Source organism: Haloarcula sp. S1AR25-4, from assembly GCF_031624555.1.
Classification (GTDB): Archaea; Halobacteriota; Halobacteria; order Halobacteriales; family Haloarculaceae; genus Haloarcula; species Haloarcula pellucida.
Genome location: NZ_JAMQOR010000002.1, coordinates 777,991 through 891,883, shown reverse-complemented (window position 1 = coordinate 891,883; position 113,893 = coordinate 777,991). Strand labels below are relative to the sequence as shown.

Genomic DNA, 113,893 nt, shown 5'->3' with positions numbered 1-113,893 from the left:
AGTTGCAAAGCGCCCGACTCGGACGGCGAGGTGGCCGAGGACATCGCCATCGTCGCCTTCGAGCGGAAGATGGACACCGCCCAGCAAATCGTCGACGGCATCGGCGACCGCTACGACTCCATCGAGATTCTGGCGTACCACGGTGACGTCTTCGAGGAGCACTGGGGCGAGTACGACTGCTTCGTCGGCCTGATGGCAAGCGGTATCGCGATGCGCAAGACCGCCCACCTGCTGGACGACAAGTGGGACGACCCCGCCATCTGCGTCGTCGACGAGGAACTGACGTGGGCGATTCCCATCACCGGCGGCCACCACGGCGCGAATCAGGTCGCCGACGACCTCGCCTCCATGGGCGCGGTGCCGGCGATGACCACCGCCAGCGAGGCGGCGGGCAAGCAGGGCGTCGAGAAGCAGGCGAAGGCCCTCGATTCCCACGTCGTCAACGGCGACTCGACGGTGGCGACCAACCTCGCGGTGCTGGACGACGAACTCGGCCCCGTCGAGCGACTCGACGGGCCGCGAGCAGTATTGGTCGACGACGACGTGACCGTCCTGAAGCGCAACGGCGAGGACGGCGTGGTGCTGGGGACCGGGAGCGTCGCCGGGGCCGACGTCGAGCAGTTCCACGCCGCGTGGGACCGCGCCCTCGACGAGGCGGGCCTCGACCGCACTGACGTCGACTTCGTCGCCACCGGCACCCGGAAAGCCGACGAGGAAGGGATGCTCGAAGCCGCCGAGGCGTGGGACCTCGGCGTCGTCGCCTTCGAGAAGGAGACCCTCTCGGAGTTCGAGGGGCCCACTCCCTCGCGGTCGAAGGAACTCATCGGGTGGCCGGGCATCGCCGAGGCGTCGGCCATCGCCGGCGGCCGCGACCACGACCTGCTGGCCGAGAAGACGCGCTACGACGAGGCGGTAACGGTGGCGATAGGCGAATGAGCGAGGCCGACGAGGCGTCGGCCGCGACCACGACCGACGGGCGGCGGTCGGCGTACGGCACGCTCTCCGTCGTCGGCATCGGCCCCGGCCTGCCCCACGACATGACCCAGCGAGCGAAGCAGGTTATCCGGACCGCCGACTGTGTCATCGCCTCGAACCTGTATCAGGAGTTCCTCCGGCGAGACGGGACCCTCCCGCCCGAGAGCGCCGAACTCGACGCGAGCGCCGACACCGGCGTCGACGAGGCGGGCACCGTCCTCGAACGCCCCGACGGCACCCGGCAGACACTCGTCCGGTCCTCGATGGGGCGGCAGGTCGAACTCGCCCGCGAGGCCTTCGAGCGCGTTCGCGACGGCGAGGACGTGGCCCACGTCTCCGGCGGCGACCCGAACGTCTACGGGAAATCGGACCTCCTCTTCACGATGGCGGAGGCCGAGGACGCCGGCGACGTGCCCATCGAAATCGTCCCCGGCGTGACGGCGGCGCTGGGCGGGGCGGCCAACCTCGGCGCCCCCCTCTCGAACGACTTCTGCACCGTCTCGCTGTCGGACAAGTGGCGCGGCTGGGACGAGATCGAGGAGAAACTGCGGGCGGCCGCGATTTCGGGGTTCGTCGTCGTCCTGTACAACTGCTGGCGCGACTACGAGCGGGCCGTCTCGGTCCTGCGCGAGGAACGGGCCGACGACGTGCCCGCCGCGATAATCAACGACGCCGGCCGCGGCGAGGCCGGCCGCAACGTCGACGGCGAGACACAGACCATCACGACGCTGGGTGCGTTGCCCGACCACGACGAGAAGGTCGGCGGGATGGGGTCGTCCATCCTCGTCGGCACCCACGAGACCGACGTCTGGGAGAACGACTACCGCGACTTTCTCGTCACCCCGCGCGGCGGGCGTGACGTGGAGGATTTCTGACTTATGAGTACTGACGACACCACCGACGCGAGTACAGACACCGAATCGAAATGCGGAGCGAGCACGTCGACGGAGACGAGCGCGGAGACCGACGACGGTAGTTCGAAGTGCGGCGCGTCGTCGTCGTCCAGCAGTAGCGGGTGCGGGGCGTCCACCGACGACGCCGACGAGGAGGAGGTCGGCGCCACCGTCGACGACTTCGACGCAGACCCCGGACAACTCGTGGCGGTCGGCCTCGGACCCGGCCAACCGGAGGGGATGACCGCCCGCGCGAAGGCGGCCCTGTCCGACGCCGAGCACATCGTCGGCTACACGACCTACGTCGACCTGCTCCCCGACGACATCACGGAGCGCGCCGACGACATCTACGACACGCCGATGTGCGGCGAAGTCTCCCGAACCGAGGAGGCCATCGACCGGGCGCTCGCCGGCAACGACGTCGCCATCATCGGCAGCGGTGACCCGAACGTCTACGCGCTCGCCGGCCTCGCGCTCGAAATCGTCGAATCGAAGGGCGCGACGGCGTCGATGCTAGACTTCGACGTGGTTCCCGGCGTCCCGGCGGCCCAGTCGTGTGCCGCCCGCGTGGGCGCGCCGCTGGTCAACGACACCGTCTCCATCTCGCTGTCGGACCACCTCACCGACATGCCGACCATCGAGTCACGCCTCCACGCCGCCGCCAAGGAGGGATTCACCATCACCATCTACAACCCGTGGAGCCGCAAGCGCCGCGAGAACTACGAGAAATGTTGCGAGATCCTGCTGGAACACCGCGACCCCGAGACGCCGGTCGGCGTCGTCCACGCCGCGGGCCGCGAGGACGAACGGGCCGAAATCGTCGAGTTACAGGACCTGCCCGAGTTGGGCGAGACGGACCTCGTCGACATGACGACGACCCTGCTCGTGGGCAACGAGGACACCTACGTCTGGGACGGACGGATGGTCACGCCGCGTGGCTACGAGACGAAGTACGACTACTGAGCATGTACCGAATCACCATCGACCGCGAGGCCTGCGACGGCGTCTTCGCCTGTCTCGTGCGCGACGACCGGTTCGTGGAGGAGAGCGCGGAGCGGAGCTCCGCGGACCATTCGAGCGGGCAGCGCCCGCGAGAAGACAGCGAGGGCCTCGCCGTGCTGGAGGTCGACGGCGCGGAAGCCGTCGCCGCCACGTTCGACGACGACCGGCGCGAGTCGGCCGAACAGGCGGCCGCCGCCTGTCCGCTGGACGCCATCAGCGTCGAGTCCGTCGACCGCGAGACGGCCGCCGCGACCGGGGAGGCCGAGCAATGAGCATCGAGACCGGCGCACCCGGCGACCTGCTTTCGGCCCATCCCGAGACGGCGTACTTCTGGGGCCGGGTCGCCGCAGACGGGGAGTGCGAGGACGGCTGTGTCACCGTCAGGACGAGCGACGAGACGGCGGCCCGACGGCTGGCGTCCGTCGCTGGGGCCGAACGGGCCGACCACCGCATCGTCGAGCGAGAGTACGCCCACGACACGTCGATAACTCGGACCGAGGACGAGTACACGGTGCAGGTCCTCGGCGGCCTCGCCGATCGGGCCAGCGCCGCGCTGGGCCTGCCCTTCGACGGGCAGGCCGGGGGCTACCGCTTCGATACGCTCGCCGCCCACGACCGGCAACTCCTCCGGGGCCTGCTGGAGGGGTGTGGCACGGTGTGTTTCAAGTCCGACGACGAGGCGGTGGGCGTCTCGTTCGTCCACGAAGACGAGCGCCTCCTCCGGACGGTCCAGTCACTGCTCGACAGCGCCCCCGTCGACGCGCCGTACGACGACCTTGCCGACGCCTCGTCGGGCTACTGGTTCGGCGTCGCGGACGACGCGGTGCCGGACCTCGCGGACTGGGTCTACGACGGGAGCGAAGAGACGGGGCTGTTCGCGCCGAGTCGGCGGCGAAAGCTCCGAAAGAGCGTCGAGCGAGTCCGATGAGCGAAGCGACCGCCGCCCCCGACGGCCTCGACGACGAAGCGGTCCTGCTGGCCGGCCACGGCTCCCGTCGCGAGAAGTCCAACGAACAGGTGCGCGAACTCGCAGCCGACCTCGAAGGACGGCTGGGCATCCCTGTCGACGCCGCCTTCCTCGAACTCGCGGAACCGGCCATCGACGAGGCAATCGCGGGATTGGCTTCGACGGTGTCGCAGGTGACGGTCGTCCACCTCTCGCTGTTCGCCGCCAGCCACGTGAAGAACGACGTGCCGCTGGCGGTCCAACAGGCCCGCGAGGCTCACCCGGGGCTGACTATCAACAACGGCGCGCATCTGGGCGTCCATCCGGCGATTCTGGACTTGCTGGACGACCGGGCGGCCGCCGTCGAGGCCGAGTTGGGCGTCGACCGCGAGGCCGACGACGTGGCCGTGGTGGTGTGTGCCCGCGGGTCCTCTGACCCCGACGCCAACGCTGACGTCCACAAACTCGCCCGCCTGCTGTACGAGGGCCGGGAGTTCTCGCGCGTCGACGCGTCGTTCGTCGGCGTCACCGAACCGCTCTTAGACGAGACGCTCCACGACCTCGCGAAGACCCGGCCTGACGCCGTCGTCGTCCTGCCGTACATGCTCGGCGACGGCGTGCTGACCGGGCGCATCAAGGACGGGGCCGAGGAGTTCGACGCCGAGTACCCCTACGTCGACGCCGCCTACGGCGAACCGCTGGGGACCGACCTGCGCCTGCTCGACGTGCTCGGCGACCGCTGGCAGGAAGCGCGAACGGGCAGCGTCGAGATGTCCTGTGACACCTGCAAGTACAAGGTGGAACTCGACGGCTACGAGGCGGATCAGGGCGGCGCCCGCGCCATGCTCCGGGCGCTGACTCATCAGGCCGAACACGCTGACCGCGAGGACGTCGACGACGACCCGCACGTCCACGACGCCCCGGAGAAACACGTCGCGGTCTGTACCAACCAGACCTGCGCGCAGGACGGCGCGCCCGCCGTCCTCGAACGCCTCCGGCAGGCCGCCCGCGACAGCGACCAGTGTGACGCCCGCATCACGCGCTCGTCCTGTCTCGGGCGCTGTGGCGAGGGACCGATGGTCGCCGTCTACCCCGACGGCGTCTGGTACGGCGGCGTCGCCGAGGGCGACGCCGACAGTATCGTCTCGTCGCATCTGGACCGCGACCGCATCGTCTCCGAACTCGTCGACCAGACGCTGTAACACGATACACCCATGAGCTGCTACGAAATCGAGGCCCTCCGACTGGGCCTCATGAACGTTCTCGGTACCGAAGACGACCACGCGCGCCAGCACGCGAAACAGGAGCTGGAGGGCCACATGACCGGCCCAATCGAGGCACTCGCGAACGCCGGGACGCTCGCAGCTATCGAGCGCCACCTCGACGCGGCGCTCGTCGACTTAGAAGAGGAGATAGCGCGGACCGACAGCGACGACCCCGAGTACGACTACCTGCGGGGCCGACTCGTCGCGGTGCGTGACGCCGAACGGGCGGTACAACGACTGACGACACAGGGCGAGGACGTCCTCGCGGGTCTCGGCGAGGCCCACGACGTCCTCCACGAGGCGTTCCCAGTCGATGAGTGAACACGCGTCGACCGTCACGCTCGGCGACGTGGCGCCGGCTCGCTCACGCCAACAGGGCCGCCGCTCTGCGGTCGCACTGGCCGACGGCGTCGCCGTCGTCGGCACGGCGGACGGCGACCTGCGGGCGGTCGACGTCTCGGGGCCTCGGCCGACGGTCCGCTGGCACCACGAGGGCGACGACGGGCAGAGCGTCGTCGCGGTCGAACCGTTCGGCGGTGGACCTGCCGTCGGCGAGCGCAGCGCCCGCGGTGAGATACGCTGTCACGACGTCGACGGGAGCGTACGGTGGCGCTACGAGACGCGCGAGGACGTCGGGACGCCACAGGACGACACTCGCTTTCTCCTGCCGTTCGTCGCCAGCCTCACGACCGACGGTGACCGCCTGTATGCGGCCGCCCGCCGCTACGAGCGCGTCGACGGGGACCGAACGTTCCAGAGCGTCGTCTACGCGTTCGCGCCGGACGGCGGGGTCGACTGGACCTACCGGACAGACGCCTCGCCTATCTCCCTCTCGGTCCGGGACGACCGTCTCGCCGTCGCGTACAACCGCTGTCCCGGCGACCACCAGCACGGCCTCGTCGTCCTCGACGCCGACGACGGCTCTCCCCGATGGATGTGGGACCCCGGCACCGCGGGCCAGCGACGGGTCGGCGACGTGACACTCCTCGATTCGGGTGCCGTCGTCGCCAGCCACGGTGACTACTGCGGTTACCACCTCGATGCGGACGGCGCGGAGCGCTGGCGCGTCTCGCTGGCACCGTCCCGCACCGTCGACGGCGAGGCAGTGTACGCCTATCCGAACCACGTCCACGCGACCGACGACGGCGCGGTGTTCGTGACCGGCAACACCTACCCCGAGGACGGCCGCCAGACTGACGCCCGTCATCCCCGGGAACACACCGCCGTGGGCGTCTCGCTCGACGGGACCGAACGTTGGACGGGTCCGGTCGGCGGGTTCGCCAGCGGACTCGGTACCGACGGCTCGCTCGTCGCGGTCCCGGGCGCACAGCACTTCCGCGACCGCGACGCCGACGCCCACGCGGTCCGGGTCTACGATACGCTCGGCGGCCGGGTGGCGACCCACGACACGGCGGGCGTCGTCACCGCAGCGGCCGTCGAGGGCGATACGGTCGCCGCCGTCGAGGAACCGGTCGTCTACCACGACGAGGGCCGGGAACGCGGCGCGTACCGCCTCCATCGGTTTTCCGCCGAGTGACGGACCGACCGTCACGACACTGTCGCTCGCCCGGACCAGTCGTCTTCGGTGAGCGTCTGCCCGCCGACCGACCCGACTCTTTTGCCGCTACCGCCCGTGGGACAGATATGGACAGTCCGACGGCCGACGGCGACGCGACCGGAGGTGCCTAGCGTGGGCTTCTTCGAGAAAGCGGGTCGGAAGGTCGAGAAGTTCAAGCAGACGGCCAGCGAGGCGGCCGAAGAGCACCGGACGGCGGAGTGTCCGGCCTGCGGAGAGTCGGTTCCGGACGACGCCGAGGAGTGTCCCCAGTGTGGAGCCGACGCGACCGACGGGAACTGACTCAGTCGGCCGTCGCCGGGTAGTCGGTGTCGACCTGCGTGGTCGCTGGGTCGCCGAGCCACGCGTGGACCGCCGCGAGGGTCGCCCAGAGCAGGGCCTGCCCGAACACGACGGTCCAGCGGTAGGCCGCGACGAGCGCCGCCGGCACGTCGCCGTGGACCGGGTTCGCCGGTGCGAGGACGACTGGGACGGCCAGCAACGCGAGCGGTGCCAGCGTCGCCGCGGCGGTAACGACACGGGGCCGGCCCGCCGTCCGCCGGTACGCCAGCCCGCAAGCCACCGCGACGAGCGCGCCGACGACCATCAGGCCGCCGTACCACGCCAGCCGCGTTTCCGTCGGAAGGGCCTGCTCGACGCCCGGCGGTTGCGGCGGGAGGACGAGCCACGGCGCGCCGGAGACGGTCAGAAAGCCCGCGCCGGCCAGCGCCAGCCGCTTCGTCGCGCCGGTGCCGGGCAGCGCCGGTTCGAGGAGGTAATAGCCCACGCCGAAGACGGCGACGCCGAACAGGAGTCCCCAGAGGACGCCGCCGCCGACGCTCGCGAGCGTCGTCGTCAGTTCCGAGACGACGGGACCGCCCCCGCCGTGGCCGTGTTCGAACGTCTCCAGTCCGGCGGTGAAGCTGTTGCCGACCGTCGCGACGAACAGGCCGTAGGCGAGGCCGCCGCCGACGCCGGCGAGTGCGCCGCGTTCGAGGTGGTCACTCGTCATCAGTGACAGGTGATACCGGCGCTGTGACGGAAGTTGTGCAGCGAGTCGTGGAGCATCGGCTCTTGCACGAACAGGAGCGCGAACCCGAGTGCGGCCACGAGTGCGACCCCCACGGCGACCTGTGTCCCCGAGAGACTGGCTCTGGCGCGTTCGAAACGGTCGTAGACGCTGTCGTCGGTTGGCTGCATTGAAACTCTACTTGCCAAGAGAGCAAGTCAGATTGTAAAACTTCCGGCTGCTCTCACCCGTCGACTGCGGCGTCCACTCGGTCGGCGCTCAGCGCCGAGAGCGGGACCACGTCGGCGGCCGTCTCGCTGGCGACGAGGTCCGTCAGTCCCGCGTGTCCGCCGTCACCGACGTCGACGACGAGAGTACGGTCGGCGACTGTCCCGAGCGCTCTCGCCGCCTCGCGGGTCTCACCGACCGGGCTCCCGTCGGCGGCGTTCGCCCGGCCGTCGGTGACGAGGACGACGACTGCCGCGTCCGGGTCCGCCCGGGCTATCACTTCGCCCGCAGTTCGCAGACCGGCCGGCAGCGGCGTCCGGTCGCCGGTCGGCAGGTCCTTGAGGTGCCGGGCCGCCCGAGTGACGCTGTCGGTCGGCGGCAACACCACGTCGGCGTCCTCGCCGGCGAAGGTGACGAACGCCACTTCGTCGCGGGCCTGATACGCGCCTTTCAGCAACTCCAGCACGGTTCCCTTCGCGGCCCGCATCGCCGACCGCATCGACGCGCTCGCGTCGACGGCGAACACGACCAGCGTCTCGGCGTCGCCCGCCCTGACAGACTGCCGTAGGTCACGGGACCCGACGCCGTCGGCGCCGCGTCTGGCGGCCGCCCGAACCGAGGCCGCCGCGTCCACCTCGTCACCGGCACCGGCCCGCTCGGTCCGCACCGTCGCCCCGCGGTCAGTCCCGGTCGCACTCGCGCGGCCGCTGGCCGCGCCGCCGTCTGTGTCGACGGACGGGGCTGTCATCGTCGGGGCGTCGCTCTCTCCGATGTCCGCACGGGACTGCCCGGGGAGCAGCGGTGGGGCCGCCTCCTCGGTGTCCTCGTCGTCGCTCTCTGGGCCGTCGTCGCCTTCCCGTTCGTCGTCGTCGCGCTCACCGTCGCCCTCGGCGGGCGCTGGCGACCCGTTCCGGTCGCTCTCGTCCGGGTCGCCGCCGGCGTCGTCCCCGCGACTGTCGTCGGTAGACGAGTCACCGGTCGACTCGTCCGTCCCGTCGGCCTCGTCGGCCTCGGACTCTTCGTCGTCGCTTGCGCCGTCGCTCCTCCCCTCGTCCGTCTCGCTCTCTCCCGCCTCGTCCTCGAAGTGGTCGTCGAGCACGTCGTCGACGTCCGGCGGCTCCTCGAACGGCTCGGAGGTCAGCCGGTGCGGGAGCGCGAACTCGGCGGCCTGTTCCACGTCGGACTCCAGCACGGTCGTCCGACCGTCGAGTGCGGCGAAGGCTCGTGCGGCCCGCGCCGTCGCGATGTCGCCGCGGTGGCCGTCGAGTCGGGCGTCCCGGCAGAGTTCGGCTATCTGCTCGCGGAACTCCCGGGCGATGTCGACGTCACCGAGCAACTCGCGGGCCGTCAGCAGGCGTTCCCGAGCGGACTCGTCCTCGTCTGGGTCGTCCGGGTCGACCGTCTCGTCGCCCCCCAGCGCACGGTCGATGATGGCTACCCGGTCGTCGACACCCTCGCAGGCCGTGACCTCGGTCTGGAGGGCGAAGCGGTCCCGGAGTTGGGGCCGCAACTCCCCTTCCTCGGGGTTCATCGTCCCGACGAGCGTGAACTCGGCGGGGTGGGTCACCGTCACGCCGTCGCGTTCGACGCGGTTGACGCCGCTCGCGGCCGCATCCAGCAGGACGTCCACGAGGTGGTCGTCGAGCAGGTTCACCTCGTCGACGTAGAGGACGCCGCGGTTGGCCCGCGCCAGCAGGCCGGCGTCGAACTCGTACTCGCCGCCCAGCGCGTCGGCCACCGAAAGCGTCCCGACCACGCGGTCCCGCGTCGCACCCAGCGGCAGCGTCACGAGCGGCACCGACCGCTCCTCGACCGGCGGGTCGGCGCGCTCTCGACAGTCCGCACACTGCCGGTCGGCGTCGTCGGGCGGACAGCCGTACGGACAGTCGGCGACGGCCCGCTGGCTCGGCAGCAGGTCCGCCAGCGCCCGCACGGCCGTCGACTTTGCGGTGCCTTTCTCGCCGCGGACCAGCAACCCGTCGAGGCTGTCGTCGGCGGCGACCGCCAGCAGTCCGTCCTTGAGGTCGCGCTGGCCGACCACGCCGGAGAACGACGGCCCCTGCGAAGCTTTTTTGCCCGCACCGAATACAACCATACTTGTATTAGTACAAACGGGAGTTTAACAACCTTATGCCACACATCGGACTCTACACCGCGACGGAGAACGAACTCGGGGCCGTCCAGCGCGCCGCCTCGGCGGTCGACGCCGACCTCACGGTGCGCTCGGAGAGCGACTTAGACGACGAACCGGCCGTCGAGTCGTTCCTCACAGAACTGGAGACGGCCGACGCCGTCGTCCTCTGGCTTCACGGCGCCGAGGACAGCATGCCGGGGTACGAACGCGCCGTCGAGCGACTGCGGGCGGCGGGCGTCCCGCTGGTCGTGAAGGCGACCGGCGACGCCTTCGCGTTCGAGGACACGTCCGTCCCCGACGATCACCGCGAGACGGTCTACGAGTACTTAGAGCGGGGCGGGGCGAGCAACGTCGCCAACTGCGCGCGCTACCTCGTCGCGCAGTACGGCGACGCCGACCCCGCCTACGACGACCCGGTCCATCTCCCGACGGAGGGGGTCTACCACCCGGACCACCCCGCCGCGGGGTTCGAGGACCTGTACGCCACCTTCGACCCCGAGAAACCGACCGTCGCCGTCTGGTTCTACGAGTCCCACTGGACCCACGAGAACACCCGCTACGTCGACGCGCAGGTGCGGGCCATCGAACGCGAGGGGGCGAACGCGCTCCCCGTCTTCTGTGAACCGGCGACCGACGCCGAGGGGCAGTGGAACGCCGAACAGGTGACCGAGGAGTGGTTGTTGGACGCCGACGGGAACCCGCGCGTGGACGCCGTCTGTTCGTCGTTCATGTTCTCGCTGTCGATGGACGAACGCGGGCGGAGCGCCAGCGACGAGGGCGACGGTGCCGAGGACGTGTTCCTCGACCGCCTGGGCGTGCCGGTCCTCCAGACGGTGACGACGATGCGCTCGCGCTCCCGGTACGATTCGAGCGACACCGGCGTGATGGGCTTCGAACTCGCGCTCTCGGTGGCCCTGCCGGAGTTCGACGGCAACGTGATTACGCATCCCATCTCCGGGAAGGAACGCACCGACGACGACGCCGACATCGGAAGCGCCCCCAAACAGCACTTCCCCATCGACGACCGGGTCGACCACGTCGCCCGCCTCGCGGTCAACTGGGCCGACCTTCGTCACACGCCAAACGACGAGAAGAACGTGGCCGTCGTCCTCCACAACTACCCGCCCAGCGACGACGGTATCGGGACGGCCTTCGGCCTCGATTCGCCGGAGAGCACGGTGAACCTCTTAGACGAACTCGACGCGCGGGGGTACGATACCGGAGGGGAACTGCCCGACTCCGGCCAGTCGCTCGTCGAGCGCTTGACTGCTCAACTGACGCTGGACGACCGCTGGGTCGCGCCCGAGGACGTCCGCGAGCTGAGCGTCGACACCGTCTCGCCCGACCAGTACGCCGAGTGGTTCGACGCCCTCGATTCGGGCTTCTGCGAGAACGTCACCGAGGAGTGGGGCGACCCGCCCGACCGGCCGTTCGCCGTCCCCGGCGTAGAGTTCGGTAACGTCCTCGTCACCGTCCAGCCTCCGCGCGGGTTCGGGATGGACCCCTCGAAGGTGTACCACGACTCGGACCTCCAGCCACCCCACGACTACGTCGCCTTCTACCGCTGGCTCCGCAACGCCTACGAAGCCGACGCCGTCGTCCATCTGGGCACCCACGGCAGTCTGGAGTGGCTCCCCGGCAAGACGGTGGGGCTGGACGGCGAGAGCGCGCCCGACCAGCTCATCGACGACCTGCCGAACGTCTACCCCTACATCGTCAACAACCCCGGCGAGGGCACGCAGGCCAAGCGTCGGTCCTACGCCGCTATCGTCGACTACCTCACGCCGGTGATGGCCAACGCCGGCACCTACGACGACCTCGCCGACCTCGAAGAACTGGCCGACCGCTACCGCGAGGCCGGCATGGAGGACGCCCGAACGGACGACGGCGACCATCTCGCGGACCTGCTCCGCGAGACGGTCGACGAACTGGACCTCGCCGTCGAACTCGGTATCGAGCGCGAGGCGCGCAGCGCCTCGGAACGGTCGAGCGGGGAGCGCAGCGACCCGCGAGACGAAGCGGGCACGACCCTCGTCGAGGGCGACGACCTCTCCATCGACGAACTGGTCGAGCGCGTCCACGAGTACCTCACCGACGTCAAGACGACCCAGATTCGGAAGGGCCTGCACACGATGGGCGAACCGCCCGCCGACGACCGTCTCGTCGATTACCTCGTCGCGCTCACGCGACTGGAGAACCCCGGCGCGCCCTCTCTGCGCGAGAGTGTTGCGGGTGTGTTGGGCGTCGACTACGACAACCTCCGGAACGCCCCCGGCGAGTACGACGAGGCGCTGGGGATGACCTACGCCGAGGCCGCCGACCACGTCCACGAGACGAGCAAAGAACTGGTTCGGACGCTCGCCGACCACGGCTTCGACGTGCCCGAGAGCGAACTCGACGACGGGGACAGCGAGGTCAACATGAACCTGCTCGTGGTCGACATCGACCCACTCGGGGACGCACGCGCCCGGTCGGGCGCTCACGACGACCTGCGCGAGGTGCTTTCCTACGTCTGCGAGGAGGCTGCCCCGCGGGTCGCCGGCGCGGCCGACGAGATACCCCGAACCGCAGATGCCCTCGAAGGAGAATACGTCCCGCCGGGTGGCTCGGGCGCACCGACCCGCGGCGGCGTCGACCTGCTCCCGACGGCGCGGAACTTCTACACGCTTGACCCGCGGAAGGTCCCGGCCAAATCCGCGTGGGACGTCGGGAGCGAGGTCGCCGAGGGCGTCCTCGAGAGACATGTCAGCGCGGCGCGAAGCGCCGCGGACCAGTCGAGCGGAGAGTCCGACGAACCGCGAGACGAGACCGACGAAGGCGACTACCCCGAAGAGGTAGGCGTCGTCGTCTGGGGGACGCCGACCGTGCGAACGCGCGGGGAGACCATCGCACAGGTCCTCGCGCTGATGGGGGTCGAACCGGTCTGGTCCGACGCCGGCCGCGTCGAGGACGTCGACCCGATTCCGCTGGACGAACTCGGCCGGCCGCGAATCGACGTGACGACGCGTGTCTCCGGTCTGTTCCGTGACGCGTTCCCCGCCGCCGCGAGCGTCGTTCACGACGCCGTCGAGGCCGTCGTGGACCTCGACGAACCGCCGGAGATGAACTACGTGAAAAAGCACGTCGAGGAGGAGACAGCGGACCTCATCGAAGGCGGGATGGCCGAAGGCGACGCCCGCGACGCCGCGACGCACCGCGTGTTCACGACCCGACCCGGCGGCTACGGTGCCGGGACGAACAAGGCCGTCGACGAGGGGAACTGGGAGGACCGCTCGGACCTCGCCGACGTGTACGTCCAGTGGGGCGGCTACGCGATGGGGTCGCGGGGCCGCGTCAGCGACGCCCACGACGCCTTCGAGCGCCGCCTCGCCTCCGTCGAGGCGACGGTCAAGATAGAGGATACCGCCGAACAGGACGAGTTCGACTCCTCTGATTGGTACGCCTTCCACGGCGGGTTCATCTCCGCCGTGACCGAGATAGCCGGCGAGGAACCAGATTCCTACGTAGGCGACTCGTCGGACCCCGACAACGTCGACGTCTATACCAACGAGGAGAAGGTCCGGAAGGCGATGCGCGCCCGCGTCCTCAACCCATCGTGGCTCGACTCGATGGAGGAACACGACTACAAGGGCGCCGGCGACCTCTCGACGACGGTCGACGTGGTGTTGGGGTGGGACGCGACCACCGGCGTCGTCAGCGACACGCTCTGGGCGGACGTTGCCGAACGCTACGCCTTCGACGAGGACAGACAGGAGTGGCTCCGGGACGTGAACCCGTGGGCGCTGGACTCGATTACGGACACGCTCTTGGAGGCCATCGACCGCGGCCTCTGGGACGCCGATGCCGAGACCGAGGAGCGGTTGCGGGACCTGCATCTCGACGTCGACGGTGACCTGGAGGCGCGTGCCGGGAGTGGTCCCGGCGGCGACCCCACGGAGGTGACGAGCGATGACGACTGATCGCGCGAAGCAGGAGGATTCGCGAGACGGAGGCGGCGAAGCCGCCGCCGACGACTTCGAGGACTACGCCGACCTCGGCGCGACTACGGAGAACGCGATGGACATCGCGGAGACGTCGATGGACCGCGTGCGCGAACTGGTCCCAGACGAGACGCTGGCCGACCGGATTCGCCAGAAGTCCGTCCACGCGACCGGCGACCCCGAGTTCCAGCACCTGGTCCGGTTCACCGGCGTCGACGACGACGAACCGGTCAGGGCGGGCGCGCGTGCGGTCCTCGATACGGCCCCCGTCGTCACCGACATCACGATGGTGAAAGCCGGTATCACCGGCCGAGGCCACGACTGTCCGGTCCGGAAGGCAATCGGTAACGGCGCCGACCTCGCGGCCGAGACGGGGATGACCCGGACCGCCGCCTCGGTCCTCGAACTCGACAGGGAGGGCGTCTACGACGGATCTATTGCCGTCGTAGGTAACGCTCCGACGGCGGCGCTCGCACTCGCAGACTGCATCGAGGACGGCACCCGTCCCGCCGTCGTCGTTGCCACGCCGGTCGGATTCGTGAAGGCCGCTGAGAGCCGCAAACGCCTCCGCGAGGTCGCCGCCGATCACGGCGTCCCGGCCATCACGAACGTCGGGCGTCGCGGCGGGTCCGGACTCGCGGCGGGACTCACGAACGAGTTGATTCACGTGGCTTCGGACGCTCGCGAGGGGGCGGTCGATCTGTGACCGCTCCCTCGGAAAGAACGAGCGGGGAGGATGGACCCGCGAGCCGCGAGGGGGCGGTCGACCTCGATGGCTGACGACTACGACCTCGATTCGGGACCGGACCCGGCGACCCTCGCGGCCGCGGCCCCGGAGGACCCCGACGCCGCCCGCCCGGTCTACGCTGTCGGCATCGGCCCGGGGAACCTCGACTACCTCACGCCGCGGGGCGAACGAGCCATCCGCGAGGCCGACGTGGTCGTCGGCTTCGAGACGGTCGTCGAGTTCGTCGCCGACCGCACCGACGCCGACCTGCTGACCTGCGGGTATCGAGACGAGAGCGAGACGCTGGCGACGTTCGCCGAGCGGGTGGCGTCGGGCGAGCGCGGGGCGGCGGTCCTGATGGGCGACCCGAACCACTCTGGCTATCAGTTCGTCGGGAAGGTCCAGCGCACCGTCGACGCGCCGGTCAGGGTCGTCCCCGGCATCTCCTCGCTTCAGATGGCGGCGAGTCGCGCCCGGACGCCGATGGAAGACACGACGTTCGTCACGCTCCACAAGAGCGGCGACCTCTCGCCCGACCGCGAGCGGCTACGCCGTGACGTCGGCGAGCGGCACCTACTGGTGTTGCCCCGACCGTACGACCTGATGCCCGGTGACGTCGCCGCCGACCTCGTCGAGTCCGGAGCGGACCCGGACCTGCCGGCGCTAGTGTACGAGCGACTCACCCACGAGAACGAACAGCGAACCGCGACCACCCTCGGTACCCTCACCGACCACGCCGGCGGTGACGGCGCCGACGGGACGCCCTTCTCCGACCTCTCGGTGCTCGTGGTCCGGCGGGACTGACTACCGGCCCTCGCCGTCGGTCGCCATCGCGCGTGCCGTCGCGGTCAACGTCTCCTCGAAGGTCTGTGGCGTCGGACCCGTATCGAGGGCGCGTTCGGTCTCGACGGTCGAGACGATGGCTTCGGTGACGTGTTCGTGGTCGCCGAGCGGGGCAGCGTATGTCAGCCCACCACGGCCGAGCTGGAGCTTCTCCGGGATGTAGTCGGCTGTGGCGGGACACTCGCTGAGAAAGAGCGGCACCGCGACGGCGTGGTCGCCGGTGAGGTTGTAGCGGACACACTCTACCGCGGGGTTCTGCCGCAGGTAGCAGGGGACGACTTCGCCGAACGCGGACCGTCGACGGAGTCGCTCGGCGTGGTACTCCGTGACCTGTCGCTGGTACGGTCGCCTGCTCGACCCCGCTGCGACCAGTGCCACCGACGTTCCGGGGTCGGTCGGGGCGGCTGCTGCCGCCCGGGCTTCGATGGCGGCGGTCACGAGCGCGTTCCGACCGACGGGCTCACAGTATCGCACCGTCGCGTCGAGGTCGTCCAGCAGCGTCGGCACCGTCCGGAGCGTCGTGTGATCGTGTGCGACCGTCAGCGGCACCGCGACGACCCGGTCCGTGTCGAGGTCGGCGACGGCATCGGTCAGCGTCCGACGTGGCTCCTCGCCGTAGGTCAGCAACCGAACGTCGTCCACGAGGTCCCGGTCCCGGAGCCGCCGGGCGTGCGTCTCGAACGCGGTCGTCGCGCGGGCAGTCTCTCGACCGATGAGCAGGAGTGTTTCGTGAGGCATGGGTTCTCTGCGGACTAAATCAAGTCAGATTGATTTAGCCAAACTATTGTTGCCTTGACGATGGAACGCGGGCACTAATAGCTTGTGGTCACCTGCCTCGCGGCCCGACGCTTATTTCCCTCGCGGTGGTTACCCCGGTATGACCGTCTACGAGACAGACGTTCCCGGCGTGGGCAAGAAGTTCGAGGTGGAACTCGACGGGGACGAGCGACTCGTCATCGTCATCCACCACGACGGGAAACGCGAAGTGTTCCACAAGGACGGGCCGGACGTCGACGCCGACCGCCTGTTCACGCTCTCCGGTCGGCAGGCCCGCGAGATAGGTGCTATCCTGCAGGGCGCGTATTTTCAGCCGGTCGAGACGGACTCGGTGGACGTCCCGCTGGGCGACGCCATCATCGAGTGGGTCGACGTCGAGGCCGACTCGCCGCTCGCGGGCCAGACGCTGGCCGACGCGAAGGTCCGCCAGCAGACCGGGGCGTCCATCATCGCTATCCAGCGCGACGAGGAGACGCTCCCGAATCCCGACCCCAACGACACCATCACCGCTGGCGACATCCTCGTGACGCTGGGGACCCGCGACGAACAGTCGGCGCTCGAAGACCTGATCACCCCCGACGACGATGGCTGAACTCCTTCTCGAAGTCGGTATCGCCGTCCTCGGGGTCGCCCTCGCGGGCATGCTGGCGGGGCGTATCGGCCTCTCGGTCATCCCGGCGTACATCCTCGTCGGCGTCCTACTGGGTCCCAACGAGCCGACGGCGCTGTTGGGCGTCCCCGTCGCCCTCGTGAACGAGGGGGAGGTCATCGACGTGCTGGCGGAACTGGGCGTCGTCTTCCTGCTGTTCTTCCTCGGGTTGGAGTTCAGCGTCGACCAGTTGCTCCGGGACCGCCGGAAGATATCCGCCGTCGGCGCGCTGGACTTCGTCGTCAACTTCGGCATCGGCGCGGTCATCGGCCTCGCCTTCGGGTGGACGCTCGTCGAGACGCTGTTTCTGGCGGGTATCGTCTACATCTCCTCGTCGGCCGTCGTCACGAAATCGCTCATCGAGACGGGGTGGATAGCCAACGCGGAGTCCAGTCCCATCCTCGGAACCCTCGTGTTCGAGGACATCCTCATCGCCGTCTACCTCGCCCTGCTGGCGGCCATCACCGGCGGCGGGGGCTTGCAGTCGGCGGCCACCTCCGTCGGCGTGGCCTTCCTCTTTCTCGGCGGCCTCTCGGTCGCCGCGTGGTACGGCGCCGGGTGGTTCGAGCGGTTCTTTGCGACTGGCTCCGACGAACAGTTCGTCCTGCGGGTCGTCGGACTGACCACCGTCGTCGCGGGGGCGGCGCTGGCACTGGGCGTCAGCGAGGCCGTCGCCGCCTTCTTCCTCGGCACCGGCCTCAGCCAGACGACCCACGTAGAGCGCATCGAACACATCGTCGCGCCGGCCCGGGACCTCTTTGCGGCCGTCTTCTTCTTCGCCATCGGTCTCTCGACGGACGTGACGCTGCTCGCGGGCGTCGCCGGCCTCCTCGCGGTGGCGGTGGTGGCGACGACGGCCGGGAAACTCTTCAGCGGGACCCTCTCGGGCCGGGTGTACGGTCTGAACCAGCGGCGCTCGCTCCGGGTCGGACTGGGACTGGTTCCCCGCGGCGAGTTCTCGCTGGTCCTCGTCGCACTCGCGGCCAGCATCGGCACCGGCCGACTCGGCTCCGTCATCCCCGCGTTCGCCGTCGGCTACGTCCTCGTGATGAGCGTCGTCGGGAGCGTCCTCGTCGACCGGGCCGACGGCATCACCGACGCCGTCCTGTCGGTGACGGGCGGCGACCGAGCTAGCTAACCGCGTTTCTCTCCGGCGGGGTCCGCCGGCTAGCGCTCTAGCTAGCGTCTGTCGAGCGACGATGTCGGCTCTCACCCGCCGCAGCGTGTGCCGTTTGCGGCGACGACGTCTGGTCTCATTGCTCGCCAACGAGATTCCAGCCGCCACTGACCCACGCAACGTTGCCGATTCGTCGAAACCCGCCAACGCCGACAGGTGCCATCCTCACTCGGGGATGTAAAAATCAGACTTCGACTTTTTGTACGGCGAGGCGTTTTTGAGTTTGGCGATCTTGGCCGGACTTCGATGTCGGACGATGACGACGTCGTAGGACTCGTCTGCTGCAACGGTTCCCCCTACGCTGCTCACTCCTGTAACGAGATGCCCGGCGTTTTCACTGCCGATGAAGACCATCGATGCGTCTTCTTCCCGCGCCACTCTCCGCAGGTGTTTCGCTATAGTGCCGGATGGAGCGTACCGATCTACGACTTTGTGTCGGAAATCGGCACTTGGGCATAACTCTGTCACTTGCTCGTGTAACGTGGCAACGACAGACGCCATATCAAACGCTTCGTCCTGCTCGATCCAGCCGTGTTCTCTGGCATAGTCCGCCTTTCCCGCCGGGATTACGCTTACAGCTAACACGTCTTCGTCGAACACGTTCCCGAACTCCGTGGCGCGGACGAGTGCTGCTTCAGCTAGCTCTGATCCATCGAACGGAACAACCAGCGTCATGCTTCGATATTTTCGGCCACGACGAAAACACATCTGATTGTTTTCACGCGATGAAAAACCGACGATACGATCGACTCCGATCGATCGGGAGTCCGATTCCAAACGAGTGTTCCAGACGCTCTCGAACCTCGGCACGAATTCTCTGCACCCAACACGAATCGGCCCCAACGAGCGGGGGCTCTGGAAAAGGTGGCCGCGGACGGCGAAGAGACGGCCGTTGAATCAGCAGTCCATCTCGAAATAGCGGGATACCGCTATCCCGTCGACGACCGGAGAAGGAAGGTGGCGTTCGCAACGAACTTTGATATCGCGTAATACGGTTTATCGACTCGACAGTCCGGCGCACAGAATCGGCGACGAGATCGCCCGAACAGTCCCGAACGAGTCGAATTCGGTTCAGACGACGAAACGCTTCAGTGGATGGCCGACGAGCGTCCGCCATGGTCGACGAGGGAGCGGTCACGGTCGACGGCGCGCGCATCCACTACAGAGCGGCCGGTGACGGCCACCCTGTCGTCCTCTTACACGGGGGTATCATCGACGCGGCCCGCGTCTCGTGGCCGCCGGTGTTCGACCGTCTCACTCCCGAGTACTACGTCCTCGCGCCGGACTTGCTCGGCTACGGCGAGAGTGACCTGATCGACGACACCTACTCGATTCCGCGACACGCCGAGATAGTCGCGGGCGTCCTCGACTCGCTCGACTGCGGGCCGGTGACGCTGGTGGGCCTCTCGCTCGGGGGCGGTGTCGCCATCCAACTCGCCCTCGACAGACCGGACCTCGTCGAGACGCTGGTGCCCATCGATCCGTTCGGTCTCGGACGCGACCTGCCGAACGGCCGCCTCTCGCTGTTCCTCGCGCGGGTGCAGGTGTTCAACCGCATCGCTATCGCGGCCTTCCGCCGGAGTCGCCGTCTCACGCGTGCGAGTCTGGGTGGTCTCGTCCACGACCTCGATGCGCTCCCCGCGGCCGCCGTCGACGCCGTCTACGAGGAGGTCAAGCGACCGGCCGCCGGTGCGGCGTTCCGACGGTTCCGCGACGCGGAGGTGAGCCGACACGGCTACCGGACGACGTTCACCGACCGCTACGACGACCTCGTGGTTCCGACCCGGTTGCTCCATGGCGCCCACGACGAGTTGTTCCCGGTCGCGTGGGCCGAACGTGCCGCCGAGGGGATTCCCGACGCCGAACTCCACGTCCTCGACGACTGCGCCCACTGGGCGCCCCGGGAGAATCCCGACGCCGTCGCTCGACACGTCGATGCGGCCGTCGCTGGCCGCTGAGAGTGTGCGACTGTCGCTCTCCGCTAGGCTACGCCGACTCTCTATAAATCCCATACCGCTATACAGAATCCCGCCACGGCGGTCGTGAGGGCACTTGGCAGCAATCGAGAGTCGGCAGGACTGCCAGCGGCGGTCGCTACGGCAGGACGTCCCGTCTGACGTCGGACTGTATCCAGGCACCCTCGTTCTCGGTGTCCTGGATGATCGTCACGAGGCCGTTCTCGCCGCGGTATTCGATGGCACGGTATCGCTCTAGGGTCGTCTCTTCTTGGTCGTCTTCGTTCGCAATCATGGTCGAATCTCGGTCGTGGTGTTCTCGCATCGGTTGCCGTTCAGTCCTGTACGGTCTCTACGGGCGACGGTTCGGCACCGAGCGTCCTGACCGAGACGGTCCCGTCGTGGTCTACCTGTATCTCGTTGTACTCGACCTGAAAACGGACGCGCCCGGACGTCGTCAGGTGGGCGCTTCCGGGCGAGTTGAACAGGGACGCGAGCGCGTCGACGTTGACGTAGTCGTTCAGCGGCGGCAGTTCTCGGGGTGACACCCCACGTTCGGCAGCGAGTTTCTCGCTGATGGTGACGACCAGGGAATCCGGGTCGTCGGCGACGACGTTCTCGTTCGGTTCGGGGGTGGTTCCGATCATACTACAGTGTACTGTCCCTACTTACATAGCCGCTCTCGATAAGGATATACCGCCGAGCCGAATCCGGGTGCTAGATACCTAGCCTCGGTTAATCGTCGCCGTCGAAAACCAACTCGAACAGCTCTCGCTCCCCGGTTCGGATGTGTCGGCTGACTGTCGGTTGCGAGATGTCGAGCATCTCCGCCAACTCCTGTCCGGTCGTCTCCCGCGGCCACTCGAAGAACCCGCTGAAGTACGCCGTCTCCAGCACTTCTCGCTGTCGCTCTGTCAGTCGGTCCCGGAAGTTCGCCTCGAACTCCGCGAGCGTCTGGACGGGGGTGTCTCGTTCGGTTCGCGCGGCCAGTTCGCTCCCCTCGTAGCGCTCTAGGAACATCCGGACGAACGACTGCACGTCGCCACTCTGTGGTAGCTCGACGCACACCTCTCCGCCGTCGGCGCTGGCGGTCACCGCCGTCGGGTGCGCGCCGTACGCGACGAGTTCCGCGAGGAACCCCGAATCGCCGACCATGGCCTCGTACCGACACGTGTCGTCGTGTTTCGTGAGCAAGTTGACCTCGTGGACCGACGGTATCTCGTCGCTGTACCGGTAGACGGCCTCGGGATCGGACCCGGTGACGGTGAAGAACACCCGGATGCTGCCGTCACTGTGTTGGACCAGTTCGTCGAACTCGAACTCGCTGTCGGTCGCTTTGCAAAGTTGGAGTGGAGGGATCGTCTCGTCGTCGACAGTGAACCTGAGTTCGACGGCGCCGTCGCTGACGAGGGCCTTCTTGCGCTCTATCGCGTTGATGGCGTACCCTATCATCGTGCCCAGTTCGGCGAGTACCGCCGTCTCCATCCCGTCGAAGGTGCCGGTTTCGTCCGCATAGAGGTTCAGAACACCGTAGACCGTCTCACGGAACATCAGCGGCACGGCGATGCTGGCGTGATAGCCGCTCTTGAGCGCCTGTGTCTGCCACGGCTCTAGGGGCGGGTCTGCGTGCAGGTTGTTCTCGACGACGGGTTCGTGGGTTCTGATGGCGGTTTCGGTCGGCGTCTCGTCGCTCGCCAGCGCGTCCGCGTCGACGAACCACTCGAGGTACCCCTCGTCGTCGCCCGAACTCGCACGCGGGACCACGTCGGTGCCGCTCGCTCGCTGCTCGGCTATCCACCCGAAGACGTACGGATCGGCGTCGGTGAGGTTCTCACAGACGGCCCGCTCGATGTCGTCACGCGTCGCGGCCTGTGTGAGTTCCTGGGTCAACCCGCGGATGATGTCGTTGAGTCGGTTGATGCGATGGAGCGACTCGTTGTGTTCCGCCAGTCGGGCGGTCTTCTCCCGCAGTTCCCGTTCGCGGTCGACCCGGTCGAGGGCGGCGACGGCGTTCGCCACGAGGATCTTCGCGACCATCACGTCGGCGTCGGTGAACGCGTCAGTCTCCGTCGCTCCAGCGATGAAGACGCCGTGGGTCCCGACCGGGAGGATGATGGCGCTCTCTAGGGGCGTCTCGTCCTCGTCGAGGCTGTCGTCCTGTTCGAGGTCGGCGACGACCCGCCCCTCACTCTCCGCGTACACCTGCGACGGGACGCCCCAGTCCGAACTGAACACCGGCCCGTCGCCGACGAGCGTTTCGAGTGCCGCCGTCTGGGCGGCCGAACGAAGCCGTCCGGCCGCCTCGTCGTAGTACTGGACGGTCGTCAGCGGGAGGTCGAGTATCTCTCTGGCCCCGCCGACGACGATGTCGGCCACTTCGCCCGCCGTCTCGGCGGCGGTCAGGGCCTGTCCGATCTCGTTGAGGCTGGCGAGGCGCTCCTCGCGGCGCTTTCGGTCCGTGATGTCCCGGACGACGGCGACCCATCCGTCGCCCTCGTCGTCGAACTCGAACGGCGAGATGTGGGTCTCGATAGGGACCTGCCCGCCGTCTGCCGTGGTCAACACCGCTTCGAACGTGGCGCTCTCGTGTCCGTTGGCATCGGTGTCTGCCTGCAGGGAACGCGCCTCGTCGGTGACTCGCGCATCGACGAACTCGCTGGCGTGGCTTCCGACGAGTTCCTCGCGGTCGTACCCGGTGAGTTCGGTGTAGGCGTCGTTGACGGCGACGAACGTCCCCTCGGTATCGACTGCGTACAGGCCGTCACGGACCGTCTGCATCACCGCCTGCTGTCGCTGGAGGCGGCGCTCTCGCTCTTTCCGGTCGGTTACGTCCTGCAGGGAGTACACCGCGGAAGTCACCGCGGCCTCCTCGCCGCGTAACGGTGCCCCGCGGACCGACAGCCACCGCGTCTCGCCGTCGATTCTGAGCAGCGCTTCGCCGCCGATCGTCTCGCCGTCCTGTATGATCCGGTCGTGCGGCCGCCGGTGTTCGTCTACGGGGACGCCCTCGAAGCCCAACAGTTCGGCGTCCAGCGCCGCCTCCGTGACCGGCCCCTCGTAGGCGTCGATGCCCATGATGTCGGCCGCCCGGTCGTTGATGTACCGGAAGGTGTCGTCCTCGTCGACGATGACGATACCGACCGGACTCGTCTCTAGGATGCGGTCTTTCAGCTCTCGCTCCTCCCGAAGGGCCGTCTCCGTCTTGAGGCGCCGCAGCAATCGACCGAGGTCCGCGGCGACGGTCGTCGTCGCTTCGATCATCGCCTCGTCGGGTTCCCGAGTCTCGTCCAGGAAGAACGCCATCACCGCGACGACAGTGTGGTCGCTCAGTATCGGGACGCCGAGGGCCGCCCGCAGACCGGCGTCGTCGGCGGCCGACGCCCGTACGAACGGCGCGTCGTCGGTGGTGATGTCGGTCACCCACTCGGGCGACCCGGACTCCCAGACGTGGCCGACGAGGCCGGACCCCGGTTCGAAGGAGATGGGTGACGTGGCGTTTGCGAACGCCTCGGCCGACTCGCTCGCGACGTACCATCCGGGAACGCGTTCGAGGTGGTCCTCCGCAGACCGGACCCACGCTTCCCCGTACTGCCAGTCCATCGCCGACCCGACCGCCTCGAGGCCGACGTGCAGGCCGTCCTCGAAGGAATCGGCCTGGAGGATTCGCTGAGTGGTATCGTGGTACAGTTCCCGCTCTGCCCGTAGCCGTTTGCGGTCGGTGATGTCGCGCATGACGCCCGTAAAGTACCGGTCGGACCCGACGCGGAACTCCGAAAACGAGATGCTGAGCGGGATACTGTGGCCGTCCTTGTGCTGGCCGACCAGTTCGACGTCGTCCCAGTCGATGGTTCGCTCGTCCGTCGCGAGGTAGCGTTGCATCCCCGCGACGTGTCGCGCCGCGAGTTCGTCGGACATCAGTACCGTCAGCGGTTCGCCGAGCAGCGCCTCCGGTTCGTAGCCGAACACGTCCTCGACGGCGGGGTTGGCATAGCGGACGACGCTCTCTTCGTCGACCGAGAGTATCGCGTCGGACATCGTCGTGGCGAGCGACGTCATGTGCTCGCTCAACCGCGGTTGCCACGTGGCGGACTCGTCGGTCCCGAGGTAGTTCTGGAGGTGGTGGCTGAGGAGGCGCCGCTTCTCGGGCCCGGTGTAGTGGACGACTTCGTCGATGCCGGCCTCGTAGGCCCGCTCGAGCAGCGACCGGGAGCACTCCTCGGCGACCAGTATCGTGAGGACGCCGGAGTGTGCATCGAGACAGCGAGAGAGCATCGAGAGTCCGTCTCCGTCGGGCAGGTCGTACTGTGCGACGACGGCCGCCACCGACTCGCCCTCGACGGCCTCGAGGGCGTCCGCGGCCGTCCTGACGGTACGTTCGGCGCGCGCCTCGCCGGCGTCGCCCACCGCGGACCGCAACCCGTCGGCCCACAGTGACTCGGCGCCGACGTAGAGGACACGGCGCGCAGATTGTCCCTGATTGATACTCATGTATTATCCATTTGGGTTCATCGTGGAAGTGGAACGCGCCTATTTTGTGAGGGTCGACCACGGACCTCCGACCTGCCCGCCGCCGACGGCCTACGCCGTGGTCGGTATCGCGGTGGTGAGACACCGGTCGAGGACCTTGCGCTCGGCCTTGCGGAGGTGCTGGTGGAACGTCGACGCGGCGATGCCGAGCGAGTCCGCCACGTCCTGTCCGGAGGCGTCCCGCGGCCACTCGAAGAACCCGGCGTGGTAGGCCGCTTCGAGGGCCGTTCGCTGCCTGTCGGTGAGCGCCTCGGTCAGTTCTCGCTGGAGGCGGTCGTCGCTGTCCCGCGTTCGCTGTCGACGCTTGAGGAGTTGCGCCGCGGGATACGCGTCCGTGACGACGTCGATGATCTGGCGTGCGTCGACCGTCGGCGAGACGCGAATCGTCATCCGGTAGTCGCCGTCCTCGATGACCGCCGACTCGACGAACCCCCCGACTGAGGCGACCACCGACAGCACCGGCGGTTCCGAGAGACGGGCCTCGAACTCGTCCCCGTTCTCCCGGAACGTCACCGACTCCCAGTGTGGCACGGCGTCGGTGATTGTACGGACGCTTTCGGTGGCGTCAGGTGTCGCCGACCCGTAGACGACGTACTCGTCGTCGGCGACGGGAATCGCGTGGTCGAGACTGATGGTCCCACACGTCCCGGTGCCGATGTCGAGCGTCTCGAAGATATCCGGGACGTGAAACTCCAGTTCGACGACTTCGTCGCTCATCAGCGCCTGCTTTCGCTGGGTGGCGGCGATGGCGTGGCCGACGATGTCGCCCAGTTGTCCGATGACCACTCGCTCCTCGCCCTCGAACGCGTTCGAGCGGGCCGTGTAGACGTTCAGGACGCCGAACATCGTGTCCTCGTGGGTAATCGGGACGGCGGCCGAGGCACGGAAACCGTGGGCGTCGGCGTGGTCCGCCCAGCGCTTGGCGGTCGTGATGTCCTGTCGGGTCCGGACCTCGCCCGTGCGTAACGCCTCGCCAGTCGGGCCTTCGATCCGGTCGTCGTCCGGGTCGACGGAGAGTTCGATGCCGTCGAGGTACCCGTCGACGCCGGCCTCGGTCCGCGAGACCACGCGCTGTGAGGTGCTCTCGCCCTCTCCTATCCACGCGAACTGGTAGGAGTCGGCGTCGGCGAGGTGTTCACAGACCGTCTGCTCTATCTCCTCGCGGGTCGACTGGGTGGCGACCGCCTCGGTGATCTCGCGAACGACCTCGTTGAGGTTGTTCAGCGCGTCGAGGCGCTCGCGCTGGCGAACCAGTTCCTGTTCGTCGTCGTGTCTGGCGATTGCCGAGGCGAGGATGGCTGCGATCGACTGGACGAAGTTGACGTCGTGGTCGGTGAACTCCCTGCGGGCGGTGTCGTGGGTCCCGAGAATCCCCCACGGGTCGTCCTGCGGCCCGACGATGACGCTGATACCGCTCCGGACGTCGTGGTCGGTCAGCAGGTCGGGACCGCTGAAGCGCCGTTCCGTCGTCAGGTCCTCGACGACGACCGGAGCGGACGACGCCAGCGTGTAGGACGCCTGCGAGTCGTCGGCCACGGCGGACACCGTCGCCGACCCGACGAGTCCGTCGTCCCAGCCGACGCCCTCTCTGAGCGACAGTTCCTCGGCCTCGGCGTCGAGATCGAGGACCTTGCAGTACTCGTTGTCGAGCGTCTCGGCGACGAGTTCGGTGGCTTCCGCCATCAGTGCGTCTACGTCCCGGTCTGCGAGCGCTCGCTGGCCGAGGTCCGTCACGACCTCTTGCTGGTGGACCCGACGCTTGAGTTCGTCCTCCCGGTCGAGGCGGTCGGAGATGTCCCGGACGACACCACAGCGGCCGAACCCATCGTCGAGCGGAAACGGCGAGAAGCGACTCTCACAGGGGACGGTGTCCCCGTCACTCGTCTGGACGTCGAGTTCGAACCCCGCGACGCCCCGGCCGCCCGAGACGACTTCGTCGGCTATCGACTCGGCCGTCGCCGACACCACTTCGCCGTGGACTGTCGTCGCGTCTGCCCCGAGGAGTTCCGCCTCCTCGTAGCCCGTCAGTTCACAGAACTGCTCGTTGACGAGGACGAACTCGCCGTCGGTATCGACCGCGTAGATACCGTCGTCGACGGTCTCGACGATGCTCTCGTACAGTTCTAGCTCCCGCTCGCGTTCCGTGCGGTCGGTGACGTCGCGGACGACGCCGACGCGTTCGTACCCGTCCTCCGTCTCGAACAGCGCGAACGTCGCTTCGCCGGCGAACGTATCGCCGTCCGCCGTCTCCAACTCCGCTTCGAGGACGGCCTGCGTCCGTTCGCCCGTCGCAAGTTCCTGTTCGAGGCGCTTGGCCTCCGCGAGGACGCCGTCGTCGTCGACGACCGCCGAGACGTGTTTCCCGACGAGTTCCGACGGGTCGTACCCGACCATCGAGGCGTAGCTCTCGTTGACGTGGGTGAAGTGGCCGTCGTCGTCAGCGACGTAGATGCCGTCCTCGACGGTCTCGACGATGGTCTCGTACCGTTCGAGTTCCCGCTCGCGCTCGACGCGGTCGGTCACGTCCCGGAAGTACACCGAGAGCCCGGTTTCGGAGGGGTAGGCGGTGACCTCGAACCACGTCGCGAGCGGCGGGTAGTACGCCTCGAACGACCGGGACTCCTGCGTCTCGAAGGCCCGCTCGTACTCCGTCTGGAACTGGGAATTGACGGCCTCCGGGAACGCGTCCCAGACGCTCTCGCCGACCAGTTCGTCGGCCGAACGGTCGAGTAGCGTCGCGGCCCGGTCGTTGACGTGGGTGAACCGCCACTCCTCGTCGAGCGCGAAGAAGGCGTCGTCGATTCGGTCGAACACCTCTCGCAGTTCGTCTTCGACCCGTTCGCGGTGGCGTTCGAGTTCGGCCTGGGTCCGCCGCAGCGACGTGACGTCCGTACAGGCGAGGACCGCACCGTCGCTGTCCCCGGCCGCGACCGGCGACGCGGTGAGCCGTACCCACCGACGGTCCCCGTTCGGCGTCTCGTGTCCGAGTAGCCGATCGGTGACGGTCGCGTCGTCTTCGAGGACAGTCCGGATGGGATGATCAGCTGGCGGGAGCGAGTCGCCGCCCTCGTCGTAGAACTCCAACGCCGTCGTCACCGACCCCGCCGACCCGTCGAGGCCCAGCGCGCGCCTCGCTCGCGCGTTGGCGCGGTCGACGGTCCCGTCGGCGGCGACGGCCACCAGTTCGACGGGGGCCGTCTCGAACACTCTGTCGGCGTCCGCCTCTCCGGCGGGGTCGTCCGACGGCGGTCGCCACCAGACGCGGGCGCTCGCGCCGACTTTCTTCGTATCGAGACGACCGCGGTCGACGAGTCTGTCGAGGCGGTCGTAGGTACTCCGCCGACCGAGGCCGAGTCGCTCGGCGGCCTCCGTGGTCGTCACGGGCGTCCCCGCTCCGTCGAACAGTGCGAGCGTCTCTCGGAGGGCCTCGGTCAACGAGTGTCGAGTCATGTTCTCGGGTAGCGACGCCAGCCCGTTATAGACTCCGCCGGCGGAGTCATACCGCGGTGCGTCGGCGGTCGACCGATTCGTGTCGGCGTGCGCGACAGTCCGTGGGCGGAGCGGTGTGGTCCGCCGCCAAAACCGCGCGGTGTCCACAGTACCGCCCTAAAATCTTCTAGACCATCCTTACCCCCGCGTAGTGCGTTGGACAGCGTACGCCCACAATCCGACTGGATTGGCGAGAGACTCATGACTCAGATACACAGCGACACCGACGGTACACTCGTGGGTGCGGTCGAACTGACCGACAGCGACCGCCACCGACTCCTGACCGACGAGCGTCGCCGCATCGCTCTCGACGTGCTTTCTGACCGGCCCGGCCCGGTCCACCTCGACGAACTAGCGACGGAAGTCGCGACACGGGAATCCGATACGGCGATGGCTGACCCGTCCGCCGTCGAACGCGCGGCTATCGCACTCCATCACAACCACCTCCCTCGATTGGCCGCCTCCGATATCGTCGAGTACGACCCTGAGACGCGGCAGGTTCACTAGAGCCACTGTTTTCCACCCGTCGATCCAACGCGTGGACACATGGCTCCGGTTCCACAGCACGACCGCCTCGATACGACGCTTCCGGCCGCCGTCGCCGACTACTTCGCCCGCGAACGCCGGACGCTCGACGCGTACCTCGATCTGGTCCCCGACCGCTTCGGCCCCGGTGCCGGCGACCCGACCGTCGGCCCCGTTCACGCCGTTCCCTGGTTCTACGTCCCTGACCTCACCGGCTGGCGCGGCATCACGCTCGCCAGACTGCTCGCCGCCGACCGCGACTGTCCGTGTTTCCGACTGTCCGCACTCGCCCGCGACGGCGTGGCGACGCTGTGGCGCGTCCTCGACGGGAGCGCCGACGGCCCGGTCGTCGTCCACGTCGAACTCCGGGGCGACACCGGCCCGATTCCGGGGACGCTCCGCGAGGCACTCCGGCGGGGGTACGACCAGCCACCCCAGTCGGCAGGCGACGGCGACCCGGTGTCGGGCGACCCGGCCAACGCCCTCGTCGTGTTCACGGACACGCGTCCCTCGAAGCGCCTGACGTCGCCGCTTCCCGACGCCACGGAACCGGTCAGCGGCGCCGTCCTCTCGTACGCCCCCCGCGACAGCATGACCCCGGAACAGCCAGACGGGACCACCGTCCTCGACGCGCCGCCCGCACTGCAGGACCGAACCGAGCGCCTCGAACGCCTGCTGGCCGCATCACTCGACGGCGTCGGAGCGCCCGACGCTCGCGACCGATTCGTCGAGAGCGCCGTCGAGACGCTCGCTATCACGCACTCGACGATCGGGAAGCAGGACCTCCTGTTCGACGTCTCGCCGCGGGTCGCGCTGAAACACGGCCATCGCCTGGACCGTCTCGGCGTCGACGAGGCGCTGTCGGGCCTCCGGACAGACATCCTCGCACAGGTCCCCCAGAGTCCGGGGAGCGCGGACCTCCGACGGACGCTGTCGGACCTCCTCGCGGAGTGATCAGGACCGCCGCGGCCCGGGTGGCTGCCGTTGTCGGGCGCGTTCGCGCAGTCGCTTCACCCGGTCGTCCATCGGCGGGTGCGTCGACAGGAGGTTCGACAGCGGGCCGTCGTCGTCGCCGTGGACGTACAGCGGCGTCAACGGGCCCATATCCGGCGTGGAGACGCGCTCTATCGTCCGGAGCGCCCGCGCAAGCGCCAGTGGCTTCCCGGTCACCTCGACGGCACGGTCGTCGGCCGCCCACTCCCGCCGTCTGGCGTACGCCAGCACGCTCAGCGTCACGGCCAGTCCCAGCAGTGCGACCAGTCGGAAGGCGGTGCGCTGGGTGCGAGCGAGCCACGAGCGGGACCAGTCTTCGGGGCGTCCGCGTATCAGTGCCCACGCCCGAGCGATGCCGCCGATCAGGACGACGACGGGGAACAGCACCCCGCTGACGACGCCGACGAGCCCCTGTGTGAGGGTGTAGGCCAGCGTCTGGACCAGCGCGTCCCGCCGCTCCAGGTGGGCGAGTTCGTGGGCCAACAGCGTCTCCATCTCGTCGGTCGAGAGGTACCCGAACAGCCGCCGGTCGACGACGATGGCCGCCCCGAACCCGCCGACGGCGAAGGCGTTGGGCACCGGCAGCCGAGCGACCAGTAACGTGGGCGTTCCGGCGCTCATCCGCGCCGTGAGCGCGTCGAACCGTCGGTACGTCTCGGGGGCACGCGAACGCGGCAGCACCACCGCGTCCAGCGACCGTTTCAGCCGCGCCGTCCCGACCCAGTAGCTCACCACCCCGAGGACGAGCATCGTCCCGACGAGCGCCCCTGCCAGTACCACCGGCGACGGCCGGGACGCCCACACCGCTCTGAGAAATCGATAGCCGACCACCGCAGCCGCGACGTACAGGACGAGCGACGCGACGCCGAGTATCGCCAGCACGACTCGCCGACCTGCGTCCATCGACCGGTCGTACGGGCGGGACGGCCAAACGCCTTCTGCTCGCGCCGGTTCGCAGGACGGGGTGGCCGAACGATGTCTGATTCTATATCGCGGATAGCAGTTTATAACTCGGTGATGGTGTGTCCCTCCCGAACCGCTATCGACAGCGCGATGCGGCAACGAGACGCGCTGAGGGCTGTTCTCCCGGGCCTTGTCCCCTCGGCGACGACGGGGCGGAACGAACCCCACGCTCTTTGTGCTGGCGACGGAGCGCGACTCGGTGGACCGCGAGGGGTGTTGGCCGCCGCACCCCTCGCAGCGGTGCTGTGGGGCGGGCTTCTGAGAGCCCTCCTCGTGGGCGTGTGCTCGGTGGACAGTACGCCAGCACACGCGGGCGGAGCGGTCTCCGTGTCGCGAAACCGCTGTTCGCCGGTACTGTCGATTCCGCTGTTGGGCGCGTGGTTTCACTGCCCTCCCGGTGCGCTCGGTCTCGGCGACGCCGCCCGACGGTGTCCGCCGTCTCGGACTCTGCGGACGTGTGGGCGCCGCCTCGTTTTCGCCCAGTCAGCCTCGGTACGTGGGTGCCGTCTGCCTCGACGCGTGGGCCTCGGTCGCGTTGCTCGACGGCGTGTGCTGGTGACCCGCGAGTCACGTCGGCGGGAAAACCGCTGAGTCGATAGATTTCGACGAGTGACGCGTCTCAGCGCCGACTCACGCAGTCCGCCCGCAGAACGCGATAAATCACTATCTGCGATACAGAATCAGCCTAACCGACTGCGAATCGTCTCCGCCGTCGCTGTGCCGACGCCGTCGACGCTGGTCAGTTCCTCGGGCGAGGCCTCGCGGACGTTCTCGACGCTGCCAAAGCGACGGAGCAGTCGTTTGCGCGTCTCGGGGCCAACGCCGGGGAGGTCGTCCAGCGCCGTCGACACCTCGTCTCGGAGGGTTTGGTGGTACTGTACGGCAAAGCGGTGGGCCTCGTCGCGGACGCGCTGGAGGAGGTGTAGGTGCGGGGCGTCGTCGGGCCAGTCGTACACACCGTAGCTTCGCTCCGCTTGCGACGAGGTCCCACTCGCTGCGCTCGCGGGACCCCTGTCCGGCGTGATTACGAGTTCCTCGTCTTTCGCCAGCGCGACGGCCGGAACGTCCCACCCCGCCTCGGCGAGGGCGTCGCGGGCCGCGCCCAGTTGTCCGTCGCCGCCGTCGATGAGTAACAGATCGGGGTCGGGCCGGTCGTCCCGACCTGAGACGGCGCGCTCGGCCCGCCAGCGGACCAGTTCGCGCATATTGGCGTAGTCGTCGTTGCGCTCGGTGAGTTTCTTCCGGCGGTAGTCGGACGTCTCGGCGCTCCCGCCGACGACGGTGACGTTCGACCCGACGACGCTCGTGCCCTGCGCGTGGCTCACGTCGAACCCTTCGATGCGTTCGGGCCGGTCGATACCCAGCGCGTCGGCCAGCGCACCGACTTCGTCGTCGGCCCCGCCGCGCTGTCTGGCGTTCTTCAGCGCGAGGTCGACCAGCGTCGCCTCGCGGCCGGCGCCGGGCACTCGCAACTCGACGCCCTCGCGTTCGAGCCACCGCGCTATCTCGGCGTCGGCGGGGTCCTCTGCACACAGAATCGCGCCGGGGAACTCTCGTTCGGCGTAGTACTGGGTGATGAAGGCCCGATAGACGCCCTCGGGCCCCTCGCCGTCGGGGGCGTCGAGCGTGTGGCGTTCCCGCTCGACGAGTTTTCCGCCTTCGGCGTGGAGGCGGGCGACGACGGCCCGGTCGCCCTCGACGACGGCGCCCAGGACGTCCGTCGCGGCGGCGCCGCCGGCGTCGCTGACCGCCGCGTCGCCCTCGCCGTGGAGGGCTTCGACGGCACCGAGTTTGTCCCGCAGGTTCGCCGCGCGCTCGAACTCCTGTTCCTGCGCGGCGGTCTCCATCTCCCGGCGGAGCGGGTCCGCGAGCACCCCCACCTCGCCCTCGAAGAACCGCTCGACGCTCTCGACGTCGGCGGCGTAGTCGGCCTCGCCGATCTCGCCGGTGCAGGGGGCGGTGCAGATACCCATCTCGTAGTCCAGACAGGGCCGGTCGCGGGTGCTGTACTTGTGATCCGAACACCCGCGCAAGCCGTAGGTCTCCCGCAGGGCCTTCACGACCGTCTCGACGCGCCCTTTGTCGGTGAACGGGCCGTAAACGGTGGCGCCGTCGGCCGGGTCGCGGGTCACCTCGATGCTCGGGACGGCGTGGTCGGTGAGTTGGACCAGCGGGTAGGACTTGTCGTCTTTCAGGCGGACGTTGTACGGCGGCCGGTGGCGCTTGATGAGGTTCGCCTCCAGCAACAGCGCCTGCGTCTCCGTGTCGGTCACCGCGAAGTCGACGACGGCGGCCCGTTCGACCATCTTCGCGATACGGTTGCTGCGCGGGTCCGCGTACGAGCGCACGCGGTCACGCAGGTCCACGGCCTTCCCGACGTACAGCACCCGGCCCTCCTCGTCTTCGAACTGGTAGACGCCGGGCTCTCGGGGGAGGTCACCTGCTCGCGCGCACACGCCGTCTGGGTCCATCGCCTCCGGGTTAGCGCTCGGCGGAGTTGAACGTCACGCCAGCGGGTCGTCCGGGGCCGAGGGTTGGGCGGTGTCGGACGGCGGCGTATCCGGTCGGATCGCCGCCCGGACTCGTTCCAGCACGGCGTCGTCGTCGGGTGCCGGGAGTTCGACGTCGTCGCCGCCGGCCACCGAGACGACGAGCAACCGCTCGCGGCTCCAGAGGTAGACGCCGAGGGCGACGGCGGCGACGGCCAGCGCCAGCCCACCGAACAGCGTCATCAGGTCGTCAAGCTGGGCCATCAGCCGGAGCATCCCCTCTAAGAGTCCGAGCATCCCACCGAGGCCCATCGCGCCGGCGCTGCCGACGCCGGAGAGCGAGACGCCCGCCACGAGGCTATCGAGGCTGACCATCTGCCCGGCCGCGACGAGGACGGCGCCGACGACGAGCGCTTTCACGCCCTGTTCGAGGAAGTCGGTGTTTCCGGCACGTTGCCGGTCGACACCGTCCACGTTCGGCCGGTCGACCTGCCGGAAGTTCGGCCCGTCACGGTCCGGGGTAAACGCCAGCAGACGGTGGCTCGTCACGACGACGCCGCCGTTGCCCACCCGGACCTGCTCCCGTATCGTCTCGCCGTCGTAGAGGAGGTCCCCGGCCCGTTCGACCCAGTCCATACACCGTGTATGCGGATCATCCGATTTCAATGCTCCCCCGTGCAAAACGGCTATCTCGTCAGCGCCCCGACAGACAGGTATGGTGAGTGACCCCCGCTGTCCGTACTGCGACGGCAAGGTCAGTGCGACGGCGACGTGGTGTATGCACTGCGGGCAGGACTTCGAGACGCCGGTCGACGCCGACGGGGGACGCGTCGTCGGCTACGGCAGCGACGACGCGGCCGACTTCGAGGCGGCGCTCGATGCCGGTGACCTCGACGGCGCGATCCGAGCCCTCCGAATGCGAGAGAACGGCCCGAAAGTGGTCGGCATCGTCCTCGGTTTGGTCGCGCTGGTGACGGTCCCGCTCGTCTCTCCGGCCGGCGTGACGCTGCTGTATCTGGCGGCCGCCGTCGGCGTCGGCCTGTACGCGTCCCGTCAGCCCTCCGTCGACGACGCTCTCCGGGACGGTGGCACTGCCCTCGCAGTCGTGCCGCTCGCGCTGTGGTTGGCCGCGGCCCTGCTGTCGGGGTTCGTCGGGTTCGGTGTCCTCGACCTGTTCGGGCCGGTGGTGTACGCGGGACTGGTGCTGTTCGCGACCCGTCGGATGACGCAGTGACACACACCGGTATCAAAACTACCATGGCCTCCGACGACGAGACTCCACCTATCAGGTGGCTTCCGTGACAAAGAAACAGGAATACACAGGCGACTACCCAGAGAAGACGCTGTACATCCCCGGCCCGACCGAAGTCCGTGAGGACGTCATTCAGGAGATGGCCCAGCCGATGTTCGGCCACCGCATGGACCGGATGACCGACCTCTATACGACCATCGTCGAGGACACCAAGGAGTTCCTCGGCACCGACAACGAGGTCATCGTGCTGACGGCCTCCGGAACCGAGTTCTGGGAGGCCTCGACGCTCAACCTCGTCGACGAGAACATCCTCGTGCCGACCTGCGGGAGCTTCAGCGAGCGCCACGCCAACGTCGCCGAACGACTCGGGAAGGACGTCGACCGCCTCGAGTACGAGTGGGGACAGGCCATCAAACCCGAGGACATTCGCGAGACCCTAGAGCAGAGCGACAAGCACTACGACGTCGTGGCGACGGTGATGAACGAGTCTTCGACCGGCGTCCGCAATCCCATCGAGGAGATCGGCGACGTCGTCGCGGAGTACCCGGACACCTACTTCGTGGTCGACGCCGTCTCCGCACTCGGTGGCGACTACGTCGATATCGACGAACACGACATCGACGTCATCTTCGCCTCGACCCAGAAGGCCTTCGCCATGCCGCCCGGCCTCGCGGTCTGTGTCGTCAGCGACGACGCCTACGACCGCGAAGTAGACACGGAGTCGGCGTCGTGGTACGGCGGCTTCCAGCGCTGTCTCGACTACTACGACCGCAAGGGCCAGACCCACTCCACGCCCGCCATCCCCGTCATGCTGGCCTACCGCAAGCAGATGAAGTACATGCTCGAAGAGGGTCACGAGGGCCGCGACCAGCGCCACGCGGAGATGACCGAGTACGTCCACGAGTGGGCCCGCGAGCACTTCGACCTCTTCGCCGAGGAGGGGTATCGCTCCCAGACGGTCTCTTGTATCGAGAACACGCAGGGCATCGATGTCGCCGCGACCATCGAGGCCGTCTCCGAGGAGTACGACATGGTCTTCTCGAACGGCTACGGGTCGGCGCTCGGCGAGAAGACGTTCCGCATCGGCCACATGGGCGAACACACCGTCGAGAGCATCAAGGAACTCACAGACGCTATCGAGGACGTCGCCGGACTGTAACGATCCGGCTGTCGCGTGAAGCGGCCACCATCGTCGGTTCTGCTGGTCGCTTTCGTCTCCCAACGGGAGCGCCGGCTGTCTCGATTGGAGACCTGATCACAGGAACCGCGCGAGTCCCACCGTTATCAGAACGTATACTGTGAGGCGTAGATATAAATCCGTCTTCCGGACTCTCTTCGCTATGGAGACGACACGCGGATTGGAACCGATAGCTGGCCACTACAGCAGGCGCATCGGCGCGGCGCTTGCCGCCACGCTGATCGTGACGCTCGCGTTCGGTACGCTCTTTGCGATTCACGCAGCGAACACGGGGGCGGGGCTGTCGGCGATCGCCGGAACGCTGTTCGTCGTCGCGCTCAACCTCGGGTTGCTCGGCATCGTCCTCGGAGGCAACGCGGCCGTCGCGCTCCGGCGACTGACCGGTGCCGCGGAGGCCATCGAGGACGGCGACCTCGAGGCCAGTCCCGACGTGGACCGGGCCGACGAGTTCGGCCACCTCGCCACGGCGTTCGACAACATGCGTGGCTCGCTCAGCGAGGCTCTCGACGAGTCAGAGGCGGCACGCGAATCGGCCGAGGACGCCCGAGAGGACGCAGAAGCCGCCAGACGAGACGCCGAAGCGTTCAACGAGACGCTCATCGAGCACGCGACGGTCATCGGGGACGCGATGACTTCGGCCGCAGACGGAGACTTCACACAGCAGCTAGAGACGGACGTCGAGGTCGACGCCATCGAGCGAATCGCCGTCGCGTACGAGGAGATGGCCTACGGGCTCTCTGACACCGTCGACGAGATCCGCGAGTTCGCCACCGACGTCGAGAGCGCCAGCGACTCCGTCGCCAACGACGCGGCCGACGTCGAGCGACTCAACCAGTCGCTGGCAGGCGATATCCGCGAGTTGGCGCGGGACATCGAGGGGCAGGCGAACCAACTCCAGACCGCCGTCTCGGAGACGAACGACCTCTCGGCGACGATTCAGGAGGTCGCCTCGACGACGGACGAGGTGGCGCGGCAGGCCGGGCGCGCGTCCGACGTCGGTGCGACCGGCGCGGAACGCATCACCGATGCCATCGAATCCATCGAAGACGTCGAGACCGCTATCGCCGAACTGGACGCCCTCGTCGAGGAACTGGACGACCGGATGCACGACGTGGAGTCGACGACCGGCATCATCGACGACATCGCCGAACAGACCAACATCCTCGCGCTCAACGCGAACATCGAAGCCTCACACGCCACCGAGGGCGGTGCGGGCTTTGCCGTCGTCGCCGACGAGGTCAAGACTCTCGCCGAGGAGACCCAACACGCCATCGACGAAATCGATGGCATCATCGCCGGCGCTCGGTCGGACGTCGACGAGGTGAGCCACGAGATGGACGCCACCAGAGCCCGCATCGACGCCACCGTCGAGACGGTCACCGACGCGGGGGAGACGCTGGCACAACTCAGCGATACCGTCGACGACGTCGACGAGGCGATGGGCGAGATCGCCCGAGCGACCGACGACGGCGCGGCCGCCACCGAGGAGGTGGCCGCAACCATCGACACCGTTGGCGAGGCCGCCGCCGACGTCGCCGACCGCTCTCACGCGCTTGCGGACACCGCAGAGGAGACCGCGGGGACGATGAGCGACGTGCGCCGCCGCGCCGACGACCTCTCGGAGCGCACCGAGGAACTCATCGACCGCCTGTCGGCCTTCGAGACGCGCGAGGCCGATCACGGCGAGACGGCCGAACCGGGACCACCCACCGAGCAACAGAGTGTGGGGGACGACGATGATTAGCCAATCTGCCGTCTACGGCGTCTCGGTGGCCGTCACCGCCGTTGCGTTTCTCGTGTTTCTCGGCTGGCTCAGTCGCATCCCGTCGTCTCACCGTCGGTACTGCTATCCGGTGGTGGCAGTCGTCGGATTCTCGACGGTGATGTCCGCGCTGATGGCGGCCGGTCTCTTCTCCCTCGGCGGGACCCAACTCACCGTCCCGGGCATCCTCGACGACTTCGTCGCGTACACGGTGCTGTGGGTGGTTGCAGTAGCGCTGGCCGGGGAGTCCCGGCGGATGCTCGCCGTCGCCGCCGCCATCCCGGCGATACAGGTTATCGGATTCAACGGCGGGGCGATCGTCGGCGGCGTCGTCGGCCTCGCCGGCTTTGCCGCCGTCGTCCTCGGACACGTCCTGATGGCGTACCTGTTACTCGGGCCGATATGGCGACGCGCGGCCGACGTTCCCGACAGACAACGACTCCTCCACTGGAAGGCTCGGAACCTCCTGTTGTTCCTCATCGGGATGCTCGTCGTCTCCTCGCTCCTCTCTGTCGCGGGGGTGTTCGACTCGTTCGTCATCGCCGTGATCGGCGAGTACATGGGACTGCTCATCAGGATCGGCTTCGCCGGGTTCTTCTTTGCCAACGTCGAGGCCATCGCGGTCGACCGGGACGACCCGGCGCGTCTCGGCTCACCGTCGTTTACCGACGAGACCGGCGCGAGCGGCAGCGATTGAGGCCGACCGGACTTTCTTTCGTCCATCGCTCGACTAGATCCACGGCGGGACAGCCAACGGCACCCGTCCCGCCGTGTCCGGGGTGGCGTTCTCAGCTGTTGAAATGGCACGTCAATACTTATCTCCGAACGGGCTAAACCGCCGGTAGTATCCGATATGAGCTACTCTTTCACTGCCGATACCCGAGAGCGAGCACGTGGTGAGCCCGTTAGCAAGCAGTTCGATTGGTCGGTGACCGCACCGAGTACGGCGGTCGTGCAGGTGATCGCTGCCGCGACCGGGACGGAGCCGACCGAGGGAACGCCGCTGTACGACTCTGTCGATTCGGGGGCGCTCGACACGCTCTTTGGGGACGCGGACGGCGACCCGGATCGCCGGTTTTCGTTCACGCACGAGGGACTCACTGTGACACTCACGGGCGACGGCACTGTGTCGGCGCGCCCCATCGCCGAATCGGCGTCCCGCTGAGCGGTCGCTGCGACGGTCGGCCCTGACTCGTCACCGATAGCTGCCGATCCGGACGGCGACACGCCGGGGTGGCGACTCCGTTCGAGATGGTCCAGCCGGCGTATGAGGAGACGACGTCGCCGATGCCATACGCACAGCGGGCAGTATTAGTGGGTGGCTCTCTCAGTACCGGCGATGGCAGCCCTCGAAGACGAGACCGACAACCCCTACGTCTCTGACCCACCGACGGAGTTCGCTCCCGTCGAGGAACTGAGCGAGGCCGAGGCCAGCGAGCAGGCCGCCCAGTTGCGCGAGGCCGTCCGGTATCACGACCACCGTTACTACGTCGAGAACGACCCGGTCATCGGAGATCGGACCTACGACGACTTGTTCTCGCGCCTGCAGACACTCGAATCGGTGTTCGACCTCGACACCGAGGGAAGCCCCACGCAACGCGTCGGCGGCGAACCGCTCGACGAACTCGGCGAGGTTGAACACGTCGCGCCCATGCAGTCTATCGACCAAGGTGGCGAGGCCGAGGACGCCCGGGCGTTCGACGAACGGGTGCGGAGACGGCTGGCCGACGCGGACTACGACGGCGACGTAGCGTACTTCTGTGAGCCGAAGTTCGACGGCCTCTCGATCGAAGTCGTCTACGAGGACGGCGAGTACCAGCGGGCGGCTACCCGCGGCGACGGCGAGGTGGGCGAGGACGTCACCGAGAACGTCCGCACCGTCGCCAGCGTCCCCCAGCGCCTGCGCGGGGACTACCCCGACTTCCTCGCCGTCCGCGGCGAGGTGTACATGCCACGCGAGGCCTTCACGCAGTACAACCGCGAACGCGTCGAGGCGGGACGAGACCCCTTCGCAAATCCCCGGAACGCCGCCGCCGGGACGCTCCGCCAACTGGACCCCAGTGTCACTGCAAAGCGCCCGCTTTCGGTGTTTTTCTTCGGCGTCCTCGATGCCTCGGTCGAGTTCGAGAGCCACAGCGCACTCCACGAGCGGTTCCCGGAGTGGGGCCTGCGGGTCTGTGACCGCACCGCCGTCGTCGACGATATCGAGGCTGCAATCGACTACCGCGACGAGCAACTCGACGCCCGCGACGACCTCGATTACGAGATAGACGGTGTCGTCCTGAAGGTCGACGACATCGAGGCCTGTGACCTGCTGGGGACGACCAGTCGCGCGCCGCGCTGGGCGTTCGCCTACAAGTTTCCCGCCCGGAAGGAGGAGACGACGGTACGGGATGTCGTCGTGCAGGTCGGTCGGACGGGACGGTTGACCCCCGTCGCACTGATGGACCCCGTCGAGGTCGGCGGCGTCACCGTCACCCGCGCGTCGCTGCACAACCCCTCGCTCATCGAGGAACTCGGCGTCGACGTCGGTGACCGCGTGCGCATCAAGCGCGCGGGCGACGTGATCCCGGACGTGGTCGAGGTGGTCGAGAAGTCGGGCGAGGGCCACTTCGAGTTCCCGGAGACGTGCCCGGTGTGTGACAGCGCCGTCGAGCGCGACGGCCCGATGGCGTTCTGCACCGGCGGCCTCTCCTGTCCCGCCCAGCGCGAACGCGCCATCGAGCACTACGCCAGCAGGGACGCCCTCGATATCGAAGGGCTCGGAGAGAAGGCCGTCGAACACCTCCTCGACGCCGGTCTCGTCGACGACGCCGCCGACCTCTATGACCTCTCGGTCGACGAACTGGCCGAACTGGAGGGCTGGGGCGAGACCAGCGCGCAGAACCTCGTCGACGAACTCGACGACGCCCGGGACCCGCCGCTCGCGAACTTCGTCGTCGCACTCGGCATCCCACACGTCGGAGACGTGACCGCACGGAACCTCGCAGCGGAGTTCGGGACGTTCGAGGCGATTCTCGAAGCGGGTGAGGACGGCGACCGCGAGGCGTTCGAGGCCGTCCCCGACGTCGGCCCGGAAGTCGCCGAGAGCATCGTCGAGTTCTTCGAGAGCGAGGGGAACCGCGCGGTGCTGGACCGACTACTCGACCACGTCGACCCGCAGGCCGCCGAGGCCACCGGCGGCGACGCACTGGAGGGCCTGACCTTCGTGTTCACGGGATCGCTTTCCGGCCTCACGCGCGGGGACGCACAGGACGTCGTCGAGCGCAACGGTGGCTCGGCGACCAGCAGCGTCTCGGGGAACACCGACTTCCTCGTCGTCGGCGAGAACGCCGGCCAGCGAAAGCGCGAGGACGCCGAGGCAAACGACGTCGAACTGCTGGACGGCCGCGAGGGGTTCGAGGCCAAACTCGGGGAGTACGGCGTCGACGTGGAGTGACCGACTTCGGAACTGCCGAGGTGACCGGTGTTACACAGTTGGGTGGGACTGAAAGGGGCCGGGAGCTTTCTGGCGGTCCACCGACCCAGTCGCCATCGCGACAGTAGAAAACGAACTGGCTGACCGTTCTAGAGGTCCGCGAGGTTGAACGTGTAGTAACTGACGCTCGCGGCGATACCGATCCACGCGAGCATGAACACGACGACGGCGGGGTCGGAGTAGTAGAACGGCAGCGACCCCGACCCGGGCGCGCAGGTGATGATCGTGCCGAAGACGCCTTCTTGGGCCTGCGGGGCGCCGTTGAGGACGTCGGCACAGATGGTCCGACTCGCTTCTTCCCCCTGCCTGAACATCCCGTAGCGGGCCGACAGCGCGGGCGCTTCGCCGGACCCGAGCATCGAGTTGACGAGGGTCTTGTAGGCCTGGTTCGGGTTGACGAGCTTCAACAGGAGGACGACGTGCCAGCGGATGGCGCCGGTGACGCCCAGTTCGTTCGAGAGGATGTTCCCGACGCCGTTCGCGCCGGCGTTCCAGAGGAACGTGAAGTAGAAGTAGACGATGAAGTTCGCGGCGCCCGACCAGAGGCTCTTCTTGAAGGCCCCGGAGATGGAGACGACGATGGCGACGAACACCAGCGCGAACACCACCGTAAAGAACGAGAACAGGCCGAACAGTTCGGGTTTGAACGTCAGTCGCGAGGCGGTCAGGAAGACGGCGGTGATGGCCAGCGAGGCGACCAGCGGTACGCCCAGCACCGCACACCGGCCCAGCACCTTCCCGATGATGACGTCCTTCCGGGAGTGCGGGAGAGACAGCAGGAGCTTCAGCGACCCCGACGTGCGCTCTTTCGAGATGGCGGCGAAGCCGAGGAAGATGGCGACGATGGGCAACAGCAACGTCACCATGTTCAGGTACACCTGCGAGAGCAGGAGTTGCATCCCCAGCCCCTGTCCCTGCTGGCCCACGCCGATGTCGAAGTACAGCGCCAGCGCGACGGGGGCGATGAACGCCGTCGTGAAGATGAGTCCCAGCAGCCACAGGCCCTTCGAGCGGATGGCGTCCTTGAACTCCTTTTTCGAGACGGTGTACCACTCGAAGGTGTTCCTGAGCAGACGGTCCAGCCCGGCGAGGCCGCCCTCGTCGGCGGTGCTCATGCCTCTACCTCCTGCCGTTCGGTGTAGGCGGTAAAGAGGTCCTCCAGCGAGGCTTCCTGGGTCTCGAAGTCCTCGACGGCGACGCCGGACTCCTCGAAGGTGTTGAGGACGGTCATCTTCGCGTCGCCGTCGCAGTTGACGGTGATCCGGTCGGTGTCCATCGTCACGCCGGACACCTCGGGGAGAGAGCGCACGTCCTCGACGGCGGCGTCTAGGCCGTCCGTGTCGCCGACGGTGACGACGAGTTTCATGTCGCCTTGGGCCGCCGAGCGGAGGCCTTCGACGCTGTCTTTCGCGATGAGTTCGCCGTCCTGGAGGATGCCGACGGTGTCACAGACGGACTCGACCTGTCCGAGGATGTGCGAGGAGAAGAAGACGGTCGCGCCGCGTTCGCTCTCCTCGCGGACCAGGTCCCGCATCTTGCGGGCGCCGTTGGGGTCCAGTCCCGTCGTCGGTTCGTCGAGGATGAGGAGGTCGGGTTCGTCGACGAGTGCCATCGCCAGCACCAGCCGTTGTTTCATCCCCTTCGAGTAGCCGCCGGCCCGGCGGTCGGCGGCGTCGGCGACGCCGACGCGTTCGAGCAGTGCCATCGGATCGTCGTCGGCGTTTTTCGACTCGATGACGAACTCCACGTGTTCGCGCCCGGTCAGCCGTTCGTAGACGTCGTAGCCTTCGGGGAGGACGCCGATGCGCTCGCGGATGGCTTTCGACTCCTCGTTGACGTCGTGACCGAGGACCGTCGCTGACCCCGCTGTCGGTCGAACGAAGTCGAGCAGGATGTTGATCGTGGTCGATTTCCCGGCCCCGTTGGGTCCGAGAAAGCCGAAGACCTCACCCTCCTCGACCGTGAGGTCCACTCCGTTCAGGGCGACGACGTCCCCGAACTCCTTGCGGACGCCGTCCAGTTCGATAGCGGTCATACGCGCCGGTTGTGCCGCCCTCCGGTATAGTCTTTCGTGTTACAGACCGACAGGTAGCGCAACGAAGTCGTTCAGACCTCCTCGTCCGGGTCGCTCGTCGCTGCCATCCGCTGTGCTTCGGTGGCGTACCGTTCGCGCGTGTCCTCGTCACCGACCGGTTCGAGACGGTCGGGTTCGACGTCGATGGCGGCGGTCACGCGCTTTTTCATCAGGAGGTTCGTCGAGAACTGCTTGGTCACGTGGCGGTCGCCCTCGGGCGTGGCGTAGACGAGCGTCACCATGCGCTCGTCGCCGTAACTGGAGCGTTCGACCAGCCAGCAGCGGACTGTCTCGTCGGCGTCGGTCATCGGGTCGCTCTTTCAGTGCCAGCGGTTTGTATCCTCCGAGGCCGGCAGCCCTGCCCGGCTGCGTTGCCGAACCACCGGCCACTCAGACAAGATATCACACCACACGGGGAGAGTTTTGCCGTAACTCGTGGTTATAGATACGTAGAGATATATGCATACTGCACATGACCGACCGCTACGGATTCGGGACGAGATGCGTCCACGCCGGACAGGAGGAACCGGACCCGGCGACGGGCGCGCGCGCCCCGCCCATCTATCAGACGTCCTCGTACGTCTTCGAGGACGCGGAGACGGCCGCCGACCGCTACGCCTTAGAAGACGACGGCAACGTCTACTCGCGGTTCGACAACCCGACCGTCCGGATGCTCGAACACCGACTGGCGTCGCTCGAAAACGCCGTCGACGCCGTCGCCACCGGGTCCGGGATGGCGGCGTTAGACGCCGGGACGACGGTGCTGGCGTCGGCCGGCGACAACGTCGTCTCGGCCTCGTCCATCTACGGCGGCACGCACTCCTATCTCGCGAACACCGCCAGCCGACGGGGCGTCGAGGCCCGGTTCGTCGACACCTTAGACCCCGACGCGTACGCCGAGGCTATCGACGACGACACCGCCTACGTCCACTGTGAGACCATCGGGAACCCGTCGCTCGTGGTGCCACCGCTGGAGGAAATCGCCGAAGTGGCTCACGACCACGGCGTCCCCCTGTTCGTGGACAACACGTTCGGGACGCCGGCGCTCTGTCGACCGCTGGACCACGGTGCCGACATCGTCTGGGAGTCGACGACGAAGTGGATTCACGGGTCGGGTACCACCATCGGCGGCGTGCTGGCCGACGGCGGGTCGTTCCCGTGGGGCGAGTACCCCGAGAAGTACCCCGAGATGGGCGGCCAGAACCCGGCGTTCGACGCGAACTTCGCCGAGCGCTTCGGCGACCGCGCCTTCGCGATGGCGGCCCGCCAGCGTGGGTTGCGCGCGCTCGGTGACGGACAGAAGCCCTTCGACGCGTGGGCGACCATGCAGGGCAGCGAGACCCTCTCGCTTCGGATGGAGCGACACTGCTCGAACGCGCTCGCCGTCGCCGAACACCTACAGGACCACCCCGAGGTGTCGTGGGTCACCTACCCCGGACTGGCGAGCCACGAAACCCACGACCTCGCCAAAGAGTACCTCGACGGCGGATTCGGCGGCGTCGTCACGTTCGGCCTTTCGGGCGGGTACGCCGCCAGCCGACAGTTCTGCGAGGAGACGGACCTCGCGCAGTTCCTCGCGAACATCGGCGACGCGAAGACGCTGGTCATCCACCCCGCGTCGACCACCCACGCCCAACTCTCCGAGGAAGAACAGCGCGAAAGCGGCGTCAGCCCGGACCTCGTCCGGATGAGCGTCGGCATCGAGGACCCCGAAGACATCCTCGCGGACGTCGACGCGGCCATCGAGCGAGCCACATGACTGTCGAGTCACAGACCGTCTCGATCGGCGAGTTCGAGTTCCAGTGTGGCGAGACCATCCCCGACCTCGAACTGGCCTACGAGACGTACGGCGACTTTACGGGCGACAACGCCGTGCTGGTCTGTCACGCCCTGACCGGGAGCGCCCACGTCGCCTCGCGTGGCCGCTTCGAGGAGGGCGATCAGGCGTACGCGTGGTGGGACGACATCGTCGGCCCGGGCAAGGCCATCGACACGACGGAGTACTTCGTCGTCTGTGTGAACGTCCCGGGGTCGTGTTATGGCTCGTCGGGCCCGTCGAGTACGAACCCCGAGACGGGCGAACCGTGGGGGCCGGCGTTTCCCCCCGTCACGGTCGCCGACTGGACCGACGCCCAGCGCGCACTGCTGGACGAACTGGGCATCCCCGCGCTGTACGCCGTCGTCGGCGGCAGCGTCGGCGGCATGAACGTCCTGGAGTGGGCCAAACGCCACCCGGACCACGTCGAGAAGATCGTGCCCATCGCCGCCGCCGGTCGACTCGACCCGCAGTGTCTCGCGCTGGACGGCATCGCACGCCGGGCCATCACTACCGACCCGAACTGGAACGGCGGGAACTACTACGCCGAGTCCGACGGCGGCGAGCACCCAGACCATGGACTGGCGCTGGCCCGCGAGATCGGCCACGTGATGTACTTCTCGAAGTCGAGCATGGAGCGCCGGTTCGGTCGCCGCGCCGCGACGCGGGAGGCCGAACGCGCGTTCCCCACCGACCCCGCCGGGCGCTTTTTCCCGTACCGCGACGTGGAGTCCTACCTCGACTACAACGCCTCGAAGTTCGTCGAACGCTTCGACGCCAACAGCTATCTCTACCTGACGCGGGCGATGGACAACTACGACCTCTCCTCGGGGTTCGAGTCGGACGCCGACGCGCTAGCGGCCTTCGACGGCGAGGCGCTGGTGATGTCCTTTACCGGGGACTGGCACTTCACGACCCAGCAGTCTGAGTCGCTCGCAGACGCCCTGCGGGAGACGGACACCGGCGTCGCCCACCACGTCGTCGATTCGGACTACGGTCACGACGCCTTCCTCGTCGAACCCGACAGCGTCGGCCCGCCGCTCTCGGACTTCTTAGAGGAGGGCCTGCACGGTAACGCCGTCTCGGACACACAGGAGAGCGAGGACGAACCCTCGGACTTCGCGCCGGTCCACAACAGCCTCTTCTCACGCTAGTCTTTAACACACTTCGGCGTGACTGTCAGTCTGTATGAGCGATATGTCCACACACACGGAGAGTGACGAGGTCTCGTTCGGACAGCCGGTGTACGACGACGAAGGTAACGAACTCGGGACGATACGGGGCTTCGACGAGCACGGCTTCTACGTGACCATCGACGACGGTATCGAGGCGCTCTCCAGCGAACACGTCTCGACGGGCAAGGCCGGCGAGGCCGAACTGATGTGGCGCTGCTGGTCGTGCGGTGAGATGGGCCAGATAGAGCACCTCCCCGAGGAGTGTCCGGCCTGTGGCGCCCCGAAAGAGGAGATATACTACTGGCAGGAAGACTGAGCGTCCGGTCCCGATCTCCGTCCGTCGAGTCAGCACCGCTCGACGCGGTCGGCCGTCGCCGCGTCGAGCCCCGTTCTCACCGCCGACAGCGCGTCCTCGGGCACGGTGAACCGAACCGTCTCCTCGCGCCACTCGACCAGCGCGACGCCGTCGGCGTCCCGGACGAGGAGGTAGGTCACCTCGTCTACGAGCGTCGTGACGGCGTCGAACGTCTCGCCGGTGAGCGGCACGGTGCCGGCGGTGTGGTCGCCGTCGACGGTGACGTCGGCGTGGCCCGAGAGCGTCTCTAGCTCGAAGCGCGGGCGGCCGGTGAGGCCCGCCCGCCGACCGACGTCGAGGTACACGAACAGTTCGTCGGGCCGGCGCGGCGACGCGTCCAGCACCGCCGCGAGCGCATCGACCCGCGCGTCCGTGTCGCCTGCGGGCGGGCGAACCCGAAACCGCGGCCCGTCGTCGGGCCACGTCGGCGTTCCGGTGTCCAGTCCCGCCCGTTCCCACACGTCGACGATGGCGTCGGTGAGGCGGTCGACCCCGACGGCGTCGATGGCCTCGGCCATCCGGTCGGCGTCTGTGTCCATCTCGTCCATACGCCCGCTTCGTGACCGGCGCTGTTGTGGCTGGTGGTCTGTCCGCGTTGGAACCCTTTTGTACGGCCCCGCCCTCTCGTCGCGCATGCACATCGCCGTCGTCGGTGCGGGGAGTCTCGGGACTCTCCTCGGGGGGTTGCTCGCCCGCGAACACGACGTGACGCTGGTCGGCCGGGAGCCACACGTCGGCACCGTCGAGCGCGAGGGATTGGACGTGGTCGGCGCCGAATCCGTCCACGTCGACCCGGCGGCCGACACCGACCCACCGGACAGCGCCGACCTCGCGCTGGTGGCGGTCAAGAGCTACGACACCGCCGACGCCGCCGCGGCACTGACCGACTGCTCGCTCGACGCCTGCCTCTCGGTCCAGAACGGGATGGGCAACGAGTCGACGCTCGCGGCCGAACTGGACTGTCCGGTGCTGGCCGGCACCTGCACCTACGGCGCCAGACTGGCCGATCCGGGTCGGGTCGAGTTCACCGGTCGCGGCGAGGTGGTGCTGGGTGCCCGCGAGGGCGGCCCTTCGACGCTTGCCGACGACGTGGGTGCGGCGTTCGACGCCGCCGGCGTCGAGACGACGGTGGCGACAGACATGCCGACGCGTCTCTGGGAGAAACTGGCGGTCAACGCGGCCATCAACGCGACGACGGCGCTCGCTCGCGTCGAGAACGGCGCGCTCACAGCGGGGCCGGGACGCGAACTCGCCGCCGACGCCGCCCGCGAGACGGCCCGCGTCGCCCGAGAGCAGGGCGTCAACCTCTCGAACGAGCGGGCCATCTCGCTGGCCCGACGGGTGAGTCGAGACACCGCCGCCAACCGCTCGTCGATGTTGCAGGACGTCGAGGCGGGCCGGCGAACGGAGATAGACGCCATCAACGGCTACGTCGTCGAACACGGCGAGGGGACGGTACCGGTCAACGAGACGCTGACGCGGTTGCTTCGACTGTGGGAAGCGGGGGACGAAGGCGACGAGCAATCGTAGCGAGCGGCCGAGTGAACCGACCGCTCGCACGGCGACGCGGTGACCGACGTGTCCCGCAGCGACGCGACCAGTCCAGTGCGGTGACGGCCAGTGGTTGGGCCGACGTAGTGTCTCACGCGCTCGAATCGCGTCTTCGGTCGTTCACCGTCGATATCCCGCTCTGAACTGGCCGTAGGTGTCACCTACCGCCGCGCTGTGTCGTCGCCGGGGCCGAACCACTCGCTGACTGCTGGACTGTCCACGTCTCGAACGGACGAGCCACCGACGCGTGCTCAGTCCCAGTCGGCGGGCCGTTCGACCTGCTGTCGAGAGATGCCGAGCATCTCGCGGGCCTCGTCTGGCGTCGCCACCTCCCGGTCGAGTCGGTCGATGATCTCGACGGTACGCTCGACGAGTTGCTGGTTACTCTGTGCCTTCTCGCCGCGGCGGTAGTAGAGGTTGTCCTCCATCCCGACGCGGACGTGCCCGCCCAGCAGGACCGCCATCGTCGTCAGCGGCAGTTGGTGTGGGCCGATGGCGAGGACGTTGAACTCCGCGCCGTCGGGGATGTTGTCGACCATGGTGAGAAGCGTCTGCGGGTTCGCGGGCGTGAACGACCCGCCGAAGATGAGGTTGATGTACGGCGGTTCCTCGACCAGCCCCTCGTCGACGAGCCGTTTGACCTCGGCGAGCTGGCCGGAGTTGAACACCTCCAGTTCCGGCTTGATGCCTTTCGATTGCATCTCGACGGCGAGGCGCTCGATGTTGTTTCGGGTGTGGTTCGTGATTATGTGTTTGTCGCGTTTGAACGGCCCCAGATCGAGGGAGGCCATCTCCGGTGGGGGGTTCGTCCGGATGCCCGCGACGCGGCGCTCGTAGGGGCTCTGCCCGCCCGTGGTGTTCTGGATGATGATGTCGTCGCAGCGCTCTCGAATCGCGTCGTTGACCGCCTGCAGTCGCGATGCGTCGTTCTCACCGTGTTCGTTCCGACCGTGGAGGTGGGCGATAGACGCCCCGAGGTCCTCACAGGCTGCTACCTGTCGGGCGATTTCGTCTGGCTGCTCGGGCAGGTTCGGATTGGCGTCCTTGCCGTGGACTGCGCCCGTGGTGGCAACAGTGACGATGACCTTCTTTTGCCGGTGGTAGTCGTCGTATGACACTGGTATCACTCGCACCGTTCGGTACTTCGTTACAACACGGCTATCGGCCTTAGAAGGCCGGTAACGACCTGATACGTGTAGAATGACCTCCATAACCAAACACGCCGGGGCTGTCGTTCACGGCGATGGTCTGCCCACATCTCGACTACCGAGACACCGACGGGGAGCACTCGTTCGACCACGAACGGCCCTACTGTGAGATACAGGGGGCGTTCGTGTCGCCGATGGCGGCCGACCTGTGTAACGACCGTGCGCACTTCGACCACGAGACTCACTGTACTGTCTATCAGCGACACCACCTCGGCAGCGACCAGTTAGTCCCCGGTCTGGACCTCACCGATGCCGACTGAGACGACGACCGTCGAGCGACGCCAGTCCGACGACGACTACACGATTCGGTGGTACCGGCCCGAGGACCGTGAGGGGTTCCTGACGCTGCACGACCGCGTCTTTTCGGGTTTCTCCGCCGAGTGGTTCGATTGGAAGTTCGCCGACAACCCGTATCTCCCGGAGGCACCCATCGTCGTCGCCGAACGCGACGGCCGGATAGTCGGCGCGCGCCCGAACCTCGCCTTCCAGATGCGGGCGGGCGATACGTACCACACCGCCATCCAGTCATGCGACACGATGGTCCACGAGGACCACCGCCGGCGGGGCCTGTTCAGTCGGATGAGCCAGCGCCTGTTCGAGGACTACGCCGACGGCGGTGCCGACTTTACGTTCAACGTACCGAACCAGATGACGACCGCTGGGCTGGCGAAACTGGGCTGTGAGATAGCCGGTGAACACACCACCTACTACCGCGTACAGGACCCGGCGGCCTACGCCGACGTGGCGAACCGCTTGGCCGCGACTGCCGGCCGTCTGGCCGCCCGGACGTATCTCCGGGCCCGCGGCCGCCGAGTCGACGTCCCCGACGAGGTGAGCGTCACCCGCCACACCGAGATACCGGCGTCGACGCTAGCCCGCCTCTACCGACGGCGCCCGCCGACCGAGATACACGCCTACCGCGACGAGCAGTTCTTCGAGTACCGATTCGGCAACCCGCGGTGGGAGTACACGGTCTACACCGCCCGTCTCGGGGGTCGGCCCGTCGCCGGCGTCGTCACGGGGACGCGGGAGACGGAGTCCGGTCCCGTCACCAACGTCGCCGACGCGGTCCCGCTGGTCGGCGACGCCGAACGCGACCGGGCGCTCCCGGCCCTGCTGGACCGGCTGCTCGCCGACCACACCGACTCGACGGTGATCGCGGTTCGCGGCGACGCTATCCCGCCTGCCCTGCTCGCGGCCTTCGGGTTCCACAGCGACCGGCGCCTCCCGCTCCGACCGCTTGCGACCCCGACGACGATGATCGTCTCGCCCGTCCCGCCGGACGGCGACTGGCGCGTCGCTGGACGGGACCTGCGTGACATCTCGAACTGGCGGCCGACGTTCGTCGAACACAACACGATCTAGGAACGAACGAATTCGCGTCCGACTACCTATAGTAGCCATTGAAAATCAATGCACACCCGACCGCACGACAGCGGTGCGGTCGGTGTGTGAATCGTTTCACTTGTTACTATAGTCACGCACGAACAGCCGGCAAGCCCTACCTACGGGTCGTCACGCCGGCCGTGCCAGATGCAAGCAGTATGCCGACACCTAGTTCCGCTTCAGCACGTACAGCGCTGCAGCGCCGCCCAGCAACAGTGCGAACACGTAACTCGCGACCCGATAGAGGATCGCGATGACCGTCGCGTCCGTCTGGCCGATACTCGTCAGCGCCACCACGAGGACGACCAGCGCCGTCTCGACGGCCCCGGACCCGCCGGGCGAGGGGACCAGTCCGGCAAGCGTCGACGCCGGGACGATGAAGAACACGAGCAGGACCGTCAGTTCCGCGCCGATGGCCTCCGCGGCGAAAAAGAGCGGGAGCGCGAAGAACACCCACCCGACGTACGAGAAGAACAGCGCTTCCACGAGGGCGCGGCGGTCGCGGGCGATACGCTGGAATGCCTGTTCGGTCTCGCGCAGTCGCTCTCGAAGGCCCGCGAGCGTGACGCGGGGCGTCCTGCTGGCCAGCGGTGCGACCGCGTCGAGCAGCGCCCGGCCGAGTCGCTTCCGGAACCGCCAGCCGACGGCGGCGACGACGGGGACGCCCACCGAGAGGACGACGAGACCGCCCGCGAGCGGCTCGATGGCCTCGGGGAGCGAACTCCCGTACAGCAGGGCTGCGAAGCCGACGCCGGCGAACGTGACGAACGGGAACAGGTTCAGCAGGTCCGCCGTGACGACGCTCGCGAGGCTGTCCTGATAGCTCGCCTCGGTGTCCCGCGAGAGGACGTAGGCGATGAACGGTTCGCCGCCGGCCTGTCCCAGCGGCGTGACGTAGTTGGCGAAGGTGGCGGCGTAGTAGGTGACGACGAGACGCGAGAACGACTCGTCGATACCGGCGACGCCCAGCACGATTTGCCACGCCTTCCCCCACGCAGTGAGACACAGCGCCGTCGAGACGCAGGCCAGCGCCAGCCACCCGGGGTCGGCCCGAAGGAGGCCCGCGACGACGTCGGCCGTCCCGACGAAGTCCACGAGGAGGTAGACGACCAGCCCCGCGACGGCGAAACCCAGCAGTATCTGGGCGACGGTGCGTCTGTCGGCGAAGTCGAGGGCGGCGCTGTCCGAACTCACGTCAGTCGATGTAGCCGAGGTCCTGCAGGCGGTCTTTGGTGTCGTCGTCCATCTCGTCTAAGACCTCGCCGTCGGCCCCGTCGGCCTCGTCGGGCCAGTCGGCGTCGACGTCCTCGATGAAGGCCCACAGCGCGTCTTCGAGGTGGGCGGGTTCGGCGTCGGTGCCGACGAGGTTCTCCGTCTCGCCGGGGTCGTCGGCCACGTCGTAGGCCTCGTCGGGGATGCGGGTACAGTGGATGTACTTCTCGTCGGCGGTGCGGGCCGCGCCCATCCGGGAGTAAAAGCGGGACTGCTCGTCCAGTTCGATGCCCGCCGACTGGGCTTTCCCCTCTAGCTGGCGCAGTTCGACCACTGGCTGGTGGTACTCGACGAAGCCGACGTCGCCGCGGGGCACGCCGCCCACGTCGCCGGCGAACTCGCGGTAGTCCGCCGAGAGGAGCGAGCGGACCGACTCCAGTCGCTCGCCGCGGCCCTCGGCACCGGCCGCGTCCAGAATCGTGTGATAGAGGTCGACCAGTTCGACCACCGTCTCGTCGTCCCGACCCGGTTCGACGTCGGGGTGTTTGACCATCAGCGGGACGTTCACCAGCGGGTCGTAGATGCCGAACTCGTGGCCGTAGAGGCCGTGTTCGCCGAACAGTTCGCCGTGGTCCGCACAGACCACGACCGTCGTCTCCTCCCACTGGCCCGTCTCTTTCAGGTGCGAGAACAGGCGGTCCAACTGGTCGTCGATGTGGGCCAGTTCCGCGTCGTAGAGGCCCTTGATGTCGGCCCACTCCTCCTCGTCGATGTCGCGGGCGCCGCAGTTGTACTCTTTCGAGTTCTGGCACACCTCCGTCGAGTCGACGCCGGGCGCGAACTCCTCGGCGTACTCCTCGGGCGGGTGGTAGGGGAGGTGGGCGTCCATCAGGTTGATGAACGCGAAGAAGTCGTCGCTCTCGTCGACGAAGTCGATGGTCTTGTCGATGACCTGCGGGGTCTTGGTGTCGCCGCCGCCACCCTCGGCGAGGTGTTCGTGAATCTTGTTGCCGACCTGTACGAGTCGGTCGGCGACCCCCCGAAGGGTGTCGTTGTCGTTCATCGTCTTCCAGAGGGTCGCCAGCGGGCCCGAGAGGAGCTCGCTGGGCATGATCTGGAAGAAGTTGTCGTGGTCGTCGAACCCGGCCGTGAGGTTCGTGTAACTCGTGATCCACGCGTTCGAGGAGTAACAGGCGGTGTCGTAGCCCGCCGCCGACAGCGACTCCGCGAGCGTGGTCGCCCCCTCTAGGTAGGGGTCTTCCTGCGTCGCCCCGTGTTCGCTGGGGTACTTCCCGGTGAACATCGAGGCGTGGACGGGGAGCGTCCACGGGGCCGGCGCGACGGCCTGTTCGAAGACGGCGGCCTCCTCCGCGAACTCGGCCAGCCGTGGCGTCGTCTCCATGTCGGGGTCGTAGACGGACAGTCGGTCCTTCCGGACAGTGTCCAGTACGACGAAAAGCACGTTCGACCCGTCCGTGTCGGTCATACTGGGACCATCTCCGCGACGACGTTAAAACGGTGTGATTTCTGCCGACAGTGTGCCGGCTCGTCGACTTGACCGGCACTATCAGGCACTCTACGCCCGGTTCAGCGCTGATTCCGGAACGTACCGTCGTCGTCCGGCGTCGCCGTCTGCCGGGGGCAAGACGTATCCCACACCGCCACGCCCGAGGGAGTATGACACTCGGAGTCTGTTACTTCCCCGAACACTGGCCCAGCGAGCGCTGGGAGACTGACGTCGAGCAGATGGCCGACGCGGGACTGGCGTACGTCCGCATGGCCGAGTTCTCGTGGGCGCGCGTCGAACCGGAACGCGGCGAGTTCGACTTCGAGTGGCTGGACGAGGCCGTCGAACTCGTCGGCGAGTACGGCATGGAGGCGGTGCTGTGTACGCCGACGGCGACGCCGCCGAAGTGGCTGGTCGACGAACACCCCGATATTCGGCAGGCCGACGCCGACGGAACCCCCCGCGAGTGGGGAAGCCGCCGGTTCACCTGTTTCAACTCGCCGACCTACCGCGAAGAGACCGAACGCATCGTTCGGACGATGACCGAACGGTACGCGGACGACCCCCACGTCGCCGGGTGGCAGGCCGACAACGAGTACGGCTGTCACCGGACCGTGCGGTGTTACTGCGAGAACTGCGCGGCGGCGTTTCGGGAGTGGCTCGAATCGACGTACGGCGACGTCGAGACGCTGAACGAGGCGTGGGGAAACACCTTCTGGAGCCAGCAGTACTCCGATTTCGAGGCCGTCGACCCGCCGGGCCCGACGCCGGCCGAACACCACCCCTCGCGCCTGCTGGACTACTACCGATTCGCCAACGACAGCGTCGTCGAGTACAACCGCCTGCACGCCGATCTGATCCGCGAGGCGAACGACGACTGGTTCGTCACGCACAACTTCATGGGCGACTTCCCGACGCTCGACGCCTACTCGCTCTCCGACGACCTCGACTTCCTCGGGTGGGACTCCTACCCGACGGGGTTCGTACAGGACCGCCAGCCCGGCGAACCCACCACGGACGAACTGCGGGCCGGCGACCCGGACGAAGTGGGGATGAACCACGATATCTACCGCGGTGCCAAACGGGTGCCGTTCTGGGTGCTCGAACAGCAACCCGGCGACGTGAACTGGCCGCCCCACGCCCCGCAACCAGGGGCGGGTGCGATGCGTCTGTGGGCTCACCACGCCGTCGCCCACGGCGCGGACGCGGTGCTGTACTTCCGCTGGCGCCGCTGTCGTCAGGGGCAGGAACAGTACCACGCCGGCCTGCGCAAGCAGGACGGCAGTCCAGACCGGGGATACCGCGACGCCGCCGCCACCGCGCCGGAACTGTTCGACCTCGCGCCCGTCGACGCGCCCGTCGCACTGCTCCACGACTACGAGAGCCTCTGGGCCACGGAATCTCAGCCGCACTCGCCCGACTGGCACTACTGGTCGCACCTCCGGGCGTACTACGACGCGCTTCGGGCGCGCGGCGTGCAGGTGGACGTCGTCCCGCCGTCGACCGACCTCGACGGCTACGCGGCCGCCGTCGCGCCGACGCTGTACCTCGCGGGCGAGGACCTCGCCGCTCACCTCGCCGACTTCGTCGCGGACGGCGGCCACCTCTTGCTCGGTGCGCGAACCGGCGAGAAGGACCCGCACAACCAACTTCACGAGACGCTGGCGCCCGGTCCGCTCGCGGATCTCGTGGGGGCGCGCGTCGCCCGCCACGAGAGCCTCCCCGAGCAGTTCGACACCACCGTCGAGTACCGCGGTGAGACCTACGACTTCCGGACGTGGGCCGGGTGGCTCGACCCCGCGGCGGCCGAGACGCGCGGCCAGTACCGGAGCGGCGAAGCGGCCGGCGAACCCGCCGTCGTCCACGACAGCGTCGGCGACGGCACCGTCACGACCGTCGGGTGCTGGCCCGGCGAGGGCCTCGCGGACGCACTCGTCGAGGACCTGCTAGCGGCCGCCGCCGTCGACCACGCGGACCCGTTCCCCGACGGCGTGCGCGCGGCAGAGCGCGACGGCTACACGTGGGTGACGAACTTCACGAGCGACCCCCGGTCGCTCGCCACGCCGGCCGACGCCGCGTTCGTCGTCGGGGACGACACTGTCGGCGCGTACGACGTGGTCGTAGTCGAGGCGCCCGTCGACGAGGTCGGGCTCGAATAACAGACGGACAGATTATAGTTCGGCATAAATAAACAAATACTGATATATGCTCTCGTCTTTTCGAAAGTGATGCAAATATTCCGATTTAGAGGTATTAAAACGTCTGAATACTCCGAATTGTGGGGTGAAATCTAGGCGTACCACTGGCGCTCTGTGACTGACGATACAATCGGGACTATTGTGGTCCTATACACGAAAAACGACGGGTATTACGATATCGCGAAAGGTGAAATGAGGTATCATTATAATGCTAGAGAACAATAGTCGGAAAATCATTGTTTGGAGGTTATCTGTTCGATGACTCGCGCCGACTCTGTCTTGCCAGCCACAGCACCCCGCCGGTGCGTTCCCGCATCGTGAACGCCGTCGTTTCCGGATGCCGCGGGAATCGGATAACAGGGGTACCTATGTTATCGGGCGTTCACGGACCGGACGTACGCGTCTTCGCGTGCAGTGCGGTCACTTTCTACCGGCTCCGACGCCCCGACGCTGGACGGACGGCTGGCTTTGTAGCACGTTCACGCGCCCCTTCCGTTTCTATATCGTGAACGCACGTCACGCGGTCTGGCCGTCTCGACGGCGGTCGTAATCTCTCGTGTGTCGTGTCCGAGTGAATACGCGATCCGTTCACATACCGTAAACTCCTTCGCCCATCCGGACCACCTATCGACACAACGATTAAATAGGTCATTCACAAACTGACGGACGATGACACCGACACCGTCACTCGCTTCGTGTGGTTCCGGACAGTCAGTACCCCGGCGACGGCGGGACGACTCGGCGACGACTACCACGACGCTCCAGACCACCCACCGATGACTGACAGCACCGTACGGACGGACGGCGGCGACGCGAACCGAATCGTCGACTACGAACTGTTCGAGGTCCCGCCCCGGTGGCTCTTCCTCCGAATCGAGACGGCCGACGGCACCGTCGGCTGGGGGGAACCCGTCGTCGAGGGCCGCTCGCACACCGTCGAGGCGGCGGTCGAGGAACTCATGGACACCTACCTGCTCGGGGAGAACCCCGAGAACATCGAGGACCACTGGCAGACGATGTATCGCGGCGGGTTCTACCGCGGCGGTCCCGTCCTCATGAGCGCCATCGCGGGCATCGATCAGGCGCTCTGGGACATCAAGGGCAAGCAACTCGGAGCGCCGGTCCACCAGTTGCTCGGCGGTGCCGCCCGCGACCGCATCCGCGTCTACCAGTGGATCGGCGGCGACCGGCCCTCTGACGTGGCCGAGCAAGCCCGGGAACAGGTCGACGCCGGCTTTACCGCCCTGAAGATGAACGCGACCCCGGAGATAGAGCGCATCGACGACCCCGCGACCGTCGAGGCGGCGGTCACCCGTCTGGCGGAGGTACGCGAGGCCGTCGGCGACGAGGTGGACATCGGCGTCGACTTCCACGGCCGGGTCACCAAGCCGATGGCGAAGCGACTCGCGAAGGCGCTGGAGCCGCACGAACCGATGTTCATCGAGGAACCGGTCCTGCCCGAACACAACGAGGCCCTGCCGGACATCGCCGCCCACACGACTATCCCCATCGCGACGGGCGAGCGGATGTTCTCCCGGTGGGACTACAAGGAGGTGTTCGAGGACGGCGCCGTCGACCTGATTCAGCCGGACCTCTCGCACGCCGGCGGCATCACCGAGGTCACGAAGATAGCGTCGATGGCCGAAGCCTACGACGTGGCGATGGCGCCACACTGCCCGCTGGGGCCCCTCGCGCTGGCGTCCTGCGTACAGGTCGACGCCTGCTCGCCGAACGCGCTCATCCAAGAACAGAGCCTGAACATCCACTACAACGAGACGACGGACGTGCTGGACTATCTGGCCGACCCGTCGGTGTTCGAGTACGAGGACGGCTACGTCGCCGTCCCGGACGAACCCGGCCTCGGCGTCGAAATCAACGAGTCGTACGTCCGCGAACAGGCCGAGAAAGAGGTCGACTGGCACAACCCGGTGTGGCGACACGACGACGGCAGCGTCGCCGAGTGGTAGCGACCTGAGCGGTCGGGCACCCGTCTCGCGCCGACGGCCGAGCGACGACCCGCGCCCGCCCTCCAGAGGATATTTGTCGGTCGGGCGCGCAGTGGCGATCGATGGTTTCGACAGACCCGACTGCGAACGCCGTCCCGAACCGTCACGAACAGCGCGTCGTCGTCGTCACGGGGTCGACACGGGGCATCGGCGAGGGCGTCGCCCGTCGCTTCGCCGCCGAAGGGGCGTCTGTGGTCGTCACCGGCCGCTCCCGCGATCCCGGCGAGGCCGTCGCCGCGTCTATCCGCGAGGACGGCGGCGAGGCGACGTTCGTACAGGCCGACATGCGCGACCCCGCGGCAATCGAGGCGCTAATCGACCACACCGTCGCCGAGTACGGCCGCGTCGACGTCCTCGTGAACAACGCGGGCGTCCAGACGGAGACGACGGCGAGCGAGGCCACCCTCTCCGACTGGGCGTTCGTCGTCGAGACGGACTTCCGCTCGTTCTGGCTCTGTACGAAACACGCCGTCGAGGCGATGCCAGAGGGCGGCACCGTCCTCAACATGTCCTCGAATCACGCCTTCCTGACGATGCCCGGACTGTTCCCGTACAACGCCGTCAAATCGGGCATCAACGGACTCACGCGGGCGATGGCGCTGGAACTCGGGCCCCACGGTATCACAGTCAACACCATCAACCCCGGGTGGGTAGAGATAGAGCGCACGCGCGAGGAACTCGGCGACGACTACGAGTACACCGAACAGATTCATCCCGTCGGGCGACTCGGCACGCCCGCAGACGTCGCCGGGATGGCCGCGTTCCTCGCGAGCGACGACGCGACGTTCGTCACGGGCGAGAGCATCCTCGTCGACGGCGGCCGGAGTCAGGTGATGCAGGACGGACTGTACCGCGAGTACCGAACCGGGATCGAGTGATACTGGTGGCTGTAAGTTCGTAAAGATATTCGCCACCCCGGGGTGGCGAATTACTTCAGTTTGTTACAGCCACCAGTATGAGTCCCGGACGGGACAGCACGACACCGCGCTTTCGGATACGCGTACGGGCAGCGAACCAGCAGGGGGCGACGGTAACCGACCCGCCGATGCGGAGACGAATCTCGACCGCTCGATGCTGTCGGTCGCGCCGTCGGGCACCGGTTCGTGTGAGTGAGTCGGTTGTCTGCGCACCAACTACGTGCGAACTGGAGCGTCCGACTCGGTGGCCTCCGGCTGTTCACGTATCGGAAACGAATGCGCCCCGTTCGACCGTTCGGTCCCCGTCGCGAGACGCCGCCTGGAGCGTGGCAAGATTTAACACCTCCTACAATATTGGATGTGGCATGGGCGAATTAGCCATACAGAACCTCACCAAGATATTCCACGACGACGGCGGCGATATCGTCGCCGTCGACTCGTTCGACGCGGAGATAGACGACGGCGAGTTCATCGTACTGGTCGGCCCGTCCGGCTGTGGGAAGTCGACGACACTACGGATGATTGCCGGACTGGAGACCCCCACGGAGGGAGACATCGTCCTCGACGGCGAGACGGTCACCGAGAAGAAGCCGAAGTCGCGCAACATGGCGATGGTGTTCCAGTCCTACGCGCTGTATCCGCACATGACGGCCCGCGAGAACATGGCCTTCGGGCTGAAGATGACGACGGACCTCTCGGAGGACGAGATAGACGACCGGGTCCAGAACGCCGCCGACATGATGGGCATCGGTGGCCTGCTGAACAAGAAACCGGACGAGCTCTCGGGCGGCCAGCAACAGCGCGTGGCGCTGGGACGGGCCATCGTCCGTGAGCCGGAAGTGTTCCTGATGGACGAGCCACTCAGCAATCTGGACGCCAAACTCCGCACGCAGATGCGGACCGAACTGCAGGAACTCCAGCAGGAGTTCGGCGTGACGACCATCTACGTCACGCACGACCAGACCGAAGCGATGACGATGTCCGACCGCATCGCCGTCCTCGACGACGGGCAACTCCAGCAACTCGGGACGCCGCTGGAGTGTTACCACGAACCGGCCAACCAGTTCGTCGCCGGGTTCATCGGGTCGCCGTCGATGAACTTCTTCGACGTCGAACTCGACACGTCGGGGCCGACGCCGACGCTGGTCCACGACGCCTTCGAGTACGAACTCGACGACGACGTCTACGCCGACATCGAGGGACACGGGTCGCGGTTCACGCTGGGCATCCGCCCCGAGGACGTGAAGGCGGTGTCCGAGGGTACCCACAACGCTCTCTCGCCGACGGTGCAGGTCACCGAACCGCTCGGTGACGTGAGCTACGTCTACCTCGACATCGCCGGCGAGCAGTACACGGCGACGCTCGAAGGCGACATCGTCATCGAGTCGGGCCGCACGCTCACCGTGCAGTTCCCGCAGGACCGCATCCACGTCTTCGACGGCAAAACTGGCGAAGCGCTTCGAAACCGCGACCCGCCGGACAGCGACGACGTCGAGGCCCTAGTCGGTCTCGACGACGTCAGCGGCGTCGAAATCGGCGTCGAGTGAGCTACTCGCCCCGGCAGTCGTCTCGTCTGCCCTGTTCGAGGACTCGGGAGCGTCGCCACTCGCTTCGAGTGGCGACTGGAGAAATGATAGCACGCTGTCGGTGACGCGTCGGTTATTCGAGTCGCGGGAGGTACGCTTCGTTGGCGGCGAGCAGTTCTTCGGTCATCTCGTGAATCTCCGGGAGGGTCAACTGGGCCGCCGTGAGTGGGTCCTGTTTGACCGCGCGGTGGACCTTCTCACGGTCGTTCTCCAGTGCGCCCTCGACGGCGAGTTGCTGGACGGCGACGTGTTGCTGGGGGAAGGTGCGGACGGAGTTGGGGAGTTCGCCGACCGAACACGGGTGGAGGCCGGTCCCGTCGACGAGGACGGGGACCTCGACGCAGGCGTCGGTCGGGAGCGACGCGATGGCGTTGGTCTCGTTGCTGACGTTGAGGTTGAACCGGCGGGTGGTGTCGGTCTCGATGGAGTGGATGAGCCGGGAGGCGTACTCCTCGGAGCGTTCGACGCCCACTTCGTCTAGATCGACGCCCAGTTCCGGGTCGTCGCGTTCCTCAGAGCGTTCCTGCCACCCTTCGAGGTACGTCGCGGTGGGCATCCGTTCGGCGTAGTCCGTGCCGGTCAGCTCCTCGATGGTGTCCTCGTCGGTCCGGAAGTACGGGACGTACTCGGACATGTGGTGGGAGGATTCGGTCGGGAAGTAGCCGAAGTGTTTCAGCATCTCGAAGCGCACGGTGTCGCGTTCGTACGTCTCGGGGTCGTCGTAGGCCTCGCGGAGGGCGGGATAGACGCTCTCGCCGTCGTGTGTGGCTTCGAGGAACCACGCGACGTGGTTGACGCCGGCGACCCAGTACTCCAGTTCGTCTTCGGGGACGTCGACGTAGTCGGCGATGGCCTCGGCGGTGTGGGGGACGCTGTGACACAGCCCGACGGTCTCGATGTCGGTGGCTTCGAACATCGTCTGACAGAGGATGGACATGGGGTTCGTGTAGTTCAGCAGCAGGGCGTCGGGACACAGTTCCTCCATGTCGTTGGCGAGGTCGAGCATGGTCGGGATGGTGCGCAGGCCGCGGAAGATGCCGCCCGGGCCGATGGTGTCGCCGATGGCTTGCTCGACGCCGTACTCCTCGGGGATGCGGATTTCGTTCTCGAAGGGCTCGGTGCCGCCGACGTTGATCATGTTGAGGACGTAGTCGGCGCCGTCGAGCGCCTCGACGCGGTCGGTGGTCGACTCGACCGTCGCGTCGAGGCCTTCGTTCTCGACCATCGCCTCGGCGACGCGGGTCGTCTGGTCGAGTCGATGCTCGTCGATGTCCATCAACGCGATGGTACTGTCGTTCAGGTCGTCGAACGAGAGGATGTCCCCCACGAGTTTCGTGGCGAACACCATACTACCCGCTCCGACGAAGGCAATCTTCGGCATGCACCATACTCTCCTGCATTCCAAGCAATAAATCTACTGCCGTGTGGGTCGCTGTCGCACTCATTGTCCACGGTCGATCAGGGGAAACTATAAATAGGGATAGGGCAATGTGCCTGCTAGGGTTTGCACCATGTCAGACAGTAGTTCATCTGGACTCAGCAGGCGGTCACTCGTGAAAGCGCTCGGCGTCGGCGCGGCGGCCGGACTCGCCGGTTGTGGCGGCACCGGCGGCGACGGGGCCGCAGACGAGATGGGCGGCGACACCGGAGACGGCAGTACCACCAGCGGTGACGGTGGCAGCGGTGACAGCGGGAACGCCCCGCTGTTCTGGAACTACGCGTTCCCCAACGACGGCACGGATCCCATCTGGAAGGACACGTTCCTGAAAAACGCCGAGGAGCGTATCGGTCAGGAGCCCAGAATGGGACGCTTCGCCTACGAGGACCTCCGGCAGAAGTTCCTCACCGGGGCCCGCACGGGCGACCCGGACGTCATCGAGGGGGTCCTGAGCCACCTCACGGAGTACGTCAAGGCCGACCACCTCGAACCCATCGGGGGCTTCGCCGAGGGGCTCCCGTGGTACGACGGCTACGTACAGAGCGCTCTCGACGCGCTGACCTACCGCGGGAAACTGTACGGGCTGCCCTACAACGGCAACGCCCGGGCGTTCATCGTCCGACAGGACATCCTCGACGAACTCGGACAGGACGTGCCCCAGTCGGCTTCGGCGTTCCACGAGGTCGGCCGGATGATAAACAGCGAGTACGACGACATCTACGCCTACCACAACTGCACCAAGAAAGGCAGCGTGCGGGCGTTCCAGGAGTGGATGTCCCACGTCTATCAGCACACCGACCAACTGTACGTCCCCGACGGCGACTCCTGGAAGCTCAACATCACCGCCGACCAGCTCGGCCAGATATTCGACAACTGGTACTACCAAATCTACGCCGCCGACGACCCGGTCGGCGACCCAGACACGCTCGGGACCGGCTGGCAGGTCAACGACCCCGGCTACCTCAACGGCCGCTGGGCATTCATCGAGTGTGGGACGTGGCTCCGCGGCTGGACCTCCGGGGACAACATCAACAACAGCGAGAAGACCAAGGACATCCTCAACAACAAGACGCTCGTCGGCCACCTCCCGCGAGGTGAGGGGGCCTCGAAAGGGACGTTCCTCGAAGTCAAGCCCGTCATGGTCAACACGCACTCCGACCAGAAGGAGGCCGCGAAGGGCATCGCGGCGTCCTTCGCCTCGCCCGATACGCTCACCGCGATGGGCGAGGACGCGAAGGGGAACGGTATGACCCCCGTCCACAAGGACGTGGAGTCGACAATCACCAACGAGAACTGGGCGCCGTTCACCGATGTCTTCAAGACCGGGCGCGCGCTGGCGAAGATCGGCTGGGGACAGGTCCGCTCGCCGTTCTACACCTACATGCAGCAGGTCGCCTACGGCAAGACCGACCCGTACGAGGCCGGTGACCAGTTCCACGACGAACTGAAGAGTCTGGCGAGCGAGCTCTGAGACACGCATGGCAACGCGCACCGATACCGAACCGACGGGTGGCGCCTACGTCGACGAGTTCCGGGCGTTCCTCGAGGACACCTGGCTGGGGTACGCACTCGTGCTCCCCTCGGTCATCCTCATGGGGATAATCATCATCTACCCCACGCTCCGGGGCATCCAGCTGGCGTTCTACGAGGCGTCGCTGCTGAGTCCCCAGCAGCAGACGTTCGTCGGGCTCCAGAACTTCGCCCAGATGGTGGGTGCGCCGGCGTTCCAGACGGCGCTGTGGCACACGGTGTTGCTCACCGCGCTCGCGGTGTCCATCCAGTACGTGCTGGGACTGGGGCTCGCGCTGGCGCTGAAAGAGAAGGTGCCGGGCGCGGCGCTGTTCCGCAGCCTGTCGATGGTAACGTGGGTCCTGCCCATCATCGTGATGGTCATTATCTTCCGGTTCCTCACGCAGAACGGGTTCGGCCCGGTCAACATCATCCTCGGGAGCCTCGGGATGGAGACGACCGCTTGGTTCGGCGAACCGGGCGTCGCGTTCCCGCTGGTCGTGCTGATGCACGTCTGGCGGAACGTCCCGTTCTACGCCATCGCGCTGATGGCGGCGATGAAGTCCATCCCCGACACCCAGTACGAGGCCGCACGGCTGGACGGTGCCGGTCCGCTCCAGCGGTTCCGCTACATCACGCTCCCGCAGATATCGTACGTGTCGATGATCATGATCGTGCTCCACGTCATCTTCACGTTCAACAACTTCGACATCATCTACCTGTCGACGGGCGGGGGCCCGCTGGGCAACACCGAGGTACTGGCGACGTACATCTACAAGCAGGCGTTCCAACAGTACGCGATGGGTTACGCCGCGAGCATCGGCGTCACCATGCTGCTCATCATGATGGTGTTCACCGTCGTGTACGCGCATCTGGAGGCTCGTGACTGACCATGGCAACCGAAACGAAACAGCAGACGACGCAAGCCACCGACCGCTCGTTCGCCGACCGACTCGACGCGTGGCTCGCAGAGGACATGTCGCCGCGCCGGGCACTGGTCGTCTACGCCGTCATCGGGCTGTACATGACGTTCCTGTTGCTCCCGGTGTTCTACATGGTGCTGGTGACGTTCACGTCGGCGGAGTTCCTGTACTCGTCCCAACTCGTGCCCGCGTTGAGTGACTTCACGCTCGACAACTACGTCACGGTCATGTCGACTGGCCTGTTCCAGCAGTACTTCATCAACTCGGCCATCGTCGCGACGACGACGACGGCCATCACGCTCGTCGTCGGGACGCTGGCGGCGTACTCGCTGTCGCGGTTCGAGTACCCCGGACGGAGCGGACTCCTGTTCACGTTCCTCGGGACCCAGATGCTGCCCCGCGTGCTCATCCTCATCCCGTTCTTCCTGATGATGTTCACCATCGGGCTCATCGACTCGCTCGTGGGCATCATCGTCGCCCACTCGGTGCTGGGCATCCCGCTCGGGACGTGGCTGCTGAAGGGGTACTTCGACGACATCCCCAAATCGTTGGACGAGGCCGCGAAGATGGACGGCTGTTCGCATCTGGACATCCTGGGGCGCATCATCGTCCCGATGTCCCTGCCGGGCATCGCCGTCGCCGGCTTCTACACGTTCATCCTCTCGTGGAACGACTACCTGTTCGTCTCTATCCTCTCGCAGACGGCCGCGACCCGGACGCTCCCGTTCGGACTGCAACTGTTCCAGTCACAGAACGCCGTGGCCTGGGAACTGCTACTGACTGCGGCGACGCTCACGATGGTGCCCGTCATCGTGCTGTTCGCGTTGGTCCAGCGGTGGGTCGTCGAGGGCCTCGCCAGCGGCGGCATGAAGGGTGCCTGAGGCTCTCCAACGCACATCTGATTCTATTTCCGAAGTTATAGCAGTGAATGGCCTCTCCTCGATTATATAAATCGAATTTCATAGAGATATCTGGGGGGTTCAGAAGTACGGCCACTATCGATACGAGGATTTTAGCTATGCAACTCCAAATCGGGTTCATGTGGGTGTGGATGCGCGCCCACCGGTCGTGGACACGGACTACGCGGACGCGTGGCTCGTCGGCCGCGAAAAACGGGAGAAGTCTGGCGTCAGAACGGCGCTTCGGGGCCTTCGTCGTCGCCGCCGACGTCGCCACCGCGGGACTCGCCGGGGAAGGAGGGGCTGGCGCCGCCGGCCATGCCCTCTTGCTGGTCCGCCCCGGTGCGCGCGACGACCTCGTTGATCTCCGGGATCTCCTTGGTCATGCGCGTCTTGATCGCCTGGATGGTCATCGGCGAGATGCCACATCCGGAACAGGCACCGCCCAGACGGATCGTGACGCTGCCCTCTTCGCGGTCGATCTCCTCGATGGCCGCGCTGCCGCCGTGCATCTGAATCTGCGGGAAGTTCCGGCGCAGGAAGTTCGTGATGCGCTCGCGCAGGTCGTCCCCGTCCTCTGTTTCCGTGCTCATAGTGACAGTATGTCCGGGCCGGGGAGGCTTAGACCTTTGGACTGATTCGTTCGGCCCCGCGCCGAGTCCCGGTCGGGCCAAGCTTGAAGCGCGCCCGCGACGCCGGTATGTGTATGGCTGACACGGGAGACGCGATGCGGCGCTTCGAGGTACCCGACTACGACGACTTGCCCGAGGACCTGCAAGCGCGCATCGACGAGGAGACCGACCGCGCGGGCTTTACCCCGAACGTCTTCTCGGCGATGGCCTACCGCCCCTCGCACTTCCGGGCGTTCGTCGCCTACCACGACGCCCTCGTCGAGGAGACGGAACTCGAACGCGAGGAGGTCGAGATGATCGTCGTCGCCGTCAGCGGCGTCAACGACTGTCTGTACTGCATCGTCGCACACGGGGCGCTGTTGCGCATCTACGCCGACGCGCCGAAACTGGCCGAGCAAATCGCCTCGAATCACCGGACGGCGGACGTCAGCGAGGCACACCGTGCGATGCTCGACTTCGCGGTGAAACTCACCGAGCGACCCGCCGAGGTGACCGAGGCCGACGTAGAGCGACTGGAGGACCACGGGTTCAGTCGCCGGGCCGTCTGGGACGTCGGCAGCGTCGCGGCCTTCTTCAACCTCTCGAACAGACTGGCCCACCTCGCGGATATGCGACCCAACGACGAGTTTTACGACCTCGGCCGCGGCGACGATTGAGGCCGCTCACTCTACTGCGATGCCCCCCTTCATGCCGAGCGAGAAGTGGGGTTCGCAGTGGTAGAGGAGGATACCCGCCTCGTCTAGGGTACGCGTGTACTTCACGCCGGACCCGCCCTCGGCTTCGCCGGAACTGAACTCGTAGTCGGACTCGCCGAGTTGCTCCTCGGGGAGCGCTTCGACGTTGTGTGGGTTCCCCTCGCCGGTCCAGTTCCACCGTATCTCGGTGCCGGTGGCGACGACAAGCGCCGGTGGCGCGTACGCGAACGCCCCGCCGTTCCCCTCGGCGCCGACGTCGACGGTCACGCTGTCGCTGTCTCGCTGGTCGACGAACGACCCGTCGTACGTGTCGTCCGCCCCGCCCAGTTCCGTCTCGGTCAGCCACTCGTCTATCGTCGGGTACTCGTCCCCGGTGACGCCGCCGTCGCCACCGTCACCACCGTCGCCACCGCAGCCGGCCAAGCCGACGGCGCCCGCGAGACTCGCTGTTCGGAGGAACTGCCGCCGTGACGCTGCGGGTCGGGTCATGGCTAATCCTCTCCTACGCAGAAGGATAGTTATCCGTACTCTTCCCGACTCGAACGGCCCGCCGACACGCCCACTGTCCGCTATCTCACGGCTGTCGCATCTCGCCGCACCGGTCACCGGCGGTCCGGACGAGATAGTCACCCGCTGCTTTGGCGGGGTGCAACCTCGGCTTTCCGCTCTCCCGCCGACGGTGCCCTCACCGCGCTGACGGGCGGGAACGGCCGCCGCGGTCGGTCTCTCGGACACGGGTGGTCCACACACCGTGTCACGACTCCGCCGGCGGTCGAACAGCCCGATAAGTCGGGCTTATCGAATCCTTGCCTGCGGGTAACTATTCCTGCGATAGACGGAGGGGCCGCCATGGGTCGCCGCCCGCTCTCGCGTCTCCTGCTGGCCTTCTTCCTGAGCCTCTCAGTTGTCCTCGCTACGGCGCTCGTGGGTGCCGGTGCGCTCGCGGATACGTCTGCGACCGTCTCCGCACCAGATACTACGTTGCAGGTGGCCACAGAGACCGAGACGCCGTCGATTCCGCCGACTGCGACGGAGGCGACGCCGGAACCGACAGCGACACCGACCCCAGAACCGACGGCGACGCCGACGCCCGAGCCAACAGCTACGCCGACACCGGAGCCGACGGCGACACCCACGCCGGAACCGACTGCGACACCGACGCCGGAGCCAACAGCCACTCCGACGCCGGAACCGACTGCGACACCGACCCCAGAACCGACGGCGACGGCCACGCTGGAACCGACGGCGACGCCGACGCCCGAGCCAACCGCCACTCCGACGCCGGAACCGACTGCGACACCCACGCCGGAACCGACCGCGACGCCCACGCCGGAACCGACCGCGACGCCCACGCCGGAACCGACCGCGACGCCCACGCCGGAACCGACCGCGACGCCCACGCCGGAACCGACCGCGACGCCGGAGCCAACTGCCACATCGGCGCCGGAGCCAACTGCCACATCGACGCCGGAGCCAACTGCCACACCGACACCAGAACCGACGGCCACGCCCACGCCTGAGCCAACACCAACGGCGACAGAGACGTCGACTCCGCCGCCGACGCCGACACCAACGCCTGAGCCAACGCCGACGCCGACACCAACACCGACAGAGACGTCGACTCCGCCGCCGACGCCGACACCAACGCCTGAGCCAACGCCGACGCCGACACCAACGCCTGAGCCAACGCCGACGCCGACACCAACGCCTGAGCCAACGCCGACAGAGACGTCGACTCCGCCGCCGACACCCACACCCACGCCGGAACCGACACCAACGACGACAGAGACGTCGACTCCGCCGCCGACGCCCACCCCGACACCGGAACCGACTCCGACGCCCACGCCGACGCCGACAGAGACGTCGACTCCGCCCCCGACGCCCACCCCGACAGACTCGCCGACGCCAACCGCGACGCCGACGCCAACTGAAACGCCGACCGACACACCGACGGAGACGCTCACCCCGATACCGGCCGGGACGCCCGATCCGCTGTTCCCGCCGCTGTTCCCGTCGTCACCGACGCCCACACCGACACCCACGGACGCGCCGCCGACTGACGCGCCAACTGCAGCGCCGTCGAACACCGGCGGTGGCGGCGGTGGCGGTGGTGGGCCCGCCGACGGTGACGACTCCAGTTCGAACGACGGCGGTCCATCGGCCGTCTCGGGAGACGACGGGAACGACCTCGGGAGCAGTTCGAACGACGGTGGCGATTCGAACGCGCCGGGACGCGAGCAGTTACGCATCACGCAGTCCCGGACGGCGGAGGGCGTCACTATCACGATTCGCGGGGCCGCTGCCGGAGAGAGCGCGACGCCGTCGTTCGCCCTCACCGATCGGTCCTCGCAGGCACCCGCGGTGACGCTCTCCAGTATGAACGTCACGTTCGCCACCGACCAGTCGACCGTCGAGACGACGGTGTTCGAACCGACGACCGACTCCGGACCGTTGCCGCCGGTCCCGCGCGGCGACGCGCTGGGATACGTGCCCGTCGAGACGGGCATCGACGACGAGGCGGTCAGAAGCGTGGGACTCGCGGTGGACGTCGACGCGCAGGCCGTGCCCGACAACCGCTCGCGCGACAGCGTCGTCGTCTATCGGTACACGAACGAGGGCTGGTCGGCGCTACCGACGCGGTACGACAGCAGCGCCGGCCGGTATCTCGCCACCGCGGACGGCCTCTCGTCGCTCGCCGTGGCCTCGCTGGAACCGGGACAGGTCCGGGTCGTCAACACCACCAGCCCGCCGGATTGGGCCAGACAGGGGTACCAGACCAACGTCACCGCGACGGTCGAGAATCCCGGCGACCGGCCGGCCCAGCGTACCCTCACCGTCACCGTCGACGGCCGCCCGGTCGCCAACGAGACGGTCCGGCTCGACCCCGGCGAACGCGACGAGGTCACCATCGGGTTCCCGGCCGGCGGCGGCACCGTCGCCGTCGAGGGGACCGAAGCGGGGCAGATGAACGTCAGCGAGGGCAACCAGTGGGACAACGACCCGCCTTCGGGCCTGTCCGCTGGTGACGGCCCCGGGTTCGACCTCGGACTGGTGGCGCTCCTGTTCGTCGCCCTCGTACTCGTCGGTTCGGTCGAGCGACTCCGACGACTCCGGCGTTGACGGCCGAACACAAACGACTTGTCGCAGTCGGACGACGGTCCGGTGATGCCCTCCAGTCAGCCCCGCCACGGACGTAGCTTCCCGCTCGCCCAGCCACGGAACCGACCCGCCGCCGGCGGCCCGCACCGGCGACTACGGCGGTGACGATGCCGTCGTTCGTCACGCGACTCGGCGACGGGTGGCGGCGGGCGCTCGACGTCCTCCCCCTCGCGCTGGTCCCCGTGCTGACCGCGCTGCTGAACACGGAGAAGCTCTGGTCCGTGCTGACCTTCGACGGCTTCCACGTCAGTCTTCAACTGGCGGCGCCGGTCTCCGTCGTCGACGTCTGGACCTTCGTCAACCCGCCGAGTCAGGGGGGAACGGTCCAGACCGGCGTCCCGATGGTCGGGTTCCCGCTGGTGCTTTTGGTCGTCCCGGCGGCGCTCGCGCTACAGGCGGCGCTGATCGCGGGCTACTTCGGCAGTCTCCAGGAGGCGCTCGTCGCGGGCCGGTACGACTTCGCGGCGAACGTCCGCCGGTTCTTCCTGCCGTTCCTCGTGCTGACCGGCGTTCCGGTGCTCCTCCTCCTGCCGTTCGGGTTCGCCGGCGCCAGCGGTGGACTGGACGCGCTGTTCCCGCTCGTCGTGCTGTCGATTCCGGTGTTCGTCGTCCTCGCGTACCTGTTCGCCGCGACGCCCTACCTCCTCGTCCTCCGGGAGACCGATCTCCTCGACGCGCTCCGGGCCTCGTACGGCCTCGCGATAGCCAGCGGTGCGTACCTCCGGTACCTCGTCGGGTTCCTGCTGTTCGTCCTCGTGCTTTCGCCGTTCGCGTCGCTGCTCGTCGTCAACGTGCCCGTCGTCGGACTGGTCGTCGGGGTCGCGGGCGGCGCCGTCCTCGGCCTCGCCGCCAACCTCGCGACGATGCGGTTCGTCGCCGACATCGACCCCGAGTCCCCAGCGGTGGGGACGTGGGCGGACACCGGAGCCGAGTGACTACCCGTCGAGTTCGAACTCGATTCGCTCGACGTCGGCGCCCTTCGACGCGCGGTCCGTGACGCGGATAGCGCCGAGTTCGCCCGTGCGGTCGACGTGGGTGCCGCCACAGGGACAGGTGTCGAACTCGGCTATCTCGACCACGCGCAGGGGGTCGACGTGGTCCGGAATCAGGTCGAGTTGGGTCCGACCCTCGGGCGTCTCGGCCTCGACGTCGGCGCGCGGTCGCTCGGCCTTCGAGACGGGCAGGTCGGCGTCGACGACGCGGTTGGCCGCACGCTCGATGGTCGCCACGTCCTCGGCGTCGAAGTCGGCGGGTTCGAAGTCGATTCGCGAGCGGTCGACGTGAATCTGGTTGCCGGCCGTCGCGGCGTCGAACTCGTCCAGCACCACGCGGGAGACGACGTGCTGGGCGGTGTGCATCCGGCGCAACCGCTCGCGGCGGTCGGCGTCTATCTCGCCGGTGACGGTCGTCCCCGCTGCCGGCACCGTCCCCTCGATAGACTCGACGTAGTGGCGCACGTCGCCGTGGTTCTTGCGTACGTCCCGGACCGTCGCTTCGCCGCCGTCCCACGAGAGGCGGCCGCGGTCGGCCGGTTGGCCGCCCCCCTCGGGGTAGAAGTACGTCCCGTCGAGGACGACGTACTCCTCGGTCGCTTCGGTCACCGCCGCCTCGAATTCGGTGACGTCGTCCGCGTCGGGGAGGTACCGGAGGTCGGTCATAGCTACCGGTTGGCGGGCCGACGGCAAAAGCCGTTGGACGGCGGTGAGTGCGACGGCTGGGACCAGCACGACCGTCGCAAGCGTGCCTATCTCGTCGAGGAGGAGCCGCCACGCCGGTCGGGCGACGCCCGCTACTTTCGCGACGACGACGGCGACGAGGACGACGGGGACGACGTATCGGACGAGAGCGACGAACGCGCCGAGTTCCGCACGGACGGCGTCGAGGTCCGCGACGAAGACGAACACGGCCACGATGAGGACCGCCGAGACGGGCAGTGCGAACGTCCCCACGGTAGCGTCGACGATATCGAGGACGGGGACGCCGGCCAGCGCGAGGTTCGCGGGGCTGTAACTCAAGGCGGAGGGCGCGCCCGCGAGGAGCATCACGCCGGTAAGCAGCCACGTCGCGCGCCGCCGCCCGTACCCGGTCGCCGTCAGGGCGGCGACGCCCACCTCCAGCATGGCGACGGCCGAACTGAGCGCCGCCAGCGCCAGCAGGCCGAAGAACGCGACGGCGACGGGGCGACCGAACGGCATCGTCGCGAAGGCCGTCGGGAGCGTCGTGAAGGCCAGTTCCGTCCCGAGCGTCGGCCGGAGGCCGAAACTGAACACGACGGGGAAGATGACCAGCCCCGCCGTAATCGCGGCCCCGACGTCGACGACCGTAATCGCAAACGCCGACCGCGTGAGGTCGGTGTCGTCGTCGACGTAGCTCCCGTAGGTCAGCATGATGCCTTGCCCGACGGACAGCGAGAAAAACACCTGCCCGACGGCGGCACTCCAGAGGCCGGGGTCCGACAGCACCGAGAAGTCCGGCGTAAACAGGAACGCGACGGCACGGCCCCATCCGGGGAGCGTCGTCGCGTACGCCGCGAGCGCGGCGAGCAGGACGAACACCGTCGGTAACAGGTACGTCGCGAGCCGTTCGATGCCGTCGCGGACGCCCAGCGAGACGACGCCACCGGTCAGCGCCGTCGCGACGACGAAGAACGCGACCGGCCGCCAACCGGCGGTGAAGGCTGCGAACGTCGTCCCCGACCCGACGCTCCACGACACGAGAAAGCCCAGCACCCACCCGGTGAGGACCAGATAGTAGCTCAGGATGAGGAGGACGCCGGCCACGACGGCCCATCCGACGACGGCGTAGCGGTCGCCGACCGTCCGGAACGCCGAGACCACGTCCGTCCGGAGGGTGCGGCCGACGGCCAGTTCGAGGACGAGGAGCGGCACGGCACAGACGACGGCCGCGACGAGGTACGGAAGGAGGTAGGCCCCGCCGCCGTTCTGGCCGACGACGGCGGAGAACCGCCAGATGTTGCCTAGCCCGACGGCGGCCCCGACGGCGGCGAGCAGGAACCCGACTCGTGAGGACCATCGCTCGGCGGTCATGCCGGCCTCTGCTCGTGGTACCGTGTTAAACGTACGCTCGCACGGGGCCCGTCGAACGGACGTGGGGCGTCTGACGCTGGGCTGACGGCGGCCGCGTCGACCGCCCGCTGTCGGCCGGTTTTCACTTCCGACGCGGTTGGCTGACGTATATACTCGGGCCGACCGTCCTCCCGGCTATGTTGGAGCAGTTGAAACAGGCCGTCGGTCGGGGGTCACCGTCACAGAGGGCGTCGACAGGGGCGTTCCACGAGTGTCGGCAGTGTGGGACGACCGTCGACGACGACGCCGACGGCTGCCCGGCCTGTGGCTCGACCGAGATCGCTCGATACGACCTCTGAGCCGACCGTTCCGTTCGGTCTACGGCCGCCCGCTACTGTGCTGATCGGTAGCATTTCGCGGCGATAGAACGGTTATTACAGTCGGGCCCGTCTCGAAGGCATGCATCCCGGTTCGTCGTCGGTTGCCATCCTCGGGGGCGGGGTCGGCGGCCTGAGCGCGGCACAGGAACTCGCAGAACGCGGCTTCGCGGTGACGGTGTACGAGGCCGACGACGCGCTGGGCGGGAAAGCGCGGAGCTTCGAGTACGAGGGTGACGCCGAGGGACCGCCCCTGCCCGGCGAACACGGTTTCCGGTTCTTTCCCGGGTTCTACACCAACCTCCGGGACACGATGGCCCGGATTCCGCTCGCCGAGGGCGGGACCGTCGCAGACAATCTGGTGCCGACCAGCGAGACGCTCGTCGCCTCCGTCGACGGCGGCGAGTCGCTCTCTCGGTCGGCGACGCCGCGGACCGTCTCGGAGTGGGCCGACGCGCTCCGGCCGACCATCGGCAACGGCGAACTCACCGCTCGGGAGACGAACTACTTCCTCCGCCGCCTGCTTGTGTTGCTCACCAGCGGCCGTCGCCGGCGCGAACGGGAGTTCGACGCCATCACGTGGTGGGAGTTCGTCGACGCCGAGGAGCGGTCGCCGGCCTACCGGAAACACCTCGCCGAGAGCACGCAGGCGCTCGTCGCGATGCGGCCACAGATAGCGAGCGCCCGGACCATCGGGCGCATCTACGTCCAGTTGATGCTCGACCAGATAGAGCCCCGCCGACCGACCGAGGCGGTGCTGAACGGTCCGACGAGCGTGGTGTGGATACGGCCGTGGGTCGCGTACCTCCGCTCGCTCGGCGTCGAGTTCCGGACCGGGACGCCCGTGACGGCTATCGAGTCTGACGGCCACCGCGTCACCGGCGTCGTCGTCGATGGCGCGGACGGTTCGGAGACGGTGACGGCCGACCACTACGTCGCGGCGGTCCCCGTCGAGGTGATGGCACGGCTGCTCACGCCCGCACTGACTCGCGCCGCCCCCTCGCTCGCGGGCGTGCGCAAACTCGACACCGCGTGGATGAACGGCCTCCAGTTCTACCTCACCGACGACGCGCCGTTGGCACACGGCCATCAGGCGTACACGGACTCGCCGTGGGCGCTGACGTCCATCTCGCAGGGCCAGTTCTGGGCCGACGGCCCGTTCGACCTGACCGGATGCGCCGACGGGTCGGTGCAGGGCGTCCTCTCGGTCATCGTCTCCGACTGGGAGACGCCGGGCGTGCTGTTCGACAAACCCGCCAGCGAGTGCACGCGCGAGGAGATCGTCGACGAGGTGTGGGCGCAGTTGACCGCCCACCTCAACCGCGAGGACGAACGGCTCTCGGCGGCGGCGCTGTACGACGTGGTCGTCGACCCCGCCATCGTCGAGGCGGAGCGTGGGGACCGGATGGACAACCGGTCACCACTGCTCATCAACACCGTCGGGTCACTGCGACACCGACCCGACGCGGTGACCGAGGCGGCGAACCTCGTGCTCGCGGCCGACTACGTGCGCACGGAGACGGACCTCGCCACGATGGAGAGCGCGAACGAGGCCGCCAGACGCGCCGTCGCCGGCGTCCTCGACCGTGCGGGCGTCGGGCCGCCGCCGACGGTCTGGGGACTCGACGAACCGGCGGTGTTCGAACCGCTGAGACGGCAGGACGACGTGGCTTGTGCGCTCGGTCTGCCGCACCCCGGCGAGACCGAACGGGGCCTCGGTCGCCTCCTCCGTGAATTCAGAACCCGGGTCGGCGCGTGACCTCCGTGGACGGGGCGGGTGACGACGCGTCGTCGGCGTCAGTGCGTGCAGCCATCGCCGCCTCGACGACCGCCGAGTTCACGACGGTCCGCGACGGGCGGCAGGCGACGGTCCCCGTGACGCCGACCTACGACCCGGCGAGCGAGTGCGTCGTGGTGAGTTGCGCGCCGGCCTTCGCCGAGAAGGCCGCACGGGCCGCGGCGACACCCACTGTCGGCCTCCTCCTGCACGGTCCCGACGGCCCCCGCCACGTTACGGGCACAGCGACGGTACGAGACGACGACCTCGAAGCGAACGCGCACCGTCTCCGGCGCCTGTTCGAGGCCGAACCGCCCTCGGAGAAGCGGACCGCGATGCTCGACGCCGCGTCGGTCCTGCAATCCCGACTCGGCCTCTTGTTGCTCGACTGGTACGGGCTTCGCATCCTGATAGAGATAGCGCCCGAGCGAATCGATCGACTCGACCGGACCGGGACCGGACGCGTCGAGGCGTGGCCCGCGGCGGACGTAGACGCCGGGGAGGCGGCGCGCTACGACCGACTCGTCGCGACGGCCGTCGACGCCGACGGGCGACCCCGCACGTGGCCGGTCGACGGGTTCGACCTGCACGAGGACGCCCTCGCGCTCTCGCCGCCGCCGGCGGTCTCGCTCGACGACGGCCAGCCGATCTGTGTCCTCTGTCACTGGCACAGTGCGGCCCTCGACGACCTCGGGCAACGCGTCGTCCGCGGCCGGGTCCGCACCGTCGGCGGCGTCCCGTGCGTCGTCCCGGGCAGCACCACCCGGTGGCGCAACGTGACGGCGCTCGACGCGCTCCGATTCGTCGTCGACGGCAAGCGGCGGACGCGACGGTACTTCCGCGCCCGTGGCGAGACGTATCGGATCGTCCCTCGGGCACTCCTCCGCCGCCACCCGTTCTGACCGGGTGCGGCCCACGGCCCCGTTAGCGGCCGACCGCTCGCTGTCCTATCTGTGCCCATATCGACCAAATCTGGCGACAGAAAACGCTAGGGAGGTGTATATACGGGCAAGCAGTACCAATAAAGGTATAAAAATCGAAATGTCGAGATAAGTTGGGGTAGTTTACTGACAATACGGCGAATAGCCATGTGTATATCGACAAGCGGCGGGTAAATTCGCATATACTGCCGATATGTGGGCGGTGTCGACGGGGATATCACGCGTGGACGACAAAGCGGCGACCACGATCGCGCACCTCGCAGTCGATTCCGTGACAGACCACGAACTGGTCCGGCACTCCCGTGCCGGCGTATCGGTCTCCGGTGTAGACGCTTCGAACCTGTCCAGAACACCGACACCGTGCCGCACTCGCAGTCACCCCTCCCCGCTGCTAGCCGTCGAGTGTTCACCTGAAGAGGCAGTCGGTGCCCCTTCGAGGAAGAAGCGTTCAGAATAACCGAACGAAATTTCATCAGAACGTTCGGTACGCCTATGTGTCGTCTCCCTGCTGCCTTCCTCAGACTCCCGATATCTAGCTCTAGAAACCTCTGCGAGGTGTGTGAACAATCGACGATGTGGGAATAACGGAAGTACTATTGTTACGAACTGCGTTCAGTATTGTTGAACAATTTTCCGGACTGACGGTATGTTCGTCGCTCTCTCCGAACGGTGGTTTCGGTTCGCGCGTCGTTCGCGTACGTCGCGTCGACCTCCGCGCCCGTCCGGACGTTCGATCGAGTGGTACACGTGGACCACCCCCGTCGACGAAACACTTTTTAGCGATTACCAGTTCTTAGACCGTATGCGGTACTATCAGCTCGGTAACGGAGACACCGGTCGGCTCGTCGTCTCGACGGGCGAGAGCCTGTACGACCTCACCGCCGCGAAGCCGCGCCTGCAGTCGTTTCGGGACCTCCTCTCGGCCGCGAGCATCGCCGAACGCTCCCCCGACGACGTCGCTACGCGGCACGTCGACGCCGAGCACGAACTCGCACCGAACGAGGTCGACGCCACCCGAACCGTGCCGGTCCACGCCGACGAGGTGTGGGCCGCCGGGGTCACCTACCAGATAAGCGAGGCGGCGCGCCGAGAGGAGAGCGACACGCCGGACATGTATCTGGACGTCTACGACGCGGACCGGCCGGAGATATTCCTCAAGTCGACGCCGAGTCGGACGGTCGGCCCGGGCGAGGAAGTCGGCATTCGCGGCGATTCCGAGTGGGACGTCCCCGAACCGGAACTCGGTATCGTCCTCTACGACGGGCGGACTGTCGGTTACACCATCGGCAACGACATGAGCAGTCGCTCTATCGAAGGGCAGAACCCGCTGTACCTCCCGCAGGCGAAGGTGTACGACCGCTGCTGTGCCATCGGTCCCAGCGTCGTCACAGACATAGCGGACCCGCACTCGCTGGACCTCTCGATGACGATCCATCGCGACGGGGAGTGTGTCTACAGCGGCGAGACGAACACGGGAGAGATGGTCCGCACGTGCGAAGAACTCGTCGACTGTTACACCGCGCACAACGCCGTCCCCGAACTCGCCGTCCTCCTCACCGGGACCTCGCTCGTTCCGGACGACGGGTTCACACTCCGCGAGAACGACGAGGTCGACATCGAGATCGAACGTATCGGGACGTTGCACAATACCGTGACGACCGTCTAACCAGCATGTGTAACGGACGAGACGACCCCTGACGGCGCTCGCTCGACTGTCCCCGTCGCTGTGACGCACCCGACGCGTCGCGACCGCGGCCAGCGAGTCGCCGAGTGGCCCGCGAGCGGCCGCGCTGCCCGCGCTCCGGCCCGAACGCCCGGAAGTGTTTTGCCCGAGGGTGTGTATTCCCCGCTGTCGTATGCACTACGGAAACTTGCGAGACCCCAACGCAGAGTACACGATGCGGGACCTCTCGGCCGAGACGATGGGCCTCACGGAGCACCGCGGCGAGCGTCGCGACGTCGAGATCACCGACGTCCAGACCGTCGTCGTCGACGGCAACTACCCGTGGACGCTCGTCCGCGTCTACACGGACGCCGGGCCCGTCGGCAACGGCGAAGCCTACTGGGGCGGTGCCCTGCCGGAGATAATCGAGCGGTTGACCCCCTTCGTCGTCGGCGAGAACCCGCTGGACGTCGACCGCCTGTACGAACACATGGTCCAGAAGATGTCCGGCGAGGGCTCCATCGCCGGGAAGGACATCGCCGCCATCTCCGGCATCGAACTCGCCTTGCACGACGTCGCCGGCAAGATTCTCGACGTCCCCGCCTACCAACTGCTCGGTGGGAAGTACCGGGACTCGGTCCGCACCTACTGTGACTGTCACACCGAGGACGAGGCCGACCCCGAGGCCTGTGCCGACGAGGCAGAGCGCGTCGTCGAGGAACTGGGCTACGACGCCCTGAAGTTCGACCTCGACGTCCCCTCGGGCCACGAGAAGGACCGCGCGAACCGTCACCTCCGGCAACCCGAAATCGACCACAAGGCCGAGATCGTCCGGCGGGTCACCGAACGCGTCGGCGACCGCGCAGACGCCGCCTTCGACTGTCACTGGGCGTTTGCCAGCGGCAGCGCAAAGCGCCTCGCGCGCGAACTCGAACAGTACGACGTGTGGTGGCTCGAAGACCCGGTACCGCCGGAGAACCACGACGTCCAGCGCGAGGTCACCCAGTCGACGGGCACGCCCATCGCGGCCGGCGAGAACGTCTACCGCACGCACGGTCAGCGCCGCCTCATCACCGAGGGGGGCGTCGACATCGTCGCGCCGGACTGTCCGAAGGTCGGCGGGATGCGAGAGACGGCGAAGATCGCGACGCTGGCGGACGTGTTCTACATTCCGGTGGCGATGCACAACGTCTCCTCACCCATCGGGACGATGGCGAGCGCTCACGTGGGTGCGGCCATCCCGAACGCGCTCGCCGTCGAGTACCACTCCTACGAACTCGGCTGGTGGGAAGACCTCGTCGAGGAAGACGACCTCATCGTCGATGGCTACATGGACATCCCCGAGCGCCCCGGTCTGGGCCTCACGCTCGACTTCGACGCCGTCGAAGCGCATCTGGCGGAGGGAGAGGAACTGTTCGACGAGGCGTGAGCGGACGGTCGCGGTCGGCGACGGTCCCGAAAGCGTCTGCTGTGGGTGTCCCTCCGATACCGGTCGGAAGTCGGGGATGACCCGTTCTGCGGGCTGAATCGCCGACAGTTTTATGTTCTCATAGATAATCGCTCTAAACCGTATGGCTGATAATGACAAACTCGATTCGGCAATGGACAGGCGAAGATACCTCGCTGCGCTGAGTACTGGGGCCGCATTCGGTATCGCCGGGTGTTCCGGCGACGGCGGGAGCGACGGTGGAAGCGACGGGAGCGACGGTGGCGGTGACGGCGGGAGCGACGGGAGCGACGGTTCCGGGGGTGGCGGGCAGTGGGACGAGACGCTCGAAGTCCTCCACGGTTGGGCCGGTGGTGACGGTGAAGCCGCGATTACAGCGCTCATAGAGGAGTTCGAGAGCGAATATCCCGACATGGACACGCAGTTCCAGGCCGTCGGAGCGAGCGCGAACGTCAACCTCAACGCGACGATTCTGCGCCGGATGGTCAACAACAACCCGATGAGTTCCTTCGCGAACTGGCCGGGGAACAACCTCGAACGCTACCGGGGCCACCTGATGGACCTCGAATCGTCCGTCTGGGACCCCGAAGGGTACAAAGACGTGATGCAGGACCGCGCCGTCGAACTCTGTACGTTCAACGGCAAGATGTCCTCGGTTCCCCTCGGCTCTCACCGGATGAACAACCTGTTCTACAACATCTCGGCCTTCGAGGAGGCGGGCGTAGACGCGTCGAGCCTCGACGACATCGACTCGCTGCTGAGCGCGCTCGACGCCATCAAGACGGAGACGGACGTCACGCCCATGGGACAGGCGATGGTCGCACCGTGGACCGTCCTCCAACTGTGGGCGCAGGTCCTCCAGGGTCAGGCCGGCGTCGACGCCTACATGAACTTCATCGAGGGCAACGGTGACCGGCAGGCCATCGTCGAGTCGCTGAACGTCGTCAAGGAGATTCAGCAGAACTACATCACCGACGACGCCTCGTCGGTGAGTTTCACCGACGTCGGCGGGAAGATGATCAACGGCGAAGTCGCCTGCATGCATCAGGGCAACTGGCTGGCGGGTCAGTTCCGCGTCGACGACTCGTTCAACTACAAGGAGCACTGGGACTGGATTCCGTTCCCCGGAACCGAGGGTACCTACGGCTACCACATCGACGCCATCGTCGCGCCGGCGAACAACCCGAGCGAGGACGAGACCATCGCGTGGCAGAAGTTCGTCGGGACCAAGAAAGCCCAGATCGCGTTCAACAACCTGAAAGGCTCCGTCCCGCTCCGGACCGACATCGACCCGGGCGAACTCGGCGACTTCATCGGCCTGACCTACGAGGACCTGACAAGTTCCGAGCGGTACCCGCCCACCATCGCACACGGCCTCGCCGTCCCGCCCGAGCAGATGGGTGCCTGCAAGACGGCGATGAGCGAGAACATGATGGGGCCCTACGACGTGCAGTCGGCGGCCGACGGACTGCTAGACGCCGTGTCCCAGTAACGGGATCGACGAACTACACATTTTATTATACCGGAACGAAATCACACTATCTATGGACACCCACGAAACGGCAGAGGCAACCACAACCCCGACCGAGGAGGTCGACTGGGAGACGAAGTTGCGATACTTCCTCAACAGTGACTTCGTGCGGTCCTCGCCCTTCTGGGGGATTCCGTTCCTCGTCATGGGCGTCGCCGTCTACGGCGGGATGGGGTTCAACATCGCGATATCGCTGACCGACGCGCGGGGACTGACGCCGCCGGACTACAGTCCGGGCAATCTGGACCTCGAGATGTACACGCAGGTACTCGGGAGCAACGCGTTCCTGCAGGCCACCCAGAACAACCTGGTACTCCTCGTCACGTTCACGACGATTTGCCTCGTTCTCGGCCTGTTCCTCGCGGTACTCATCGATCAGGGGATTCGGTACGACGACAAGGTACAGACCATCTACTTACTGCCGATGAGTCTCTCGTTCGTCGTTACGGCCCAGCTGTGGCTCTGGATGTTCAACAACAACAACGGCCTGCTGAACATCATCGTGACGGCCTTCGGGTTCCAACCCGTCGACTGGATAGGGAACCCGTCGATTGCGCTCGGGTCGATCATCTTCGCGCTCATCTGGCAGTTCAGCGGCTACACGATGGTCGTCTATCTGGCCGGCCTGCGGTCGCTCCCCGACGACCAGTTCGAGGCCGCCCGCGTGGACGGCGCGAGCACGGCAAAGACCTACCTGCGCATCATCATCCCGCAACTGAAGGAGTCGTCGGTCAGCGCGGCCGTCGTCCTGATGGTGTTCGCGCTGAAGGCCTTCACCTTCCTGTATGCACTGACCGGCCGCTACCGACCGCCCAACGGGACGGACATCCTGGCGACGCTGATGGTTCGGCAGGCGTTCAAGTTCGGCAAGTGGGCCTACGCGGCGACCATCGCGACGTACCTGATGGTCCTCGCGCTTGGCGTCATCGCGCCGTACCTCTACTACCAGTACAGACAGGGGAGCCTCTAAGATGTCACAGTCAACGCCCGACACCAACATCGACGTCGCATCGCTCGTCGAGGACGTAAACCTCGCCCGAATCGGACAGTACGTGCTGGTCATCCTCTTCATCGGGTTCTTCCTCGCACCCCTGGAGACCGGCATCATGACCGCGCTGAAGACCAACGAGGCCGTCGCCCGCACGATTCCACTGGCGCCACCGACCGGCGAGGGGTTCACGTGGGGCAACCTCCAGTTCGCGCTCGAACAGCTCTCGGGCGCGTTCTTCAACTCCCTGTTCATGGCGATTCCCGCCACCATCGGGAGCGTCCTGTTCGGGAGCATGGCCGCCTACGGCCTCACGATGGTTCGCTGGCGCGGCCAGATGGCGTTCCTGATACTGTTCCTCGTCGGCATCTTCCTGCCGTACCAGGCGGTGCTGGTGCCGCTCGCGCGTTTCTGGAACAACATCTTCCCGCTCGCGTCGATGCTGGCGCCGACGTTCGAGACGCTCCCGTACCTCCAGGACTACCACTCGAACCTCGTCCCGCTCATCATCACCCACATCGCGTACGGGATACCCATCTGTACGATCCTGTTTCGCTCGTACTACCAGAGCCTCCCGAGTTCGCTCGTCGAGGCCGCGAAGATAGACGGGGCGTCCGTCTCGAAGATATACCGCCGCATCGTGTTGCCGATCTCGAAGCCGATGTTCGGCGTCGTGTTCATCTATCAGTTCACCCAGATATACAACGAGTTCCTCTTTGCGTTCACGCTGATCACTGGCTCTGACACGCCGGAGGCCGTCGTGACGCTCATCCTGCCGGCCGTCGGCGCCTCGACGTCCGGTATCGACTTCGGAATCCGCATGTCCGCGGCGTTCCTCGCGGCGATTCCGACCCTCATCATCTACGTCGCCTTCGCGGAGCAATTTGCGAAGGGCCTGCGGACCGGAGGTGGATAACGATGGGCGCAATCAACATCGAGAACCTGACGAAACGGTTCGGAGAGACGACGGCAGTCGACGACCTCTCGCTCGACATCGCCGACAGCGAGTTCCTCGTGCTGGTCGGCCCCTCGGGCTGTGGGAAGTCGACGACCCTGCGCTGTCTCGCGGGGCTAGAGACGCCGACGGCCGGCGACATCTACATCGCCGGTGACCACATGAACTACCGCGTGCCACAGAACCGGGACATCGCGATGGTGTTTCAGGACTACGCGCTGTACCCCCACATGACCGTCCGGGCGAACATGCGCTTCGGCCTCGAAGAGGAGGAGGGGTACACGAAAGCGGAGCGAGAGGCCCGCGTCGAGGAGATAGCCGAGACGCTCGGCATCAGCGAACTGCTGGACCGAAAGCCCGACGAGCTATCCGGCGGGCAACAACAGCGCGTCGCGCTGGGGCGGGCCATCGTCCGTGACCCGGAAGTGTTCCTGATGGACGAACCGCTGTCGAATCTGGACGCGAAACTGCGGGCGGAGATGCGAACCGAACTCCAGCAACTCCAGCACCGATTCGACGTGACGACGGTGTACGTCACACACAACCAGACCGAAGCGATGACCATGTCCGACCGCGTCGCCGTGATGAACGACGGCCGCCTCCAGCAGGTCGGCCCGCCGCTGGAACTGTACCACGCCCCCGAGAACCGCTTCGTCGCGGGGTTCATCGGCGAACCGATGATGAACTTCGTCGAGGGGCGAAACGAGGGCGACCGGTTCGTCGGCACGTACGTCGAGTACCCGTTCGACGCCACCATCCGGGACGCTGTCGACGGTGCCGACGACGTCGTCCTCGGGGTTCGGCCCGAAGACGTCGCCGTCGAGACGGCCGACGGGGTCGACGAGTCCGACCTCGGCGACTACGAGTTCGTGATGCACGTCTCCGTCATCGAACCGCACGGCGACCAGAACGTCGTCCACCTGAATCATCCGGGAGACACCAGCGAATCGGACCTGCTGCACGCGCTGACCGGCGGCACCGACATCTTCGAGCAGGGGTCCGAAGTCGTCGTCACCATCGACCCGAGTCACGTCCACGTCTTCGATGGGGAGAGCGGTGACGCCTTGCACAACCGCCGCATCGGGCCGGAAGCGGAGGTGACGAACGTATAATGGCCCACTTAGCACTCGAACACGTCACGAAGGTGTTCGAGGACGGCGAGGACGAAATCGTCGCCGTCGACGACGTCTCGGTCGAGATTCGAGACGGCGAGTTCCTCGTACTGGTCGGCCCCTCCGGGTGTGGGAAGTCGACCACGCTGCGGATGATCGCCGGACTGGAGACCATCACCGACGGCGAGATCAGACTCGGCGAGACAGTGTTGAACGACGTGCGTACGCAGGACCGGGACATCGCGATGGTGTTTCAGTCCTACGCGCTGTACCCCCACCTCACCGCCCGGCGGAACATGTCGTTCGGGCTGGAGGAGTCGACCGACCTCGCCGACACCGACATCGACGAGCGCGTCACCGAAGTCGCGTCGATGATGGGCATCTCGGACCTGCTCGATCGCAAGCCCGGTCAGTTATCGGGCGGCCAGCAACAGCGCGTCGCACTCGGCCGTGCTATCGTGCGTGACCCGGAAGTGTTCCTGATGGACGAACCGCTGTCGAATCTGGACGCGAAACTGCGGGCGGAGATGCGGACCGAACTCCAGCAACTACAGGAGCAACTCGGCGTCACGACGGTGTACGTCACGCACGACCAGACCGAAGCGATGACGATGGCGGACCGCATCGCCGTGATGAACGACGGCCGCCTCCAGCAGGTCGGCCCGCCGCTGGAACTGTACCACGCTCCCGAGAACCTCTTCGTCGCCGAGTTCATCGGCGAACCGTCGATGAACTTCCTCTCGGGCCGACGCGAGGGGTCGTCGTTCGTCACCGACCGTATCGAGTACCCCTTCACCGAGACCATCGCCGACGCCGTCGGGGACGCCGAGGACGTCATCCTCGGGGTGCGGCCGGAGGACGTCGAGATTCTCGCGGCGGGCGACGGCAGTGACCCCGCACGCGAGTTCGAGATGACGGCCACCGTCGTCGAACCGATGGGCAACGAGAACGTCGTCCACTTAGAGTTCCCCGGCGAGACGACGGGGACGGAGGACCTCGTCGCCATCACCGAGGGGCTGCGAGAGATCGAGGAAAACGAGTCCGTCACCGTCCACCTCCCCGAGGAGACGATACACGTCTTCGATACGGCCACCGGCGAGGCGCTCCACACCCGGCAACTGGAACTCGACGCGCAGGCGCTCCGCCTGTAAGTTCGCGTCGACGCGGTTTTCCTCGTGTGCAGTCGACACCTCAGAGCGCGCTGTCGGCGAATCCGCCGTCGACGGTGAGCACTTCGCCGGTGACGTAGGAGGCGGCGTCGCTCGCCAGATAGACGGCCGCGCCGACCATCTCCTCGCGGTCGGCGACCCGACCGAGCGGCGCTCGCTCGTCGATCTTCGCCCGCTTCTCGGTCCCCTCCGCGTACGTCTCGGCGTTCTGCGGCGTGATGACGAACCCGGGCGCGATGGCGTTGACGCGAATCTCCGGCGCGAGTTCCTTCGCCGACGCGCGGGTGAACGCCTCCACGCCGCCCTTCGCCGCCGCGTAGGCCGGCAGGTCGGCCATGGCGAGTCGGGCGGCCAGCGAGGAGATGTTGACGATGGCGCCGCCGTCGTCCATCGCCGGGACCATCGCCTGTGTGACCCTGCGGACGCCGTCTAGGGCCACGTCGGTCACGAAGTCCCAGTCCTCGTCGCTGATGTCCCGGACCGTCTCGCGGGAGATAGCGCCCTGCGAGGCGACGACGACGTCGACGCCGCCCAGTTCCTCGACGGCCGTCTCTCGGACCGCTTCGAGCGTCTCCATCTCCGTGACGTCACACGTCACCCGAGCGGTGTCGACGCCGTACTCCTCGATGATGTCTGCCGTCTCCTCGACGGCGCTCTCGCGGCGACTGGTGGCAACGACGTCGGCCCCTTCCGCGGCGAACCCCTCGGCGATGGCCTGCCCGATACCGCTCGTGCCGCCGACGACGACGGCTCGCTTGTCCGCGACTGTCACTGGCGTGTGGTCGTACGAACCCATACTCGGTCTGTCTGTGCGTGCCTATTTGACGTTTGTGGAGGGTGGGTGGGTACGTGTCTGGGTGCGATAGCGTCGCGACGAATCCGAGTACGCGGCATCGCATCTGAACCACCGAACGGCGCCTCGCCGACAACCATAGAATTAATACTCTCCGTCGACTGCCGAAACGTATGCGAGGACTCGCGAAAGTCAGCCGTAGTCACGGTGCCATGGAGTTCGTCGACCGAGAGCGGCCAGAACCGGCCCCTGACGAGGCGCTCGTCGAGGTCGATTACGCCGGCCTCTGTGGGAGTGACGCCGGCATCTACGAGTTCGAGTCGGCGTTCGAGCGGATGGCCCTCCCGACGGTCATCGGCCACGAGTACTCGGGGCGCATCGTCGAAGTCGGCGAGAACGTCACGAAGTTCGCGGTCGGCGACCGCGTCGTCGAGCGGCCGATTCGGGGCTGTGGCGACTGCTACCAGTGTGAAATCGGGGAGTCGAACGTCTGCCAGAACGCGGTCATCACGGGTGTCGACCACGACGGGGCCTACGAGCAGTTCGTCGCCGTCCCGGAGGACGCGCTCCATCCCGTGCCCGACGCCGTCGACCAGCAACACGCCGCGATGGTCGAACCGACGAGTATCGCCGCCCGCGCCGTCATCGAGAACTCGCGGGTGACGGCGGGCGACCGCGTCCTCGTGGAGGGGCCGGGGCCGATCGGTCTCCTCACGGCACAGATCGCCGACGCACAGGGCGGCGAGGTACTCGTCTCCGGCGTCGGGCAGGACGCCGCGTACCGCCTCCCGCTGGCCGAGGACCTCGGCTTCGAGACTCTCAACGTCGCCGAGGACGACGTCGAGGCGCGCCGGGAAGCGATCACCGACGGCGTCGGCTACGACGTGGTGTTCGACACGACCGGCCACCCCTCTGGGCTCCCCGCCGCCGTCGACGAGGTGCGAAAGGGCGGGCAGATAGTTCTCATCGGCCAGACCGGCGAGACGACGATGCCGTACTCCCCGCTGGTGCGGTCGGAGATAGACCTCCAGTGTTCCTACGCGTCGATGTACGATGACTTCGACCGCTCGCTCAGGCTCATCGACAGCGGCGACGTGGACGCCGAGACGTTCATCGACGACCGCTTTTCGCTTCTCGACGCCGAGGAGGCCTTCGAGGCGTTCGTCGCGGGCGAGACCTGCAAGCCGGTGTTCGACGTCTCCGAACTGTACGCGTGACGGCGTCCGCACGGCGATTAGTCCGTCCGCTGATAGCTATCCGAAGATTTTACTCACAGTCGTCGGTACCAGTACGCGATGAAAGACTGGCTCGACAGCTACGACGACCGCGACTGGCAGACGACCACGGAGGGCACCGTCCGATACGCGCTTCTCGGCCTCGGCTGGTGGACCATCGACGTCGCCCTGCCCGCCATCCAGCACTCCGACCTCGGCGAGGTGACGACGTTCGTGAGCAGTTCGACCGAGAAAGCCGAGCGGTTGGCGGCCGAAAACGACGTCGACCACGGCATCAGCTACGAGGAGTTCCACGACGGCGCCGCGACCGACGCCTACGACGCCGTCTACGTCGGGACGCCCAACGCCTACCACCTCGAGTACGTCGAGAGCGCCGCCGAACACGGCAAGGCCGTCCTCTGTGAGAAGCCCATGGAGTCGACGGTCGAACGGGCCGAGCAGATGGTCGAGGCCGCCGAGAGCGCCGACGTGCCGCTGATGATCGCCTACCGGATGCAGACCGACCCCGCCGTCAGACGGGCGAAGGAGTTGGTACAGGACGGGTTCGTCGGCGACCCGGTGTCCGTCTACGGCAACAACAGCCAGCCGTTGCTGGAGATGATTCCCGACCACGACCAGTGGCGACTCGACCCGGACCGCTCGGGGTACGGCACGTCGGTGATGGACCTCGGCATCTACTCGCTGAACACGACGCGGTTCATCTTAGACCGGGACCCGGTCGCCGTCCAGTCACAGATGAGTTCCCACCACGAGGCGTTCGACGCCGTCCCCGACGAGCGGTCCGGGGCACTGCTCACGCTGGAGGGCGGCGTGAAGATGGTCACCACCGACAGTCAACGCGCCCACGAAGACACGCAACTGAAGATTACGGGCACCGAGGGCCAGATAGACCTCCGCCCGGCGTTCCACGGCGAGTGTACGATGCATCTGTCCCGCGGCGACGTGACGGCCACCGTCTCACACGAGGCGTTCGACTCCCAGCGTGAGATGCGCGAGGAGTTCGACTTCTTCGCGGACCGCGTGCTCACCGGGGAGCCGGTCGTCGCCGACGGCCGGCACGGACTGCAGGATATGCGAATCGTCCGTGCCATCCATCAGGCGGCCGAGAGTGGCGACGTCGTCGAGTTGTAACGACCGCAGGACATTATTTCCGCTCCCAGACGACTCGACAAAACGAGCAACTGTTTTGTGCGTATACTTCGTGCTACGACTATGGTGAGTACAGCCCAAAACCCGGTCAAATCAGTCGGCACGACGTTCGAAATCCTGAACGGACTGAAAGAGCTCGGGGGTGCCCGCGTGACGGAACTCGCTCGTCACCTGGACCTGCCGAAGAGTACGGTCCACAACTATCTGAGCACGCTCGAACAGGAGGAGTACATCGTCAAGGACGACAACGAGTACCGGGTCGGACTGCGGTTTCTGGAGCTGGGCGCGTACTCGCGTCACGAGCGGAAACTGTTTCAGATAGCGAAGCCGGAGGTCGACCGCCTCGCCGACGAGACGGGCGAACTCGCGAACGTCCTCGTCGAGGAACACGGCCGTGGCTCGTACCTCTATCGGGCCTACGGCGAGCAGGCGGTCCGCGTGAAAGCACACGTCGGGACGCGCGTACCGCTTCATACGACCGCGCTGGGGAAGGCGATTCTCGCGTATCTCCCGGGGGAGCGCGTCGACGAAATCGTCGACCGACACGGACTGGCGGAGAACACCGAGCAGTCCATCAGCACCCGCGCGGAACTGGACGAGACGCTCGAAGCCGTCCGGGAGCGCGGCGTCGCGTTCGACGACGAAGAGCGTCTCAACGGTCTCCGCTGTGTCGCCGCACCGGTGCTCGACAACAGCGACGACATCATCGGCGCCATCAGCGTCGCCGGCCCGACAAACCGGTTCCGCGGCGAGCGGTTCAGGGAGGAACTCCCACAGCGAGTCCTCGAAGTCGCGAACGTCATCGAACTCAACTTCACGTATTCGTAACCGCGGCGCGTCGGTCCCGAGAGACCGAAGCGAGCGCCGAGATCGTGCCGTGGCCGTTCACTATGACCGAACGGATCGCGGTCGGGCGTTCGTGTGTCTCGTGCCGATACGAAACTTCCAATACGGACGGAATACGCTGTCTCGACGGACAAACGTCCGCCGGAGCGACGAGAACCAGTCAGTCGTCCGGGATAACAGACGTACATCGGTTAGGAGATTCGTTCACCGTAGCTGAACACTCGTCCCGGAACGTGCGGCGGTAGACGACCGCCACGGCGACCGCGTCCCGACGGTGGTTTGCAGTTGCCGATGCCGGGTCGGTTCGACAGACCACCAGTTTTATTCTCTCGTCGCTCGCTCTTCGAGTATGCGATTTGGCATCCTCAGCACGGCCGACATCGGGACCGGTTCCGTGATTCCCGGCATCGACAAGAGCGACCACGAGGTCGGCGCTATCGCCTCGCGGGACGGCGCTCGGGCACAGACGGTCGCAGACCGGTTCGATATCCCGGCGGCCTACGAGGGATACGAGGCGTTGCTCGACGACGAGGACCTCGACGCGGTGTACGTCCCGCTGCCGAACGGCCTCCACGCCGAGTGGATTCGGCGGGCCGCCGACGCCGGCTTGCACGTCCTCTGTGAGAAACCACTCACCGCGAGCGCCGCGGAGACGGCGGCGGTGTTCGACTACTGCAAAGAGCGTGGCGTCACCCTGATGGAGGGGTTCATGTACCGCTTTCACCCGGTGACGGAGCGAGCGGTCGAGGTCGTCTCCTCGGAACTGGGCGAGGTCCGCAACGTCACGTCGACGTTCACCTTCCGGATGCCCGACGGGGCCGAGGACATCCGACTGGATCCGGCGCTGGACGGCGGGAGCATCATGGACGTCGGCTGCTACGCCGTCAGCGCTGCACGGTTGTTCCTCGGCGACCCCGACCGCGTGTACGGCGTGACCAACGACCGCCGTGACTGCGGTGTCGACACCGAGATGGCGGGCATTCTGGAGTACGCCGACGGCGCGACGGCCCGCGTCCAGTCCGGGTTCGAGACGCCGCTCACGCAGTACTACCGCGTCGAGACCACGGACGGGTGGCTCACGGCCGAACCGACCTTCGACATCAGCCCCGATACCGCCGTCGAACTGACCTACGGCGTCGACGACCGGCAGGTCACCGAACGCTTCGACCCGACGGACCACTACACGCTGGAGGTCGAGCACTTCGCCGACTGCGTCGAACGCGGCGAGACGCCGCGGGTCGACCGCACCGAGAGCGTCGCCATCATGGAAGTCATCGACGCTATCTACGAGAGCGCGAGCGAGGGCGGCCCGGTGGCGCTGGACTGACGTATCCGAGCGCCCGTCGACCACCGATTCAGAAGTGCGAGAGCTTGTCCCGTCGATACAGGTCCAGCGACGTCACCGAGTTCGGTGGCTGTTGGCGGACGGCGTAGGCGATGGCGTCGGCGACTTCGATCGGTTCGGTCACGCTCCCGGGTTCGAACGCCTCCTCGGAGGGGGTACCGCTCTCGGACCCGAACTCCGTGCGTACCTCCGTCGGATTGATACACGAGACGGCGACGCCCTCCTCGCCGATGCTGGCCTGCAGGCTGATAGCGAAGCCCTTCGTCCACCACTTCGTCGCGGCGTACACCGGATTGGCCGGTCGTGGGTGGTTCCCGGACATGCTCCCGAGGAAGACGAGGTGGCCCTCCGAGTCGACGAGGTGCGGAATCGACTCGCGGGCGGTGTAGAACATCCCGTCGACGTTGACGCCGGTCATCGTCCGGTACTCCTCGTCGGTGAGTTCGCTGACGGGTTCGTCGATGGCGAGGCCGGCGTTACACACCGCGATGTCGAGACCGCCAAAGCGGTCGACGGTGGCTTCCACGAGCGCCGAGACGGCCGCTGCGTCGGTGACGTCCGTCGGGACGACGGCGACGTCTGCGTCCGTCGCCTCGCGTATCTCCTCGGCCAGCGACGCCAGTCGCTCCTCGCGCCGCGCGGCGATAGTCAGGTCCGCGCCGTCCTCGGCGAGGACGCGCGCCGTCGCGGCCCCGATACCGGAACTCGCACCGGTGATTACGGCTGTCTGGCCCGCCAGTGGCTCCTCCATACGGGTGGCTCGTTCCGCCATGCTCCCGACGAGGATGCCGTCCGACAAATGTGTTTCCCCGGCCGCGGCATTGCTCGTCGATACCCCGACGCTGTCCAGAGGGGAAGAATATGCGAGATAGCCTGGGCAATCTCGGACTAAAAGCGCCAACACGATAGTAGATATCGAAATACGCGTCCATATATCTGCATCTATGCTATCTGGGCCGAAATATGGCGACAGATACGCGGTGGATGGGACGACACGCCCGAGATCAGGATTCACATATCGCCATCTGTGATCGAATTCCCAATCTGTGCCGCGGCTGTGACAGACCGAACTGGAGACGGGTGAATTAAGTAGTGTGGTAGACATTAACAGACGCATGAACGCCATCTTCTACGAGGAGACCGGTTCGACCGACGTCTTGCAGTACGGCGAACAGCCAGCCCCGGGGATCGGGAGCGACGAGGTGCTCGTCGAGGTGAAGGCCGCCGGCCTGAATCACCTCGACGTCTGGACTCGCCGGGGTTTGCCGACGCCGCCGTCGTTCCCACACATCCCCGGGAGCGACGCCGCGGGCGTCGTTCGTGAGGTCGGCGACCGAGTCACGCGGTTCGAGGCGGGCGACCGCGTCGCGGTGTACCCCTCGGTGTATTGTGGCGAGTGCGAGTTCTGTCGACGAGGTGACGAGACCCGCTGTGACGAGTTCAAGATAATCGGCGAGCACACGCGCGGGGTCCACTCCGAACTGACCGCCGTCGCCGAGGCGAACCTCGTGTCCCTCCCGGAGGGCGTCGACTGGGAGACGGCGGCCGCGACACCCCTCGTCTTCCAGACGGCGTGGCGCATGCTCGAAACCCGCGCGGAAGTGTCCCAGAGCGACCACGTCCTCGTGCAGGGGGCCTCCGGCGGCGTCGGCCACGCCGCGGTCCAGATCGCCGCCCACGCCGGCGCGACGGTGTACGCGACGGCCTCCAGCGAGGAGAAACTGGCGTACGCCCGCGACATCGGCGCCGACTACGCCATCAACTACGAGGCGGCGGACTTCGTCGACGCCGTCCACGACCGGACCGACGGCCGGGGCGTGGACGTGATAATCGACCACGTCGGCGGCGACAACTGGACGGACAACATGGACGCGGCGGTCAAAGGCGGGCGCATCGTCACCTGTGGGGCGACCGCCGGCCCGACGCCGGAGACGAACATCTCTCGCATCTTCTGGAAGCAACTGGACGTCATGGGGTCGACGATGGGGAACCCGGGCGAGATAGACCAAGTGCTGCCGCTGGTGTGGGACGGCACCTTCGAACCGCGTATTCGCGCGGTGCTCCCGATGAGCGAGATAGCGCGAGGCCACGAGTTACTAGAGGAACGAGAGGGCTTCGGGAAAGTCGTCGTCGTCCCCGACGCCGAGTACGACGGCTGAGCGACCGCTCGCGTTCGAGGGCCGTCGCGTCCGGAGTGACCACACGGCTTTTGCGTGTCCGCGATAGCCTAGCGGGCAATGAGCGAGTCCGACGACGGGCCGAAACAGGTCTCCGACCCGGCCTACCACAGCGAGAATCACACGGCCGCCCAAACCTGCGGGTGGACGAAGAACGCCATTCAGGGCGACGGGAAGTGCTATAAGTACATCTTCTACGGTATCGAGTCCCACCGCTGTATCCAGATGACGCCCGTGGTCAAGTGCAACGAGCGCTGTGTCTTCTGCTGGCGAGACCACGCCGGCCACGCCTACGAACTGGGCGACGTCGAATGGGACGACCCGGCGGCCGTCGCCGACGCCTCCGTCGAACTCCAGAAACGGCTCCTCTCCGGCTTCGGCGGCAACGAGAACGTCCCACGAGACGTCTTCGAACAGGCGATGGAACCGCGCCACGTCGCCATCTCGCTCGACGGCGAACCGACGCTGTACCCCTACCTGCCCGAACTCATCGAGGAGTTTCACGACCGCGACATCACGACGTTCCTCGTCTCGAACGGCACCAACCCGGAGATGCTCGCCGAGTGTGACCCGACCCAACTGTACGTCTCCGTCGACGCCGCGGACCGGCAGACGTTCGACGCGACGGTGAAGGCCGTCGAGGACGACGCGTGGGACTCGCTCGTCGACACGCTGGACGTCCTCGCCGGGAAGGACGACACCCGGACGGTCGTCAGGACGACGCTCGTAAAGGGTCACAACATGCATCACCCCGAGTGGTACGCGGCGATGTGCGACCGGGCGGACGTCGACTTCGTGGAGATGAAGGCGTACATGCACGTCGGTCACTCCCGGGGGCGACTCGACCGCGACTCGATGCCCAGCCACGAAGACGTCCGCGCGTTCACCGAGGAGATGCAAGCGTTCCTCCCCGACCACGACGTGCTGAAGGAAGTCGAGGAGTCCCGCGTGGCGATGCTCGCCGAGGACGAACAGACGTGGGTACCGAAACTGGAGAAGTCGAGCGAGTTCTGGGAGCGAGACTCGCACGTCGAGTACTAGATACGAGTGACCGAACCTGAACTGCCTACGTCTACCGGCCGATCTCGCGAATCTCTGCGTGCGTTCTCCATATACTGATTCATACCCAGATATCGAACCGCAACCTCTCTCGAACTGTGGGGAGACGCTGGGATTCGGACCGGATATCGCGCTCGGTCTCTGGGAAGACTGTTCGGGTGATGCGGCGCGTCGGCCCGTCCACGCTCGCCGCCGAAACAACGATGTGACAGGCCGGCGAACGAACGGGCATGGCCGACGCAGAACTGGCGGAACTCGGCGACAAGCAGGTGCGCTACCTCGATCACACGTGGACGCTCACCGGCGGCGCCGACGTCCGGAACGACGGGGAACTGCTCGCAGTCGAGGCAGAACAGGCCGACGACGTGCGACATCAGCGGGCGATCCTCTTCTTCGGCCTCGAAGGGTCGTCGGCGTCGCTGAACCCGGGGAACCTCGGTCACCACTTCGACAGGCTCGAACGAACGGCCGAGGGGTACCGACTCGTCGTCAAGACGGACCGACGGACCTACCGGTACGTCCTCGAACGACTGGAGTACGAGTGAGGCGTCGCCTGCCCCGCCCGTCCGAGCGGCCCGAGTAGCGTCCGCTTATCCGGTGCTAACGAACGTACGTATGTTACCGTAGGTCGCGCGTATCGGTGCGGTAGCCGGTGCTGTCGCGGTGGCTTCCAGTCGCTGTCCTCTCCCACCCGGCGACCCGGCGTCCTCGGGACGGCGCCGGTTCCGCTCTACGTCTGGGCGCTGTTTGCAGCCCTCGCGCCCGTGCTGGCGGACGCGATGGAGCAGACACAAAGAAAAGTAGCGATGCTGTCGGCGATAGTGCCGAGACTGCTGCCGGATTGGCGCGAGTCAACGAACTAGATGGGACAATCTCGACATATGTGGATAGGAGATATATTGTTGTTGGTGAATGGGGAGAATCAGTAGCTATAACTGCGAAATATGGATGTATATGCCGGGAGTGGGGTCTTAGAAACCCGATATTTCGGGACGTATGGGGGTTATTATCGCAAACTTCGGACACTGGCGCTACACGATGGCACTGGGCGCGCCTCGACGGTGCGAGTCGGGCCTGAAAAAGGGGCGAAGATATGCGGCGGAAGGTTGACACCCCCGAACCACGAATCACACGCTGTCGGCCCACGCGACAACCGTTCACTCGTTCCTTCGCGTTCCAATATTGGAATGCATTCCACCTTCGGTATGCTTATCCGGGACGACTCCGTAATCCGGTGTATGGCTGAATCATCGGGACGGGCCGTCGGGCGGGACGAGCTCGCGACCCTCAAACTGCTCGCGCTCGACGGCGCCCTCGACGAGCGGACGAAAGTCTCCTGTGCGGACCTCGCGGGGCGACTCGACGCGTCCAACCAGACGGCGTCGCGACGCCTCCAACGCCTCGACGACGCCGGCCTGCTCGACCGGGACATCGTCAGCGACGGACAGGAGGTCCAGATTACCGCCGACGGCGAACATCGACTCCAGTCCGAGTACGCCGACTACCGGCGCATCTTCGAGGCGGACGCCAGCGTCGACCTGAACGGCATCGTCACCTCGGGGATGGGCGAGGGGCGACACTACATCACCCTGCCGGGGTACATGGAGCAGTTCATCGAGCGACTCGACTACGAACCGTTCGCGGGGACGCTGAACCTCGAACTCACCGAGGAGAGCGTCCGCAAGCGGGCCCGACTCGGCGCGCTCGAACCCGTCACCATCGAGGGCTGGGAGGACGACGAGCGCACCTACGGTCCGGCGTACTGTTATCCGGCCTCCGTCGTCAGCGGCGACGGCGAGTACGCCCCCGCTCACATCATCGCCCCCGAACGGACCCACCACGGCGAGGAGCAACTGGAGGTAATCGCCCCCGAGAAGCTCCGTGACGTGCTGGAACTGGCCGACGGCGACGAGGTGACTGTCCATGTCACGGAGTGAGAGCGCCGTGGACGCCGACAGCGCCGCCGACGCCGTCGCGGCCTTCGCCCGCGGCGACCCGGTCCTCGTCCACGACGCCGCCGACCGGGAAGGCGAGACGGACATCGTCTACCCAGCCGGCGTTGTCGACCCGGCGGCCGTCGCACGCCTGCGGAACGACGCCGGCGGTCTCGTCTGCGTGGCGCTCTCGGACACCGTGGCCGACGCGCTTGGACTGCCGTTCATGCAGGAGGTACTCGACCATCCGACCGCCGCCGACCACGAACTCGGCTACGACGAGCGCTCGTCGTTCTCCATCACGGTGAACCACCGCGACACGTTCACCGGCATCACCGACGAGGACCGCTCGCTGACCATCCGCGAACTGGCCGACGCGGCGGCGGCCCCCGACGCCGACGGGTTCGCCGACGAGTTCCGGTCGCCGGGCCACGTCCACCTGCTCCGGGCCGCCCCGAACCTGCTTTCCGACCGCGAGGGACATACGGAACTGGGTATCGCGCTGGCCGACGCCGCCGACCAGCCACCGGCCGTGGTCGTCTGTGAGATGCTCGACGACGAGACGGGGGCGGCGCTCCCGCCGACGGCCGCCCGCGCCTACGCCGACCGCGAGGGACTCGTGTACGTCGAGGGCGCGAGCTTACTCGCAGACCTGACCTGAGTACGCCGGCTTTTCGCCGGTTCCGATAAGCCCGGCTTTCACCGTGGCCGCGCTCTCTGAGCCGACCTTACGGGTCGCTACGACCGCTATAACAAATGCCGTCTGTCGTGGGGTTGGTCGGTATGACATCGGACTCCACTCCGCACAGACAGGTCGCCACGCTGGGCGTGGTTCTCGCCGTCGTCCTGGTCCCGATATCGGGCGTCGTGGCCGCACAGACCGCGGTGAATCAGACGGACGATAACCAGACCGCGAACGCGGACTTCGTCGCCGTGCAGGGCGAGCAGTGTACGCCGATGAACGCCTTCGCCGGCAACGAGTCTGCCCGAACGTTCTACGACTACCGCATCCCGTATCCCGCCAACCCCTACATCAACACGACCGGCGACGCGTACGGGTCCGAGGGGATGGGGGCGTTCCAGCAGGCGAACACGAGCGTCGTCTTCCTCTACCGGGACACGAACGGTACTGCAGACAGGAGCGACGACACGCTGAGTCTGGTGTTCGTCCACGGCGAGGAGGGCAACGCGAACTCCACCGGCGGGTCGGCCTCGTTCGACATCACCGGCCTCCCGGAGAACGGTTCGTGGACGGTCAGAGACGACGACTACAACGCGTCTGACAACTACGACGTCTGGACCGTCCAACCGGGTGCGACCCGCGTCGACTGGACGTGGGGCGACGCGGCGACGGACGGCGGCGTCTTCAGCGGTCTGAGCGCCACCGAGACGATTACGGTGCGCCCGGCGTTCAACGAGGACGCGGCGTTGTCGGGTCAGTACTACAACGGCACCGTCACGCGCTGGGAAACCGTCTCGAACGAGACGGTCGACGGGACGAGCGTGATGAACCGAACCACGCTGAACCAGACGCAATCGCTGACGATTGCCAGCGGGGACTGCGCGTCGGTCGTCGCCGGGACGCCGACGGAGACCGAGACGGAGGACGGGCTGTTCGATACGCCGACGGAGACGCCGACGCCGACGGAGACAGTGGCGGTGCCGCCGACAGAGACGCCCGACGGGGAGGACCAAGCGGAACCGACCGAGACGCCGGTCGGGATATTCGACGACGAGACGGAAACGCCCACGCCGGAGAACGAGTCGACGGCGGAGTCCGAGTAAGGCTCCGGCATACCGGTCCCCTGCCCGACCGTCGCGGCCGCTTTCGCGGTCTTGGGGCCCCGGATGTGAACCGGCGACACAGACCGTCAACACTCTTAACCGAGGACTTCAATGGGGTAGATATGACACACGACGAGGCACCTGCCGGTACAGAGGCGAGTCATCGCGGGACCCGGGGGGCGATCGCATGAGCGACCGTCCCGAGATGTTCGAGGCCGTCGACGAGGTGTGGATGGACGGCGAGTTCGTCGACTTCGAGGACGCGAACGTCCACCTGCTCACCCACGCCCTCCACTACGGCACGGGCGTCTTCGAGGGCGTCCGGTGCTACGAGACCGGGGAAGGCCCGGCCATCTTCCGCTGGGAGGAACACTTAGACCGCTTCTACAACTCTGCTGAGGTCTACGACATCGAGATTCCCTTCGAGAAGCAGGAACTCACCGAGGCGACTGAGGAACTCATCCGACGCGAGGGGTTCGAGTCCTGTTACATCCGCCCCATCGCCTTCTACGGCTACGGACCGCTCGGCCTGAACCCCGGCAAGTCGCCGGTGCAGGTCGGACTGGCCGTCTGGCCGTGGGGCGCGTATCTGGGCGAGGAAGCGCTGGAAGACGGCGTCGACGTCGCCGTCTCCTCGTGGCGCAAGTACGCGTCCAGCCAGATTCCCACCAACGCGAAGACCACCGGCACCTACGTCAACAGCGTCCTCGCCTCCCTAGAGGCGAAAGAGAACGGCTACACCGAGGCCATCGTCCTCAACAAGGAGGGCAACGTCGCCGAGGGGCCGGGCGAGAACATCTTCCTCGTCCGCGACGGCGAGATATACACGACCGGGCTGGCCGAGTCCATCCTCGACGGTATCACCCGCCGGACCGCCATCGAACTCGCCGAGGAGCGCGGCTACACCGTCCACGACGACGCCACCATCTCGCGGGGCGAACTGTACACCGCCGACGAACTGTTCTTTACCGGCACCGCCGCCGAGGTGACGCCCATCCGGAGCGTCGACGACAACGAAATCGGCACGGGCACCAAGGGCCCGGTCACCGACGAGCTTCAGACCGCGTTCTTCGACCTCGTCGAGTCGGGCGAGCGAGAGGAGTGGTTCCGCTACGTCTATAGTAACGATTGAAACGATTCACACACCGACCGCACCGCCGTCGTGCGGTCGGGTGTGCATCGATTTTCAATGGCTACTATACTCAGTCGTCTTCGCCGGCCATCGGAATCGGACTCTCGCCTTCGTGGGTGTCGCCAAACCCCGCACTCAGGATCCGCGTGAGCGCTTCCTCGACGCGTTCGTCGGTCTCTTCGTAGTCCTCGGGGTCGACTTCGACGACGTAGCCGCTGGTGATGTTCGGCGCCGTCGGCAAGAAGAGGACGTCCCGGCCGTCGTCGGTCGTCTGGCCGGTCTTGAACGCCGTCATCCGCATCCCGTCCCAGGCCTCGATTTTCACCGGGGTCTGGAGTTCTTCGGTGCCGGACACCGCCGTCTCGACGGCCATCTTCGAGGCGTTGTACACCACCCGGAGCCCCGGCACCTGATTCATGGCGTCGTCGAGGGCCCCCTCGACGAAGTCGCCGAAGGCCGTCCGCATCAGGTAGCCGACCGAGAAGACGAGGAGGACGAACAGCACGAGGGCGACGAACACCCGGGCGAACTCGACGGCCCGAACCGTGGCCATCTCCGCCGGGAGGCCGAAATCCTGCAGGAGTTGCGAGTCGATGGCGGGGATGAAGAACGCGGCCGAGGCGAGGATGCCATAGAGGTAGACGATGACGTAGAGCGTGACGATGAACGGCAACAGGATGATGAGGCCACTCGCGAAATCCCGCTTCCACGACGAGGAGGAGGCCATATCTGTTCCAGACGGCGACGGATTATCAGCCCTTCCCTTTCTGGTGCTGCTCCCTCGAAACTATCCGCTCGCGATGGCCCGAAGCGCGAACAGGGCGTTCTCCTTCCGTTCGCGGACGCGGCGCCAGAAGTAGGCGGGCCACTTCTCGCCGTAGGGCGCGTACTGCCAGACGTCGCAGGCGCCGGCCAGTTCCCGCTGGGCGTCCTCGCGGACGCCCATCAGCATCTGCACCTCGTAGGGCGTGCCGTGCTTGCTGTGGAGGTCGGCCGCCAGCGTCAGCATCGCCGGGTCGTGGCTCCCGATGGCGATGCCGTCGTCGAACTCCCGAAACATGAACTCTACGTCGGTCCGGTAGGCCTCGTTCACCCGAGACTTCTCCCTGAACGCGACGTCTTTCGGCGGGTCGTAGGCGCCCTTGACCAACCGCACCTTCCCGGGACAGTCGGCCAATCGTTCGAGGTCCTCGGCCGTCCGGCGGAGGTTCGCCTGCAGACAGACGCCGACGCCGCCGCCCCGCTCTCTGGTGTGGTGTTCGAAGGCGTCCAGCGTGGCGTCCGTCGTCGTGTGATCCTCCATGTCTATCCAGACGAACACGCCGTGGTCGGCCGCCGCGTCGACCACCCGAGCGAGGTTCTCCCGGAACACGTCTTCGCCGACGAACAGCCCCAGTTGTGAGGGTTTCACCGAGACACACGCTCGGAGGTCCGAGCCACCGATGTCGGCGACGAGTCGCTCGTAGGCCGCGGCGTCGGCGTCGGCGGGCGCTCGCTCGTGGTAGTGTTCGCCCAGTCGGTTGCAGATGACGCCGACGTCGGACTCGTTCATCTTGCGAGCGTGTTCGAGGACCGTGGCGGCCGACTCCCCGGCGACGAATCGACTCGCGACTGGCGGCAACATAGGTAATATTTGCCGCTCCGGTGGCAAGAAGGTTGTCGTCGGTACCTGCGCGGTGTTCAGCAGTCGGGGTTTCTGGCTGTTCGAGAGTTTGTCGACACCACACACTTCCCGACCAAACACGACCAGTACCCCCTACAGGACGCGTTCGCGCCGAGCCACACCGATTAAGACACCGGGCCGATAGGCCAGCATATGGACATACTCGGGGTCGTCGCGACGGCGCTGTGGGCGATGTTGCCCGCCTACGTGCCCAACAACGCGGCGGTACTGGCCGGTGGCGGCCGACCGATAGACGGCGGTCGGACGATGGGTGGGCGTCGAGTGCTCGGCGACGGGAAGACGTGGCGCGGGACGCTGGCAGGGACGCTCGCCGGGACGGCGCTGGCACTCGCGCTCTCGGCCGTGACGCCGACCGTGAGCGACGTCGTCGGCTACTCGCTCCCGCGATTCCCCCTTCTGGCCGGCCTCGGACTGGCCTTCGGGGCGATGCTCGGCGACATCGGCGCGTCGTTCGTCAAACGGCGGAGCGGTCGCGAGCGCGGGGCGGCGTTCCCCGGCCTCGACCAACTGGACTTCGTCGTCGGTGCCCTCCTCTGCGCGTTCGTCCTCGCGCCGTCGTGGTTCGCCCGGACGTTCACGCTTCCGGTGGTCGTGGCCATCCTCCTCGTCACGCCGCTGTTGCACGTCGTGACCAACGGCATCGCGTACCTGCTCGGCCTGAAGAACGAGCCGTGGTAGGCCGGCGAGCGGATGTGATGTGCTTTTCACACCGGCCCATCGAAGTGTAGCACATGACTACGCGCGCGGACACACTGCAGCTGGCGACGCGGGGATCGGACCTCGCGCTGCGACAGGCGGCGACGGTCCGGGACCTCCTCTCGGGACGGCGGCTCTCCGTCGAACTCACCGAAGTCGAGACCACGGGCGACCAGATACGCGACGAACTCATCCACCGACTGGGGAAGACGGGGGCGTTCGTCCGGAGCCTCGACGAGAAGGTCATCGCGGGGGAACTGGACGCGGCGGTCCACTCGATGAAGGACATGCCGACGGAGCGACCCGACGATCTCGTGGTCGCCGCCGTCCCCGAACGGGCCGCACCGGGCGACGTCCTCGTGACTCCCGACGGGAGTGACCTCGCCGACCTGCCCGAGGGCGCGACCGTCGGCACGTCGAGTCTCCGCCGGCGCGCCCAGTTGCTCGCCGAGCGCCCGGACCTCACCGTCGAACCGCTCCGGGGTAACGTCGACACCCGCGTCGAGAAACTGCTGGCGCCGTCGCTTCAGCGCGAACACCAGGAGCGCCACGAGGCCGAACAGGAACGCAAGGAGCACGCGGGTGGCGAGGCCCAACGGGCCTCGGAAAAATCGGACGGGGAGGGAAGCGACCCGTCCGACGAGGACGACGACTACGAGTTCCCCTACGACGAGGACGTGGAGGCGTGGTTCGACGGGCTCGCCGAACTCGAACGCCGCGCCATGGAGCGGGATCCCGACACCGAGTACGACGCCATCGTCCTCGCGAAGGCCGGCCTCGACCGCGCCGGACTGACGCACCACGTCGGGACGAGCGACCTCCCGCTCGATACGTTCGTTCCGGCGCCCGGACAGGGTGCGCTCGCGGTGACGGCCGTCGACGGCGACCTCGCCGCGGACATCAGCGACCGCATCGACGACCCGCAGACCCGTGTCGAGACGACCGTCGAGCGGACCATCCTCGCGGAACTCGGCGGTGGCTGTGTCGCCCCTATCGGCGTGTACGCGACGCTGGAGGGCGGGGTCGTCCACACGAACGTCCGCGTCCTCTCCCGGGACGGCGACGAGGAAGTCCGGGTCGGCCGTGACCTCCCCGTCGAACGCCATATCGACGCCGCCGTCGATCTCGCCGCGGAACTGGCCGACCGGGGCGCCGCAGACCTCATCGCCGAGGCCAAACGGGACGCCGGCGCGGCCGACGACGACGCCGCAACCGCTCGTGAGGAGGACGAGGCATGACCGATGCCGACGGGTCGGTCGGCAAAGTCTACCTCGTCGGGTCGGGTCCCGGCGACCCGGACCTCCTGACGGTGAAAGCAAAGCGCCTCCTCGAAACGGCCGACGTCGTCCTCCACGACAAACTCCCCGGCCCCGAGATTCTCGGCCAGATTCCCGAGGAGAAACGAGAGGACGTCGGCAAGCGGGCCGGCGGCGAGTGGACGCCACAGGAGTACACGAACGCCCGGCTGGTCGAACTCGCTCGGGAGGGCAAGACCGTCGTCCGCCTGAAGGGCGGCGACCCGACGGTGTTCGGCCGCGGCGGCGAGGAGATGGTCCACCTCGCACAGAACGAGATTCCGTTCGAAGTCGTCCCGGGCATCACCAGCGCCATCGCCGGGCCGGAGGCGGCCGGTATTCCCGTTACGCACCGCGATTACGTCTCCTCGGTCTCCTTCGTCACGGGCCACGAGGACCCGACGAAAGAGGAGTCGGCCGTCGACTGGGCGGCGCTCGCCGACACCGGCGGCACCATCGTCGTCCTGATGGGCGTCGGGAAACTGCCGGGCTACACCGCCGAACTCCGGAAGGCGGGGATGGACCCCGAAACCCCGGTGGCGCTCATCGAGCGAGCGACGTGGCCCGACCAGCGCGTCGCAACCGGCACCCTCGACACCATCGTCGACGTGCGCGACAGCGAGGGTATCGAACCGCCGGCCATCACCGTCATCGGCGACGTCGCGGGCGAGCGTGACCGCGTCCTCGAATTCCTGGAGGGGGCCTGATGCGCGAGGAACCACGCCTCCGGGTCGCGGCGTTCCGCCCCGACGACGAGCGACTGGCGGCGGCCGTCGAACTGCTGGAGTCGCTGGGGGCCGACCCCGTCGCCGACCCGATGCTCGCCGTCGAACCCACCGACAGGGTGCCACGCGGGGACGCCGACTACGTGGTGCTGACGAGCAAGACCGGCGTCGAACTCGCCGCTGGCGGAGACTGGGACCCCGGCACGGCGACGGTGTGTGCCATCGGCGAGGCCACCGCGGCGGCGCTCCGCGAGGCCGGCTACACGGTCGCCGTCGTCCCCGAGGAGTACTCCTCGACGGGGCTGGTCGAGGCGCTGGAAGCCGAGGTGGCCGGGTCGCGCGTCGAGGTGGCCCGCTCGGACCACGGCTCACCGGTCCTGACCGACGGCCTCGAAGCGGCCGGCGCGTACGTCCACGAGACGGTGCTGTACCGCCTCGTCCGGCCGCCGGAGTCCGGCGAGTCCGCCGAACTCGCCGCCGACGGCGAACTGGACGCCGCGCTCTTTACGTCCTCGCTCACCGTCCGGCACTTCCTCGCGGCGGCCGCCGACCGCGGGGTCCGCGACGAGGCTATCGAGGGCCTGCGCGAGGCGACGGTCGGTGCCATCGGAAATCCTACGAAGGAAACGGCGGAGAACGCCGGCATCTCCGTCGACGTCGTGCCCGAACGGGCCGACTTCGAGACGCTGGCCTGCGACGTGGTAGAGACGGCGGCCCCGACCTACCACGACTGACGCGTGTCTCAGTCGGCCGTCTCCGCGGCCTGCTCGTCGGCTTCCATCTCCTCGCGAAGCGTCTCCAGTTCGTACTCGACGGCGCGTTCGTTCGAGATGCGGTCTAGTTCCCGGTCGATGTCGTCGCCCTCTTCGAGCACGGACTCCAGTTGACCGCTCTCCTCCAGTTCTTCGAGGGCGGCGGCGCGGGCCTCCATGCGTTCGGTGCGCTCGGTCGCGCGCTCGATGGACCGGTTCACGTCCGCCATCGTGTCGCCGACGCCGGTGAAGGCCTCGGAGACGCGGGCCGACGCCTCGGCGGCCTCGTAGCGGGCCTTCATCGTCTCCTTGCGCGTGCGGAACTGCTCTATCTGGCTGGACAGTTCCGCGCGCTTGCCCACGAGGCGGTCCTGAGTCTCCTGCAGGCTGTCTATCTGGTCGGTGAGGTCGGTTATCTGCTCGACGTGAGTCTGTTTCTTCTCCAGCGCACGGCGCGCGAGGTCGTCTCGCTCCTGTCGCATCGCCTCGCGGGCCTGTCCGTCGTACTTCTCGACGTTCTCGCGCAGTCGGCGGCGGTGAATCTCCAGTCGCTTCTTCTGGGTGGTCACGTCGGCGATGCCGCGGGTCACCCGCTGGAGTTCGTCGCGCAACTCCTCGTAGGAGTAGTCCAGTTCGGCCGAGGGATCCGAGGCCCGGTTCAGCAGGGCGTTCAGTTTCGCGCGGATGGCGAAGCCGATGCGACCGAGGAGACTCATCGTGCCACCTCGTCGGTGGTCTCGGTTCGTCGGGCCGCGATAGCAGGTCCGGTGGAGAACATGCAGGTGCCTACGAGTGACAGCGAGATAACACCATCGGCGGGGATGGCGGGTCTGTCCGTCTCCCGATCGTTAGACCGAGTTACGTCGGCGAAAGAGGCGCTAATTCGGGGTACTCTGCGCTCACCGTCGATCCCCTTGATAGTGGCAGCGTCGCAACGGCCGGATACAGATGACGCGACAACTGCGCCGAACGGCCGGCGTGCTCGTGGCGATACTGACGCTCCTGACCGGCGCCGCGGCGGCGCCCGCGACGGACGTGACCGACGACCGGACCGTGACGTTCACCGAACAGCGACAGGTCGCCTGACTCGACTGGCGGGTTTATCTTCCACCGCTGCGTACCAGCTGTATGCCAACGTATCACGTCCCGCGTGGGGCGTGCAACCGTCCGTCCACCCGACGACCGACGGGAGTGTCGGTCTGACTGTGGCCGACGGACGCCTCGCGGCCGTCGCCGACAGGCGGGTCGGCGTCGTCGTCGGTATCCTCGCCCTCCTCCTCGTCGGCGCGGGAGCGGCGCTTCTCCTCGGTGTCGGCCCGTTCGGACTCGACGACGGGACGGCCGCCCCATCGGAACCGGACGGTCCGCCCCGGGCCACGCCCACCGAGGGACCGCCGCCGTTCACGCTCGGAATCGACCGGATAACGGAGTGCGGGCGAACCTGCCGCGACGTGACCTCGACGCTCCGTAACGCACAGCCACGGGCGTCCTCGGACGTCGGCGTCACCGCCACTATCTACGCCGGTCAGGGAACCGACGGGAGCGTCGTCTGGTCCGGCTACGAGTGGGTCGGTGCCCTCGACGCCGGGGAGTCCTACACCACGACACAGCGCGTCGACCTCTCGCTCGGGCAGGCGCTGGCCATCGAACGCGCCGACGGCTACGTCACCATCGAGACGACCGTCGAGTACGACGACAAAGCGATGACGTTCTACCGCCAGCGGACGGTCGCCTGACGACGACTGAAGGTTTTTATCCCGGGGCGCGCCTACCCCGGCACGATGAGTACATCCGGCCCCGTTCCAGCGCTGGCCGACCGCGCGACTGCGTCTGCCGACCGGCTACGGGCGGCCGACCGCGTACTGTTGGCCTCCCACATCGACGCGGACGGCCTGACCAGCGCCGCTATCGCCACTGCGGCGCTGTCGCGGGCCGGCATCCCCGTCGAGACGGTGTTCAAGAAGCAACTCGACGCCGACGAGATAGCCAGCATCGCCGCCCGCGAGTACGAGACGGTGCTGTTCACCGACTTCGGCTCCGGCCAACTGGACGTCATCTCCGACCACGTCGCCGCGGGGGACTTCGAGGCCGTCGTCGCCGACCATCACCAGCCCTCGGCGCCCGAAGACTGCAACGCCGACGCCGTGGTCGAGACGGACGGCTACGCCGACTTCGACTACCACTGTAACCCCCTGCTCGTGGGCCTCGACGGAGCCTCGGAGCTGTCCGGCGCGGGCGCGGCGTACGTCCTCGCCCGCGCCCTCGAACCCGATGACGGCGACAACCGTGACCTCGCGGCGCTCGCGGTGGTGGGCGCCGTCGGCGACATGCAGGCCGTCGGGGGCGAACTCGTCGGCGCCAACGAGGGGGTCGTCGAGGAGGGTATCGCCGCCGACGTTCTGGAGGAAGGGACCGACCTCTCGCTGTACGGCAAGCAGACTCGACCGCTCCCGAAACTGCTTGAGTACGCCACCGAGGTTCCGATTCCGGGCATCTCGAACGACCAAGCCGGCGCCACGAAGTTCCTCGAAGACCTCGGACTGGACCTGAAACGCCACGGCGAGTGGCGGACGTGGGCCGACCTCTCCGACGACGAGCGCCAGACCGTCGCCAGTGCGCTCGTCCAGCGAGCGGTCACGCGCGGCGTCCCCGCCGACAAGATACAGTCGCTCGTCGGGACGACGTACACGCTCACGACCGAACCGACCGGCACCGAACTCCGGGACGCCAGCGAGTTCTCCACGCTGTTGAACGCCACCGCCCGCTACGAACGGGCCGACGTGGGGCTGGCGGTCTGTCTCGGCGACCGGGAGGCACCGCTCGAACAGGCCCGCACACTGCTTTCGAACCACCGCCGGAACCTCTCGGAGGGCCTCGATTTGGTCAAAGAGCGCGGCGTCACCCGCTCGGAGCACGTCCAGTACTTCGAGGCCGGCGACGCCATCCGTGAGACCATCGTCGGCATCGTCGCGGGGATGGCCCTCGGCACGGACGGCGTCGACCCGGACAAACCCATCGTCGCCTTCGCCGACGCCGACGGCGAGACGAAGGTGTCCTCGCGGGCGACCGGCCCCCTCGTCGGCCGCGGCGTCGACCTCTCGGTGGTGATGCGGGAGGCCGCCCAGTCCGTCGGCGGCGACGGCGGCGGTCACGACATCGCCGCCGGCGCGACCATCCCGGCCGGCGAGGAGGCGGCCTTCATCGAGGCGGCCGACGACGTCGTCGCCGGGCAACTGGACTGAGACGAGAGCTGTGTGGCCCTGTCTCACCGACGCCACGGGCAATAAGAGCTATACGGCCCGCTGTCAGATGAGGAGACGAATGGACTCGCGTGAACTGTTCGATCTCGCGTTGGTCGTCCTCGCCGGCTTGCTGGCCTACACGGAGACGTTCGGCTTCGCGGACCCGCGAGCGACCCTCGAAGAGATTCTCGCCGTCCTCGTGACGCTCGACGTCCGGGTGTATCTCGTCTTGGGCGGTCTGTTCGGCATCGCGTTCGTCGCGTATCTCGTCGTCTATCTGCCAAAGAAAGACGCCCGGTCGATGCGGTCCTGAAAGCGAGTCCGGGCCACCTTTATCCTCGGCCGCCCTCGTCCTCGCCAATGACGGAGTTCGACCCCGAGCAGTTCGAGGACAAGTACGCAAACTACTTCCCGGAACTGCAGAAGGCGTACAAGAACGCGTTCGAGCGGATGAACGATACCTACGACTCGGAGCTGGTCCACGCCATCGACCAGCAGATTCTCAACGAGTCCGAACCGTTCTACGACGAGGACGGGTTCTACGTGGAACTGCCCGAGGACCCACAGGAGCGCCTGACCGCCATCGTCGTCGACGACGAGAAGTTCGACGCGGTGCTCTCGACGTACGTCGAAGAGATCGAGACCGAACTGCGTCGTGTGTTCGGATTGGACGACTGAGTGACTGGCGGCGCTGTCGGAGGATGTGGCGTCGGAAAAAACGGGGTGGCGTACTTACTCGTCGGGCGTGGCCGTCGATTCGGGCGTGGCCGTCGATTCGGGCGTGGCCGTCGATTCGGGCGTGGCCGTCGATTCGGGCTGCGGGGCCGGCGCGCCGCCGCCGATGGTCGTGCCGCCACTCCCGGGGACGGTTGCGCCGGGGCCGGACTGCGACGGCCCGGCCGACTGTGGCGCGTCCGCGGGCGACTTCTGGCCGGAGACGAGGAAGTCGAGCAGATTCCCGACCAGTTCCTCGTTGTCGGCGCGGTAGAGGTACTCTTGACTGATGACGTTCGTGTCGCCGACGGCGACCACGGGACCGGACCGGGCGACGACGCCGTAGGTCCCCTGTCGTCTGGTCTGTGAGAGCTTGGTTCGCTCGGTGGCCGTGACGGCCTGCTCGCCGCCGCGGACGGGGATGGCGGCGTAGAACACCGTGCGGTCGACGCCGTCGGTGAGCGCCGAGTCGCCGGCCGGCGTCGCGTAGACGCTCCGGTAGTTAGTGTCGTACTCGTGCATGTTGTACAGGTAGCCGTTCTCGTAGGCGAGGCCGTACTGACTCGCGAGCGGGGCCATCGGGCTGGTCACCCCCTCGTTCCCCATCGAGATCTGGATTCCCAGACCCGACGAGGGCGCCTGTGACGGCTCGTTCAGCAACAGGACGCGGCCGCCGGCGTCGGTGAACGCCGACAGCCCGTCCAGTTGGCTCTCGGTGTAGTGCTGCTGTGCGCCGATGACGACGAGGGCGTCGGCCGAGCGCAGCGAGGCGTTCAGCGGCCGGCCGCCCTGACGCTCGCCGACGTGGTAGCGCACCGTCGCGCCGTTCTCGGTCAGCGTCGAGACGAGCGGCGAGAGCTCTTCACGATCGATGCTCGCCGAGTGGGCAGTGTCGATGACGACGACCTTCCCTTCGGCGCCGGCCGACATCGAGAGCGTCCCGTTCTCGGCGGGCGCGGTGGCGACGGCCCCGTCGCTGTTGAACGACTGGGCGTCGACCTCGGAAACGGCGGGCGCCGACTGACCGCCGGAGCCGACCAGTACCGTCCCGACGACGGCGGCGACGACGACCACGGCGGCGAAGAAGCCGACGCGGGCGACCGTTCCGGTGAGTGCCATCGTCAGGCATCCCCCGTCTCGCTACTGTTGTAGAGCACCTGCTGGTCCTCCGGGGTTCCGTAGATCATGAGGAAGTGGACCGAGTCGACGCCGCGGAACGTGTAGGGGGCGCGCTCGGCGGCGACGGTGGCGTTCTGGCTGGCCCCGTTCGAGCCGGCGAGAAGAAACAGGCCCTGGGGCTGTGCGGGGTTGCGGTACGTGACCTGATACTCCGAGAGGCCAGCGGCCTCTGCCGCGCCCGCGATGGCGGTTTCCAGGCCGCCGATCTCGTCGGCGTAGCCGGTCTGGACCGCGCGTCCGCCGGTGTAGGCCGACGCCTCCGCGACCGTCTGACGGGAGACGTTCAGCCGGTCACCGCGCTCGGTCATGACCGCACCGACGAACGAGCGCTTCATCGATTCGAGGCTGGCGAAGTACTGATCGCGCGTCATGCCGCGGTGGGCCTTATCCGGCCCGGTCGTCGCGACGGAACTCAGCCCGTCGCCGGGGACGGTTCCGATGACGCCCACGTGGCCGACGAGGCTCGCCGGCGTCACGTAGATGCGGTCGCTCGGGATCGAGGTGTAGTACGCGCCCGAGGCGGCGTACTGGCCGACGCTAGTGTACACCGGCTTCTCGGCCGCGAGGCGCTTGACCGCGAGGTACATCGACTCGCTGGCGGCGGCGCTCCCGCCGGGGCTAGACACCCGCAAGACGACCGCTTTGACCGATTCGTTGCTCCGGAGCGCGCGGAGCTCCTGGATGGTGCTCTGTGCGCTCGAACTGGTGATCGTCTCGTCGACGTTCACGACCGCGACGTACTGCTCGTCGGTCGCTGCGACCGACGCCGCGTACGGAACGATCGCGGCGGCGACGAGGAGGGCGACGACCGCGAGGACCGTGTACGAACGGAGGGCAGTCGCGACCCGTCTATCGATTGGGTTGTTCATGGGACCACATTTATCCGCTGCAGCGACTACCTAATAAAAGGGCGGCCTGAACTACAGAGCCAGCAGTCGGTTCGCCCGGCGAGGAGATGGGAAGTTTCCTTACTGTCGAACTGTAACCCGCCGATATGGACCAACGGAAGCCCCCGGAGACCGAAGAGGGCTGGTACGTGCTGCACGACTGTCGGCGCATCGACTGGGACGCCTGGCGGGAGGCCCCCCAGCGAGTCCGTGACCGCGCGCTCTCTGAGGGCATCGACTTCCTCGCCGCGTACGAGGCCATCGAAGACGCTGAGGAGGGCCAGACGGCCGTCTACACCGTGTTGGGCCACAAGGCCGACATCATGATTCTACACCTCCGGCCGACGATGGGCGACTTAGACGCCGCCGAGCGACACTTCGAGCAGACGGAGTTCGCACAGTTCACCGAACGTGAGTACTCCTACGTCTCGGTGACCGAGGCCTCGGGGTACACCGAGAAGTCCCGCGAGTACTTCGACGGCGACGTCGACGACGACTCCGGCCTCGCACAGTACATTCAGGCCCGTCTCCACCCCGAGGTACCCGACGAGGAGTTCGTCTGTTTCTACCCGATGAGCAAGCGCCGGGACCCAGAGCAGAACTGGTACGACACGTCCTTCGAGGAGCGTGCCGCCCACATCAAGCGTCACGGCGACATCGGCCGGGGCTACGGCGGCGACGTGAACCAGATGATCTGCGGGTCTATCGGCTTCGACGACTGGGAGTGGGGTATCACTCTCTGGAGTGAACACATGACCAACATCAAGGAACTGTTGACCGAGATGCGCTTCGACCCCTCCACCTCGAAGTTCGCCGAGTTCGGGCCGTTCTACGTCGGGCGGCGCTTCGACCCGACGGACCTCCCGGCCGTCCTCGCCGGTCAGCGAGTCCCCACGGGTGCGGACTCCGTCACGGCGGAGGCGGTCGCACACGCCGAGGGCGGCGGGCAGGGGCGGCCCGACGCGCACGCCGAGGGCGGCGGGCAGGGACGGCCCGACGCGCACGCCGAGGGCGGCGGGCAAGGACGGCCCGACGCGCACGCTGAGGGCGGCGGGCACGCCCACGCCGGGGACGCCGAGGACCACGGCGGCGCCCATCCCGGGAGCGCGAGCGAGGGCGACCACCCACACGGCGGCGAGAGCGCCGACGCCGACCATCCGACGAGCGACGAGGACGACGACTCGGGTCACAGCGGCGGCCGGCCGGACGTCTCGGGCGACTTCGAGGAGATAGACGACGCCGCCCAGCGAGTCGGCCGTCTCGGCCTCCACGAGGGCGAGGCCTACGACGCGGGCGACTTCGCGCTGGTCTTTCACTCCTCGGCGGACGCCGAGGACATCGTCGACGACGTGGAGGACCTCGGCGAGAGCTTCGACCACTACGACCGCCACGTCACGACGACGGTCCGCGCCCAGAGCGGCCAGACCTACGTCGTCAGCATCTGGACGGCGAAGGAAGCCGCCGAGACGGCCGCCGGGTTCCTCGGTGACTTAGCGGGCGTCGAGGAGCGACTCGGCGGCCAGTTGGGAGAGGGCGACGCCGCGGACGACGGCGGGGACCACGAACAGGCCGCGGCGTCCTCCCAGTCCATCCGCGAGCAACTCGAAGCCGAGGGTGTCTACGCCGGCCAGCCACACGGCGAGGACGTCTACGCGCTGGTCGTCTACTCCGAGGCCGACCCCGACGAACTGGCCGACGAGGTGGCGGACCTCCGGAGCGCCTTCGACCGCTACGACACCCACGTTCGGACGACGGTGTACATGGACAGCGAGGTGCGTAGCGCCTCGGATACGAGCGGCGACGAGCCGCGAGCCGACACCACGGCCGTCGCCTCGCTGTGGGACACCGAAGACGCCGCCGAGACGGCCAGTGAGTACCTCACGGACCTGCCCGACGTCGTCCGTCGGCAGGGCGAGAGCGACGGGTTCGGGACGATGGGGATGTTCTACACCGTCAAACCCGAACACCGCGAGGACTTCGTCGAGAAGTTCGACACCGTCGGCGGCCTGTTGGCGGACATGGACGGCCACCGCGAGACGGCGCTGCTCGCCAACCGCGACGACGGGAACGACATGTTCATCGCCAGTCAGTGGGACAGCAAGGAGGACGCGATGGCGTTCTTCCGCTCGGACGCCTTCTCCGATACCGTCAGTTGGGGACGGGACGTGCTGGCCGACCGGCCGCGACACGTCTTTCTGGCCTGAGCCCCGACGAGTCGCCGTTCGAGCCGCTATCCGCGCTCCGGCGCGATTTGGGGGTCTCGGCCGCCGAGTACGACGACGTCTTTCGGTTCGGCGCGACGACGAGCGACGCCCCGGTCGGGTGTCCGCGCCGACGACTCCGGCGGTCGGTATAAAGGCCTGAAATAATACGTCTGAAGAGTGATTCACGAACCGGTCGTCTCGCTGTCTATGTGAACGCAAACCACACCTGTCGCGTCGGATCCGGACGTTCGACCGGTCAGAGCGGGAACCGTCTCGGCAGGTGTGGTTCGTTCGACCCGACGAGGCGGCCGCTGTGGCGGGGTGACGGCCGTGCGTCGCCTGTCTCGCTACACCACCCAGCCGCGTGGAGTGTCACATGTGCCTGATTGCTGCCATCCGAATCGAACACGAGAGGCTGACGCTGGCGCCCGCCATCGAGCGGGTGCCGTCGGTAGACGTACGCGTCGTAACGAACTCGATGACCGACCCCGAGACGTCGATGTTCTTCTTTCTGGTCCGGAGCGAGTCGGGCGAGTTCGACCGCTTCGACGCGGCCGTCGAACGGGACGAGACGGTCGCCGAGGCGATGGTCGTCTCCGAGTCCGATAGCGCCCGATTGTATCGGTTCACACACCGCTCGGAGACGCAACTCCTCTCCCCGAAGGTCACGGAACTGGGCGGGCTAGTACTGGAGGCGCGGACGGCCGACGCCGGGTGGCGACTCCGGTTGCAACTGCCCGACCGGGAGGCCATCGCCGAACTCTGGGAGTACTGCCGGTCGGAGGGAATCGCCTTCGAGCTGATCCGCGTCTACGACCAGCACGGGATGACCGACACCGCTGTGACGGCCGTCAGTGAGGAACAGCGACGTGCGCTGACCGAAGCGTATCGGCGCGGGTACTTCGAGGAGCCACGCGAGACGACACAGGCCGAATTGGCCGACCGTCTCGGCATCTGTCCGACCGCCGTCGGCGGTCGCCTCCGTCGAGGGACGCGACAACTCGTCGAAGACGTCCTCCTCGACGAGTGAGCGCGGCCCGCCGACGCCGTGTGGTACTTAAATGGCGTGTCATCTGTGGTGAAGTCCCATGGGGCTGTTGGGCATATGATTCGACGTATGACGCGGTGGAACACCACGAACGACGAGGTAGAGGCCGTCAGTCCCGACATCACCGACGAGGCGAACGCGCTCCCGGCGCGGTACTTCACCGACCCCGCAGTCCACGAGATGGAGAAAGACAAGATATTCGGCGAGTACTGGGTCTACGCCGGCCACGCCAACGCGATACAGGAGCAGGGGGCGTACTTCACCCGGACGGTCGGGGACAGACAGGTCATCGTCGTTCGGGACGGCGAGGGCGAGGTACGTGCGTTCTTCAACGTCTGTGCACATCGTGGCTCGAAGATGGTCGAGGACACGCCGATGACCGACCCCGGAAACATGGGTCGCATCCGGTGTCCGTACCACATGTGGACCTACGACCTCGACGGCGACCTCACGAGCACGCCAAAGAGCTTCGAGGAGGCCGGCCTCAACCCCGACTTAGCCGACGCGGACGTGTGTGGACTCGACCCGGAGGCGAACGGCCTCCGAGAGGTCGAGACGGACCGCATCGGCCCGCTGGTCTTCCTCAACTTCGCCGAGGACCCGATGCCGCTGGCCGAACAAGCCGGCACGCTGAAAGACGAACTGGAGGCCCTGCCGCTCGGCGAGTACGAACACGCCGCCCGCTACGTCTCCGAAGTCGAGTGCAACTGGAAGACGTTCGCCGGCAACTACTCCGAGTGTGACCACTGCCACGCCAACCACCAGGACTGGATCTCCGGCGTCGAACTGAACGACTCCGAACTCGAGGTCAACGACTACTACTGGGTTCTGCACTACACTCACGCCGAGGACGTCGACGACGAGATGCGCATCCACGACGAACACGAGGCGACGTTCTACTACTTCTGGCCGAACTTCACGGTGAACATGTACGGGACCGCCGACGGCTACGGCACGTACATCGTCGACCCCATCGACGAGGGGCGGTTCCAACTCGTCGCCGACTACTACTTCGAGTCCGCCGAGATGTCCGAGGACGAACGCGAGTTCGTCCAGACGAGTCGCCAACTACAGGAGGAGGACTTCGAACTCGTCGAACGCCAGTACGAGGGGCTCGAGTCGGGGGCGCTGGCACAAGCCCAACTCGGGCCGAACGAACACACCGTCCACAAACTCCACCGGCTGGCACAGGAAGCCTACGAGGCCTGAGAAGACATGAGCCAACAGGACTCCGTCCCGTTCATCGCGCGGTGTACGAAGACCGGCGAACGCATCGAGGCCTCGACGGCCAACGACGTCGTCGAGTTCTACCGCCGCCGACGCCGCCTCACCGGGGGCGACGTCGCGTGGGTCTTCGCCGACCACCCCGCCGTGACGCAGGCGCCGGACGACGGTGGCCTCAGTCCCGTCCTCGCCGCGCTGGACGAGTACTTCGAACGAGGTATCCCCGTCGGCATCGTCGCCGCGGCGACGAGCAAACAGGGGTGGACCGTCGGCGAGACGCTCGATACGTTGTCCGAACTGCGGATGGCCGGGGCGCTCTGGGAACCCCGCGACGACCACCTCCGCCCGGTCTGACCCAGCGGTCGTCGCCTCGCCGTGTGCGGTCACTTCGTGGCGACGAACCGAAGTCGCCGGTAGTCCGCGGTCCACGTCTCGCTGTCGGCGTCGAACAACTCGCCCCGCAACCGGTCTTCGACCGCGTCCAGCACTCGCTCGCGCTCCTCGGCCGTGACGTTCTCGAAGAACTCGTCACCGAACATCCCGACCCACTCACGGAGGCCGTCCTCGCCGCCGTCTAGCTCCGTCGGCCGGTCGAACAGCCGTGCGAACCGCACCTCGAACCCGGCGGACTCGAGTCGCGACGCGTACTCGCCGATACTCGGGAAGTACCACGGGTGGTCCACCTCGTAGCCACGCTCGGCGAGTTCGGCTTCGAGCGCGTCGGTGATGTGCCGGACGTTTCCGCGGCCGCCGAACTCCGCGACG

Annotated in this window: 106 protein-coding genes and 1 pseudogene (2 of these 107 running past the window's edge); 74 read left to right on the top strand and 33 right to left on the bottom strand. The window is 67.2% G+C overall.

From position 1 onward, the window contains the following. From cbiG to NDI85_RS13135, 9 genes are all read left to right on the top strand, one after another. Positions 1-936: the 3' portion of a cobalt-precorrin 5A hydrolase gene (gene cbiG, locus NDI85_RS13175; protein WP_188995752.1), read on the top strand. 36 nt of this gene lie to the left of the window's left edge; the window shows 936 of its 972 coding nt (coding positions 37-972); the start codon falls outside the window, past its left edge; its stop codon occupies positions 934-936. After that, positions 933-1,850: an SAM-dependent methyltransferase gene (locus NDI85_RS13170; RefSeq protein ID WP_310916039.1), complete on the top strand. Its 918-nt coding sequence runs from the start codon at positions 933-935 to the stop codon at positions 1,848-1,850. Before cbiG ends, NDI85_RS13170 begins: the two co-directional genes overlap by 4 nt. Before the next feature lie 3 nt (positions 1,851-1,853). Next, positions 1,854-2,831: a precorrin-3B C(17)-methyltransferase gene (cobJ, locus tag NDI85_RS13165; protein WP_188995756.1), complete on the top strand. Its 978-nt coding sequence runs from the start codon at positions 1,854-1,856 to the stop codon at positions 2,829-2,831. Between the two features lie 2 nt (positions 2,832-2,833). Beyond that, positions 2,834-3,142, top strand: coding sequence for a ferredoxin (locus NDI85_RS13160; RefSeq protein ID WP_310916037.1), 309 nt, complete (start codon positions 2,834-2,836; stop codon positions 3,140-3,142). Further along, positions 3,139-3,798 (top strand): cobalamin biosynthesis protein, encoded by a 660-nt coding sequence (locus NDI85_RS13155; RefSeq protein ID WP_310916036.1) that lies wholly within the window; start codon positions 3,139-3,141, stop codon positions 3,796-3,798. The genes NDI85_RS13160 and NDI85_RS13155 overlap by 4 nt, the downstream gene beginning before the upstream one ends. Next, complete coding sequence (locus tag NDI85_RS13150; RefSeq protein WP_310916034.1) at positions 3,795-5,018, top strand: CbiX/SirB N-terminal domain-containing protein; 1,224 nt, start codon at positions 3,795-3,797, stop codon at positions 5,016-5,018. The genes NDI85_RS13155 and NDI85_RS13150 overlap by 4 nt, the downstream gene beginning before the upstream one ends. Before the next feature lie 12 nt (positions 5,019-5,030). Continuing rightward, a complete protein-coding gene (locus NDI85_RS13145; RefSeq protein WP_310916033.1) occupies positions 5,031-5,402 on the top strand; it encodes a DUF3209 family protein in 372 nt (123 codons plus the stop codon). Next, positions 5,395-6,618: a PQQ-binding-like beta-propeller repeat protein gene (locus NDI85_RS13140; protein WP_310916032.1), complete on the top strand. Its 1,224-nt coding sequence runs from the start codon at positions 5,395-5,397 to the stop codon at positions 6,616-6,618. Before NDI85_RS13145 ends, NDI85_RS13140 begins: the two co-directional genes overlap by 8 nt. A 153-nt stretch (positions 6,619-6,771) precedes the next feature. Then, positions 6,772-6,939 (top strand): zinc-ribbon domain-containing protein, encoded by a 168-nt coding sequence (locus NDI85_RS13135; RefSeq protein WP_188995767.1) that lies wholly within the window; start codon positions 6,772-6,774, stop codon positions 6,937-6,939. Between the two features lies 1 nt (position 6,940). Here NDI85_RS13135 and NDI85_RS13130 read toward each other — a convergent pair whose 3' ends face one another. The 3 genes from NDI85_RS13130 to NDI85_RS13120 are packed head-to-tail and all read right to left on the bottom strand — an operon-like array spanning position 6,941 to position 9,968. Further along, positions 6,941-7,648, bottom strand: a complete 708-nt coding sequence (locus NDI85_RS13130) for a CbtA family protein (RefSeq protein WP_310916031.1) — start codon at positions 7,646-7,648, stop codon at positions 6,941-6,943. After that, the gene (locus NDI85_RS13125; RefSeq protein WP_188995771.1) at positions 7,648-7,836 is read right to left on the bottom strand and encodes a CbtB domain-containing protein; all 189 of its coding nucleotides are present in this window, start codon (positions 7,834-7,836) and stop codon (positions 7,648-7,650) included. The genes NDI85_RS13130 and NDI85_RS13125 overlap by 1 nt, the downstream gene beginning before the upstream one ends. Positions 7,837-7,889: 53 nt before the next feature. Beyond that, positions 7,890-9,968: a VWA domain-containing protein gene (locus tag NDI85_RS13120; RefSeq protein ID WP_310916030.1), complete on the bottom strand. Its 2,079-nt coding sequence runs from the start codon at positions 9,966-9,968 to the stop codon at positions 7,890-7,892. Positions 9,969-10,003: 35 nt separating this feature from the next. On the opposite strand from NDI85_RS13120, the gene cobN reads away from it, so the two are divergent. The 3 genes from cobN (at position 10,004) to NDI85_RS13105 (ending at position 15,518) form a co-directional block, all read left to right on the top strand. Continuing rightward, positions 10,004-13,966: a cobaltochelatase subunit CobN gene (gene cobN / locus NDI85_RS13115; RefSeq protein ID WP_310916029.1), complete on the top strand. Its 3,963-nt coding sequence runs from the start codon at positions 10,004-10,006 to the stop codon at positions 13,964-13,966. Beyond that, the gene (locus NDI85_RS13110; RefSeq protein WP_310916028.1) at positions 13,956-14,693 is read left to right on the top strand and encodes a precorrin-8X methylmutase; all 738 of its coding nucleotides are present in this window, start codon (positions 13,956-13,958) and stop codon (positions 14,691-14,693) included. The genes cobN and NDI85_RS13110 overlap by 11 nt, the downstream gene beginning before the upstream one ends. 66 nt (positions 14,694-14,759) lie before the next feature. Further along, positions 14,760-15,518 (top strand): cobalt-precorrin-7 (C(5))-methyltransferase, encoded by a 759-nt coding sequence (locus NDI85_RS13105; protein WP_310916027.1) that lies wholly within the window; start codon positions 14,760-14,762, stop codon positions 15,516-15,518. Here NDI85_RS13105 and NDI85_RS13100 read toward each other — a convergent pair whose 3' ends face one another. After that, positions 15,519-16,295, bottom strand: a complete 777-nt coding sequence (locus NDI85_RS13100; protein WP_188995780.1) for a CbiX/SirB N-terminal domain-containing protein — start codon at positions 16,293-16,295, stop codon at positions 15,519-15,521. A gap of 139 nt (positions 16,296-16,434) precedes the next feature. Here NDI85_RS13100 and NDI85_RS13095 point away from each other — a divergent pair, with 139 nt between their 5' ends. Both NDI85_RS13095 and NDI85_RS13090 read left to right on the top strand, forming a co-directional pair. Continuing rightward, positions 16,435-16,926, top strand: a complete 492-nt coding sequence (locus NDI85_RS13095; protein WP_188995782.1) for a cation:proton antiporter regulatory subunit — start codon at positions 16,435-16,437, stop codon at positions 16,924-16,926. Then, on the top strand, positions 16,919-18,121 hold the full coding sequence (locus tag NDI85_RS13090; protein WP_310916026.1) for a cation:proton antiporter: 1,203 nt from the start codon (positions 16,919-16,921) through the stop codon (positions 18,119-18,121). The genes NDI85_RS13095 and NDI85_RS13090 overlap by 8 nt, the downstream gene beginning before the upstream one ends. Before the next feature lie 204 nt (positions 18,122-18,325). Here NDI85_RS13090 and NDI85_RS13085 read toward each other — a convergent pair whose 3' ends face one another. Continuing rightward, positions 18,326-18,835, bottom strand: coding sequence for a universal stress protein (locus tag NDI85_RS13085; protein ID WP_310916025.1), 510 nt, complete (start codon positions 18,833-18,835; stop codon positions 18,326-18,328). A 189-nt stretch (positions 18,836-19,024) separates the two neighbouring features. Between NDI85_RS13085 and NDI85_RS13080 the strand changes: the two genes are divergently transcribed. Continuing rightward, positions 19,025-19,150, top strand: a complete 126-nt coding sequence (locus NDI85_RS13080) for a hypothetical protein (protein ID WP_310916024.1) — start codon at positions 19,025-19,027, stop codon at positions 19,148-19,150. A 125-nt stretch (positions 19,151-19,275) separates the two neighbouring features. Then, positions 19,276-20,118, top strand: coding sequence for an alpha/beta fold hydrolase (locus NDI85_RS13075; RefSeq protein ID WP_310916023.1), 843 nt, complete (start codon positions 19,276-19,278; stop codon positions 20,116-20,118). 136 nt (positions 20,119-20,254) lie between these two features. On the opposite strand, the gene NDI85_RS13070 is transcribed toward NDI85_RS13075, so the two are convergent. The 4 genes from NDI85_RS13070 to NDI85_RS13055 all read right to left on the bottom strand — a co-directional run bounded on the left by NDI85_RS13070 (position 20,255) and on the right by NDI85_RS13055 (position 28,092). Next, positions 20,255-20,410 (bottom strand): hypothetical protein, encoded by a 156-nt coding sequence (locus NDI85_RS13070; protein WP_166966847.1) that lies wholly within the window; start codon positions 20,408-20,410, stop codon positions 20,255-20,257. 40 nt (positions 20,411-20,450) lie between these two features. Then, a complete protein-coding gene (locus NDI85_RS13065; protein ID WP_188995792.1) occupies positions 20,451-20,762 on the bottom strand; it encodes a HalOD1 output domain-containing protein in 312 nt (103 codons plus the stop codon). 88 nt (positions 20,763-20,850) lie between these two features. Then, complete coding sequence (locus NDI85_RS13060) at positions 20,851-24,603, bottom strand: PAS domain S-box protein (RefSeq protein WP_310916021.1); 3,753 nt, start codon at positions 24,601-24,603, stop codon at positions 20,851-20,853. Positions 24,604-24,693: 90 nt separating this feature from the next. Further along, positions 24,694-28,092, bottom strand: coding sequence for a PAS domain S-box protein (locus tag NDI85_RS13055; protein WP_310916020.1), 3,399 nt, complete (start codon positions 28,090-28,092; stop codon positions 24,694-24,696). 240 nt (positions 28,093-28,332) lie between these two features. Between NDI85_RS13055 and NDI85_RS13050 the strand changes: the two genes are divergently transcribed. Continuing rightward, positions 28,333-28,638, top strand: a complete 306-nt coding sequence (locus NDI85_RS13050; protein WP_188995797.1) for a hypothetical protein — start codon at positions 28,333-28,335, stop codon at positions 28,636-28,638. Between the two features lie 39 nt (positions 28,639-28,677). Next, a complete protein-coding gene (locus NDI85_RS13045) occupies positions 28,678-29,610 on the top strand; it encodes a hypothetical protein (protein WP_188995799.1) in 933 nt (310 codons plus the stop codon). On the opposite strand, the gene NDI85_RS13040 is transcribed toward NDI85_RS13045, so the two are convergent. The 3 genes from NDI85_RS13040 to NDI85_RS13030 all read right to left on the bottom strand — a co-directional run bounded on the left by NDI85_RS13040 (position 29,611) and on the right by NDI85_RS13030 (position 33,737). Next, the gene (locus NDI85_RS13040; RefSeq protein WP_188995801.1) at positions 29,611-30,552 is read right to left on the bottom strand and encodes a M48 family metallopeptidase; all 942 of its coding nucleotides are present in this window, start codon (positions 30,550-30,552) and stop codon (positions 29,611-29,613) included. Between the two features lie 740 nt (positions 30,553-31,292). Further along, positions 31,293-33,083 carry an excinuclease ABC subunit C gene (locus tag NDI85_RS13035; protein WP_310916017.1) on the bottom strand — a complete coding sequence of 597 codons (1,791 nt, stop codon included), beginning with the start codon at positions 33,081-33,083 and terminating at the stop codon, positions 31,293-31,295. Between the two features lie 33 nt (positions 33,084-33,116). Continuing rightward, on the bottom strand, positions 33,117-33,737 hold the full coding sequence (locus tag NDI85_RS13030; RefSeq protein WP_310916016.1) for a hypothetical protein: 621 nt from the start codon (positions 33,735-33,737) through the stop codon (positions 33,117-33,119). 79 nt (positions 33,738-33,816) lie between these two features. On the opposite strand from NDI85_RS13030, the gene NDI85_RS13025 reads away from it, so the two are divergent. The 6 genes from NDI85_RS13025 to ligA all read left to right on the top strand — a co-directional run bounded on the left by NDI85_RS13025 (position 33,817) and on the right by ligA (position 40,752). After that, a complete protein-coding gene (locus tag NDI85_RS13025) occupies positions 33,817-34,335 on the top strand; it encodes a hypothetical protein (protein WP_310916015.1) in 519 nt (172 codons plus the stop codon). Positions 34,336-34,399: 64 nt separating this feature from the next. After that, a complete protein-coding gene (locus NDI85_RS13020; RefSeq protein ID WP_188995810.1) occupies positions 34,400-35,512 on the top strand; it encodes an alanine--glyoxylate aminotransferase family protein in 1,113 nt (370 codons plus the stop codon). A gap of 181 nt (positions 35,513-35,693) precedes the next feature. Then, a complete protein-coding gene (locus tag NDI85_RS13015) occupies positions 35,694-37,295 on the top strand; it encodes a methyl-accepting chemotaxis protein (protein ID WP_188995812.1) in 1,602 nt (533 codons plus the stop codon). Continuing rightward, positions 37,288-38,010, top strand: a complete 723-nt coding sequence (locus NDI85_RS13010; RefSeq protein WP_188995814.1) for a bacteriorhodopsin — start codon at positions 37,288-37,290, stop codon at positions 38,008-38,010. The genes NDI85_RS13015 and NDI85_RS13010 overlap by 8 nt, the downstream gene beginning before the upstream one ends. Positions 38,011-38,166: 156 nt before the next feature. Beyond that, positions 38,167-38,478, top strand: coding sequence for a HalOD1 output domain-containing protein (locus NDI85_RS13005; RefSeq protein WP_310916014.1), 312 nt, complete (start codon positions 38,167-38,169; stop codon positions 38,476-38,478). 174 nt (positions 38,479-38,652) lie between these two features. After that, on the top strand, positions 38,653-40,752 hold the full coding sequence (ligA, locus tag NDI85_RS13000; RefSeq protein ID WP_310916013.1) for an NAD-dependent DNA ligase LigA: 2,100 nt from the start codon (positions 38,653-38,655) through the stop codon (positions 40,750-40,752). Between the two features lie 128 nt (positions 40,753-40,880). Here the strand turns inward: ligA and NDI85_RS12995 are convergent, their stop codons facing one another. The 3 genes from NDI85_RS12995 to NDI85_RS12985 all read right to left on the bottom strand — a co-directional run bounded on the left by NDI85_RS12995 (position 40,881) and on the right by NDI85_RS12985 (position 43,173). After that, complete coding sequence (locus NDI85_RS12995) at positions 40,881-41,906, bottom strand: ABC transporter permease (protein WP_188995820.1); 1,026 nt, start codon at positions 41,904-41,906, stop codon at positions 40,881-40,883. Next, positions 41,903-42,826, bottom strand: a complete 924-nt coding sequence (locus NDI85_RS12990) for an ABC transporter ATP-binding protein (protein WP_310916011.1) — start codon at positions 42,824-42,826, stop codon at positions 41,903-41,905. Before NDI85_RS12990 ends, NDI85_RS12995 begins: the two co-directional genes overlap by 4 nt. A 71-nt stretch (positions 42,827-42,897) precedes the next feature. Next, the gene (locus NDI85_RS12985) at positions 42,898-43,173 is read right to left on the bottom strand and encodes a hypothetical protein (protein ID WP_310916010.1); all 276 of its coding nucleotides are present in this window, start codon (positions 43,171-43,173) and stop codon (positions 42,898-42,900) included. 164 nt (positions 43,174-43,337) lie between these two features. Between NDI85_RS12985 and NDI85_RS12980 the strand changes: the two genes are divergently transcribed. From NDI85_RS12980 to NDI85_RS12970, 3 genes are read left to right on the top strand one after another with little or no spacing between them, the layout of a single operon-like run. Then, on the top strand, positions 43,338-44,624 hold the full coding sequence (locus tag NDI85_RS12980; protein WP_310916009.1) for an O-acetylhomoserine aminocarboxypropyltransferase/cysteine synthase family protein: 1,287 nt from the start codon (positions 43,338-43,340) through the stop codon (positions 44,622-44,624). Further along, positions 44,621-45,835 (top strand): homoserine O-acetyltransferase, encoded by a 1,215-nt coding sequence (metX, locus tag NDI85_RS12975; protein WP_188995827.1) that lies wholly within the window; start codon positions 44,621-44,623, stop codon positions 45,833-45,835. The genes NDI85_RS12980 and metX overlap by 4 nt, the downstream gene beginning before the upstream one ends. A gap of 34 nt (positions 45,836-45,869) precedes the next feature. Next, positions 45,870-46,172 carry a rubredoxin-like domain-containing protein gene (locus tag NDI85_RS12970; RefSeq protein WP_188995829.1) on the top strand — a complete coding sequence of 101 codons (303 nt, stop codon included), beginning with the start codon at positions 45,870-45,872 and terminating at the stop codon, positions 46,170-46,172. Positions 46,173-46,201: 29 nt separating this feature from the next. Here the strand turns inward: NDI85_RS12970 and NDI85_RS12965 are convergent, their stop codons facing one another. After that, positions 46,202-46,759 (bottom strand): hypothetical protein, encoded by a 558-nt coding sequence (locus NDI85_RS12965; protein ID WP_188995831.1) that lies wholly within the window; start codon positions 46,757-46,759, stop codon positions 46,202-46,204. 85 nt (positions 46,760-46,844) lie between these two features. On the opposite strand from NDI85_RS12965, the gene NDI85_RS12960 reads away from it, so the two are divergent. After that, entirely contained in the window at positions 46,845-47,741 is an 897-nt protein-coding gene (locus NDI85_RS12960) for a ketopantoate reductase family protein (RefSeq protein WP_188995833.1), read from the top strand. A gap of 272 nt (positions 47,742-48,013) precedes the next feature. On the opposite strand, the gene NDI85_RS12955 is transcribed toward NDI85_RS12960, so the two are convergent. Beyond that, positions 48,014-48,880 (bottom strand): 3-keto-5-aminohexanoate cleavage protein, encoded by an 867-nt coding sequence (locus tag NDI85_RS12955; protein WP_188995835.1) that lies wholly within the window; start codon positions 48,878-48,880, stop codon positions 48,014-48,016. Positions 48,881-49,005: 125 nt separating this feature from the next. On the opposite strand from NDI85_RS12955, the gene NDI85_RS12950 reads away from it, so the two are divergent. Further along, the gene (locus NDI85_RS12950; protein WP_166966807.1) at positions 49,006-49,230 is read left to right on the top strand and encodes a hypothetical protein; all 225 of its coding nucleotides are present in this window, start codon (positions 49,006-49,008) and stop codon (positions 49,228-49,230) included. Beyond that, a complete protein-coding gene (locus tag NDI85_RS12945; protein WP_310916007.1) occupies positions 49,220-50,335 on the top strand; it encodes a GNAT family N-acetyltransferase in 1,116 nt (371 codons plus the stop codon). Before NDI85_RS12950 ends, NDI85_RS12945 begins: the two co-directional genes overlap by 11 nt. Positions 50,336-50,524: 189 nt before the next feature. On the opposite strand, the gene NDI85_RS12940 is transcribed toward NDI85_RS12945, so the two are convergent. Next, the gene (locus NDI85_RS12940) at positions 50,525-51,550 is read right to left on the bottom strand and encodes a lysylphosphatidylglycerol synthase transmembrane domain-containing protein (protein ID WP_310916006.1); all 1,026 of its coding nucleotides are present in this window, start codon (positions 51,548-51,550) and stop codon (positions 50,525-50,527) included. A gap of 1 nt (position 51,551) precedes the next feature. Further along, a complete protein-coding gene (locus NDI85_RS12935) occupies positions 51,552-53,054 on the bottom strand; it encodes a sulfatase (protein WP_310916005.1) in 1,503 nt (500 codons plus the stop codon). A 191-nt stretch (positions 53,055-53,245) separates the two neighbouring features. Between NDI85_RS12935 and NDI85_RS12930 the strand changes: the two genes are divergently transcribed. From NDI85_RS12930 to NDI85_RS12915, 4 genes are all read left to right on the top strand, one after another. Beyond that, on the top strand, positions 53,246-55,234 hold the full coding sequence (locus NDI85_RS12930; protein ID WP_310916004.1) for a beta-galactosidase: 1,989 nt from the start codon (positions 53,246-53,248) through the stop codon (positions 55,232-55,234). 815 nt (positions 55,235-56,049) lie between these two features. Further along, positions 56,050-57,240: a galactonate dehydratase gene (dgoD, locus tag NDI85_RS12925; RefSeq protein WP_188995845.1), complete on the top strand. Its 1,191-nt coding sequence runs from the start codon at positions 56,050-56,052 to the stop codon at positions 57,238-57,240. 101 nt (positions 57,241-57,341) lie between these two features. Next, positions 57,342-58,157: an SDR family NAD(P)-dependent oxidoreductase gene (locus NDI85_RS12920; RefSeq protein WP_188995847.1), complete on the top strand. Its 816-nt coding sequence runs from the start codon at positions 57,342-57,344 to the stop codon at positions 58,155-58,157. Between the two features lie 404 nt (positions 58,158-58,561). Beyond that, the gene (locus NDI85_RS12915; protein WP_188995849.1) at positions 58,562-59,743 is read left to right on the top strand and encodes an ABC transporter ATP-binding protein; all 1,182 of its coding nucleotides are present in this window, start codon (positions 58,562-58,564) and stop codon (positions 59,741-59,743) included. A 112-nt stretch (positions 59,744-59,855) separates the two neighbouring features. Here the strand turns inward: NDI85_RS12915 and melA are convergent, their stop codons facing one another. Next, positions 59,856-61,163 carry an alpha-galactosidase gene (melA, locus tag NDI85_RS12910; RefSeq protein WP_310916003.1) on the bottom strand — a complete coding sequence of 436 codons (1,308 nt, stop codon included), beginning with the start codon at positions 61,161-61,163 and terminating at the stop codon, positions 59,856-59,858. 130 nt (positions 61,164-61,293) lie between these two features. On the opposite strand from melA, the gene NDI85_RS12905 reads away from it, so the two are divergent. From NDI85_RS12905 to NDI85_RS12895, 3 genes are read left to right on the top strand one after another with little or no spacing between them, the layout of a single operon-like run. Beyond that, positions 61,294-62,691 carry an extracellular solute-binding protein gene (locus NDI85_RS12905; protein ID WP_310916002.1) on the top strand — a complete coding sequence of 466 codons (1,398 nt, stop codon included), beginning with the start codon at positions 61,294-61,296 and terminating at the stop codon, positions 62,689-62,691. Positions 62,692-62,698: 7 nt separating this feature from the next. Then, positions 62,699-63,619, top strand: a complete 921-nt coding sequence (locus NDI85_RS12900) for a carbohydrate ABC transporter permease (protein WP_188995855.1) — start codon at positions 62,699-62,701, stop codon at positions 63,617-63,619. Positions 63,620-63,621: 2 nt separating this feature from the next. Continuing rightward, positions 63,622-64,533 (top strand): carbohydrate ABC transporter permease, encoded by a 912-nt coding sequence (locus tag NDI85_RS12895; RefSeq protein ID WP_220639400.1) that lies wholly within the window; start codon positions 63,622-63,624, stop codon positions 64,531-64,533. Between the two features lie 248 nt (positions 64,534-64,781). Here NDI85_RS12895 and NDI85_RS12890 read toward each other — a convergent pair whose 3' ends face one another. Beyond that, entirely contained in the window at positions 64,782-65,144 is a 363-nt protein-coding gene (locus NDI85_RS12890) for a NifU family protein (RefSeq protein ID WP_166966788.1), read from the bottom strand. A 113-nt stretch (positions 65,145-65,257) separates the two neighbouring features. On the opposite strand from NDI85_RS12890, the gene NDI85_RS12885 reads away from it, so the two are divergent. Continuing rightward, entirely contained in the window at positions 65,258-65,839 is a 582-nt protein-coding gene (locus NDI85_RS12885) for a peroxidase-related enzyme (RefSeq protein ID WP_310916001.1), read from the top strand. Positions 65,840-65,845: 6 nt separating this feature from the next. Here the strand turns inward: NDI85_RS12885 and NDI85_RS12880 are convergent, their stop codons facing one another. Together NDI85_RS12880 and NDI85_RS12875 are read right to left on the bottom strand one after the other, a co-directional pair. After that, positions 65,846-66,367, bottom strand: coding sequence for a halocyanin domain-containing protein (locus tag NDI85_RS12880; RefSeq protein WP_310916000.1), 522 nt, complete (start codon positions 66,365-66,367; stop codon positions 65,846-65,848). Positions 66,368-66,504: 137 nt separating this feature from the next. Then, positions 66,505-68,265 (bottom strand): hypothetical protein, encoded by a 1,761-nt coding sequence (locus tag NDI85_RS12875; RefSeq protein ID WP_310915999.1) that lies wholly within the window; start codon positions 68,263-68,265, stop codon positions 66,505-66,507. Between NDI85_RS12875 and NDI85_RS12870 the strand changes: the two genes are divergently transcribed. Beyond that, entirely contained in the window at positions 68,255-68,998 is a 744-nt protein-coding gene (locus NDI85_RS12870; protein WP_310915998.1) for a CARDB domain-containing protein, read from the top strand. The genes NDI85_RS12875 and NDI85_RS12870 overlap by 11 nt on opposite strands. A gap of 146 nt (positions 68,999-69,144) precedes the next feature. Next, a complete protein-coding gene (locus tag NDI85_RS12865) occupies positions 69,145-69,972 on the top strand; it encodes a hypothetical protein (RefSeq protein WP_188995861.1) in 828 nt (275 codons plus the stop codon). Here the strand turns inward: NDI85_RS12865 and NDI85_RS22310 are convergent, their stop codons facing one another. Beyond that, a complete protein-coding gene (locus NDI85_RS22310; RefSeq protein WP_396275531.1) occupies positions 69,973-70,695 on the bottom strand; it encodes an alanyl-tRNA editing protein in 723 nt (240 codons plus the stop codon). Between the two features lie 150 nt (positions 70,696-70,845). After that, positions 70,846-72,084: pseudogene (locus tag NDI85_RS22305) on the bottom strand (sodium-dependent transporter); the annotation flags it as partial. 176 nt (positions 72,085-72,260) lie between these two features. On the opposite strand from NDI85_RS22305, the gene NDI85_RS12855 reads away from it, so the two are divergent. The 10 genes from NDI85_RS12855 to NDI85_RS12810 all read left to right on the top strand — a co-directional run bounded on the left by NDI85_RS12855 (position 72,261) and on the right by NDI85_RS12810 (position 84,005). Continuing rightward, complete coding sequence (locus NDI85_RS12855) at positions 72,261-72,422, top strand: hypothetical protein (protein WP_310915996.1); 162 nt, start codon at positions 72,261-72,263, stop codon at positions 72,420-72,422. Between the two features lie 100 nt (positions 72,423-72,522). Beyond that, the gene (locus NDI85_RS12850) at positions 72,523-74,199 is read left to right on the top strand and encodes an FAD-dependent oxidoreductase (protein ID WP_310915995.1); all 1,677 of its coding nucleotides are present in this window, start codon (positions 72,523-72,525) and stop codon (positions 74,197-74,199) included. Beyond that, the gene (locus NDI85_RS12845) at positions 74,196-75,119 is read left to right on the top strand and encodes a hypothetical protein (protein ID WP_310915994.1); all 924 of its coding nucleotides are present in this window, start codon (positions 74,196-74,198) and stop codon (positions 75,117-75,119) included. The genes NDI85_RS12850 and NDI85_RS12845 overlap by 4 nt, the downstream gene beginning before the upstream one ends. Before the next feature lie 841 nt (positions 75,120-75,960). Then, on the top strand, positions 75,961-76,824 hold the full coding sequence (locus tag NDI85_RS12840; RefSeq protein ID WP_310915993.1) for a fumarylacetoacetate hydrolase family protein: 864 nt from the start codon (positions 75,961-75,963) through the stop codon (positions 76,822-76,824). A gap of 190 nt (positions 76,825-77,014) precedes the next feature. After that, positions 77,015-78,250 carry a mandelate racemase/muconate lactonizing enzyme family protein gene (locus tag NDI85_RS12835; RefSeq protein ID WP_188995866.1) on the top strand — a complete coding sequence of 412 codons (1,236 nt, stop codon included), beginning with the start codon at positions 77,015-77,017 and terminating at the stop codon, positions 78,248-78,250. A gap of 172 nt (positions 78,251-78,422) precedes the next feature. Continuing rightward, complete coding sequence (locus NDI85_RS12830) at positions 78,423-79,760, top strand: ABC transporter substrate-binding protein (protein WP_396275530.1); 1,338 nt, start codon at positions 78,423-78,425, stop codon at positions 79,758-79,760. A gap of 52 nt (positions 79,761-79,812) precedes the next feature. Then, on the top strand, positions 79,813-80,769 hold the full coding sequence (locus tag NDI85_RS12825; RefSeq protein ID WP_188995868.1) for a carbohydrate ABC transporter permease: 957 nt from the start codon (positions 79,813-79,815) through the stop codon (positions 80,767-80,769). Position 80,770: 1 nt separating this feature from the next. Further along, complete coding sequence (locus NDI85_RS12820) at positions 80,771-81,703, top strand: carbohydrate ABC transporter permease (RefSeq protein ID WP_188995870.1); 933 nt, start codon at positions 80,771-80,773, stop codon at positions 81,701-81,703. Positions 81,704-81,705: 2 nt separating this feature from the next. After that, positions 81,706-82,854 carry an ABC transporter ATP-binding protein gene (locus NDI85_RS12815; RefSeq protein WP_310915989.1) on the top strand — a complete coding sequence of 383 codons (1,149 nt, stop codon included), beginning with the start codon at positions 81,706-81,708 and terminating at the stop codon, positions 82,852-82,854. Continuing rightward, positions 82,854-84,005 (top strand): ABC transporter ATP-binding protein, encoded by a 1,152-nt coding sequence (locus NDI85_RS12810; RefSeq protein ID WP_188995874.1) that lies wholly within the window; start codon positions 82,854-82,856, stop codon positions 84,003-84,005. The genes NDI85_RS12815 and NDI85_RS12810 overlap by 1 nt, the downstream gene beginning before the upstream one ends. 40 nt (positions 84,006-84,045) lie before the next feature. Here the strand turns inward: NDI85_RS12810 and NDI85_RS12805 are convergent, their stop codons facing one another. Further along, positions 84,046-84,819 (bottom strand): SDR family oxidoreductase, encoded by a 774-nt coding sequence (locus NDI85_RS12805; protein ID WP_310915988.1) that lies wholly within the window; start codon positions 84,817-84,819, stop codon positions 84,046-84,048. A gap of 170 nt (positions 84,820-84,989) precedes the next feature. On the opposite strand from NDI85_RS12805, the gene NDI85_RS12800 reads away from it, so the two are divergent. The 4 genes from NDI85_RS12800 to NDI85_RS12785 all read left to right on the top strand — a co-directional run bounded on the left by NDI85_RS12800 (position 84,990) and on the right by NDI85_RS12785 (position 89,373). Then, a complete protein-coding gene (locus tag NDI85_RS12800; protein ID WP_188995878.1) occupies positions 84,990-86,033 on the top strand; it encodes a zinc-binding dehydrogenase in 1,044 nt (347 codons plus the stop codon). Between the two features lie 78 nt (positions 86,034-86,111). Beyond that, positions 86,112-87,182, top strand: coding sequence for a D-xylose 1-dehydrogenase Gfo6 (gene gfo6, locus NDI85_RS12795; protein WP_310915987.1), 1,071 nt, complete (start codon positions 86,112-86,114; stop codon positions 87,180-87,182). A gap of 81 nt (positions 87,183-87,263) precedes the next feature. Beyond that, on the top strand, positions 87,264-88,028 hold the full coding sequence (locus NDI85_RS12790) for an IclR family transcriptional regulator (protein ID WP_310915986.1): 765 nt from the start codon (positions 87,264-87,266) through the stop codon (positions 88,026-88,028). A 367-nt stretch (positions 88,029-88,395) separates the two neighbouring features. After that, the gene (locus NDI85_RS12785) at positions 88,396-89,373 is read left to right on the top strand and encodes a Gfo/Idh/MocA family oxidoreductase (protein ID WP_310915985.1); all 978 of its coding nucleotides are present in this window, start codon (positions 88,396-88,398) and stop codon (positions 89,371-89,373) included. A gap of 28 nt (positions 89,374-89,401) precedes the next feature. Here the strand turns inward: NDI85_RS12785 and NDI85_RS12780 are convergent, their stop codons facing one another. Next, positions 89,402-90,142, bottom strand: coding sequence for an SDR family oxidoreductase (locus NDI85_RS12780; protein ID WP_188996874.1), 741 nt, complete (start codon positions 90,140-90,142; stop codon positions 89,402-89,404). A 364-nt stretch (positions 90,143-90,506) separates the two neighbouring features. Between NDI85_RS12780 and NDI85_RS12775 the strand changes: the two genes are divergently transcribed. The 7 genes from NDI85_RS12775 to NDI85_RS12745 all read left to right on the top strand — a co-directional run bounded on the left by NDI85_RS12775 (position 90,507) and on the right by NDI85_RS12745 (position 97,478). Further along, positions 90,507-91,550 carry a zinc-binding dehydrogenase gene (locus NDI85_RS12775; RefSeq protein ID WP_310916061.1) on the top strand — a complete coding sequence of 348 codons (1,044 nt, stop codon included), beginning with the start codon at positions 90,507-90,509 and terminating at the stop codon, positions 91,548-91,550. A 78-nt stretch (positions 91,551-91,628) separates the two neighbouring features. Continuing rightward, positions 91,629-92,609, top strand: coding sequence for a 4-demethylwyosine synthase TYW1 (twy1, locus tag NDI85_RS12770; protein WP_188995886.1), 981 nt, complete (start codon positions 91,629-91,631; stop codon positions 92,607-92,609). A gap of 248 nt (positions 92,610-92,857) precedes the next feature. Then, positions 92,858-93,172 carry a hypothetical protein gene (locus NDI85_RS12765; protein WP_188995887.1) on the top strand — a complete coding sequence of 105 codons (315 nt, stop codon included), beginning with the start codon at positions 92,858-92,860 and terminating at the stop codon, positions 93,170-93,172. Positions 93,173-93,865: 693 nt separating this feature from the next. Continuing rightward, a complete protein-coding gene (locus NDI85_RS12760; RefSeq protein WP_188995889.1) occupies positions 93,866-94,564 on the top strand; it encodes a DUF120 domain-containing protein in 699 nt (232 codons plus the stop codon). Continuing rightward, entirely contained in the window at positions 94,551-95,222 is a 672-nt protein-coding gene (gene ribB / locus NDI85_RS12755; protein WP_188995891.1) for a 3,4-dihydroxy-2-butanone-4-phosphate synthase, read from the top strand. The genes NDI85_RS12760 and ribB overlap by 14 nt, the downstream gene beginning before the upstream one ends. Before the next feature lie 122 nt (positions 95,223-95,344). Beyond that, positions 95,345-96,346 (top strand): hypothetical protein, encoded by a 1,002-nt coding sequence (locus NDI85_RS12750; protein ID WP_310915982.1) that lies wholly within the window; start codon positions 95,345-95,347, stop codon positions 96,344-96,346. Between the two features lie 187 nt (positions 96,347-96,533). Further along, the gene (locus NDI85_RS12745; protein WP_310915981.1) at positions 96,534-97,478 is read left to right on the top strand and encodes a branched-chain amino acid transaminase; all 945 of its coding nucleotides are present in this window, start codon (positions 96,534-96,536) and stop codon (positions 97,476-97,478) included. 70 nt (positions 97,479-97,548) lie between these two features. On the opposite strand, the gene NDI85_RS12740 is transcribed toward NDI85_RS12745, so the two are convergent. Together NDI85_RS12740 and NDI85_RS12735 are read right to left on the bottom strand one after the other, a co-directional pair. Next, the gene (locus NDI85_RS12740; RefSeq protein WP_188995897.1) at positions 97,549-98,205 is read right to left on the bottom strand and encodes a DUF502 domain-containing protein; all 657 of its coding nucleotides are present in this window, start codon (positions 98,203-98,205) and stop codon (positions 97,549-97,551) included. Positions 98,206-98,265: 60 nt separating this feature from the next. Beyond that, positions 98,266-99,102, bottom strand: a complete 837-nt coding sequence (locus tag NDI85_RS12735; RefSeq protein WP_310915980.1) for a proline dehydrogenase family protein — start codon at positions 99,100-99,102, stop codon at positions 98,266-98,268. A 192-nt stretch (positions 99,103-99,294) separates the two neighbouring features. On the opposite strand from NDI85_RS12735, the gene NDI85_RS12730 reads away from it, so the two are divergent. From NDI85_RS12730 to NDI85_RS12715, 4 genes are read left to right on the top strand one after another with little or no spacing between them, the layout of a single operon-like run. Then, positions 99,295-99,840 carry a CDP-2,3-bis-(O-geranylgeranyl)-sn-glycerol synthase gene (locus NDI85_RS12730; protein WP_310915979.1) on the top strand — a complete coding sequence of 182 codons (546 nt, stop codon included), beginning with the start codon at positions 99,295-99,297 and terminating at the stop codon, positions 99,838-99,840. A 53-nt stretch (positions 99,841-99,893) separates the two neighbouring features. Then, positions 99,894-101,096 (top strand): hydroxymethylbilane synthase, encoded by a 1,203-nt coding sequence (gene hemC / locus NDI85_RS12725; protein ID WP_310915978.1) that lies wholly within the window; start codon positions 99,894-99,896, stop codon positions 101,094-101,096. Beyond that, on the top strand, positions 101,093-101,860 hold the full coding sequence (gene cobA, locus NDI85_RS12720) for a uroporphyrinogen-III C-methyltransferase (protein ID WP_310915977.1): 768 nt from the start codon (positions 101,093-101,095) through the stop codon (positions 101,858-101,860). Before hemC ends, cobA begins: the two co-directional genes overlap by 4 nt. Further along, the gene (locus NDI85_RS12715) at positions 101,860-102,612 is read left to right on the top strand and encodes a uroporphyrinogen-III synthase (RefSeq protein ID WP_188995907.1); all 753 of its coding nucleotides are present in this window, start codon (positions 101,860-101,862) and stop codon (positions 102,610-102,612) included. Before cobA ends, NDI85_RS12715 begins: the two co-directional genes overlap by 1 nt. Positions 102,613-102,620: 8 nt before the next feature. Here the strand turns inward: NDI85_RS12715 and NDI85_RS12710 are convergent, their stop codons facing one another. Continuing rightward, positions 102,621-103,346 (bottom strand): PspA/IM30 family protein, encoded by a 726-nt coding sequence (locus NDI85_RS12710; protein WP_188995909.1) that lies wholly within the window; start codon positions 103,344-103,346, stop codon positions 102,621-102,623. A 232-nt stretch (positions 103,347-103,578) separates the two neighbouring features. Here NDI85_RS12710 and NDI85_RS12705 point away from each other — a divergent pair, with 232 nt between their 5' ends. The 5 genes from NDI85_RS12705 to NDI85_RS12685 all read left to right on the top strand — a co-directional run bounded on the left by NDI85_RS12705 (position 103,579) and on the right by NDI85_RS12685 (position 106,550). After that, positions 103,579-103,716, top strand: a complete 138-nt coding sequence (locus NDI85_RS12705; RefSeq protein WP_188995911.1) for a hypothetical protein — start codon at positions 103,579-103,581, stop codon at positions 103,714-103,716. 71 nt (positions 103,717-103,787) lie between these two features. Then, the gene (locus tag NDI85_RS12700; protein WP_310915975.1) at positions 103,788-104,366 is read left to right on the top strand and encodes a hypothetical protein; all 579 of its coding nucleotides are present in this window, start codon (positions 103,788-103,790) and stop codon (positions 104,364-104,366) included. Positions 104,367-104,411: 45 nt separating this feature from the next. Further along, on the top strand, positions 104,412-105,872 hold the full coding sequence (locus NDI85_RS12695) for a DHH family phosphoesterase (RefSeq protein WP_310915974.1): 1,461 nt from the start codon (positions 104,412-104,414) through the stop codon (positions 105,870-105,872). Positions 105,873-105,951: 79 nt separating this feature from the next. Beyond that, positions 105,952-106,185: a hypothetical protein gene (locus NDI85_RS12690; protein WP_310915973.1), complete on the top strand. Its 234-nt coding sequence runs from the start codon at positions 105,952-105,954 to the stop codon at positions 106,183-106,185. A gap of 47 nt (positions 106,186-106,232) precedes the next feature. Continuing rightward, entirely contained in the window at positions 106,233-106,550 is a 318-nt protein-coding gene (locus NDI85_RS12685) for a DUF5783 family protein (protein WP_310915972.1), read from the top strand. Between the two features lie 54 nt (positions 106,551-106,604). Here the strand turns inward: NDI85_RS12685 and NDI85_RS12680 are convergent, their stop codons facing one another. Further along, a complete protein-coding gene (locus NDI85_RS12680) occupies positions 106,605-107,705 on the bottom strand; it encodes a DUF4350 domain-containing protein (protein ID WP_310915971.1) in 1,101 nt (366 codons plus the stop codon). A gap of 2 nt (positions 107,706-107,707) precedes the next feature. Continuing rightward, the gene (locus NDI85_RS12675) at positions 107,708-108,634 is read right to left on the bottom strand and encodes a S49 family peptidase (protein ID WP_310915970.1); all 927 of its coding nucleotides are present in this window, start codon (positions 108,632-108,634) and stop codon (positions 107,708-107,710) included. Positions 108,635-108,759: 125 nt separating this feature from the next. On the opposite strand from NDI85_RS12675, the gene NDI85_RS12670 reads away from it, so the two are divergent. From NDI85_RS12670 to NDI85_RS12655, 4 genes are all read left to right on the top strand, one after another. Further along, the gene (locus NDI85_RS12670) at positions 108,760-110,856 is read left to right on the top strand and encodes a heme-binding protein (RefSeq protein WP_310915969.1); all 2,097 of its coding nucleotides are present in this window, start codon (positions 108,760-108,762) and stop codon (positions 110,854-110,856) included. Positions 110,857-111,232: 376 nt separating this feature from the next. Next, positions 111,233-111,886 carry a helix-turn-helix domain-containing protein gene (locus NDI85_RS12665; protein WP_188995920.1) on the top strand — a complete coding sequence of 218 codons (654 nt, stop codon included), beginning with the start codon at positions 111,233-111,235 and terminating at the stop codon, positions 111,884-111,886. An 87-nt stretch (positions 111,887-111,973) separates the two neighbouring features. Continuing rightward, on the top strand, positions 111,974-113,113 hold the full coding sequence (locus NDI85_RS12660) for an aromatic ring-hydroxylating dioxygenase subunit alpha (RefSeq protein WP_310915968.1): 1,140 nt from the start codon (positions 111,974-111,976) through the stop codon (positions 113,111-113,113). Positions 113,114-113,119: 6 nt separating this feature from the next. Further along, positions 113,120-113,482 (top strand): hypothetical protein, encoded by a 363-nt coding sequence (locus NDI85_RS12655; RefSeq protein ID WP_310915967.1) that lies wholly within the window; start codon positions 113,120-113,122, stop codon positions 113,480-113,482. A gap of 29 nt (positions 113,483-113,511) precedes the next feature. Here the strand turns inward: NDI85_RS12655 and NDI85_RS12650 are convergent, their stop codons facing one another. Then, on the bottom strand, positions 113,512-113,893 hold the final stretch of the coding sequence (locus tag NDI85_RS12650; protein ID WP_310915966.1) for a methyltransferase domain-containing protein. 386 nt of this gene lie beyond the right edge of the window; 382 of the gene's 768 nt are visible here — the last part of the coding sequence; its start codon lies off the right edge, out of view; the stop codon is at positions 113,512-113,514.

Excerpts from the sequence above, each read along its gene's own strand:
- NDI85_RS12890 (WP_166966788.1), bottom strand. The coding sequence starts at position 65,144 with ATGAGCACGGAAACAGAGGACGGGGACGACCTGCGCGAGCGCATCACG.
- NDI85_RS12805 (WP_310915988.1), bottom strand. The coding sequence starts at position 84,819 with ATGGGTTCGTACGACCACACGCCAGTGACAGTCGCGGACAAGCGAGCC.
- NDI85_RS12930 (WP_310916004.1), top strand. The coding sequence starts at position 53,246 with ATGACACTCGGAGTCTGTTACTTCCCCGAACACTGGCCCAGCGAGCGC.
- NDI85_RS13145 (WP_310916033.1), top strand. The coding sequence starts at position 5,031 with ATGAGCTGCTACGAAATCGAGGCCCTCCGACTGGGCCTCATGAACGTT.
- NDI85_RS13075 (WP_310916023.1), top strand. The coding sequence starts at position 19,276 with ATGGTCGACGAGGGAGCGGTCACGGTCGACGGCGCGCGCATCCACTAC.
- NDI85_RS12960 (WP_188995833.1), top strand. The coding sequence starts at position 46,845 with ATGCACATCGCCGTCGTCGGTGCGGGGAGTCTCGGGACTCTCCTCGGG.
- NDI85_RS13120 (WP_310916030.1), bottom strand. The coding sequence starts at position 9,968 with ATGGTTGTATTCGGTGCGGGCAAAAAAGCTTCGCAGGGGCCGTCGTTC.
- twy1 (WP_188995886.1), top strand. The coding sequence starts at position 91,629 with ATGAGCGAGTCCGACGACGGGCCGAAACAGGTCTCCGACCCGGCCTAC.
- NDI85_RS12785 (WP_310915985.1), top strand. The coding sequence starts at position 88,396 with ATGCGATTTGGCATCCTCAGCACGGCCGACATCGGGACCGGTTCCGTG.
- NDI85_RS12680 (WP_310915971.1), bottom strand. The coding sequence starts at position 107,705 with ATGGCACTCACCGGAACGGTCGCCCGCGTCGGCTTCTTCGCCGCCGTG.
- NDI85_RS12990 (WP_310916011.1), bottom strand. The coding sequence starts at position 42,826 with ATGACCGCTATCGAACTGGACGGCGTCCGCAAGGAGTTCGGGGACGTC.
- NDI85_RS13070 (WP_166966847.1), bottom strand. The coding sequence starts at position 20,410 with ATGATTGCGAACGAAGACGACCAAGAAGAGACGACCCTAGAGCGATAC.
- NDI85_RS12995 (WP_188995820.1), bottom strand. The coding sequence starts at position 41,906 with ATGAGCACCGCCGACGAGGGCGGCCTCGCCGGGCTGGACCGTCTGCTC.
- ligA (WP_310916013.1), top strand. The coding sequence starts at position 38,653 with ATGGCAGCCCTCGAAGACGAGACCGACAACCCCTACGTCTCTGACCCA.
- NDI85_RS12715 (WP_188995907.1), top strand. The coding sequence starts at position 101,860 with ATGCGCGAGGAACCACGCCTCCGGGTCGCGGCGTTCCGCCCCGACGAC.
- ribB (WP_188995891.1), top strand. The coding sequence starts at position 94,551 with ATGTCACGGAGTGAGAGCGCCGTGGACGCCGACAGCGCCGCCGACGCC.
- NDI85_RS12915 (WP_188995849.1), top strand. The coding sequence starts at position 58,562 with ATGGGCGAATTAGCCATACAGAACCTCACCAAGATATTCCACGACGAC.
- NDI85_RS13030 (WP_310916016.1), bottom strand. The coding sequence starts at position 33,737 with ATGGACTGGGTCGAACGGGCCGGGGACCTCCTCTACGACGGCGAGACG.
- NDI85_RS13100 (WP_188995780.1), bottom strand. The coding sequence starts at position 16,295 with ATGCCTCACGAAACACTCCTGCTCATCGGTCGAGAGACTGCCCGCGCG.
- NDI85_RS13035 (WP_310916017.1), bottom strand. The coding sequence starts at position 33,083 with ATGGACCCAGACGGCGTGTGCGCGCGAGCAGGTGACCTCCCCCGAGAG.
- NDI85_RS12905 (WP_310916002.1), top strand. The coding sequence starts at position 61,294 with ATGTCAGACAGTAGTTCATCTGGACTCAGCAGGCGGTCACTCGTGAAA.
- NDI85_RS12970 (WP_188995829.1), top strand. The coding sequence starts at position 45,870 with ATGAGCGATATGTCCACACACACGGAGAGTGACGAGGTCTCGTTCGGA.
- NDI85_RS12900 (WP_188995855.1), top strand. The coding sequence starts at position 62,699 with ATGGCAACGCGCACCGATACCGAACCGACGGGTGGCGCCTACGTCGAC.
- NDI85_RS12825 (WP_188995868.1), top strand. The coding sequence starts at position 79,813 with ATGGACACCCACGAAACGGCAGAGGCAACCACAACCCCGACCGAGGAG.
- NDI85_RS13045 (WP_188995799.1), top strand. The coding sequence starts at position 28,678 with ATGGCTCCGGTTCCACAGCACGACCGCCTCGATACGACGCTTCCGGCC.
- NDI85_RS13055 (WP_310916020.1), bottom strand. The coding sequence starts at position 28,092 with ATGACTCGACACTCGTTGACCGAGGCCCTCCGAGAGACGCTCGCACTG.
- NDI85_RS12855 (WP_310915996.1), top strand. The coding sequence starts at position 72,261 with ATGTTGGAGCAGTTGAAACAGGCCGTCGGTCGGGGGTCACCGTCACAG.
- metX (WP_188995827.1), top strand. The coding sequence starts at position 44,621 with ATGACTGTCGAGTCACAGACCGTCTCGATCGGCGAGTTCGAGTTCCAG.
- NDI85_RS12750 (WP_310915982.1), top strand. The coding sequence starts at position 95,345 with ATGACATCGGACTCCACTCCGCACAGACAGGTCGCCACGCTGGGCGTG.
- NDI85_RS12675 (WP_310915970.1), bottom strand. The coding sequence starts at position 108,634 with ATGAACAACCCAATCGATAGACGGGTCGCGACTGCCCTCCGTTCGTAC.
- NDI85_RS12705 (WP_188995911.1), top strand. The coding sequence starts at position 103,579 with ATGACGCGACAACTGCGCCGAACGGCCGGCGTGCTCGTGGCGATACTG.
- NDI85_RS12760 (WP_188995889.1), top strand. The coding sequence starts at position 93,866 with ATGGCTGAATCATCGGGACGGGCCGTCGGGCGGGACGAGCTCGCGACC.
- NDI85_RS13150 (WP_310916034.1), top strand. The coding sequence starts at position 3,795 with ATGAGCGAAGCGACCGCCGCCCCCGACGGCCTCGACGACGAAGCGGTC.
- NDI85_RS12965 (WP_188995831.1), bottom strand. The coding sequence starts at position 46,759 with ATGGACGAGATGGACACAGACGCCGACCGGATGGCCGAGGCCATCGAC.
- NDI85_RS13005 (WP_310916014.1), top strand. The coding sequence starts at position 38,167 with ATGAGCTACTCTTTCACTGCCGATACCCGAGAGCGAGCACGTGGTGAG.
- NDI85_RS12935 (WP_310916005.1), bottom strand. The coding sequence starts at position 53,054 with ATGACCGACACGGACGGGTCGAACGTGCTTTTCGTCGTACTGGACACT.
- NDI85_RS13170 (WP_310916039.1), top strand. The coding sequence starts at position 933 with ATGAGCGAGGCCGACGAGGCGTCGGCCGCGACCACGACCGACGGGCGG.
- cobJ (WP_188995756.1), top strand. The coding sequence starts at position 1,854 with ATGAGTACTGACGACACCACCGACGCGAGTACAGACACCGAATCGAAA.
- NDI85_RS12775 (WP_310916061.1), top strand. The coding sequence starts at position 90,507 with ATGAACGCCATCTTCTACGAGGAGACCGGTTCGACCGACGTCTTGCAG.
- NDI85_RS13105 (WP_310916027.1), top strand. The coding sequence starts at position 14,760 with ATGGCTGACGACTACGACCTCGATTCGGGACCGGACCCGGCGACCCTC.
- NDI85_RS12840 (WP_310915993.1), top strand. The coding sequence starts at position 75,961 with ATGCGGTACTATCAGCTCGGTAACGGAGACACCGGTCGGCTCGTCGTC.
- NDI85_RS12830 (WP_396275530.1), top strand. The coding sequence starts at position 78,423 with ATGGACAGGCGAAGATACCTCGCTGCGCTGAGTACTGGGGCCGCATTC.
- melA (WP_310916003.1), bottom strand. The coding sequence starts at position 61,163 with ATGCCGAAGATTGCCTTCGTCGGAGCGGGTAGTATGGTGTTCGCCACG.
- NDI85_RS13010 (WP_188995814.1), top strand. The coding sequence starts at position 37,288 with ATGATTAGCCAATCTGCCGTCTACGGCGTCTCGGTGGCCGTCACCGCC.
- gfo6 (WP_310915987.1), top strand. The coding sequence starts at position 86,112 with ATGAAAGACTGGCTCGACAGCTACGACGACCGCGACTGGCAGACGACC.
- NDI85_RS13125 (WP_188995771.1), bottom strand. The coding sequence starts at position 7,836 with ATGCAGCCAACCGACGACAGCGTCTACGACCGTTTCGAACGCGCCAGA.
- NDI85_RS12810 (WP_188995874.1), top strand. The coding sequence starts at position 82,854 with ATGGCCCACTTAGCACTCGAACACGTCACGAAGGTGTTCGAGGACGGC.
- NDI85_RS12660 (WP_310915968.1), top strand. The coding sequence starts at position 111,974 with ATGACGCGGTGGAACACCACGAACGACGAGGTAGAGGCCGTCAGTCCC.
- NDI85_RS12920 (WP_188995847.1), top strand. The coding sequence starts at position 57,342 with ATGGTTTCGACAGACCCGACTGCGAACGCCGTCCCGAACCGTCACGAA.
- NDI85_RS13110 (WP_310916028.1), top strand. The coding sequence starts at position 13,956 with ATGACGACTGATCGCGCGAAGCAGGAGGATTCGCGAGACGGAGGCGGC.
- NDI85_RS13140 (WP_310916032.1), top strand. The coding sequence starts at position 5,395 with ATGAGTGAACACGCGTCGACCGTCACGCTCGGCGACGTGGCGCCGGCT.
- NDI85_RS12985 (WP_310916010.1), bottom strand. The coding sequence starts at position 43,173 with ATGACCGACGCCGACGAGACAGTCCGCTGCTGGCTGGTCGAACGCTCC.
- NDI85_RS13130 (WP_310916031.1), bottom strand. The coding sequence starts at position 7,648 with ATGACGAGTGACCACCTCGAACGCGGCGCACTCGCCGGCGTCGGCGGC.
- NDI85_RS12740 (WP_188995897.1), bottom strand. The coding sequence starts at position 98,205 with ATGGCCTCCTCCTCGTCGTGGAAGCGGGATTTCGCGAGTGGCCTCATC.
- NDI85_RS13155 (WP_310916036.1), top strand. The coding sequence starts at position 3,139 with ATGAGCATCGAGACCGGCGCACCCGGCGACCTGCTTTCGGCCCATCCC.
- NDI85_RS13060 (WP_310916021.1), bottom strand. The coding sequence starts at position 24,603 with ATGAGTATCAATCAGGGACAATCTGCGCGCCGTGTCCTCTACGTCGGC.
- NDI85_RS12815 (WP_310915989.1), top strand. The coding sequence starts at position 81,706 with ATGGGCGCAATCAACATCGAGAACCTGACGAAACGGTTCGGAGAGACG.
- NDI85_RS13015 (WP_188995812.1), top strand. The coding sequence starts at position 35,694 with ATGGAGACGACACGCGGATTGGAACCGATAGCTGGCCACTACAGCAGG.
- NDI85_RS13050 (WP_188995797.1), top strand. The coding sequence starts at position 28,333 with ATGACTCAGATACACAGCGACACCGACGGTACACTCGTGGGTGCGGTC.
- NDI85_RS13040 (WP_188995801.1), bottom strand. The coding sequence starts at position 30,552 with ATGGACGCAGGTCGGCGAGTCGTGCTGGCGATACTCGGCGTCGCGTCG.
- dgoD (WP_188995845.1), top strand. The coding sequence starts at position 56,050 with ATGACTGACAGCACCGTACGGACGGACGGCGGCGACGCGAACCGAATC.
- NDI85_RS13090 (WP_310916026.1), top strand. The coding sequence starts at position 16,919 with ATGGCTGAACTCCTTCTCGAAGTCGGTATCGCCGTCCTCGGGGTCGCC.
- NDI85_RS12690 (WP_310915973.1), top strand. The coding sequence starts at position 105,952 with ATGGACTCGCGTGAACTGTTCGATCTCGCGTTGGTCGTCCTCGCCGGC.
- NDI85_RS13065 (WP_188995792.1), bottom strand. The coding sequence starts at position 20,762 with ATGATCGGAACCACCCCCGAACCGAACGAGAACGTCGTCGCCGACGAC.
- NDI85_RS12850 (WP_310915995.1), top strand. The coding sequence starts at position 72,523 with ATGCATCCCGGTTCGTCGTCGGTTGCCATCCTCGGGGGCGGGGTCGGC.
- NDI85_RS13025 (WP_310916015.1), top strand. The coding sequence starts at position 33,817 with ATGGTGAGTGACCCCCGCTGTCCGTACTGCGACGGCAAGGTCAGTGCG.
- NDI85_RS12685 (WP_310915972.1), top strand. The coding sequence starts at position 106,233 with ATGACGGAGTTCGACCCCGAGCAGTTCGAGGACAAGTACGCAAACTAC.
- NDI85_RS13095 (WP_188995782.1), top strand. The coding sequence starts at position 16,435 with ATGACCGTCTACGAGACAGACGTTCCCGGCGTGGGCAAGAAGTTCGAG.
- NDI85_RS12670 (WP_310915969.1), top strand. The coding sequence starts at position 108,760 with ATGGACCAACGGAAGCCCCCGGAGACCGAAGAGGGCTGGTACGTGCTG.
- NDI85_RS12870 (WP_310915998.1), top strand. The coding sequence starts at position 68,255 with ATGAACGTCACGTTCGCCACCGACCAGTCGACCGTCGAGACGACGGTG.
- NDI85_RS12880 (WP_310916000.1), bottom strand. The coding sequence starts at position 66,367 with ATGACCCGACCCGCAGCGTCACGGCGGCAGTTCCTCCGAACAGCGAGT.
- NDI85_RS12790 (WP_310915986.1), top strand. The coding sequence starts at position 87,264 with ATGGTGAGTACAGCCCAAAACCCGGTCAAATCAGTCGGCACGACGTTC.
- NDI85_RS12735 (WP_310915980.1), bottom strand. The coding sequence starts at position 99,102 with ATGTTGCCGCCAGTCGCGAGTCGATTCGTCGCCGGGGAGTCGGCCGCC.
- NDI85_RS12800 (WP_188995878.1), top strand. The coding sequence starts at position 84,990 with ATGCGAGGACTCGCGAAAGTCAGCCGTAGTCACGGTGCCATGGAGTTC.
- NDI85_RS12895 (WP_220639400.1), top strand. The coding sequence starts at position 63,622 with ATGGCAACCGAAACGAAACAGCAGACGACGCAAGCCACCGACCGCTCG.
- cobN (WP_310916029.1), top strand. The coding sequence starts at position 10,004 with ATGCCACACATCGGACTCTACACCGCGACGGAGAACGAACTCGGGGCC.
- NDI85_RS12695 (WP_310915974.1), top strand. The coding sequence starts at position 104,412 with ATGAGTACATCCGGCCCCGTTCCAGCGCTGGCCGACCGCGCGACTGCG.
- NDI85_RS12885 (WP_310916001.1), top strand. The coding sequence starts at position 65,258 with ATGGCTGACACGGGAGACGCGATGCGGCGCTTCGAGGTACCCGACTAC.
- cobA (WP_310915977.1), top strand. The coding sequence starts at position 101,093 with ATGACCGATGCCGACGGGTCGGTCGGCAAAGTCTACCTCGTCGGGTCG.
- NDI85_RS12945 (WP_310916007.1), top strand. The coding sequence starts at position 49,220 with ATGCCGACTGAGACGACGACCGTCGAGCGACGCCAGTCCGACGACGAC.
- NDI85_RS22310 (WP_396275531.1), bottom strand. The coding sequence starts at position 70,695 with ATGACCGACCTCCGGTACCTCCCCGACGCGGACGACGTCACCGAATTC.
- NDI85_RS12835 (WP_188995866.1), top strand. The coding sequence starts at position 77,015 with ATGCACTACGGAAACTTGCGAGACCCCAACGCAGAGTACACGATGCGG.
- NDI85_RS12710 (WP_188995909.1), bottom strand. The coding sequence starts at position 103,346 with ATGAGTCTCCTCGGTCGCATCGGCTTCGCCATCCGCGCGAAACTGAAC.
- hemC (WP_310915978.1), top strand. The coding sequence starts at position 99,894 with ATGACTACGCGCGCGGACACACTGCAGCTGGCGACGCGGGGATCGGAC.
- NDI85_RS12745 (WP_310915981.1), top strand. The coding sequence starts at position 96,534 with ATGAGCGACCGTCCCGAGATGTTCGAGGCCGTCGACGAGGTGTGGATG.
- NDI85_RS12950 (WP_166966807.1), top strand. The coding sequence starts at position 49,006 with ATGGTCTGCCCACATCTCGACTACCGAGACACCGACGGGGAGCACTCG.
- NDI85_RS12765 (WP_188995887.1), top strand. The coding sequence starts at position 92,858 with ATGGCCGACGCAGAACTGGCGGAACTCGGCGACAAGCAGGTGCGCTAC.
- NDI85_RS13085 (WP_310916025.1), bottom strand. The coding sequence starts at position 18,835 with ATGACGCTGGTTGTTCCGTTCGATGGATCAGAGCTAGCTGAAGCAGCA.
- NDI85_RS12980 (WP_310916009.1), top strand. The coding sequence starts at position 43,338 with ATGACCGACCGCTACGGATTCGGGACGAGATGCGTCCACGCCGGACAG.
- NDI85_RS13160 (WP_310916037.1), top strand. The coding sequence starts at position 2,834 with ATGTACCGAATCACCATCGACCGCGAGGCCTGCGACGGCGTCTTCGCC.
- NDI85_RS12780 (WP_188996874.1), bottom strand. The coding sequence starts at position 90,142 with ATGGAGGAGCCACTGGCGGGCCAGACAGCCGTAATCACCGGTGCGAGT.
- NDI85_RS12655 (WP_310915967.1), top strand. The coding sequence starts at position 113,120 with ATGAGCCAACAGGACTCCGTCCCGTTCATCGCGCGGTGTACGAAGACC.
- NDI85_RS12665 (WP_188995920.1), top strand. The coding sequence starts at position 111,233 with ATGTGCCTGATTGCTGCCATCCGAATCGAACACGAGAGGCTGACGCTG.
- NDI85_RS12730 (WP_310915979.1), top strand. The coding sequence starts at position 99,295 with ATGGACATACTCGGGGTCGTCGCGACGGCGCTGTGGGCGATGTTGCCC.
- NDI85_RS12820 (WP_188995870.1), top strand. The coding sequence starts at position 80,771 with ATGTCACAGTCAACGCCCGACACCAACATCGACGTCGCATCGCTCGTC.
- NDI85_RS12865 (WP_188995861.1), top strand. The coding sequence starts at position 69,145 with ATGCCGTCGTTCGTCACGCGACTCGGCGACGGGTGGCGGCGGGCGCTC.